The sequence below is a fragment of the Bacillus sp. GC_Bacil_1 genome, assembly GCF_026540675.1.
In the GTDB taxonomy this organism is placed as follows: domain Bacteria; phylum Bacillota; class Bacilli; order Bacillales; family Bacillaceae_G; genus Bacillus_A; species Bacillus_A cereus.
In genome coordinates, this window is record NZ_JALNUG010000016.1 from 1 (window position 1) to 115,343 (window position 115,343).

A 115,343-nucleotide genomic window follows, 5' to 3' on the forward strand; every position below is an offset into this window, starting at 1 on the left:
GTTATTAATATATCATGGTGAAAAATGAAATGCAACACCTTTTATAAACTTTTTTTTAAAACTGCCCACATTTCTTTTTTAATATCATATACTTAAACGAAATATCTCTTTCATGTATGAGTAATTCCTACATATATTTTATATAAAGTTACTCTATCAAAAAACGTTTCTTTCTATACTAAGCGTTTTATTCATATACCATATCATACAAGGAGGAATATATATGGACTATACCGATTTATTAATCAAACTAGGTCTCTCGGCTATTTTAGGGTTTGCCATTGGTTTAGAACGCGAATTAAAACGGAAACCACTTGGTTTAAAAACGTGTTTAGTTATTTCTATTATTAGTTGCCTCCTAACGATTGTTTCTATTAAAGCAGCTTATAACTTACCACATACCGATCATATGAATATGGATCCACTTCGACTTGCCGCTCAAATTGTATCAGGAATTGGTTTTTTAGGTGCTGGCGTAATTTTAAGAAGAGGCAACGATAGCATTGCAGGGCTCACGACTGCCGCTATGATCTGGGGTGCTTCTGGTATTGGTATTGCCGTTGGAGCTGGTTTCTATATCGAGGCGATTTTCGGAATGTGTTTCCTTATGATTAGTGTCGAACTTATACCACTCGCGATGAAATATGTAGGCCCTAGGTCATTTCGTCAACGTGATATCGCTGTGAAACTTGTTGTACGAAATATGGACAATATCCCAATTGTAATTGAAGAAATAAAGGAAATGGATATAAAAGTTAAGAATATGAAGCTTAAAACATTAGAAAACGGTTCTCACTATTTACATCTTAAACTGTCCATTGATCAAAAAAGACCTACTGCTGATGTTTACTATGCTCTTCAACATCTTGAAAGTGTCCAACAAACTGAAGTGGAAAGTATGTAGCATAAAACAAACTCTCTTTAATTAGAGAGTTTTTCTTTTTTCTATAATGGTAACAATGAATGTAGTCCTGCAAAACAAGGAGGAATTTACTATTGAAATCCCGTCCGAATTTAGTAGATACATTTCGTGATTCCATTATTTTTCGTTTAATTTGTTTTATTATTGTATTCACTGCTTTTTCTGGTTTTCTTATACATAGATTAGAACCCTCTCATTTCACTACATGGTTTGACGGAATTTGGTGGTCAATCGTTACCATTTTTACAGTTGGATATGGAGACTTTGCTCCTCATACAACGATAGGAAAACTAATAGGTATAAGTATTATTTTATTAGGAACTGGCTTTTGTTCTTATTATATGGTTCTATTCGCTACTGAGATGATCAGTAAACAATATATGAAAATTAAAGGTGAAGAAGCCGCTACCTCTAACGGTCATATGATTATCGTTGGCTGGAATGAGCGTGCAAAACATGTTGTAAAGCAAATGCATGTATTACAACCAAACCTTGATATCGTTTTAATTGATGAAACACTTTCTTTACTCCCAAAACCATTTCATCATTTAGAATTTATAAAAGGTTGTCCGCACCACGATCAAACTTTATTAAAAGCTAATATTAAAACGGCACACACCATATTAATAACAGCGGATAAAGAAAAGAACGAAAGCTTAGCAGATACACAATCCATTTTAAATATTTTAACTGCAAAAGGACTCAATCCAAACATTCACTGCATCGCAGAACTACTTACTACTGAACAAATTCAAAATGCAACGAGAGCTGGCGCGTCAGAAATTATAGAAGGAAATAAATTAACGAGTTATGTATTTACCGCTTCTCTTTTATTCCCTTCTATTTCAGGTGTACTATTCTCACTTTACGATGAAATCTCTGATAATAAATTACAACTGATGGAGCTTTCTCCGTCCTGCACCGGACAAACCTTTGCAAATTGTAGCTATACCCTTTTAAAACAAAACATTCTCTTACTAGGTATAAAGCGCGACGATCAATATATGATTAACCCAGTCCATACCTTCATTCTTATCGAAAGCGACGTACTCATTGTTATTCACCATTAAGAAAATGTTTTTCTAGTTCCCGCATGAGCACTTTTCCAATATTGATATATTTTCTTTTCACTTCTGCATCTGGATCTTTCGGTTCAGCAAATTGATCCATCCCACTCGTTCCCGCGGTTAAAGTATTCACATTATCATCTAGTTCGTCTTGATATACGTGCGAAAGAATATACGGCGTTTCAAGACGGACTACTACACCAGGTACATCTAGTTCACCATCTACTGCTGTAAACGGCACTCGTAAAAATTGATACCCATCTTCTTCATCGATTTTGTAATCGAAGCATCCTTTATCATAATCCCAATTACCACCAATACTATATCCAAGTGGTTTCATAACCTCTTCTAATTTATATAACGCATATGTACGTCCTTCTAAATTTGATTGAATCGGAATCAAGCCCATCCCTCCAAGACTTTTCCTTTAGCATACCCACTCTAGTTTGAATATACTGATGGACTTTTCGATAAAATAATAAAAAGCGACCGGAATCCGGTCGCTTTTTATTATTTTAAACGCTCTTCTAATTCTGCTTTTAATTCTTCAAATCCTGGTTTACCAAGTAAAGCAAACATGTTTTTCTTGTATGCTTCTACGCCAGGTTGGTCAAATGGATTTACGCCTAATAAGTAGCCGCTCATCGCACATGCTTTTTCGAAGAAGTATACAAGGTAACCGAATGTGTACTCATTTAATTCAGGAATATTTACGATTAAATTTGGTACTCCCCCGTCGCTATGTGCAAGTAATGTACCTTCGTATGCTTTTGTGTTTACGAAGTCTACAGTTTCACCAGCAAGGTAGTTTAATCCGTCTAAATCGTTGTCTTCTAATTCGATTGTTAGTTCATGTGTAGATTTACCTACTTTAAGAACTGTTTCAAATAAGTCACGACGACCTTCTTGAACGTATTGACCTAATGAGTGTAAGTCAGTTGAGAAGTTTGCTGAAGATGGGAAAATACCTTTTTGATCTTTTCCTTCACTTTCACCAAATAACTGTTTCCACCACTCAGCGAAGTATTGAAGTGCTGGCTCATAGTTAACAAGCATTTCAATTGTTTTTCCTTTATTGTATAAAGCGTTACGAACTACTGCGTATTGGTAAGCTGGGTTTTCTTCTAGTTCTGATGTTCCGAAGTCATCATGACCAGCAGCTGCACCTTTCATCATCTCTTCAATATTTAAGCCACTTACTGCGATTGGTAATAAACCAACTGGCGTTAATACAGAGAAACGTCCTCCAACATCATCTGGAATAACGAATGTTTCGTAACCTTCGTTATCAGCTAATGTTTTTAATGCACCACGTGCTTTATCTGTAGTTGCATAAATACGTTTGCGAGCTTCTTCTTTTCCATACTTCTCTTCTAATAACTTACGGAAAATACGGAATGCTAGTGCTGGCTCTGTTGTTGTACCTGATTTGGAAATAACGTTAATAGAGAAGTCTTTACCTTCTAATACGTCCATTAAATCTTTCATGTAAGTGGAGCTAATGTTTTGTCCAACAAATAGCACTTGTGGAGTTTTACGTTGTTCTTTAGATAGCGTGTTGTAGAAAGAATGGCTTAACATTTCGATTGCTGCGCGTGCTCCTAGGTAAGAACCACCAATACCTACAACAAGTAAAATGTCAGAGTCGTTTTTAATTTTTTCTGCGCATTTTTGAATGCGAGCGAATTCTTCTTTGTCATATTGAAGCGGAAGGTCTACCCACCCAAGGAAATCGTTCCCAGCTCCAGTTTTTTCGTGGATTGCGTGATGTGTTACTTTCACTGCATCACGTAAATAAGTGATTTCATGTTCACCGATGAAGGATAACGCTTTAGAATAGTCGAACGTTACATGTGTACTCATCTTTTTCCCTCCAATTATGGATATGTATTTCTGTATTCACTTTAGCGAAACTGAAGTTGTAAATCAAGCGATTCAACTATTGTAAACGTAACCAATATATATTTTTTAGAAAAAGTTCATTTTTTGCATAAAAATTCGCATTTTTCGGTATAGATGTATATACATCCTCTTTCGAACATTTTTTATGTATAAAAACAACATAACTACCCCATTCTATAAAAGAGTTAATTAACTCATCGCTTGCTCATGCTTCACAATTAAGGGGGGCTTTTTCATGAGTACTTTGCAACGTATCGCATTAGTCTTTACTGTAATTGGCGCTGTGAACTGGGGACTAATCGGATTTTTCCAGTTTGACTTAGTAGCAGCCATTTTCGGCGGACAAAATTCAGCTCTTGCACGTATTATTTACGGCATCGTTGGTATATCTGGGCTTATCAACCTTGGTTTACTGTTTAAACCATCTGAAAATCTTGGTACGCACCCAGAAACAAACGAAATTCGATAATCAGTATGTCCTTTCACCTCCGACATACGAATATGATTGCATGCAATCATATTTGCAAATATATATCATAAGATAAAGTAAAAGAGGAACGCTCATATGCGTTCCTCTTTTACTTTGTTAACTCGGACTCTTCAATCCATTCTGCCAACTTTTCTCGCAGCGTATTAAATCCGTTTTCAGATGGGTTCGGTATAAGAATCCTTCCTTGTTTTCTTTTCGCCGCTTTTAACGATAAACTCATTTTTCTGTGCTCTTCATCAATTGAAAGTACCTTTACTTCTACTGTATCGCCGACTTTTAAAAAGTCATGAATATCCTTTACATATCCATTTGTAATTTCAGATATATGCACAAGTCCTTGTGTTTCTGCATCTAACGCTACAAATGCACCGTAATCTTGAATTCCAGTCACTTTCCCTGTTACAACCACTCCTGTTGTATATTGTTCTGACATATGAAACACTCCCATACGTTTACCATTCTCTCTACAATTATAGAGAGCAAAGCAGATATATTTATTTTAAATATCCGATTGGTTAGTACGCATTCTAGATAATGATATCTAGAATGCGTATACCTTATATTAGTAAATTATACCACTATGACAGAACTCATTCAAAATTCATGAAAAATTTCCCTTAAAGAAGTATAATTCTCCAATATTGGGATAGACTACTAACACATGGCTTTCTAGTATTCCCCCCCTTTTATGGACAAAACGTATTACGTTTTGTCCTTTTTTTATTTTCTACAAATCGTTCCATTCTCTTCATCGCTTCCATAAGTTGTTCAAGCGACGTCGCATATGAACAACGAATAAATCCTTCACCACTTTCGCCAAATACGCTACCAGGGACAACGGCCACTTTTTCTTCCAACAATAACTGTTCTGCAAATTCCGCTGAAGATAATCCGGTTGAAGATATAGAAGGAAAAACATAAAATGCTCCGCCCGGCACATGACACGTTAAGCCCATTTCATTGAAAGATGTCGTCATGAAGTTACGACGCTTCTTATAGCTATCTCTCATTCGAATTACTTCATCGTTCCCTGCGCGTAACGCCTCAAGTGCTGCAAACTGAGACATCGTCGGTGCACACATCATTGAATACTGATGGATTTTGAGCATTAATTCTGAAAATTGAACAGGAGCTACAATCATACCGAGGCGCCATCCTGTCATCGCAAATCCTTTTGAAAATCCTGAAATTAAAATCGTATGCTCACGCATATTTTTAATACTCGCGAAACTTGTATATACTTCGTCGTATACAAGTTCTGCATAAATTTCATCAGATAATACGATTAAATTGTACTTCTCAACAATCACTGCTATTTCATCAAGCTCGGATTTATTTAGCATTGCACCTGTCGGGTTATTTGGTGAACAAAGCAAAATTGCCTTTGTTTTCGCTGTAATAGCTGCTTCAATTTGTTCTGGTTGTACTTTAAACTCGTTTTCTAACGTAGTCGCCACAGGAACCGGAACTCCTCCAGCTAATGTCACAAGTGGTGCATAAGAAACGAAGCTCGGTTCAATAATGAGCACTTCATCATCAGGATTTATAATGGCGCGCATCGCTACATCTAACGCCTGGCTCGCTCCAACTGTAACAATGATTTCATCACTTGGATCATAAGATACTGCAAATTGTTTTTTTAGATACTTTGCTATTTCTTGACGGAGCTCCAATAATCCTGCATTTGCTGTATATGACGTATACCCTTGTTCCAAAGAACGAATACATGCTTGCCTTACATTCCAAGGTGTAACAAAATCCGGCTCTCCTACCCCGAGGGAAATAACACCTTTCATATTTGCTGCTAAATCAAAAAATTTTCGAATACCCGATGGTTTTAAAGATTCTGCTGATCTAGATAGTTCAAATTGCTTCATGGTGTCACCACAATTCGCTTATCATCATCGTCTTTTTCATAAATAACGCCCTCATGTTTATACTTCTTCAAAATGAAATGAGTAGTTGTAGAAACAACAGATTCAATTGTTGCTAATTTCTCAGAAACAAACATCGCTACTTCTCCCATCGTTTTCCCTTCTAATGTAATAGAAAGATCATATGTCCCTGACATTAAATAAACGGATTTCACTTCTGAATAACGATAAATTTGTTCAGCAACCGCATCAAACCCAACGCCATGCTTTGGCGTAACTTTCACATCGATCATTGCCGTTAAACCTGTATGTTCTTTCACCTTCGTCCAATCAATATGTGTTACATAATCCACAATAATCTTTTCATTTTCTAACCTCGCAACCATCTTCTTTACTTCTTCTACCTCTATATTTAACAGCTTCGCTAATGTATCTACAGATAATCGACTACTCTTTTCAAGACAAGCTAATAATTCTAATTCTTTTTCTGTCACCATATAAATCATCCTTCCTTTTCGTTTGTGTTTAAATTATACAAATACCCTTTCCAGTTTGAAAAGAAGATTTTTCTATTGAATTATGTCAAAATAAAGTGAAACTTTAATCAGCGGAAAAATGCGTGATAAAGCGAAAGGGGATGGAACCGTGAAACCAAAAGTTTATATTGCTGAACCAGTTCCAACATTTGTAGAAAACTATTTATCAGAACACTGTGATTATGAAAAATGGGATCAAAATGAGAAAGTACCTCGTGATGTTCTATTAGAGAAAATACAAGATAAAGATGGGTTATTAAATTTCGGATCTGCTATTAATGAAGAATTACTGACAGTGGCTCCTAACTTAAAAGTAGTGAGCAACATTTCTGTCGGTTACGATAATTTTGATTTACAAGCGATGAAAAACCGAAATGTTATCGGAACGAATACACCATATGTATTAGATGATACAGTAGCTGATCTCGTTTTCGCCCTTATGCTATCAGCTGGGCGCCGCGTTTGCGAACTCGATTCTTACGTGAAAAATGGTGAATGGAACGCTGAAATCGGAAAAGAACACTTCGGACTCGATGTACACCATAGCACAATTGGTATTATCGGTATGGGCCGAATTGGAGAAGCCGTTGCAAAACGAGCAAAATTCGGATTTGATATGAATGTTCTTTACTATAACCGCCGTCGTAAAGAAGAAGCTGAACAAAAATTCGATGCTACATATTGTGATTTACAGACGCTACTGAAGCAGTCTGACTTTATTGTTCTTCTTACTCCATTAACAGATGAAACATATCACCTTATCGGAGAAAAGGAATTTTCATTAATGAAAGAAACAGCAATCTTCATTAATGCTTCTCGCGGGAAAACAGTAGGTGAAGAAGCGTTAATCCATGCTTTAACAGAAAAGAAAATCTTTGCAGCAGGTATCGATACATTTACACAAGAGCCGATTCAAAAAGATAATCCACTCTTATCATTACAAAATGTTGTAACTTTACCACACATCGGATCTGCAACATTAAAAACTAGGCAGCAAATGGCTATGACCGCCGCTGAAAATTTAGTTGCAGGATTACAAGGAAAAACACCGCCTAATATTGTTCGCGGGTAATACTGAATAAACGAAAGGCAAGATGACGTCGTCATCTTGCCTTTTTTTGTTAACATATTTTCTTCTTCCTTGGAGATGATATGAACAAAAATCAATGGAGTGACAAAAAATGAATCACGAATATACTTGTCCTTATTTCACTTTTTCCACTCGCGGCACTACTATTCATTACGAATTGTATGAACACGATAACAAAACAGAACGTCCTACTTTCGTACTCGTTCACGGCTTTTTATCTTCCTCATTCAGTTACCGTCGTCTCATTCCCTTACTATCGAAAGCAGGAACAGTGATTGCTCTTGATTTACCACCGTTCGGAAAAAGTGATAAGTCTCATCTGTTTAAGTATTCTTATCACAATTTAGCAACGATTATTATTGATTTAATTGAACATTTATCTCTCTCAAATATTGTATTAGTTGGGCACTCTATGGGTGGGCAAATTTCTCTCTATGTAAACCGTATACGTCCTGAACTCATTTCAAAAACGATTTTACTATGCAGCTCTAGCTATTTAGCACGCGCAACCTTACCTTTACTATACTCTTCTTATTTACCGTTCTTTCATTTATACGTAAAGAACTGGATTATTAGACGCGGTATTGTTCATAACTTAATGAATGTCGTTCATGATCACTCATTAATTGACGATGAAATGAAAAAAGGTTACTCCGCTCCTTTTTATGACGACCGTATATTTCCCGCTTTAACTCGCATGATACGAGACCGTGAAGGTGACTTATCTTCAACTGAATTACAAAAAATCGAAACACCTACACTACTCATTTGGGGTGAAAAAGACCGCGTCGTCCCTGTACATGTAGGTCATCGTCTACACAAAGATTTACCGAATTCAAAATTTATTTCTTACGAAAATACAGGACATTTACTACCTGAAGAAAAGCCTGAACATGTTTATGAAGAAATTATCGCTTTTTCTGCGCAATAAAGTGAAACTTTAATTAGCCCCCACCTAACTTCTTTGCTTCTGCTGAATTTTGAGGTGGGGGTCTTACTGCCCGGCAAATAGCGGGATAATATAAAAAAGGCCGTCGGAAATTCCGACAGCCTATAATGAACAGCTTCCGCCTTCTTTTATTACAAGTAATTCCACAGCTAATTTCTCACATTTTTCAAGCGCAGGTACTTCCTCAAAAGACATAAAGTATATATGTTGAATCTTCTTTGCGATGTATTTTGGATCATCAAACACACTTATGACGTTCACAACATCGCTCGCTTCTGTTTCATAAAACTCCGGTCCCATTTGAAACGGATCCCAATTCTTCACAACCTCTATCATCTTTTCATATGTACCCATTCGCTTCCCGCCTTTTCACTTTTTAATACTTTTCTTTATCCTATCACATCAGCTATTCTATAAGAAGAGAGAGAACTTTCATAACTTATTGGTTTTACAGAAGAAGGGGGCAAACGTATGCAACTATTTCATAAAGCAATCAATCGACGTGGAACGCATAGTATAAAATGGGATACATATAAAAACGAAGAACTTATCCATGCTTGGATTGCTGATATGGATTTTGAAGTACCAACACAAATTCAAACTGCTTTAAAGAAACGTATTGAGCATCCTATTTTCGGCTATACACTTCCTCCCGAAAATATTGGAGATATTATTTGTAACTGGACAAAAAAACAATATAACTGGGACATTCAAAAAGAATGGATTGTTTTTAGCGCGGGGATCGTTCCAGCTCTTAGTACGAGCATACAGGCTTTCACAAAAGAAAACGAATCCGTTCTCGTACAACCACCTATTTATCCTCCATTTTTCGAAATGGTCACAACAAACAACAGGCAGTTATGCGTGAGTCCATTACAGAAACAAAATGATACATATGTGATAGACTTCGAGCATTTAGAAAAGCAGTTTCAGCAAGGTGTCAAACTCATGCTTCTTTGTAGCCCTCATAACCCAATCGGACGCGTTTGGACGAAAGAGGAACTTGTGCAGCTCGGATTGTTATGTACTAAATATGACGTTATCGTTGTCGCGGATGAAATTCATTCCGATATCATTTATGCAGACCATACACATACGCCGTTCGCTTCCTTATCTGAAGAATTAGCAGAGCGCACTATCACTTGTATGGCTCCAAGTAAAACATTTAATATCGCTGGATTACAAGCTTCGATTATTATCATTCCAAACGAAAAACTCCGTCACGCCTTTACAGCTATCCAATATAGACAAGGCTTCCACGGGTTAAATATCTTTGCCTACACAGCGATGCAAAGTGCCTATACAGAATGTAATGATTGGTTAAACGAAATTCGATTATATATAGAAGATAATGCTCAATTTGCTTGTGAATATATTAAAACTCACATACCTGCTCTTTCCGTAACGAAGCCAGAAGGTAGCTTTTTATTATGGATTGATTGTTCTCGTCTAAAGCTTTCTCAAAACGAGCGTACTGCATTACTTGAGGAAAAAGGAAAAATCATCGTTGAACCTGGTGAGAAATACGGGTTAGGTGGCGAAGAACATATTCGAATTAACATCGGCTGTCCACGATCTGTTTTAGAAGAAATTTTGAACAGACTGCGTCATACGTTTTCATAATAATAGAGGAGTCTGTCCCCTAATCATTCTTGGACAGACTCCTTTGTCATATGTTGTCGGTAAGTCGATATATTTCAAGTTACGGTCGATATATTCTAATAATCGCCGATATATTTTCACTTATACTACACAAAAAAAGCTACCAGCACGGTAGCTTTTACTTTTTCTTCATATCCGCTTCTTTTTTTACAATTACACCACAAGCAATTCGATCGCCTGATTTACCTGTCGGTTGTGTCATACCATCATCAGGGTTTTCTGTAATAATAATAGACGCTCCATCTTTTCTATGAATCGTCGTTTTTCCTTCTTCAAGTGTGATGTGAGGTGCATCGATTTCCGCTTTAATCTTTCCAGAACCATCTGCAACTACGTTCGGTAAATCACCATTTTCTGCACCCTTCGGATTAAGAAGACCATGTTTTTTATCATCAGGATTAAAATGATTCCCGGATGATTCAAAACGAGGTGCCTTACACTCTCCGATTTCATGTACATGTAGTCCGTGTGGTCCTGGCGTGAAACCTTCTCCTTTAATCGTAATTTTCACGCCACTTGTTTGCTGCACTACTTTCGCAGTCCCTACTTCATCTCCTGAAGCATTATGTAATTTCACTTCAATTTCTTTCGGCTTTCCTTGGTCACAACCTGCCATCAGAAATAATAAACAACAACTGAAAAAAAGCCGCTTCTTCATTCTATTCCCTCCAAAATATATTCTGCCCTTAGATTGTCCGAGCATAGAGGGAAACATACAAAAATGAGTTACTGTTTCTTTTCCGCTAAAAGTTTTTCTTCAACTTTCTGTAATCGCTCCGCTTCTCGTTTTGATACACGAATGAACATACGCCACGTAGCAACGGCACCAATTATAAATAGCACGCAAACAATCCCTGGAATAATATATTCTGTTTTATCTTCCGGAAAATATAAAGGCATCATATAGAACACTCCTTATTATAGGATTTGTAAAACATCAGAATTTTCTGTTATATAACTTTAAATTATAGTGGAACCTATCCATATTCTCAAGGGGGCGTTCCGAAAGCAAATGATTTCTTTGACTCCTTCTCCTACTTTCCTTACTATAAACTTGAGGTGAAAAATATGAGAGAAACATTTGAAATTGGTGAAATCGTTACTGGGATTTATAAAACTGGCAAATACATCGGCGAAGTTACAAATAGCCGCCTTGGCAGTTACGTCGTAAAAGTATTAGCTGTTTTAAAACATCCGGTGCAAGGTGACTTACATAACGTAAAACAAGCTGACGTACCATTTTTCCATGAAAGACGCGCTTTAGCTTTCCGTGAACAGACGAACATTCCAGAGCAAATGGTGAAAAAATATGAAGGAGAAATTCCGGATTATACCGAGTCACTAAAATTAGCATTAGAAACCCAAATGAATTCATTTTCTGAAGATGATTCACCTTTTGCAGAGCGTAGTCTAGAAACATTAGAACAGTTAAAGAAAGACTACAAACTTTAAAAAACAAAACGACCAAATTACATAATGTGCAATTTGGTCGTTACTGTGTGCTCACTTTCTTTAACACTTTTGAAAAATCAACGAGTTCTCCTAATGTTGGAGGTGCTGGTTTTACTAAATACTCTTTATCTTTTTCTACTAGTTTAAAAATATTGTACGTCGTCATCGCATCATCAAGCGCACAATGATGCTTCCCTGTCCCTACTTTTCCGTACGCCTCAATTGCTTTCCATAATCCTGTTTGATTTCTTTCTCCAAAAAACTTCTTATACTCAAGCGATAAATCACGACACTGTCCGAAGAATGGAAAAGCTATCCCTGCCATTTCACAATTATGCTTCAGCACTTTCATATCCATATTTCCCCACGTTACAATTGTCGGTTTACATTTCGTTTCGTATTCCGCAAGCTTCTTAACGAGTTCAGGAAATGAAATCCCTTTATCCACGACTTCTTGTTTTATTCCTAAAAACTTCTTACATCGATCCGTTAAAGAGGGAAATGTTTTCGGCCTGACATGTGATGAATACGTATCTTCCACCTTACAGCCAACAACTGAAACGAGTCCTACCTCAATAATTTCCGGAAAAAACCCTTTCGGTTTCTTTCTATGCTGGGGCATCGTAAACTCAAAGTCTAAAAATAAAAATCGTTGTTCATCCATACGATCCCTTCCTTATCATTTTTATCATTCCTTTCTATTTGACACTCCTACACGAACAAGCTCGAATGCTAATTCCATTTTAAATATTCAGATTGGATGTATCTTATATATATGTCAAATGCCCACAAATATTTTAAAAAATAAGAAAAAATGACCTATGCAGAAAATATGACAAAATCCCTCCTTGCATTTACATCTGCAGTTTTTCTACTTTATAATGACGTTATGTGTGTTTCATCTAGTTAATATTTGACACACTAAGAAAAATGAATGAAAGGAGATGAGATTTTTGCACGAAACAACGCAAGAACTCGCTAACTGGCAGTATTATTTTGCTATCGCAGTCTTTTTAATTACATATGCCATTATTATTTCTGAAAAAATTAATCGCGCTGTCATCGCACTTCTTGGTGCAGCATTCATGGTAATTGTGGGGGTCGTCGATTTACATAACGCCTTTACGAAACATATTGAATGGGGAACGATTACGCTACTCATCGGTATGATGATTTTGGTGAACATTACGAGTAAATCAGGTGTTTTCCAATACGTTGCCATTAAAGCAGCAAAAGGGGCACAAGGAAATCCAATTAAAATTTTAATTTCCCTTTCCCTACTTACCGCGCTTGGCTCCGCATTTTTAGATAACGTTACAACTGTACTTCTTGTTGTTCCAGTTACTTTATCTATTACGCGCATACTGCAAGTAAATCCTGTTCCATATTTACTTTCTGAAATTATTTTTTCAAACATTGGGGGAACGGCAACATTAATTGGTGATCCACCTAACATTATGATTGGTTCTGCCAATAAGCATTTAGACTTCAATGCTTTCCTATTGAATCTAGCACCAATCGTAATTATTATTATTGGAGTTACAGCAACAATACTTTACTTCATGTACCGTAAACAATTAATTGCCGATCCTGTACAGGTTAAAAAATTAATGAGCTTAGATGAAAAACAATACATTAAAGATCCAGTATTAATGAAAAAATCTTTAACGGTGCTTGGACTTACGATTGTAGGTTTCATGACTCATTCTATTTTCCATATTGATGCGGCTATCATTGCCTTAACTGGTGCTACTGTACTTATGTTAATTGGTGTGAAAGAGCATGAAATTGAAGAAGTATTTGCAAGCGTAGAGTGGGTAACAATCTTCTTCTTCGCAGGGCTATTCGTACTTGTTGGAGGACTTATCGATATCGGTCTTATCAAAATGTTAGCTCAAAAAGTAATTAGTATAACAGGCGGAGATATTTCTTACGCATCCATCCTTATTTTATGGGTATCTGGTATCGCCTCTGCAACAATTGATAACATCCCATTCGTCGCAACAATGATTCCACTTATTAACGATATGGCAGTTGGGCTAGGCTTATCACCATCTGACGCACAAATCGATGTATTATGGTGGGCATTAGCACTAGGTGCTTGTCTCGGTGGAAACGGAACATTAATCGGAGCTTCTGCTAACGTAATCGTTGCAGGTATTGCGAGCCGCGAAGGACATAAATTTAGTTACATGGAATTCCTAAAAGTCGGTTTCCCAATTATGATCGTTTCATTAATCATTTCTCACATTTATATTTATTTACGCTACCTTATGTAGTAAAAAGAGCGCTCTGATAATCAGGGCGCTTTTTTACTTATATCTAAAATATATCGACTTATCAACAAAAACGAAAAATCTACTCTTTATATCTCACCGGTTCATTTCGAATAATAAATAAATGAATCGGTAAGAACACCGAAAATGTGATTACATGAATAATCGTAAATAATATAGAGTTCGTTCCATATCTGTCTAAAATAGCGTAGATAAGATAAATAGACAATACAATCGATACAGCTGTTGCTAGTAAACTTATAATTGGTACGAAATTAAAAATGAAACATGCAACATATATACCGAACACTTTCCACCCTGCTTCTTCTTTCAAAAAATCTGGTAATTTATCTTTCGCTAAGTCACCCCACGTCTTACTATTCAAAAACGGAATAAACGCAAGCACCCCGTCCGTTGCACCATCATTTTTCGCCATCGAATAAAGTGCAAAAGCCGTTAACAAATATGAAATAATTGCCCAAATCAATATAACAAGAATAAACGCAAAACTAAGAGCAAAGAAACCTGCTAGTACGCCTTGATCCTCCATCTTATCCTCTCCTCTCTACTTTCAACATATTTCATTACATTGCAAGTTATGTTTTAAAATTTATCCAAACTCTTTGTATAATAAGAGAAGAAAGAGAATAAGAGAGGAGAAACACTTATGCATCCATTTGTAAAAGCATTACAAGAGCATTTCACAGCTCATAAAAATCCTGAAAAAGCAGAACCTATGGCCCGTTATATGAAAAATCACTTCCCATTTCTAGGTATTCAAACACCGGAAAGACGCCAATTATTAAAAGACATCATTCAAATACATACTCTCCCAGATAAAAAAGACTTCCAAATTATCGTACGTGAGCTTTGGGACTTACCAGAACGTGAATTCCAAGCGGCCGCACTTGATATTATGCAAAAATATAAAAAACATATAAACGAAACTCATATCCCCTTCTTAGAAGAACTTATTGTCACAAAATCTTGGTGGGACTCTGTCGATAGCATCGTCCCTACATTCTTAGGTACTATCTTTTTAAAACACCCAGAATTGATTTCTGCTTATATTCCAAAATGGATTGCATCAGATAACATATGGTTACAACGTGCCGCTATTTTATTCCAACTGAAATATAAACAAAAGATGGATGAAGAACTTCTTTTCTGGATTATTGGACAACTACATTCTTCAAAAGAATTTTTCATTCAAAAAGCGATTGGCTGGGTCCTTCGTGAATATGCAAAAACAAATCCGGATGTAGTTTGGGAATACGTGCAAAACAACGAGCTCGCTCCATTAAGTAAGCGTGAAGCAATTAAGCATATTAAAGAAAATTACGGAATAAATAATGAAAAAATAGGCGAGACTCTATCATAGATAGACGCGTTCCTCTATTGAGATTTAAAAAAGAACGTGTTAGAATATGTTCATTATTACTAATATAAGTAGCGATGACGGACTTATAAGTACTTGCATAAAAAGCGATTCAGGGATAGTGAAAGCCTGAAGCCGCAAGGAAACGGCAGTCCCGAGCAATACATGATAAAGTGGATGCACCTTTTGTGTATCAACTAGGGTGGAACCGCGGGCAAACGCTCGTCCCTAGGCAAATAAGCCTTGGGATGAGCGTTTTTTTATGTTCTTTTTAGCTATACTGCTCGTTTCCAAAGTATCAGAGTATGTCATCGCCAATACGTTAACTTTCAAAAGGAGGATTTTCTTATGTATTCAATGGAACAAGTTGTAAACTTAGCGAAACATCGCGGTTTTGTTTTCCCTGGTTCTGAAATTTACGGTGGTCTTGCAAACACTTGGGATTACGGTCCACTTGGAATCGAATTAAAAAATAATGTTAAAAAAGCTTGGTGGAAAAAATTCATTCAAGAATCTCCATACAACGTTGGTTTAGACGCAGCTATTTTAATGAACCCTAAAACTTGGATCGCTTCTGGTCACGTTGGTAACTTCAACGATCCAATGATCGACTGTAAAAAATGTAAAGCTCGTCACCGTGCTGACAAATTAATTGAGGATGCTTTAGATGCAAAAGGCATCGAAATGGTTGTTGATGGTCTTACTTTCGACCAAATGGCTGACTTAATGAAAGAACATGAAGTAAAATGTCCTGATTGCGGTAGTGAAGAATTCACTGAAATCCGTCAGTTCAACTTAATGTTCAAAACATTCCAAGGTGTTACAGAGTCTAGCACAAACGAAATCTTCCTTCGTCCTGAAACAGCACAAGGTATTTTCGTAAACTTCAAAAACGTTCAACGCTCTATGCGTAAAAAGCTTCCATTTGGTATTGGCCAAATCGGTAAGAGTTTCCGTAACGAAATCACACCTGGTAACTTCACATTCCGTACACGTGAATTCGAACAAATGGAACTTGAATTCTTCTGTAAGCCTGGTGAAGATTTAGAGTGGTTCGCATTCTGGCGTGAAACTTGTAAAAACTGGTTACTTTCACTTGGTATGACTGAAGAGAGCATGCGTCTTCGTGACCACGGTGAAGAAGAGTTATCTCACTATAGTAATGCAACAACTGACATTGAATTCAAATTCCCATTCGGTTGGGGCGAACTTTGGGGCGTTGCATCTCGTACAGACTTCGACTTAAAACGTCACATGGAACACTCAAACGAAGACTTTAACTATATCGATCCACAAACGAATGAGCGTTACGTACCATACTGCATCGAGCCATCTTTAGGCGCAGACCGTGTAACATTAGCATTCTTATGTGATGCATATGAAGAAGAGCAATTAGAAAACGATTCTCGTACAGTTCTTCGTTTCCACCCTGCTTTAGCACCATACAAAGCAGCTATCTTACCATTATCTAAAAAGCTATCTGAAGGTGCTACTGAAGTATTCGCAGAATTAGCTAAAGACTTCATGGTAGACTTTGATGAAACTGGTTCTATCGGTAAACGTTACCGTCGTCAAGACGAAATCGGTACACCATTCTGTATCACATACGACTTCGACTCAGTTGAAGACAAAGCTGTTACAGTACGTGACCGTGATACAATGGAACAAGTTCGTATGCCAATTAGCGAACTAAAAGGTTTCTTAGAGAAGAAAATCCAGTTCTAATTATAAGAAAAAGAGGCTGCTCATAAGAGCGCCTCTTTTTTACTTTTCACGTTTTTCTTTAATTGCTACTGTACATCTTGATATACATAGTAAATCATCATTTTCATCAATAATACGAACATCCCAAACCATTGTCGATTGTCCTCTATGTATCGGTGTTCCGATCGCTGTTACAATTCCATCTTTCTTTGAGCGAATGTGGTTTGCATTAATTTCTAATCCGAAACAAATACATTTTTCTTGATCAATTAAATTGTATGAACCAACACTTGCCACTGTTTCTGCTAATGCAACCGATGCACCGCCATGTAAAAATCCAAATGGCTGATGCGTACGCTCATCAACAGGCATCGTAGCAACCACCTTATCTTCTGTCATCTCTAACAACTCAATTCCAAGTGAATCCATTAAAGTTTTTGCCATATCGCTTCCTCCTTCTCTTGGTTTAATTAAATGTATAATTTTACCTATTTATTTTCAAACTACTTATAACACTTATATAAGGAGGCTTCACCTAAATGAAACAGAAATTTTGTATATTACTGCTTATGTTCTCCTTGCTGACTATTGTACCAAATTGTGCAATAACAGCCAAAGCATCTAACCTGACAATCGATGTTAAGACTGTAACGCAAAAAGGTAAGAAACCTTATATAGAATATCAAATAAATAGGCCTTCTTTTCACAACTTTTCTGACTCTACATTTCAAAATAAGCTCAATTTATACTACAAAAAATCCACTGACAAATTTAAAAATAAATTAGAAAAAGAAGCAAAAAAATACTATAAAGAGACAGAAGGATCTAGTACACCATTTCATCCGTACGTAGCAAATGTTGATTATAAAGTCTCTTTAAACAAACCACCTTTTCTTAGCCTCTATGTGAATTACTATCAATATACTGGCGGAGCACACGGTCTTTATACGTGGAAGGCAAATACATTTGATTTAAAAGAAAAAAAGCTACTGCACTTAGACGATTTATTTCAACAAAAAGATAAATATAAAGATGTAATCCGTGCAGAGATTGTAAGACAAATTAAACAAAATGAAAGTATTTATTTTCCTGATGCAACTGAAAAGGTAATGAGTATGAAAAAGTTTCACTTCTTTTTAGAGCCAGACAATCTCGTCATTTATTTCCCTTTATATGAGATTGCTCCGTATTCAAGTGGAATTCCGCAATTTCGTATTCCATATACGTTGTTAAGAGACTATTTAAAGCCTTCTTATCAAAATATTTTGATTGACAACAAGTAAATATTTTAGCTACGATAATGTTAACCTAAAAACAACAGGAGGTTAACATTATGAGAAGATTACATGTTTTAGATTTAGCATTAGCTGCCATGTTCGTTGCTCTTATGGCCATCGGTGCAAATATTGTATCTTGGGCACCATTCCTTCAAGTAGCAGGTATCCCATTATCTATGCAACCATTTTTCGCAATTTTAGCAGGTCTTCTTCTTGGAAGTAGACTTGGTGCTTTATCCATGACTGTTTATATGCTCGTTGGCGTAGCCGGCGCACCAATTTTCGCTAACTTCAAGGCTGGATTTGGAGCACTTTTAGATCCTACTGGTGGTTTTATTATCGCATTTATTATCGTTGCTTACGTATCGGGGAAACTAGTAGAACAAAAAGAAAGACCAACATTCATTACATTTGCGATTGCCTCTTTCACAGGAATTATTTTAACTTATATAATCGGTACTACTTACATGTACGGGGCAGTCAATCTCTTTATGGGCGGTAATATGAGCTATAAAGCTGCTTGGATGATTATGATGTGGTTTGCAGTAAAAGATATTGCATTTACAATTATCGGTGCTATTATCGCCCCTCGCATATACTATGCTGTGCGTCGTTCTGCTTATCAGCATTCTCATTCGACGATTTCATAATAAAAAAGAGTTATTGCAGCTTGCTGCAATAACTCTTTTTTTATATTAAGACTCTTGATTCACTTGTTCTTCTAAAATTTTCTTCATCATTACAACCATGTCATCACGTAATTCTGGGTGTTGCAGGGCCATTTCAATTGTCGTTTGAACAAATCCTAGCTTTTCACCTACGTCGTAGCGCTTTCCTTCGAAATCGTAAGCAAATACACGTTGAATTTCATTTAAGCTTTGGATTGCATCTGTTAATTGAATTTCACCACCAGCACCGACATGTTGCTGTTCTAAGAACATAAAGATTTCAGGCGTTAAAATGTAACGTCCCATAATTGCTAAGTTTGAAGGTGCTGTACCTTGTGCTGGTTTCTCAACGAAATTGCGAACTTGGTAACGACGACCTTCTTGTTCTAATGGATCGATAATTCCGTAACGGTGTGTTTCATTTTCTGGAACAGTTTGTACACCAATAACAGAAGAAAGTGTTTTTTCATACTCATCCATTAATTGACGTAAACATGGTTTCTCAGCTTGGACAATATCATCACCTAGTAACACTGCAAACGGCTCATCACCAATGAATTTACGCGCGCACCAAACAGCATGCCCTAGCCCCTTCGGCTCTTTTTGACGGATGTAATGAATATCTACCATTTTTGAAGAAGCTTGTACTTTTTCAAGTAACTCATATTTTTTCTTCTCTAATAAGTTTTGCTCTAGTTCAAATGCGTTATCGAAATGATCTTCGATAGAACGCTTTGTTTTACCAGTAACGATAATAATATCTTCGATGCCCGATTTCACTGCTTCTTCTACAATGTACTGGATCGTTGGTTTATCTACTATCGGTAACATTTCTTTCGGCATTGCTTTCGTTGCTGGTAAAAAACGTGTTCCTAATCCAGCTGCTGGGATTATCGCTTTTCTTACTTTTTTCATCACAAAATACCCTCTCTCCTGTCGGAATTAATAGCAATTATTTCCTACATAAAACAAAAGGGAGATTTCGCTCCCTTTTGTTCCTTACTACTTAAAATTACTTTGTATTATAAACGATTCATAATGTCTTCTTTAATAGTAAGTAACTTTTGTTCACTATTTTGTAAAGAACTATCTTGTACACCGAAGTAGAACTTAATCTTCGGTTCAGTTCCAGATGGACGTAGGCAGAACCATGAACCATCCTCTAATTGATATTTTAACACATTTGATTTCGGTAAGTGAATCTCTTCTTTATTTCCATCTTGTAAAGACGTAACAATGCTTGCTTTATAGTCTTCCACTGCTACGACTGTTAAGCCCGCTACTTCTTTCGGAGGATTCTCACGGAACGTCGCCATCATCTCTTGGATTTGTTCCGCTCCATCTTTTCCTTTTAACGTTAACGATACAAGGTCTTCACGGAAGAATCCGTATTTCTCAAATACTTCTAATAGACCATCATATAACGTTTTCCCTTGTGATTTGTAGTATGCAGCTACTTCACATGCAAATAGGACAGATTGTACTGCATCTTTATCACGGCAGAATGGACGGATTAAATAACCATAGCTTTCCTCATAACCGAATTGGAATTCATATTGTCCGCTTTCTTCATACTGCCTAATTTTCTCACCGATAAATTTAAATCCAGTTAACGTATCAATTGTATCTAAACCATATGCTTTTGCAATTGTACGACCAATTTCAGACGTTACGATTGTTTTTAATACGACACCGTTCTCTGGAAGCGTTCCGTTTTCTTTCTTTTGAGATAGTAAGTAATCAAGCATTAATGCACCTGTTTGGTTTCCTGTTAATACTTGGAACTCACCATTATGATTACGAACTGCTACACCTAGACGATCTGCGTCAGGATCAGTTGCGATTAATACATCTGCGCCTACCTTTTCACCGTCACGAATTGCATACTCAAACGCTGCGTGCTCTTCTGGGTTCGGTGATTTTACTGTAGAGAAGTTTGGATCTGGTAACTCTTGCTCTTTTACAACTGTTACATCTGTAAATCCAATTTCTTTTAAACCACGGCGTACAGAAATATTTGATGTTCCGTGTAATGGTGTAAAGACGATTTTTAAGTCTTTACCAACCTTTTGTACCATTTCTTTATTAATGATGACATTGTTCAATTCTGCAGCATATGCATCATCTACTTCTTGTCCAATAATATGTAATAAACCGTCAGCTTTTAATTGCTCTACATCAGCGACTTCAACTGTTAATTCATCTTCTACTGCGTTTACGTAACTAATTAACTCATCGGCCTCTTTTGGAGGCAACTGTCCACCATCTTCACCGTATACTTTATATCCGTTATATTCAGGCGGATTATGGCTTGCCGTAAGAACGATTCCACTTACTGTATGTAAATGACGAACTGCGAAAGAAAGTACTGGCGTTGGACGTAAGCTTTCAAACACATATGTTGTGATACCACGTGCACCAAGTGTAGCAGCGACTTCCATTGCGAACTCAGGTGATTTATGACGAGAATCATAGGCTACAACAACACCGCGTTTTTTCGCTTCCTCACCTAACTTTTCGATAAAGCTTGCTAATCCTTTTGTTGCTTTACGAACTGTATATACGTTTAAACGGTTCGTACCAGCACCAAGTTCACCACGCATACCACCTGTGCCAAACTCTAGATTTTTATAAAAGCTATCCTCGATTTTCTTCTCATCTTGCTTCATATTTTCTAGCTGTTCTTTTAATTCTGCATCTAATTGTGCGTAAGAAAGCCAGCGATCAAATTCTTGTTTCCAATTCATTCTTCTCTCTCCTCTCGCTCGTCATACCTTTATTATATGAAAAAAACATGCTGTATCTCAATATTTTATAAAATCTAGCAGGATTTTACTAGGAATATTTGTATACACTATGGTTAAATACTCCACTAAAGGGAATGAGGATTATGCACGAATGGGGCTTGTCAGAAGAGCTCAAAATACAAACAAAGCAAATGATTGAAATTGCTGAAAAAGAACTATCAATTATGAGGAACGCAATTGATAAAGAAGACGAATGTATTTTATGCAAAATGGAAGATATTCATCATATGTTGGCAAATGTACAAACATTGGCAGCTACATACTATATTCAGGCATATTTATCACCTTATACGGAAAGTTCATCTTTTATTACGACAGCTATCCAACATTTAAGTGCCAGAAAACATGGTGCTCTTATCGTTGTGGAACGAAACGAGACGCTTGAAGCTCTCATTCAAACTGGAACGACATTAAACGCTCATTTAACTGCACCATTACTCGAATCAATATTTTATCCAGGTAACCCTCTTCATGACGGTGCCGTTCTCGTAAAAAATAATCATATTATCTCAGCTGCTAATATTCTTCCTTTAACGAAAAGTACAGAAGTTGATCCTGAGCTAGGCACACGTCACAGAGCCGCAATTGGCTTATCAGAAAAGAGTGATGCACTTATATTAGTTGTCTCTGAAGAAACGGGCCGTACTTCTTTTGCTTTAAATGGGGTTTTGTATACGATTTCTTTATAAATACTTTTTAGCACCGTTTTGAACAGCACAGTAGTAAATGAAGTTATATCGAATTACCAACAAATACGTCTACAATATTAATAAAAAAGGTTATCTCCAAAATTTGAGCCAGCCTTTTATTCAAAAAAATTATTCTTCTACAAAATGCTCGAAAAGTATACCAATTACCTACCCATTGCTGGAACTGACCCATAAATTATGTGCTCACAGCGATATCTAAGTACAATAATTATCACTTCATGTCTTGCTAACTCTTTTTGTACTCAAAACATGTTTAGAGTTCTTTCATAACAACTATATTTTTCTAAAATGCCACACTTCCGGCTATTATTTTGTATCTATTTTTAAGAAATAGGAAAAAGGGTACTTTAGATATCCTATCTAAAGTACCCTTTTATTAAAAATAAACCTTATTATAAAGAGTAGTTCGAGACTGCAAAATGATAGAAATATAACATACTATCAAAATTATTTATTAATAGTAATAGTAATACTATACATAAACCGACTACTTTTATACGTCTCATCACTTTAAAGCCATATGCTAATAACAAAGGGATTGTAAATACCATATGTGCGCCATAAATAAATGCTTCAGATGCCCCAAAACCAACAATTCCATGTAAGACAATATTAAATAGTAAACAGAAACTTAAAAACCTTACGAAAGGTTCTTTTCTAAAGTTTTTCCATACAGCTACTATTATAAAAGCATACACAGATACAATCACAATCCATCCGATCATAGTATGTGATGGAAGCATATTTAATTGTGCGAATTGCTCACCTTGTCTTAAAGTAACTTCCGAGAATGGTCCAAAGATGAATGAAGATCCTAATACCAAATGAAATGCTAGTATATACTTAGACCCTACATATTCCTCTGAAAAACCTTGTTTCTCTGTAAATTTAATATTAGTATTGATCACATCAATAAGTGATATGTTATTTTCTATAATCACTAATGCGAAAAGAAGAACGACCACAATGATAGAAATACCAGTCCAAATGATTCTTTTCTTTAATGTTTTATAACTCATTACACTACCTAAAAACCACATAAACGAATTTGTTAATGTAACTCCCGTTATTCCTATTGCCAATAACATATTAGCAACGCTGAATCCTGCTTTCGCTTCTTTTTCTCCTGTAATAAACGGATAACATACAAAGCACATCAGTACCAATGTGAAATTGGCATAAACAAAAGATTCCGGTGTCCACGTAATAACTAACAGAGTAGCTGAAAATCCGTACATAACCGCTAATAGAAAAGAAACAATTACATTCTTACAAATTTTACAACATAATATGTAAATCATGACTACACTTAACGTACTTAAGAACGCTTGGAAAAATATAATACCTTGCACTACATTTTTTACACCTAGTGATGATACTACTGTTGCTATTTCCTCAGTTAAAAAATTTAAAAATGGATGTCGAAACAACACTTCATCTGCAATTGGTATTTTAGCCAAGAAAAAACTTAAAATGTAATAACCCTGATCAAAAGAAAAATACATGTCATACCAGGAAGCTGTTAAAACCTTAGAGTCGTTTTCCATTTTCCAACCGATAAAAAAATAAAATGACCAATAAAAAATGAAAAGGACAAGGGCTAACATACCCTTTCCTTTATAATCATTCCAAATATTCAATACTTCTTCTCCTCTCTACGGTAGAAATAACATAATTAGATGTGCCACGTACCCAATAACTGTTCCTAACACAAGTCCACCAAAAATCTCATGCCAATGATGTCCTTGACGCTCTCTTAATTTTTCTTCTTCCGAACTTATATGTTTATTCAACATTTTTGCATGTTTACCAACTGTACGGCGAAGTCCTGTGGCATCAATGATAACAATTGTTAAAATTGCCATCCCGATTCCAAACATCGGTGTATTAAACCCTTCATGAAACCCTATTGTCATGACCATACTTGATAAAATCGTTGTATGCGTACTAGGAAATCCACCATTTCCTACTAAACGAAAAGCATCTTTTCCAGAACGAAGATAATTCACTAAAAATTTTAATACTCCCGAAGCTACCCAAGCTATAAATGGAAGTACACAATATAAATATGTTCCCATTGCTTTACCTCCTATGATTTTGCAATAAATAAAATGCCAGCTACTATACATACCATTCCAGCAATTTTCATGAAATTGATTGTTTCACCAAATAATAATGCTGACGCAATAATAACAAATACATATCCGAAACTCACCATTGGGTATGCATAACTTAAATCAACCTTTCTCAGCACAATCATCCATAATAATGCACTTAAACCGTAAAAAGCTAGTCCGAAAAAGTTCGGTACGTTAATGAAATTCATAATACCTACAGCCGCTGAACTTTGTGATTTCATTGCGCCAAACTTTAATAAAATTTGCCCTACAACTCCCATACCAACTGATAAAATAATCATTAAAAATTGTTGCATCTCTATACTCCTTAACTGTTTATATTCAAAAAATGTTTTATTCCAAATAAAAAACGTTTAAGACACTCCTCTTAAACGTTTTAACAAACCCGAATAGAGTAATTAAAAGTTCAATAGTATAATAATAACTGTTATCGCATATAACAACACTGTTATTAAAATATGCTGATCCTCTAATAAAACTTTATCTGGTTCTCCACCTTTATCTTCCATGTGAACTAAATATAAATAACGAAAAATCCCGTAAATTACAAATGGGATTGTCCACATTAAATAGATACTTTTCCCTGCATTAAAAGTAAAGATAGCATAAGTTACAATAGTTGCCGATGTAACAATTGTACTTAATTGGTCTAACAAAGCAGAAGAATAACTTTCTAATACTTTTCTATGAGAACCTTTATTATTCTGTAACAATACTAATTCATGTCGTCTTTTATTAATGGCCAAGAATAGTGACAGTAATAATGTACATAATAAAAACCACGGTGTAAATGGCACTTGAATAACTAATCCACCGGCCAATGCTCGTAAAACAAATCCAGATGCAATAATTAAAATATCAATGATTACAACGTGCTTTAAACGAATTGAATACGCTACATTTAAAATAAAATAGACTGCTAATACTAAGCACAATAACGGATTTAGTATATATGAAACTACTAAAGACGCTACTAAAATAACACAACCTGCCGTAATAGCAAAGTACGGATTTAATGCACCCGATGCCATCGGTCGATATCGCTTAACAGGGTGTTGTCGATCTGCCTCAATATCCATAAAATCATTTAAAATATAGACACAGCCAGATATTGCACAAAATAGGGCAAAACAAATTGCAGCTTGTGCCACCATAGTTAAAGATACTTGTTTTATCGAAAAGACTAACGCTGCAAATACAAGCAAGTTTTTAGTCCATTGTTTCGGGCGTAACTGTTTAAAAAACAATACAACTATATTTTGTTGAGATAAAGTTCCTTCCCTCATAATAATAAGAGTGCTTCTATTTTTTTCACTCTCTTCATTCCCTCCCTATTAAATTGTTATTTACTTCTAATACAGGAAAGATTATATCACATAAGTATAACATTGAAAATCAGCTATTAAATACCAATAAAGAGGTCTCTCATCCATATTGGTAGTTCTAATAGACAAAGCTACAACAGCATTACACGCTCATTAATGGAATCAACATTTTCTAAAAGTAATCATCTTCATGATGATGCATTCTCGTTAAAATAATCGTATCGTCTCCATTGCTAATATTCTTTCATTAACACAATTACAGAAGTTAATCTTGAGCTCGGGACACGCCTCAAAGTTACAATTGGCTTACCCGAAAAAAGTGATGCACTTGGTTCTGTAAAGAAACAGACCGTACTTCCTTTTTCAAATGGAATTTTATACACGATTTCTTTATAAACATTTTTTTCAACAGCGTAGTAGCAAACAAAGTTATATCGAATTACCAATAAACAGGTCTACTATACCAATAAAAAGGCTGCCTCAAAAATTCGAGACAGCCTTTTCTTCAAAAAAATTATTCTTCTCCAAAACGCTCTACAAGTGTTGCAAGTGTACGTACCATTGCACCAGTTGCTCCAGCTGGACCTAAGTCGTGCGCGCCTTTTGTTTCTGATGTTCCAGCGATATCTAAGTGTACCCACGGTGTATCTTCAGCGAATTCGCCTAGGAATGTACCTGCCATAACCGCATGTCCTTCACGGCCTGGTGAGTTATTTAAATCAGCAAACTTACTGTTTCTCACACGTTCTTTATCACGATCAAAAATCGGTAGTTGCCAAATTGGTTCATCTGTTTCCATAGAAGCCTCTAGTACTTGCTCAAACAACTCTTCATTATTTGTCATTGCGCCTGTCGTATGGTTTCCAAGTGCAACAATTACACCGCCTGTTAATGTTGCAACATCAACAAGGTAGTTTGCGCCAAGTTTTTTCGCATACGTAATACCATCAGCTAAAGCTAGACGACCTTCTGCATCCGTATTTAATACTTCAATTGTTTTTCCACTCATAGATGTGATTACATCGTCTGGCTTAAATGCCGTACCACTTACAACGTTATCAGTTGAAGGAATAACAGCGATCACATTTTGTTCTGGGCGCAGTTCTCCGATAATTTCCATCGCACCTAATACAGCAGCTGCACCGCCCATATCACCTTTCATACCAACCATGCCTTCACGTGGTTTTAAAGAATAACCACCTGTATCGTATGTAATACCTTTTCCAACGAATCCAATGACATCTGTCCACTCTTCTTTTCCTTTATAAATAAGAGCAATCATTTTGGGTGGCTCTGTACTACCTTGGTTTACTGCAAGTAACGCACCCATACCAAGATCTTCCATCTCTTCTTTTTCAAGAACTTTATAGTCCATATCATACTTCTCCGCTAACTCAACAGCATACTCAGCAAGCTTTGTCGCTGTTAATACGTTTGGCGGCATATTTACAAGTGTACGAGCTGAATTTGTTGCACGTCCATGTACGTAGCCAACTGTTAATGCGGCTTCAATTTCTTGTGCATCTTCCGCTGTAATAGCCGTGAACTTCTCTAACTCTACACGATCCTTTTTATCTGATTTATACGTTTGTAATTCATATGTACCAAGGCCTTGTACCTCTGCCGCAATATGAGCGACATCAATCGCGTCTAATTTCTCTGTTACGAAAGAATCAAGTAAGATTGCTGCATCTTGTACTTTTGCTGCTTGCAGTGTTTTAAACGCCTTACCAAGAGCCGCGCGTAACGTTTCTGTCGTATAAGACTCTTTCTTGCCTAAACCAACAAAGTAATACCGTTTCACATTTGTTTTTCCTAAGCTATGTACTTTCGAAATGGCCTTTTTCTTCGTAGATAATTCTTTCTCTTCTAGTAAAACTTGTAATTGTCCTTCAAACGCTTTGTCCAGTTCTTGTACAAAACTACTCATTTTCTCTTCTTCAAATAAAGCGACAATTACTGCTTCGTGACCTGCTAATTCTTTTTGTACTTGAAACATGTTCAGACCCCCTAAATTTCTCTACCACCATTATAACTTTATTTTCGATAAAATGCGACAATTCTAACTACAGTTATATGACGTGTAAAATCTCCTCTATTATGAAATAAGCCAAGAAAAAAAGTCTAGCGTAATTACGACTAGACTATCTTTGCTTTAAATATTGACCACGAAACACTTGCATCGTTTCGTCTTGATTTAACATCGTTAACTCTTCTTCTGTAAACTTACCTTTTCCTACTTTTACTACATACACATTTACTTTTTTCTTACCCCATTGGCTATAAACATCTTTCACCGTATCATAATATAAATCAAGACGGTTTCCTTTTATTGCTCCGCCCTTATCAGCTACTACACCATACCCGTAACCTGGCACGAAGAGAATCGTTCCAATCGGGAATACGCGTAAGTCCGCAGCAATTGTGGAATATAAATCCCTTTTCACTTTAACACCTGAATATGTAATACCATACTCTGGATGCCCTGGCCTCTTACCTGTTGACTCAATCCCCGATGTATAACCTGTTGCAGTCATTTCAATTGAACGATATTTAGACCAGTCGTTTGCCTGCTCTAAAGCATTTATCACTTCTTTACTCGGAGCAACATTTCTCTTAACTTCTGCTGCATGTACTTCTTTTGCACTCATTCCTTCATATGTCTTTACAATCTCTAATAAAGAAACTCCAGTGAAAGCCTTCCATGTTACGCATAATGCAAATGCAAGTAAACAAGTCATCATAATGCGAATACAATATCGTTTTAACATTTTTATATTCCACACTCCTTCATCGTTAATCATTCCCTATACGATGAAGGAATATGCAAAAAATAATCTCCAACTTAGTTGGAGATTAAAACATTTGATATCCGCTTTTCCGAAGTTTCTTGATCACGACTCCTGCTAAAGCAGCCCCTACTAATCCAGTAGATAGAATAAACACGTCTGCTTGTCCTAAGTGCGATACACTTGTCCCAAATGAAGAAAATGTTTCTTTCGGTTTTGAAAAATAATCCCACATACTCGCTTTATTAATAATAAGCATACAAACAATCGGATACACAATAACCATTACCCAAGTAGCTCGCAAAATCATGTTGAGTAAAAATCCAATTCCAAAGAACAAAATAAAAAATAACATCATTGAAATAAGTAGTACCGGTATACTCACTCTTTCTCCCTCTCCTTCGCACGTGCCGTAAATACGTGATAGGCTGTATAACCAAATGGTTCTCCTGGATTTAATGTTTTGTCCACTTCAAGATGTAGTTCTGATCTTCCTTCTAACAAATATTTAATAAGTACAGACGTATTCGGATCGTCCGCAATCTTATCTGGATGTAAGAACGCCACTTCAGACAATTCTTTCTCCTGTACAATAATATTTTCTCCTTCAGGCTCCAAAAGGAAAATAATCATATTATCACTAATTTCATCACGAATAACACCCGATCGAACACCAATGATCCCCTTCACATGAGCGACAATGCCTGTCTCTTCTAACACTTCGCGTTTCACAGCTTCATCAACTGTCTCACCTTCATTTACAAAACCAGCCGGTAAAGACCATTTCCCTTTTAATCCACTGTATTTCTTCTTAACGAATAGCCACCTGCCATCTTTTGTAGCTACTAAGCCACTAACAGCTAACCATACTTTCCCGCGCTTCCCCATGATGCATCCTCCTCCATCCGAACGGACAGAATATTCTTTCTTTTCTATATATTATACTATACTTTTTAATTCGCTGTGAAATTTCCTTTTTTCAAAAAGTGAAAAAACCCATTTTGTCGATATACTGTTAACAAAAAAATATCAAGATGCAGAAATGTAATTATGAAGAAAATAAAACATTGGATTCATCCATTTCATGATAAGGAAATGTTCAAATAAAACATTTCTCCCATCTTTCTATTGTTATATCGAAAACATGTATTATATGAAAAAAAAGCAGAAACGGCGCTTAGCCGTTTCTGCTTTTTCTACTATATATTAAAAGAACTTTAATTTACCTTTTTTAAGAACTAATAAAGGTCCACCTAATAAGAATAAGTAGCGGTTATCGATTACTTTCTTCATGAAGGAAGCTTTCCAACCTGTTAACTTTTTACCCATAACAACGCCCATTGCATCGTCATGACCTAAAGAACATACAGATCCTTTATTATCGAATGCGAATTTTTTCATTTCGCCCTTGCCACGAACTAATACAGTTAAGTTGTGTGCAATATTGTAACCTTGTTGAATTGCAATTTGTGCTGTTGGTGGGTAAGGACGGTTAATTTCTTCGTTAATGATTAACGCTGCATCACCAACCATGAATACCTCTTCGTATCCTGGAGCGTGCATGTACTCATCAACTTTTACACGTCCGCGCATTGCTTCAAAGCCAGACTCTTCCACAATACCATTACCACGAACACCTGCAGCCCAAACTACTGTTTCAGACTTAATTAATTCAGTATCATCACCATTTGCAACAATAATACCTTCTTCAGTTGCTTCTTTAATTGCTGTACCGATGCGGAATTCTACGCCTTTTTTCTCAAGTTGTTTTACAGCATATTCTACTAATGCTGGATCGAAACCTGGAAGTGCTGTTGGAGCAGCTTCTACACAGATGATACGTGCTTTTTCACGTGGTACATTGTACTGTTTGCAAAGTTCAGGAACACGGTTTGCAAGCTCACCTACGTACTCGATACCAGTAAATCCAGCACCACCAACAACGATTGTTACTAACTCATCGCGCTTTTCATCTGCATATTTAGCGAAACTAGCTTCCATATGCTCACGAATTTCACGAGTTGCATTAATGTTAGCGATTGAGAATGCATGCTCTTTTAATCCTGTAATTCCGAATGTTTCTGATTCGAAACCAAGACCGATTACCAAGTAGTCATACTCTAACTCGCCGTCTTTTAAGATAATACGTTTTTCAGTAGCTTTAATTTCTACTACTGTGTCTTGTACAAAGTTCACTTTATTTGTATCAATAACGTCTTGAATATCTAGACAGATTTTTTCATCTTGTAATGTACCAGCTGCGCTCTCGTGTAACCAAGTCGCTTGGTAGTGATAGCTGTTGTTGTTTACTAACGTAATTTCAGCTTCATTTACAGATAATGCTTTTTGCAGACGAACAGTCGTAATCATCCCGCCATAACCTGCACCTAAAACTACGATTTTTGGAGTCTTCACCAAATCACAACCCTTTTCTTTATATAATAGTAATGAGAAATAATACCAAGTACTAAAAACTCTATTTGTCAAGAATGTGGAATTTATCACATTCTATATCATAACAAAACGCAGTCAAAAAATCGTACGAATTTTGTCATAGAAATTTAACATAATACTTCCCTATATTAGTCGGTTTTATTCCAGAATTCAAGCTTCTGGAGAATTATCAATATTTTAAAATAACATAGCGTTTTCAAGGGTTTTTCAACCTTTTTTTCATGTATTTTCCTTTCTGTATATTTTATACAATACAAAAAGCATCTATGCGAAAACTTACACACAATTCAGTCGTTTTCAGAAGTATTATGAACTCAAATATGCTATCATTTATTTGAAAGTGTCATCATTTGCAGGATTTTCGTGTACATATGAACAATATATGAAATCAATATCAAAATTCCATCTATAGGGGGAATGAAAGTGGCAGAAAATCAAAAAGTTTACGACATAACAATTATTGGTGGTGGTCCAACAGGACTATTCACAGCATTTTATGGCGGGATGAGACAAGCAAGTGTAAAAATCATTGAAAGCTTACCTCAACTTGGAGGACAATTATCCGCACTCTACCCTGAAAAATACATTTATGATGTAGCTGGATTTCCAAAAGTGCGCGCACAAGAATTAGTTGATAACTTAAAAGAGCAAATGAAGAAATTTGATCCAACCATTTGCTTAGAAGAAGCTGTTGATACGCTTGAAAAACAAGCTGATGGTATATTTAAACTTGTTACGAATAAACAAACTCACTATTCTAAATCAGTCATTATTACTGCCGGCAATGGTGCTTTCCAACCACGCCGCTTAGAATTAGAAGGTACAGCAAAATACGAAAAGAAAAACTTACATTATTTCGTTGATGATATGAATAAATTTGCTGGCAAGCGCGTCGTAGTATTTGGCGGTGGCGACTCAGCAGTAGACTGGACGATGATGTTAGAACCGATTGCTGACAAAGTTACAATCGTTCATCGCCGTGATAAATTCCGCGCACATGAACATAGCGTCGAAAACTTAATGAATTCTCGTGCAGAAGTAAGTACACCGTATGTTCCAGTTGAACTCATTGGTGATGACAAAATTGAACAAGTCGTTCTTCAGCACGTAAAAACTGAAGAAAAAGTTATCATCGATGTTGATGATGTAATTGTAAACTACGGCTTCGTTTCCTCTCTTGGCCCAATTAAAAACTGGGGCTTAGATATACAAAAAAATAGCATCCTTGTGAATTCAAAAATGGAAACAAATATTCCTGGCATTTACGCTGCTGGTGACATTTGTACATATGAAGGAAAAGTAAAACTTATCGCTTGTGGATTTGGCGAAGCACCGACAGCAGTAAACAATGCAAAAGCTTACTTCGATCCAAATGCAAAACTTCAACCAATGCATAGCTCAAGCATGTTTTAATATGTAAAAATAAAAGCTCCTTCCATACGCGGAAGGAGCTTTTATTTTATATACCACGAAAGCACACTGAATTCGATAAACTATCGAACTCAGTGTGCTTTTCGTCTACAAAAATTATTATTTTCTTCTTCTACCTAATACGAATAATACTCCGCCAACTAAGAATGAAATTCCCGCACCAACTGACATCATCCATGGATGTGCTGCCCCTGTTTTCGGTAATTCTTTTTCTACTTTTACTTGCGGGTCTTTATTTAACTTTTCCAGTCTTACTTCCGGTTTCTTCAGATCTTTCGGGTCTTCCGGTTTCACTTCTGGCTCCTTCGGCTCTTTCGGATCTTCCGGTTTCACTTCTGGCTCCTTCGGCTCTTTCGGATCTTCCGGTTTCACTTCTGGCTCCTTCGGTTCTTTCGGATCCTCTGGTTTCACTTCTGGCTCCTTCGGTTCTTTCGGATCCTCTGGTTTCACTTCTGGCTCCTTCGGTTCTTTCGGATCCTCTGGTTTCACTTCTGGCTCCTTCGGTTCTTTCGGATCTTCCGGTTTCACTTCTGGCTCCTTCGGTTCTTTCGGATCTTCCGGTTTCACTTCTGGTTCTTTCGGATCTTCCGGTATCTTAAAATCTTCTTTTGTTTTCGGTAAAATTGTAACTGTAGGCTCAAGTGGTGGATTTATTCTATCGTCCACTATCGCTCTATTTGTTATCCCTTTACTTGGTGCTGCTTTTACCTTCGCTTTAAAAATAATACTACGTTCTTTTGTATCTGTAATTTCTAAATACTTCGCTATTACTTTTCCAAACTCCATTTTTAACTCTACTGGATTTGGTTCAGCCCCTTCAAATCGAATACTATCTTGCACGTACTCTAAACCGGCTGGAATTTCATCTTCTATCTTTACCTCTGCTATTTTTCCATTTTCTACCGTGTTTTCAAAGCTAATTCGGTATTCGATTTCTTCTCCTAGCTTCGGTTCTTTATTACTTACTGTCTTCGTTGCTTTTACCTTACCATCTTTATATTCTGGCTTTATTGTCGCTGTCGGTTCCATAACTGGATGATTTGGATCATCTACGTGAATAATCGCTTTATTTGTTATTTCCTCTCCAACTTTTACTGATTCTTTTACCTTTACTTTAAAGATGATACTTCTTTCTTTCGTATCCGTAATTTCTGGATACTTCACTGTTACTTTTCCATTCTCAACTTTAAGTTCTGTTGGTACAGGCTTATCACCTACGGCCTTCAGACTATCTTTCACATACTCTAAAACAGACGGAATTTCATCTTCAATCTTTACATCAACTAACTTCCCGCCATCTACTATGCCGTTAAAAGTAATTCGATATTCGATTTCTTCCCCTAGCTTTGGTTCATGATTACTTACTTCTTTCCTTGCCTCTAGTTTCCCATCTTTATATTGCGGTGTAATTGGTACAAGTGACTCAACCGGTGGATTTGTCGGATTATTATCATCCACAACCGCCTTGTTTATAATTTCTCTTCCTACTTGTACCGTTTCTTGTACTTTCGCTTTAAAGATGATACTTCTTTTTTTCGTATCCGTAATTTCTGGATACTTTGCTGTTACTTTTCCATTCTCAACTTTAAGTTCTACTGGATTTGGTTCCGGCCCATCAGACTTTATACTATCCTGTACGTATTCTAAACCGGCTGGAATTTTATCTTCTACTTTTACCTCAGTTAGTTTTCCGTTTTCTACCGTATTTTCAAAGCTAATTCGATATTCTACTTCTTCTCCTAACTTCGGTTCATGATTGCTTACTGTTTTTTCTGCTTGTAATGCACCATCTTTATGTTGAGGCTGTATAGCGACATTTGGTTTCTCTGGTGGATTTATAGTATCTTCCACAACCGCCGTATTCACAATCGCTTCGCCAATTTTAGCTTTTTCTTTCACTTTTCCTTTAAAGACGATGCTTCTTTCTTTCGTATCCGTAATTTCTGGATATTCTGCGAGTACTGTGCCGTTTTTCACTTTCACATGCAACGGTTTTGGACTATCCCCCTCAGCTCTTTCGCTACCTTCTACAAACTCTAAACTGTTTGGTAATTCATCCTTAATTTTCACCTTCGCTACTTTTCCGTGCTCAACTACGTTACGGAACGTAATTCGATACTCTACTTCTTCTCCTAATTTTGGAGCTGGGTTATTTACTGTTTTCTCAGCTTTTATTTTTCCATTCTTATACTCCGGTGTAATAATCGCTTCTGGTTTTTGCGGAGGATTCTTCGGATTATCATCATCCACAATTGCCGTATTCACGATTTTCTTCCCGACTTTTACTGCTTCTGTTACTTTTACCTTAAAGATAATGCTACGCTCAGCTGTATCAGTAATATTTTCATACTTCGCTGTGATTTTTCCAGCTTCTTCTTTTAGCTCTACTGGATTTGGTTCATTACCTTCTGCTTTTAAACTATCCTTCACATACTCTAATCCATTTGGTAGTTGATCCTCAATTTTCACTTCTGCTAGTTTTCCGTTTTCTACCGTATTATTAAAACTAATTCGGTACTCTACTTCTTCTCCTAGCTTTGGATCTTTTTTACTTACCTTTTTATTAGCTTTAAATTTACCATCTTTATGCTGCGGTGTAATATCTACTTCCGGTCGCTCTGGTGGATTTTTTGTATCATCAACAATTGCTTTATTTACAATTGCCTTGTCCACTTCAACGGAATCTTTCACCTTCACTTTAAAGATAATGCTTCTTTCTTTCATGTCAGTGATATTTTCATACTTCGCACTAACCTTACCAGCTTCTTCTTTCAACTCTACTGGGGCCGGCTTATCACCTTCTGCTTTTAGACTATCTTTCACATACTCTAAACCAAACGGAATTTCATCCTCAATTTTGACCTCTGCCAGTTTTCCATCTTTCACCGTATTATTAAATGAAATTCGATATTCGATTTCTTCACCTAGCTTCGGTTTATGATTATTCACCTTTTTATGAGCAGCAATTTTACCGTCTTTATATTGCGGTGTAATTTTTGCTGTTGGATCAATTACTGGATGGTTCGGATCATCAACATGGATAATCGCTTTATTTGTAATGTCCTTACCTATTGTAACCGAATCTTTCACCTTCACTTTAAAGACGATACTTCTTTCTTTCGTATCCATAATCTCTGAATACTTTGCCATTACCTTACCATTTTCTACTTTCAACTCCACTGGTTTTGGCTCTTCACCTTCAGCCTTTTCGCTTCCTTCTACAAACTCTAATCCAGCTGGAATTTTATCTTCTATCTTTACCTCTACTAGTTTCCCATCTTTCACCGTATTATTAAAAATAATTCGATATTCGATTTCCTCACCTAACTTCGGTTCACGATTACTTACTTCTTTTCTTGCCTCAATTTTTCCATCTTTATATTGTGGTGTAATCGGTACATAAGGCTCTTCTGGTAGATTCTTTGTATCATCTACAATTGCCTCATTTACGATTTCTTCTCCCACTTTTGCGCTTTCTTTTACCTTCGCTTTAAAGACAATACTTCTTTCCTCTGTATCTGTAATTTCTGGATACTTTGCCATTACTTTATTATTTTTCACCTGTAGCTCTACTGGTTTCGGTTTAGAACCTTCTGCTGTGATGCTGCCTTCTACATACTCTAAACCATTTGGTAATGTATCCTTTATATTTACCTCTGCTAGTTTCCCGTTTTCTATCGTATTTTTAAAACTAATTCGATATTCTACTTCTTCTCCTAGTTTCGGTTTATGATTATTGGCTACTTTCTGCGCAGCAATTTTACCATCTTTATATTGCGGAGTAATTTCCACACGAGGCTCTTCTGGCTCATTTTTTGTATCTACTACGATTGCTTTATTAACAATCTCCTTGCCTATTTCTGCCTCTTCTTTTACTTTCACTTTAAAAATAATACTTCTTTCTTTTGTATCCGCAATTTCTAGATACTTTGCCATCACCTTGCCGTTTTCAAATTTTAATTCTACCGGACTAGGCTTAAATCCTTCTGCTTGTAAACTGTTCTCTACAAACTCTAATCCAGCTGGAATTTCATCTTCTACTTTAACCTCTACTAGTTTTCCGTTTTCTACCGTGTTTTTAAAACTAATTCGGTATTCTACTTCTTCTCCTAATTTCGGTTTTTTATTGGTTACAAATTTCTCTGCTTTAAGCTTACCGTCTTTATATTCTGGCGTAATTGTTACTTCTGAAGTTGTTGGATCTTTTGTATCATCAACAACTACTTTATTGACAATGCCTTCACCAACCTTAAATTCTTCTTTTACTTTCGCTTTAAAGACGATACTTCTTTCTTCTGTATCCGTAATTTCTGGATATTTTGCGATTACTTTTCCATCTTTCACTTTCAGTTCTACCGGATCTGGCTTAGAACCTTCTGCTCGTAAACTATCTTTCACATACTCTAATCCATTTGGTAAATCGTCTTCTATTTTTAACTCTGCTAGCTTTCCGTTTTCTACCGTATTTTTAAAGCTAATTCGGTATTCCACTTCTTCTCCTAACTTCGGCGTTTCATTATTTACCGTCTTCTTCGCTTCCACTTTTCCGTCTTTATGCTGTGGAGTAATTTCTGCCGTCGGTGTTTCTGGCTCATTTTTCGTATCATCAATAATTGCTTTATTGACGATTTTTTTACCGACTTTCACTTCATCTTTTACTTTCACTTTAAAAGTGATACTTCTTTCTTCTGTATCCGTAATCTCTGGATACTTCGCCATTACCTTACCATTTTCCACTTTCAATTCTACTGGATCCGGCTTAGAACCTTCTGCTTTCACACTGTTTTCTACGTACTCTGAACCTTCGGGTAAAGTATCTTCTATTTTCACCTCTGCTAGTTTTCCGTCTTCTACCGTGTTTTTAAAACTAATTCGGTATTCTACTTCTTCTCCTAACTTCGGCGTTTCATTATTTACCGTCTTCTTCGCTTTCACTTTTCCGTCTTTATGTTGCGGAATAATTTCTGCTGTCGGTGTTTCTGGCGGATGTTTCGTATCGCTCACAATGGCTTCATTAACAATCCAATCGCTCACTTTACCTTTTACTTTCACTTTAAAGGTAATACTTCTCTCTTTTGTATCTGTAATCTCAGGATACTTCGCCATTACCTTACCGTTTTCAAATTTCAATTCCACTGGAGCTGGCTTAGCACCTACTGCTTTTACACTATCTTTCACATACTCTAATCCATTTGGTAAATCGTCTTCTATTTTTAACTCTGCTAGCTTTCCGTTTTCTACCGTATTTTTAAAGCTAATTCGGTATTCCACTTCTTCTCCTAACTTCGGCGTTTCATTATTTACCATCTTTTTCGCTTCAAGTTTTCCATCTTTATACTGAGGAATAATTTCCGCAGTCGGATTAACTGGCTTATTTTGCGAATCATCAATAGTTGCTTTATTAATGATTTTTTTACCGACTGTTACTTCTTCTTTTACTTTCACTTTAAAAACGATACTTCTTTCTTCTGTATCCATAATTTCTGGATATTTTGCCATTACCTTACCATTTTCAAATTTCAGCTCTACTGAATCTGTTCCGGCACCTTCTGCTTTCAAACTATTTTCTACATACTCTAAACCTTCTGGTAGAGTATCCTCTATTATCACGTCTGTTAGCTTTCCGTACTTAACCGTATTTTTCATACTAATTCGGTATTCTACTTCTTCTCCTAACTTCGGTGTTTCATTATTTACGATTTTCTTCGCTTTAATTTTTCCATCTTTGTGTAATGGTGTGATTTTTGCTTCTGGTTCTTTCGGATGTTTCATATCATCAACAATTGCCTTATTAATGATTTCCTTACCTACTTCCGCTTCTTCCTTCACCTTTACCTTAAAGGCAATACTTCTTTCTTTCATATCCGTAATATTTTCGTATTCAGCAATGACTTTTCCATCTTTCACACTTAACTTTAATGGAGCTGGTTTATCACCTTCAGCCTTTTCACTGCCTTTTACATACTCTAAACCGTTAGGAATTATATCCTCTATCGTTACCTTTTCTAGTTTTCCGTTTTCTACCGTATTTTTAAAGCTAATTCGGTATTCTACTTCTTCTCCTAGTTTTGGTGATGGATTATCTACTGTCTTCTTCGAATCAATTATTCCATCCTTATATTGCGGAGTAATTCTTTCTTCCGGCTCAATCGGTGGATTTTTCGTATCATCAACAATTGCTTTATTGACAATCTCTTTATCTACTTTTGCTTCTTCCTTCACCTTTACTTTAAAGACGATACTTCTTTCTTTCATATCCATAATATCGATATACTTAGCTTTGACTATTCCATTTTCAACAGCTAATTCTACTGGTCCAGGTGCTTCTCCTTCGGCCTTGATACTATTTTCTACATATTCAAGACCTTTTGGAATTGTATCTTCCACTCGCACCTCTTCTAGTTTTCCGTTCTCAACCGTATTATGAAAACTAATGCGGTACTCGATTTCCTCGCCTAGCTTCGGTTTCTTATTATTAACTACCTTTGTAGCAGCAATTTCACCTTTTTTACTTTGTGGTGTAATAACAACCTTCGATTCAGCAGGCTCATTTTTCGGATCTTTTGCAATTGCTTTATTTACAATTGCCTCCCCTACTTTTGCCGAATCTTTTACTTTCACTTTAAATACAATACTTCTTTTTTCTGTATCCGTAATTTCTGGATACTTTGCCATTACTTTGCCGTCTTCCACTTTTAGTTCTACTGGCTCTGGTTTTATACCTTCAGCTTTCAAACTATCTTTCACGTATTCAACACCTTTAGGTAGTGTATCTTCTACTAGCACCTTTTCTAGTTTTCCGTTTTCTACCGTATTATAAAATGTAATTCGGTATTCCACTTCTTCTCCTAGTTTTGGTGTTTGATTCGTTACGCTTTTTTCAACATCCACTTTACCGTATTTATAATCCGGCGTAATCTTTTCTTCTGGATGCTCAGACTGTCCATTTGGCTCACTCACAACCGCTTTATTAACAATCGTTTCTCCGGCTTTTGCCTCTTCTTTTACTTTCACTTTAAAGGAAATGCTTCGCTCTTTTGTATCCGTAATCTCTGGATATTTTGCGATTACCTTACCATTTTCTACTTTTAACTCTACTGGATTTGGTTCAGCACCTTCAGCTCTCTCACTACCTTGAACAAATTCTAAGTTAGCTGGAATTTCATCTTCTATTGTAACTGCATCTAGTTTTCCGTTTTCCACCGTATTTTTGAAGCTAATTTGATATTCAACTTCTTCTCCTAGCTTCGGCTTTTTATTTGTTGCTTTTTTCTTTGCAGTAATTTTACCGGCCTTATGCTGTGGTGTAATCTTCTCCTCTAAATCCTTTGGTGGATTTGTTTTATCACTAACGGTTGCTTTATTAACAATTTCTTCACCAATTTTTGCAGTTTCTTTTACTTTTGTTTTAAAGACGATACTTCTTTCTTCCATATCCATAATTTCTGGATACTTTGCCATTACTTTGCCATTTTCAAACTTCAGCTCTACTGGCTCTGGTTTTGCACCTTCTGCTTTCAAGCTATCTTTCACGTATTCAAGATTACTTGGTAATTCGTCTTCAATTGTCAATACATCTAGACGTCCATCTTTTGTCTTATTTTTAAATGTAATACGATACTCTACCTCGTCACCTAGCTTCGGTGTTTTATTAGAAGCTATTTTTCTTGCTTCTATTTCTCCCGGAACTTCTTTCGGAAGCGTAACCGTAACATTTGCATCATCTGTAGTTTCATAATTTACCTCGGTACTATCTTTTCCCTTTACAGCAACGATATTTTTTATTGTTGTATCTGATTGTACAGAAGCTTTCACTTTTACTTTGAATGTAATAATGGCACTTTCACCAGGCTTTAAAACACCGCCGTCTTTAGCATTAGCACCTTCACCAACACGGAAATCAATTTGATTATTTACAAACTCCGCTTCATCATCGCTTGCATTATCTGTTTTATTTCCTTTATTACTTCCAGAAATATATTGTATAGATCCCGGAACATACTCTAAACGATCATCTAATTTATCAAAACCTTTTACATTAGATACAGGTGCTTGGTTATTTTTCGTATCATTCTTCACTTCAATTTGATACGTAAACTCTTCACCAGCTTTAATTTCCTTAACTTCTTTACCGGCACTATCTAATGCCTTTTTATCAACTTGTAAGTTTGGAGCATTATGTTCTGTAACGAATGTAGCGTTATTTAATACGTAAATATCACCACCGCCACCATTTGCTCTAAAACGCATTTTTGCTTCTTTTAAATCATTTTTTACTTGAGTAGGTCCTTCAAGATGATACGTATGAATGTCAGTACTGAATGAATTTGTCCAATCCGGGTTATATCCTGGATATTTTTTTGCAACAAACTCGTTAGTACCATCTACTTGTACTTCTGTCATAGACGAATCATTCGCATCATTGTCTTTACCGTTAATATTTTTTATCTTTATATATCCAGCACCAAAATCATATTCTCCATAATCATATGCATATCCATCTTTCTCAGCTGGGTCACCTTGCGATGAAAAATAACTAAATTTCGCCTTAAAAGCACCTTCTTTTGGTGTGTTTATTTTATTAACACTAATATCTGTCCAGGCTGTACTTTTTTGAGAGACTAGCCCTTCCCAAATCTTCATGTCTTTTACTGTTTCTTTATAGTTTTCATAAACTAATATAAGATTCCAGTTACCCCAGTAATAGCCGCCACCTGTTACATCTTTAATTTGTGGCACATTTGCAACTGTCAACGTTTGTGAAATCCCTTGCTGTGCAATTACATTTGTTACATCTGCATACGCAACATATCCTGCGCCACTACCTGAGTAATTAGAAATATAAGGTAGGTAATCCGCTTTTCGTATGCTATCAGCAGTTACATCTGCATATTCTTTATTTCCCATTTTCATTTTGACTGGTTGCCTTACTTGATCCTCGGTAACCTTTCTATCAGCAATATTTCCTGGTAACCCCATTGCTGCTGTCCAGAATAAGTAAGCCTTTTTCACTTTACTTCCGGCAGGAATATTAGGAAATGCACCTGTTGACGAATTAAAAGTACTATCATCGTTATCAACGTCCACAGTCATTTTATTCGTTTTATAACCCATACTTTGTCTGCCATAATGATCAGTCGTCAAACCAAGTGTTACATTACCAGTCTGTACTAAATTACCAGCAGTAATTGTAGAATACAGTGGATCTCCAAATCCTTGCTTATCCCCTGTTTGCATTTGAACCTTCGAAGCATTCTCTGATGCAGCTTGTACTTTTGCATCGCTCTGATTTTCCGCTTCTTTTTCTAGTTTCTTCTCATCTTTATCTACTGGCTGCTTCACTAGTTCCGTGTTCGCTGTAGGTTTATTTTTATCTCCTGCAGATACTTTTAATTTTCCATCCACTTCTTTTGATTTAGCATCCACTTCTTTTGATTTAGCATCAGCTGGTGATCCGATTTCTTTCTTACTACTGTCAGCCTCATCATCGGTATTAGCTTCAACCTTGTCTTCAGAAGGAATCCCTTCAACATCTACAGACATGTTTCCTATTTGTAGTTGATCCTTTTGCACACTAATTTTTTGCTTATACTCTTTATTAAAATGTTGTGCACGACGAGCTTTTATTAACACAGTCATTTTTTCATGTGATTTTAAATCTTTAATTTTAAGATTAGAAGAAAGAACCTTTCCTCCCTTATCTTTTTCCTCTACATAGAAATCCGCTACCTTATTTTCAGGTAACTTCTCTCCGTTTACTTTCACAGATTGCGAAGGGAACGTAATTTCATTTTCATTATTTTGTTTAAGCACCAATTCTTGAATTGGTGTAGCTCCCGTATTTTCAATCGTATATTGAAATACGTGCTCCCTCTCCGCTACTTCTCCCTTATATATTTCAGCATTTACTTGCTCTGCCTTAATTTTCACATCATTTCCTTGTAACTCATCCCAGCTTTTTTTATTTATCTCTGTAGCAAAAGCACTGGGTGAAGGCAATATGATGGATAGGAGAAGTGTGATCATCGTTACGACATTAAAACACTTCAATACTTGCTTCATATTTTCTACCTTTCTCCTTTCTATATACTTGCTATCCGTCTACTTAATTTCGTAGCCGTATACATAGCAATATATATCCACTCGCAACAATCCGTCCTACGAAAATGTATCGTTGAAATCCCAATGTCAACAATATAAATCTCATAGAATATTACTATTTTAATTTATCAAAAATAGCATATATATCGGACACTTATACAAACCTTTACCATTTTTAATATAGTAAAAACGTTCTACTGCATAGGCTTATATAACAGTTAAAGGATACATAAAAATCTTAACATACTCCCTAACCTATTCATACATACAATAGAATTTTTACCATTTTTTAGTTATTTCAGTTTGTTGTTTATGATTAAAATTTTCAAAAAATAATAACCGTTACATGTAAAAATATGTTATATTATTAAAGAACGTATGTTCTTATTTTAAAGGAGGAATTTGTAATGATAAACGAACCCATTATCGTAAAAAAAGAAGCTTTCCAAGCAATCGGCGTTTCGGTTACGACAACTAATGAAATAGAGGCATCTCCTGAAGGAAAAATCCCCGGGCTTTGGAACAAATACTTTCAAGAACAAATGATGCATCACATCCCAAATCAACAAACGAAAGAAACATTCGCTTTCTACTCCAACTACGAATCAGATGAAACTGGTACATATACATTTACAATCGGTATGCCCGTTTCTTCATTAGAAGATGTTCCTGAAAATATGACAACTTTAACAATACCTGCCGCTACGTATGCGGTATTTACAACGAGAAAGGGACCAGTTGCTGAAGTCGTTTGCGAAGCTTGGGAATATATTTGGAAATGGTCGAAAGAAAATAAACGTGCCTTCACAACAGACTTTGAACTTTACGCCGAAAGAGCATTAGACCCAAATCATGCACAATTGGATATTTATATTGCGTTAGCCTAAAAAAAGATGCCCATTCGGCATCTTTTTTTGTCGTTAAATAGCTACTGGGCAAATCCATTATTATTGTCTACAATGAGAAAGTGCAGTATAGAAATATTAGAAACTGTATAAAGTGAAACTATACTCAGCGGAGGGCATCTCCCATTGAGTATTAGCCCTCACCAATCGGGCGTTTACTGGTTTTTTAGTTTAAATTTGTCACATAGAAAGGAAGTAATATGGAGGAACTACAACAAAATAAAACTGCTTTAGAAGGAAGCGGAAAACCGTTATTAAAAAATACGAATTTCCTTTTTCTTTGGGCAGCTACTCTTTTTTCAAGCTTTGCTTTAGCCTTTTTTACTTTTTCACAAACGTGGTACATAGCAAAAACATTAAACCTTGAAGCTTCACTCGGTGTTGTTTTCGTAGCTCTTAGTGTTCCAAGGCTTATTTTTATGATTATCGGCGGCGCTGTAGCTGATAAATTCCCGAAAAAAAACATTATGTTTTACTCCAATATTATTCGAGCGATTCTTGTCGCAACCATTCTCACATGGTTTATCGTTGGTGATGTAACACTATATACATTTGCTTTATTCGCTTTATTCTTTGGACTTGCTGATGCTTTCTTCTGGTCAGCAGATGGATCTATCTTACCTGAATTGGTAGAAAAAAGCCGGTTAACACAAGCGAATTCACTTACACAAATGACGAACCAAGCATCGGTCATCTTAGGCCCTGTACTTGGCGGAATTCTGATCAAATTTACAAACTACGAGACAATATTTTCTATTACAATTTTATTACTGATTGTCGCAGCCATACTCGTTCAAAAAATACAATTTACGATGCCAGAACTAAAAGATACAGATAAAGGTATGTTCACTTCCATTAAAGAAGGGATCTTATATGTAAAGGAATCGCCATTCCTTTCAACTTTCCTTCTTTGTAGCGCCTTTTTAAATTTATTTTTAATTGGTCCGATGCAAGTCGGTTTCCCGCTTTTCGTTAAAAATGTTCTGCACGGTGACTCGCTCCATTTCAGTTACTTAGAAGCATCTGTAGGCGGCGGAATGGCAATAGGCGCTGTCATTGTCGGTTTAAAAAATATTAATCGTAGACGCGGACTATTTTGCATTATCATGATGCTACTGTCTGGTGTATTCTTCTTATCCATCAACTTTAGCACCGTACTTTGGCAAGCATTATTAGCCGGCATGTTTTATGGTATTACAATTGCAATGGCTATCGTTCCGCTTATGGCGATGATTCAATCGACAGTAAAAGAGGAAATGATGGGACGCGTAATGAGCTTACTTATGCTATCATCAATGGGCTTTATCCCGCTCTCTTATGCATTCACATCAATCGCACTTGCAATGGGAATTCCAATCGTAACCGTTATGAAAAGCGGTGCAATTGCTGTTATCGTCTTCGTACTATTTGTAGCGATTCGTGTTCCAGTTGTAAGAAAGTTCGACTAGCTACTTGGAGTCATGTATTATACGCATGGCTCCTTTTTAAATGGATCAAATAACGCTATCCCCTTACTTCTTCTCACAGCTGCTCCCCATTCTAATCCAACCTCTAAAAATAAATCTCGCACTGTACTATATAAAAGTGCCTTCACATTTTTACGGATTTCCCCATATTTATAAGCTCTCACAACACTCTTCACTCGCCAAATGAAATTTCCATACACTTCTTCATCAGCTAATATCTGCTCTAGTAAAACACCTTGCTCTAGTAACCCGCTCTTTTTATACGCAAGCTCGACCTTACTCCAAAATATATTAATTTTCTTCGGATTACTCGTCATCGGTACCAGTGCGTATATAAAAGGCTTCGGTATATCATGACGGCAATACGTCTCATCAAGCTCGTACGTTATTTTTCTTTTCTCTTTTATTTGTGGAATGTTTTTAGAAAGAGTTGTTTCCCTCTCGCTTTTTTGCTCCTTTCCGCTACAGCCAGCTGTATAATCCTCACTTTCACATGCGGACATTTTCATACGGTCATCCATGCGGTCAATTGCAGATATAAGAAAAATATATAAGTTCGCACTATACCCGCCGCGCTTATGTCTTTCTTTTGTTGCAACACGCTTTATAATTCCTAGTTCCTCTAACTTTGCAATTGAACGGCGTACTGTACGAATACTCTTTCCAACATTCTTCGCAATCGTCTCCATTAACGGACAGGCGACTCCTACTGTTTTTTGTTTCTCATTCACCGCATACTTTCCTAAAAAATGAATAATGGTAGCATCCGTTTTATTCAATTGAAATCGATAGCACTTCAAAACTTGTTTTTGATATGCATTAAACTCTTCTTTACTTCGAAATTCACTGTATGGTTTCATTAAATTATATAAGCTTCCCATTTATATCACCTCATTTATAAGTAAGAGGCAGGAAGAGAATTTGGCGTGGAATTTAATATTTTTTTAATGGAGATGAAAATATGATCGTAATTAGCGCTTGTTTAGGTGGTATAGCTTGTCGATATGACGGAAATGACAATCTCGTTTCAAAAATAGAGAAGCTACTACAAAAAGAAGATACAGTCCTCATTTGTCCTGAAGTATTAGGAGGACTGCCAACACCTCGTCCTTCTGCTGAAATTATTGGCGGGAATGGCGACGACGTTTTGGACGGAAAAGCGAAAGTGATGACAAAAGATGGTGAAGATGTCACAGAAGCTTTCGTAAATGGTGCTTATAAAGCATTAGAACAAATTAAAAATTTACACCCAGAATATATTATTTTAAAGGAACGTAGTCCATCTTGTGGCAGTTCTACGATTTACACTGGTGAATTTAATGGCAATAAGCAAACTGGTTACGGGGTAACTACTGCTTTATTTAAAAGACACGGATTTAAAGTCATTTCAGAAGAAGAATTTGAAAGCAAAAAAAGGAATTGACCCTGTTCGTCAATTCCTTTTCTATCTGTCTTATTTCACGCCTAATTTTTCTTTCACTTTCGCTGGAAGCTCGTCTTTCTTCACTTCTTCCCAAGCTGTTACACCTTTTTTATCTGAGTGGTATACGCGTAGGAATGCTTCTTTACGAAGATTTTTTTGAGCTATGAATTCTAATTCTTTCTCTTTACCGTCTTTATCAAAGCCAGTCAGCTTATATTCATAATCTTTAAATTTCTGCCCATCACTAGCTTTACTATCAAATTCTTTTCCATCTACTGTAATTTGAACATAATACTCATCTTTACCCATACGGTTTAAATCACAACCAACTAACAAACTTGCAAATACAACTAAAATACTAAATAGTGCAATGTATCTTTTCATTTCCTTCACCTCATATGTTTTTTCTTATATTCTTATCTTAAAGCCCGGAGCTTAAAGAAGAAATTCAAAAACATGACATGAACATTACACTTTTGTAAGATAATAATTATTTCTTCACTTTAGAAATTGTCATTCCATCACCAATTGGAACGAGTACAGATTCTAAATGCGGGTGGTTTGCTATCATTTCATTAAACTTCTTCATAACTTCTGTATAACGTTTTTGTTTTGCACTCTCATCAGCTACACTACCGCCAATAACGTCTTTCACGCCAATTTCGCCACTTATCACGTAATTTCCTTATACCGTTTATTACGCCTTCTATTATCCCCTCAATTATAATCTCTATTACAAGATATCTCACTAAACTAATAATAGGTTTAATTACGTATCTCCCTATGAATTCAAGAATATCCTCCATCATATTTTCCTCCTTCTTTTAAAAGGAAGCTGCTACTCCTCCGCTTCCTTTTACGTCCAGTTACAATTGCTGCCATACTGCGGTATATACCAACAAGAATAATACGACAACAACATGCACAATAACGCTATTGAATTGGGAAGAAACTTCGTTAAATACTAATACTATAATCAACATGGCTAATAGAATTATTTTTCCACCTATATTCGGGGATGCTCCAAAAACTTTATAAAATCAAAGACAACTTTACTACAACTCTTCCCGTAACTAATTTATTATCGTGGTAAACCGTCTTCCACTACATCCGTAACAGTTCCATTCGGTTCAAAGATTACACGTAATGATCCTTCTCCACCATAACCAGTATAGTCATATACTGAATAAGATTTATATTTCTCAATCACATGTGGCTGTCCAATTGCAGCTTTTACTTGATTCGCAGGCATACCTTTTTTGATTTTCAAATAGTGATTGTAACTTACTGCTGCCGAATTGTTATTTACATCTTTATACCACGGTACACGATCGTTTTTTTCTTCATATTCCTTTACAGGCTCTTCAATACGTTTCGTAGATACCCGATTCTCCTTACCTTTATCTTTATCTGTATCCTTTATAGCAGTACGTTCAATATTCACAACGTAACCATATGTATTTAATTCAACCATAATTTCATATGTACCATCCGTATCTTTTTCAGTATAAAATACGCGTTTTTCATTGTTATTATAATATTTTATGTTCTCACCACCGTAGTCAATCGTATTAAGAATATCCGTATACGTCATACCTTCCTCAATTTTTTGAGATTCATCATGAGAAATATAACGCTTCTGTGATGATGAAGCGTCCTCATTTTTAATACTTTCACGTTTACTCGTAGTCATAGGTGTTTTCTTCTGATCTTTTAGTACGTCACCTTCCGCCTTCGCTGGTTGCTTTGCTCCTACTTTTGTTAATACGTCTGTATCGCTAGAACAAGCTCCCAAAATCGATACTGTGGTCAACGCCATCCCTACTATAAGTACTTTCTTAAATGACTTCACTCTAATCCCCCCGGTATTTTTTAATATTTAGTAATCAACGTATTTAAATTAATACGGAACTATTCAGTTCTATACAATTTGCTATAGCCTTCTCCCTCATGCACCTTTTTTATATAAAATGAAACTTTAATCAGCCCTCACCAATCATCTTCGTTACAAATATTAACATTAAATATAACTAATAAATAGTATATTTCTGCTATTCATTTACATTTCTGTTGCATAATCTTGTCTTAAACGAACAATATGAAAGTCGAATTCACAATAATTATCATATATTCTATATATAATAACATTCAAATTAAATTCTAAAGTAACTTTACATGCATTTTCTGTTTTAACGCCAAAAGAAAAGACCTTTCTAACGATTTTATTCTATCGCTAAAAAGGTCTTTTCTATTTTGGCTAAAAACTTAGCACTCTTCTGGCTTACCAGCATTCGTCGCTGTACGGAAAAATGATCCAAATCTGCATGATGCGATTGCGTTTAGATAATCAATCGTGAATTATGCGTTCAATTTAAAGCAGGTTAAAAAATAATAACTCCTTATTCAATTAACATATGCATTAGTTTAACAACCTAATGCTGCTGTACCAACTGATAGTTTAGTTTTCAATATGTGAAAAGGGATTTCTAAATGATGAATTGAATATATATTTATTGTTTACTCGTTTTTGAGAGGTTCCTTTATGGGATATAAGCTTTACTATATTCCTGTACTTCGCACAGTTCTATAATAACTAATAGTGATGCTGTGACGTGATTTTCTATTAGTGAGATAAAGTATTTTTCAATTCATTTATTATAAATTGCAACTCTCGTCCTCCAGAATTATTTCTTTTGGGTGAAAGTTTTTTTATGATATAAGTTTCATTCTGTCCTAATTTAAAGGTTTCGAGAGGAGAAATGATATGAACCCTATTTTATTAGATGTTCCGTTACAAATAGAAACAGACAGACTCATTCTTCGAGCACCACTTCAAGCTGGTGAAGGGGATATAGTACAACAAGCTATTAAAGATTCCATTAATGAATTAAAGCAATGGTTGTCTTTATTTCAGTCCATTCCTACTGTTGAAGAAACGGAAATTCTTCTGAGAAATGCACATATAGATTTTTTGAAAAGAGAAAGCTTTCGCTATCTTATCTATCATAAAGAGACGAATGATTTTGTTGGAACAGCTAGCCTTCATCGAATTGATTGGAAGGTTTCTAAATGTGAAATTGGATACTGGATTAACACGCAATTTAGTGGCAGTGGATATATGACAGAAACAGTAAGTGCGTTAACAAACCTTGGATTTCAGTTATTCAAATTTAGAAGGATTGAAATACGATGTGAATGTAATAACACGAAAAGTCGTGCACTCCCTGAAAAACTAGGCTTTGAACTTGAAGGGATATTACGTAATGAAGATTTTTCAGCTGACGGCAAACAACTAACTGATACTTGCATCTATGCAAAAATAAAGTGAAATATTGATTAGCCTTGGTAATCGGGCTTTTACGGCAAAAGAAAAGACCTCCTTAACGATTTTATTCCATCGCTAAAAAGGTCTTTTTCTATTTCGGCTAAAAACTTAGCACTCTTCTGGCTTACCAGCATTCGTCGCTGTACGGAAAGATGATCCGCATCCGCATGATGCGATTGCGTTTGGATTGTCGATTGTGAATCCGCCGCCAAGCATAGATTGTTTATAATCAATTTTTACTCCTTTAACAATTGGAGCACTTTCTGTATCGATAACAAATTCAACACCGAAAAACTCAAGAACTGTGTCGTCTTCTTTTGGTTCTACTTCAAATCCTAAGCCGTAAGAAAGGCCAGTACATCCGCCGCCATGTACAGCAAGGCGCACGTACTTCTCTCCATCTTCAGCATCTTTTAACATATCTTTAATTTGAAAAGCTGCTTGTTCTGTTACTTCAATCATGAAATACACCATCCTTTCTGTTCTCATTCTATTATACATCTTTACGCTTCTATCTTGTACTCATACACTCCGCGGCAAATTACTTCCGCAGGTCCTTTCATTAACACGTTTCCTTCTTCTGTCCACGCAATCATTAAATCGCCGCCAGCTAAATGGACTGTAATTTCTTTACCACGTTCCATCTTGCCATTCAAAATAGCAGCTACAACGGCAGCACATGCCCCTGTTCCGCAAGCTTGCGTTACACCAGAACCACGTTCCCAAACGCGGAAATTCATTTCTTCATCGTTTAAAATCTCGATAAATTCAACATTCACTCGCTCTGGGAACATTTCATGTGTCTCAAGAACTGGACCAAGTGTTGTAAGAGGTGCCTTCTCTACATCCTCAACAAAAATAACCGCGTGCGGGTTCCCCATTGAAACAGCCGTAAATGCATAACGATGATTATTGTATAAGAAGTTTTCACGAATAAATGGTGTTTCACCTTCACCGAGCATCGGTATCTCTTCGCGTGTTAAGCGTGGTGCACCCATATCAATTTTCGCTAATATAACTTTTCCATCTTCTACCGTTACTTCTGCCGTTACAATGCCAGCTAACGTTTCAATTGTGAAAACTGTTTCCTCTACTAGTTTATGCTCATACGCATATTTCGCTACGCAGCGCAAACCATTACCACAGCTCTTTCCTTCTGATCCATCATTATTAAACATACGCATTTTCACCGGAGCTACATCAGACGGACAAATTAAAATCATTCCGTCTGCTCCAATACCAGTATTAATATTTGAAACCTTTTCCGCCACAAGAGCTAAATCTTCTTCAGGAATTTGCTCTTCAAACATATTTACATATATATAACTATTGCCAAGACCATGCATTTTTGTAAAAGAAAATTGGCTCATTTGTATTCACTCCAAAAATAATTTGTTATTTTAAGTATAGAATGCATGCTTTTAGAACACAATATGAATGTCCCCCGTTTCTCATATTTGACAACGTTTGGCGATGAGCCACTCTTACACACATTGTGTAAGAAAAAAGCCCTTCTAAAAAGGGCCTTTTTTTATTTATCTATAGTATTAAACTACCCTCCAAAATAACGTTTTATCTAAAATAAAATGAAAAAGGCGTTGCTCATTCGCAACACCTTAAAACATTGGATTTTCATCCAAATACTCATATACATTATTAACAAGCTCTTCTACTGTTGCACCTTGTACAACTTCACCATTTACAAGTGCAAACGGTCCTTCAAAACAAATACCACAATACCCTAGACAACCATACTCCATTACATCTAAATTTGGATCTTTTTCTAATTTTTCTAGAGCTGCTTGTGAACCACTTGCAAGGTTACCTACACAAAATTCAATTAATGGTTTAATCAAAATTCTCCCCCCTGTACTACAAAACAAATTACCTTCTGACTTCATCTATAAGAAGAAAACTAAGCTGTCTCTTGTTGTTTTCGTTATACATCCTAAACTATTTAGTTACTTCACTATTTCACTTCAAAGTAGATGATTTTATTTTATATAACATGCTACTTGCAATGAAATAGTAACTAAAAAGGAAAAACAGTTTACTTTACTTTTCTTCTTATTGTACAACAGAGTATTCATTCATGCATTGTTATTTGTTCACAAATTCGATATAATTTGATTGAGTAAAGTCAAAATATTTTATTAATATAAAATTTTATGATTAGGGGATATTTCAACAGAAAAGGGGTAATCCATCATGAAACACCTCGTAATACTAGGTGGCGGCTACGGTGGAATGAGAATTCTACAAAGGCTACTTCCAAGCAACCAACTTCCAGATGATGTACAAGTGACATTAATCGACAAAGTACCATATCATTGCTTCAAAACTGAATATTATGCATTAGTTGCGGGTACTATTTCAGAAACGCATATTCGTATACCGTTTCCTGAGCACCCACGCCTCAATATTCAATACGGCACAATAACAAATATTGACCTCGAGGAAAAAGCGGTTCATCTCGATGGCGGCGAAGCAATCCAATATGATGATTTAATTATCGGACTTGGCTGTGAAGATAAATATCATAACGTTCCTGGGGCGAAGGAATATACACATAGTCTACAATCAATTGAACAAACACGTAAAACATATGAACAATTAAATAGTCTAGAACCAAATGCCACAGTAGCTGTCGTTGGTGCTGGCTTAAGTGGTGTGGAAGTTGCAAGTGAACTTCGCGAAAGCCGTTCTGATTTAAAAATCTATTTATTTGATCGAAAAGATAGAATTTTATTCCCGTATCCAGAGAAATTAAGTAGATACGTAGAAGAATGGTTCGTAAAACATAAAGTTAATATTATAAGAAACTCTAACATTACAAAAGTGGAACCAAATATTGTGTATAATCACGATGAACCACTTGAATGTGATGCAATTGTCTGGACAGCTGGTATTCAAGCAAATGAAGTTGTTCGAAACCTTCCAGTTGAACAAGATGGTAGCGGACGGGTTGTCTTAACGAAATATCACAATATTCCAAACAACGAGCACGTTTACGTTGTAGGAGATTGCGCAGCACTTCCACATGCACCATCTGCCCAACTTGCTGAAGGTCAAGGAGAACAAATTGTCCAAATATTATTAAAACGTTGGAATAATGAACCACTCCCTGATGAACTACCTGTTATTAAATTAAAAGGTGTTCTAGGATCTCTTGGTAAGAAGCATGGATTCGGTTTACTCGCAAATCAACCGTTAATGGGACGTGTACCAAGATTATTAAAATCCGGCCTTCTTTGGATGTACAAATATCATAAAGGTTAATACTTTACAGGCTGTCTACTATGTAGGCAGCTTCTTTGCATCAGTTTTTAAAAATTATCAGACACATCTTTCTCAATATGTATAATGATTTATTTTTCATTTTTATATTAAAAACTATTGATAAACAGTGTATGCTATTTGTAAGTTGTTTTATTATTTCCTTGAAGACCGAATTCATTCGGTCTTATTTTTTATGTTATAAATACTTTTGTAGGAGGCATTACATTCCACTTATGAACTTATCGAAACTAAACAATCGAATAGAAGCGAAAAAGAAAGAGTTAATCTATCTCGTTGAACGATACGGATTCACTCATGATAAAGTGATTTCTTTCAGCCAAGAATTAGATCGTTTACTTAACTTATTAATAAAACTCAAGACGCAGAAAAAACGTTGTTCGTTATAACCATTTTCCCCTCTTTTTTGATACGATATAACTAGAATCAGAAAGGAGCGATTTATGTTTATATTAAAAGACGTTATATATAAAGATATACTACACATTCCTTATTTACAGATTCAAAAAGAAAAGATCACTTGCATTATCGGTGAAAGCGGAAGCGGCAAAAGCACATTGCTTCGCATGTTAAACGATTTACAATCTCCAACATCCGGCACAATTGAATATAACGGAAAGTTAATTTCTGATTATCCGCCTATTCAATTACGTCGTGACGTAGTTATGCTTGGGCAAACTCCACCTCTTTTTGATGGAACCGTTAAAGAAAATCTATTAATGGGACTTCGTCTTTCTGAAAAACCATTTCCAAATGATGATGCCCTGCGGAGCGCACTACAAACCGTTAGCTTAGACAAGCAATTAGAAGATAGCGCCTCCTCATTATCCGGCGGTGAAAAACAAAGACTTGCCTTTGCACGTATCGTACTTATGGATCCGCCTGTCTATTTATTAGATGAACCAACTTCAGCATTAGACAGTGATACAGAACGCCGCGTTATGAAACAATTTACTGAACTAGCACGAAAAAAGAAAAAAACAATTATCTTCATCACACACTCACAACAACTTCCACAAGAAATTGCAGACGACATTATTGAGATTAGTAAAGCAAACGGTGCAACTAGAAAGGAAGTGCTCTCTGTTGAAGGGCGTTATTGAACTCCAAATTTGGCAACTTGCAGCTGCCTATATTTTTATTCTTATTTTAATTGGACTTGTAAAATTAAAAGGAATACCTCGCGAAAAACAAATCGCGCTCGCAACATTCCGTATGACCATTCAGCTCGTACTTGTTGCATATGTCCTTACATACGTATTTGAAAACAGTAATCCATTTTATACAATTGCTCTTATTACTTCTATTACTACCTTTGCAATTTTTAATATTTATAAACGAGTTAACATCCCGATGTCTAAAGAATTAAAACGAGTAGCCGCCCTTTCCATGGTCGCCGGATCAATTGGGCCACTTCTACTATTTATCTTCGTTATTATCGGTCATGACCCTTGGTATGCTCCGCAATATATCGTCCCTATTACAGGAATGTTAGTTGGGAATGCCATGACTGGTGTTTCTCTCGGCGCAAATACGTTCTTAAACAATATGAAGTCGCAAAGAGGTCAAATTGAAGGTGCACTTATGCTCGGAGCAACACCGAAAGAAGCAGCTGCTCCGCTCATTCGAGACGCTTTTGATTCTGCTATTTTACCGACAATCAATTCTATGGTCGGAATGGGGATTATAAGCTTACCAGGCATGATGACTGGTCAAATATTATCCGGTGTATCACCGTTCACAGCCATTCAATATCAAATCGCCATTATACTCGGTATTTCTGGAAGCACTGCCTTTGCTGTCATTATCTTTTTACAGCTTGGATATAAAACGTTCTTTAATAAGCGATGTCAGTTGAAAGAAATTGACTATGGTGCACGGTGAATCGTGCGTAGTTCACGATGAATGAAATTATATTAACGATTTTTTCAATATATCTATCATAACTTGCAATATATCAACGATTTTTCAAATATATCTATCATAACTCAGAATATATCAACGATTTTGTACGAAATATCGATTTACCGACAAAAAGTGACATAATAAAAAGAGGAGGCTATTCGCCTCCTCTTCTATTTACTTACGCCTTCTTAACGAACTGTGATTTTAACTTCATAGCTCCGAAACCGTCGATTTTGCAATCGATATCGTGATCGCCATCAACTAGACGGATACTTTTTACTTTCGTACCGATCTTCACAACTGAAGAAGTTCCTTTTACTTTTAAGTCTTTAATAACAGTAACTGCATCGCCATCTTGAAGAACGTTTCCGTTCGCATCTTTTACAACTTTTGCACCATCATTATTTTCAGCTTCTGCGTCTTGGCCCCACTCATGAGCACATTCTGGACATACGAAAAGAACGCCATCCTCATACGTATATTCTGAATTACATTTTGGACAATTTGGTAAAGTAGCCATAAATTCATTTCCTCCGTTCATTATTTATACGTAAAAATCAAAATTGATGTTTACATCTCGATAAATAAAATTTGTATAGCATTTCTTTATAGTGCCATAGTCTCACGTTATTGACAACCCTACCGTAAATTCTCATTTTTTATTGTATTTTACAAAATTTCAATTCGTATGCCTTTTTTCTATTTGTTCTTCTACTAATTTTAAAAATCTTCGTTGTGCATTTTTATTTTTTACGAGCAATCGAACTCTTAACTTACTTTGTAAATATGAGCGAACTTTGTAGTTCGTAATAAATAACTTTCGATACTTCTCGTCTTCATATATGATTCGAAACCATTCATACTGCTGCAAGTAAAGTATGTTAGCATCAATCTTTTTCGTGTGTAAACCCGTACTTAAACTAATAGATCCTATTAGAGCTTCTATTAATGCTGAAATTATTTCTCTCCCCCTAATAAATAAAAGAAGAACCTTCACAAGATTCTTCTTTTCAAAATGAACGAGTTCCCTCTAGAAACCCCAATTATTTTCTTCAATATAAATTTGATATTCTTCTACTTCTTCTTCACTTAACTTCTTATTATTTTCATATACCTCTTGCCACTCGAAATAATCTTCATCGAAATAAACAGCAAATTTAATTTTCACGTTTTTCTTCTCTGTATAATCATAGCCAGTAAACTCTACTACATCATAATCTTTTTCTTTCTTCACAAACTTCCAGGTTGGATTATCAGTCATAATCTCTAAAGTAACCCCTTCACCAGTTGAACGAACAACGTTTTTAATATTCGGCTCAGTTGGTAAAAGAGAAAGTCCGAGCATAGCTCCGCCAAACACAATCCCGACTATAACTTGTAAACCAATCATACCAGCTACACTAGCGCCACCCTTAGATTGTAAGAAATACGCCTTCTCATGATCAGACGCATCTTCTCCCTTACGAAAAACACGAACAGCCTGCTTATAATATAAACGGTTTCCTTGCCATCCAGTAAATATCATCATTCCTAATTGAAGAGCTAAACTAAATGTTACATAAATCCCCTCTGGAATATCTATAAAAGGGGTTATAACTATACTAGGTATAGCCAATAACGCAAATATAATAAATAACTTATACATTTTGCGATAAGCTAACCAAAAGGTCGGGAAGAAAAAGGCTACCCAATTCCATGTATTCCCTTGCGCAGGGTTTTCTACTTTACTCCACTTAAAATCATAATAAGCTGTATTCTTTTGAACAACTTTATGTAATTCTTGTGGAGAAATCGTTTCTTGTAAAACAGTGTCCTTCACGTACATCATCCTTTTCTTATTTCTATATACATTTATTGTATATGGACAAAATGAAGGAATCTAACAAAAAGTACACATATTTCATAAAAATGAACGGAAATCGAATATATTCCGACAATTATCCGTTTCTTATTTCATTTTACTTTTAAATATATTAGAATACTTATGAATGATACGTTTAATACACTAAGTTAATCATTTTGTATATTTGATAATAAAAATGTTTCACATGAAACTATTTATATTTTGTATTACCTTGCCTCTACACAATGCGTATAAAGCCCTTTCTACTTACTACAAAATACGAAAGACGCCCTTTTCAAAAAGGCGCCTTTTTATGGTTGAAAATTCAATAATAAATAAAACGAATTATTTAATAAATGAATCCCAATTGGAACGAGTAAATTCTTCGTTTTCTTATATGTGTATGCTAAACATATACCCATACCAAAAATATATAAAATACTACCTACTGTAAGGGGATGGCCAAAAGTAAATATGAAAGCACTTATAACGGCACTAGTAAGTGCAGAAAAGCGCTGGGATAATTTCGTAAAAAACATCCCCCGAAATAAAAGTTCTTCCCAAATCGGTGCAAAAATGGTGAGCACAACTACATATAAAATGATTTCACTTTTAGTAGGCTTTATTACTATACTAGACTCGTCCACACCAATCCCATGTGGTAAAACTAAATTTAATATTGCAAGATATATAAGCATTACAATCGCTGTCATTACTATCGTTACATAGTGTTTAAAATTATTGAATTGTAATGATTTTATTAAATGTAAGCAGCAATTTCTTGCCGGTGCATACATTACGATAATCATACAAAACGTGAAAGGTGGAATAAGATGATCTACATACCATGGATATAAGGAAGAATCATATAAAAGGTTCAAAAAACCAATTCCATGCATGACCCCAAAAATAATTAATAGAATGCTAATTACTTGGCGCATACTCATTTGTTCATTCTTTTCTTCATATGTAGCTAATTCTATATTCATCCTATCCCCTCCAGTATAATTAAACCTTTTAAACCATTATATACCAAATCCAACATAAAAAAAGACAATACACCCCACTGTATTGTCCATTTTCGTCCCTACCATTTCTCTCTACACGTCTCAATTAAATGCAGTAAGTACCTCTTCGTCATATCTGCTCTTCTCCACCTTGAGAGCATTCGCTTTTCTTTTGGATTGTGCCGTATTCTCGCTACTTCTTTTAATAAGAGCTCCCATTCTTCCGCTGAACGTTCTGACAAGTATTGCAATCCTCTATCTTTTGAAACGATTGTTTTATAATCTAGTGTATATAAAATACGTCCCATCGTAACGACAGCTGATTCTACCCACTCTTCTATAAAAAATAAATATGGCTTCTTCGCCTTTTCACTCCAGTACTGTTCTACGTTGTATTTCATCGTATTTACTACATCATTCCATTGTATTTGCAGCGGAAGATCTTCTGCTTCTTTTCCTGTAACTGTAATGCCTTGATTTTTCAACGTCCACCATGTGACCGCATTAATGTCCCAATGACCAACATTAGCTTTACCATCTGCACAATACACGTACTCGTTCATTTCATCATTGTATTTCCCTAAGTCAGCAAGCGGAATATACATACCGTCCATTCTTTTACCTAGCGTATTATCACTAAGTTTATTATGTAGTTCCACAAGCTGCTGTTTTTCAGCTTCATTCACGGAATCATTTATCACTGTAACAAAATCAACATCGCTCGTTTCTGCATAAAATGCACCAAGTGCGATGGAGCCGTAAATATATACCCCGACTATTTTTTCATCCAAAAAAATTTCTTTTAATTCTACTGTATACCGCTCCATTAACTGTTGTACTTCCGTTGGTAACGCATGCTTCACTCCATTTTTCATATCTATCCCTCCAATAAAAAAAGCCTTTGCAAATTCGCAAAGACTTCTTGTTTTATAAATATTTCTCGATTTCTTCGTAAACATCCTTCAAACGAGGATTTCCTTCTCCAACAATTTCTCCATTTACAAGAACGACCGGATAAAATAAATCTTCTTCCACTACGCGCTCTGCGAATGCTTTTTTATCTGCATCTTCTTGTTCTTCTTGGAAATCGATATACTCGAAATTAAATTTATTTTCTTGTCCTTCATATTTACGACCAATTGCCGCTTGTAACCATTCAAACGTTTCTGTTGAAGATGGCATTCCGACGCAGCTCGCACAAATTACTTTCGTCCCATACACTTGAACATTAACCATTTCTTCTCCCCCACTTCTTGTTCCAACAGTATATTCAGATGTCTTATTACATAAGCACATCATTTTACAATCTTATCCCATACCCCTATACTGAAAAAACACGATACAATATTTCGACAATAAAACAAGAAGAGAAAAAATAGATTTTCCCCTCTATCTTGATTATAATAAAACTGATGAAAGGAGTCGATAAAAATGGAAAACCCACATATGCAAGAACAAGTATTAGAAGTATTAGATAAATTACGTCCATTCTTACTTCGCGATGGCGGAGACGTTGAATTAGTAGACATTGAAGAAGGTATCGTAAAACTACGCCTTATGGGTGCATGCGGAAGCTGCCCAAGTTCTACAATCACACTAAAAGCTGGTATCGAGCGCGCGTTACTTGAAGAAGTACCAGGCGTTATCGAAGTAGAACAAGTATTTTAATCTAAAAGCGGAAGCGGCTCGCTCAAAATGTGAGGGGGATGGAGCTTCTGACATAGAGGCGCTTTTTGCCTCGGCGGAAGAAGCGAAGCCACCGAACATTTTAGCCGCTGGAGCTGGATATTAATCTAAAAGCGGAAGCGGCTCGTTCAGAATCGCCTTCTAAAAGGAGACCAAATTTGGTCTCCTTTTTTTATTCAAATCACATTTATCCGTTAACATCATAAAACAAAATTGGAAATCCTTCTCAAAAAATGCGATAATTAATACTATATAGTGAATCGTTCACACATATACAGTAAAAAAACATAGGGGGACGACAGATGCCAAAAATGGGGAACACTTTTGTAACAATTCAAGAACTAGAAAAGAAAAAAGAGTATTTATTAGGCCTTTCATCCGTTATACCAACATGGAATACAAGCTATCAATTTTTATTTAAAGAAATCCAGCAAGAATTATTGGGTAAAGTAAATGAAAAGCTCGAAAGGCATCAATTCGTTTTAAATATATGTACAGATCAGCAGGTAGGGGCATAATGTATTACATAAAATTGTGGTATATAAAAAAGAGACCTCACTCGGTCTCTTTTTTATATTTTTAAGATAGCCAATCTAATTTTCTAATCCCGAGCTTATCTACTGGTAAACGAAGTGAGCCATAAAAATGCTTCATAAATTGCTCTGAGCGGTTCACATCGTGTAAAATGGCTTCTAAGCGATCTCTATATATGCTTTTTTGTTCTTCGTTTCCAGTTTGGTAATATCGTTCGACCGTTTCAAAATAGTGAAGCGGGAACAGGAGCCTTGCAAATAATAAGCGCCAACCAAATGAGGACAGCGAGTAATTTCGTTCATAATCTGTAACAAATTGAACGATTGTTTGATCCCAGTCTTTCTTTTTTTCAATCATCATATAGCGAATCCATTCTGCTATATCTCGAGTTGGGTGATCATACACCCAATCAAAAGGGAGTTTGAGACGCTTCGTTTGATGCCATAATAAAGGTGTGAATCGTTCTTGGCAAATTGTCGCTGCATCCGTTAGTTGCGGCGTATCATCCATTTCTGTATCAACAACATATTGAATGGCATTTTCTGCAACTCCTAAGTAATACGGGAAGGATTCAATAAACAATTGATCGAATACGTCTGTAGGGTGGTTCATCACTTGCGATTGCCAAAACTTTTCTAACTGATCGAGTCTCTTTTCCCATAACGCTTTCCATTCACCAATGCGGCTTAATTGCTCGATTTCTTCTGGAAAGAATGCACCTCGTTTATGGAATATAGAAAGTTCATTTCCTAATGACATAGCATGTCGTTCTAACGTGCGCATACCTTTTAATAAGCAATAATTTTGTTCTTCTATCTCACTTACATAGTAGCCGTGTATAGTCGGAACGAAAGTCGCTACAGTTATATCCCCTTGCTGGTTCATATAATCACTGAGCTTTTTCATCTCTACAAGTACTTCTTCCTCCATTTCTCCAATTGGAACAAGTACATAAATTTTGTTGCGAATCCAAAAGCTTTTATAGGGGCCAAGGGGGATTAATTCTTTAACATGCATGTGATAATGCTCATAAATATGCTGAATCATCGCAGTCGCCACCTATGGTTTTTCTTTATATATATGAGCTTGTGCTCGCCTTTCATTCCTATGCACATGATAAAGCAACGAAACGTATACAAATACTAAAAAGAAAAAAAGGTGATAAACATGAAAGAATCAAATCAACTACAAGAAAGAGCATTACAACTATTACAAGAACGCGGTGTAACAATTGACGATATTGCTGAACTTGTTCATTTTCTTCAAAAAAAATACCATCCAAATTTAGAGATGTCAGAATGCCGTTACAATGTAGAACGTGTACTATCAAAACGTGAAGTACAAAACGCACTGATTACAGGTATCGAACTTGATGTCCTTGCTGAAAAGGGAATGCTAAGTGAACCGTTACAAGATATTGTAAAACGTGATGAAGGCTTATACGGAATTGATGAAGTTATCGCACTTTCTATCGTGAACGTGTACGGCTCTATCGGTTTCACAAACTTTGGATATATTGATAAATTAAAACCTGGTATTTTAGAATACTTAAATGATAAATCAACTGGAAAGGTGCACACGTTCCTTGATGATATCGTTGGCGGAATCGCTGCCGCTGCATCAAGTCGTTTAGCGCACCGAGCTGAGCACTCAGAATAATAATGTTTTCTAGGCCGTCAGTTTCATGCTGACGGTCTTTCGTATTCCATAAGCATAAATTCTCTTCCGCGGCTCAAAAAAATAAGCCCTTGCTTAAATCCGATATTTTTATATAACGTAATCGCTCTTGTATTAAATGTTGCTACACTTAATCGAAACATTTTCGAATTAAATTCCTTAGCAGCAAACGCTATTCCAGCTTGGAAAAATTCTTTCCCCATTCCTTTCCCAGTTAACGCCGGCTTCATACCAAGTCCGATATCAATCACATCTTCTCCACCATATAAATTAGCATCTCTTCCACCTGGTACTTGTGCATTTTCTCCAAAACAAAAATAGCCGATGAACTCTCCTTGATCGTCACAACAGCCATAATAAGTTCCATCTAATAATTCTTTTATTACTTCTTTCTCGCCTGAAAAACTATATAAATTATATGGTTCCTCGTACGCCCACATATTTATCTCATTTGCTTCTTCCTCTGTTAACTTATGTATATCCACTTTCTCTTTCCCCCTATTATATTTCTATTAACAATATTCGATATTCATCTTATAATTCATCTTTCTCAATATGTTTTTTTAATTTACCGCTTTATTTTAATGGAAGATTTTTCTTATTATGTTACGATTAAACAGAATCATTATAAATAAGGTGGTGACAATTTGAATTACTTTTCTTATCTCTCCTCAGAAGAACGGCAAAATTTTTTCTATAAAGAACCTCTTAGTTTTTCAAAAAATATAGGGAAAGAACAACTAGCTTACGCACTAGGCGCTACACTATATACTCCTGGCACGAAAGAAACGATTGCGGAAGATATAATTAGAAGGAAACATGTGGATGCTATCTCAATTATTCTTTGTCTAGAGGACGCTATAAGCGATGAGGAAGTAAAACTTGCAGAGCAAAACATCGTCGTTCAAATACAGCAAATCGCTAACTTAGTCAGTGCCAACATACTAAATCAAGCAGACATCCCACTTCTTTTTATTAGAGTTCGACAGCCAAGTCAAATGAAGAAAATTGTTACTGAATTAGGTAGTGCTGTTCATTGTTTATGTGGTTTTGTCTTTCCAAAATTCACACCGATTAACGGAAAGACTTATATCGATCAGCTTGCATATATAAACGAGTTATACTCATTATCGCTATATGGCATGCCGATTTTAGAATCACCCGAAATTATGTATAAGGAAACACGGGCAGAATCATTATTACAAATAAAGGATTTACTAGATTCTTATCACGATTACATCTTAAATGTACGTATTGGTGCTACTGATTTTTCAAGTATATTTAGTATTCGGCGCAATAAATACACACCTATCTATCATATTACTGTTGTCCGTGATTGTATTTCAGACATTATTAACGTTTTCTCAAGGGCAACAAATGAATATATTATTTCAGGATGTGTATGGGAATATTTTTCTAATGATCATGAAGAAGGGCTTATTCAAGAGGTATCACTTGACCATGCAAATGGCTTAATCGGAAAGACAGTTATTCACCCATCTCATATTAAAGTTGTACAGGCAATGCATATCGTCACAATGGAAGATTATTTAGATGCGAGATTAATTTTACAAAATGCAGATACGTATAATGGAGTGCTAAAAAGTAGTTTTTCTAACAAAATGAATGAAGTAAAACCTCATTATGGCTGGGCTCGCAAAACCATTTTAAAATCTAATATTTACGGGGTGCTACATGAAAACAAACAATTCACCGATCTCCTTATTGCAAAAGCAAAGCAACACGTATAACGTTTTAAATAATATACAAGTTCATGTAGAAGTACGTGATAATCCATATAATTTAGCGCTAGACAATCTTTTTCAAATGGCTGCGAGAATAAATAAGAAACGTAGTTTTTTATTTGTGAGTACAATCCTTGGAAAGCATCTTCCTATTAAACCTGCAGTCTCTCTATCAAGTGGAGTTGCTCTCGCTGCAAGATATATGGAAATACTACATAATATTTCTCATCCATTTCAAAAAGAAATTTTAAATCTCATTTCATTAGAAATTGATGAAATCCCAGAGGAAGTATTTCGTTATCAATATCCTCTGCAAGAAGAAGTTTTGTTCATCGGATTCGCTGAAACAGCGACATCACTTGGTCATTCTATGTTTCAATGCTTTCAAAATGCAAAGTATGTACATACAACTAGGGAATCGATACCCCACCTAGAATCTGTCATTACATTTGAGGAAGAACATTCTCATGCAACATCGCACCGTTGTTATGTAGATGAAAGCTTTTTTCAAAACAACAATCCAATTGTTCTCGTAGATGATGAGATGACAACAGGAAAAACAGCATTAAATATTATTAGATCTATTCAAAATAAATTCCCACGAGAAGAATATATAATTGCTTCTTTATTAGACTGGCGTTCTCATACTAATAGAAAACAATTTAAACAATTAGAAGAAGAACTTCAAATTAAGATTCATGTTATTTCTTTATTAGAAGGCAGTATTCATACAACTGGCCAACCATTGAATATTTCAAAAACAGATATTCAAATTGAAGAAACAAAACCTGATTTCAAAAAGCATACCCTTATCTGCCCAACATCACCCTATACATTAAATTATATAAAATATACCGGGCGATTCGGCATTTCAGCATATGAACAAAAGCACATTCATTCTTTCGCTCAAGAAGCAGGAAAAGCTTTAAAAAGAGAAAGAATGGGAAAACGAACACTCTGTCTCGGAACGGGTGAATTTATGTATATCCCAATGAAAATTGCTGCTGAAATGGGTGAAAATATTTTATATCAATCTACAACGAGAAGCCCTATCCATCCTGTTTCAAATGATGTGAACTATGCCATTCATAATCATTTCTCATATCCAAGTCCTGAAGATTCTACTATTACAAATTACTTTTATAATATTTCACCTCATGATTACGATGAAGTATTTGTTTTTATTGAGCGTGATTTAGGAGAAGAAGCCCTGTTTCCTCTTCTACAGCAGTTACAAACAGTTATTCCTTTTATTCATATCGTCTCATTTTCAAATAGCATAGAAAAGGAAGGTTGATAATTATGGTAAAAGTAAATTCTCATATTAGTAGTTATGATCCAAATGATGCTATTTTTCTATTAAAAGATATTAGTAATTTAATGAAAGAAAGTTCCACAGAAACTAGAGAACAAGCAATTCAAGCTGGCACACATTATTCTGAAATGTTACCAATGGAATATAAACCATCTAAAGCGTATATGGATTTATTCTTTTCTTCCCTGCAACAATACAAACACAAACTAGCCATCGCTGTTGGAGTTGTCGCCGAACAAATTATACAGACTAAAGGAACTAACCTTGTCCTCGTTTCATTAGCTCGTGCTGGTACACCTATTGGCATTCTTATTAAACGCTACATACGCTATCAATACAACCTTGATGTACCTCACTATTGTATTTCTATTGTTCGCGGACGCGGTATTGATGAAAATGCACTCCATTATATTTTGGAACATCACCCTAAAGAAACAATTCAATTCATTGATGGATGGACTGGGAAAGGTGCAATAAAAAAAGAATTAGAATATGCCGTACACACATTTAACGAACGAAATAATACACACATTTCTCATTGTATGGCTGTGCTTGCTGATCCCGGTTACTGTACTTCAATTTACGGTACACGTGAAGATTTTCTTATTCCTAGCGCTTGCTTAAATGCAACTGTCTCTGGACTAATTAGCCGCACTGTACTAAATGATACCTATATCGGTCCAAATGATTTTCATGGTGTTAAATATTATAAAGAGCTAGAGCAAGAAGACTTATCAAATTTCTTCGTTGATGAGGTAACAGATTTATTCCCTTCTGTTCATTCTCATATAGATAATCAATTACGTTATATTACTTCAACTTACACTGATCCCTCTTGGCAAGGATTAAAAGATATACAGTCTATCCAAAATCACTTTGAAATTGACGATATTAACTTAATTAAACCAGGAGTCGGTGAAACAACTCGCGTATTACTCCGGAGAATACCGTGGAAAATTTTAATACGTAAGCAAAACAATCCCGATTTAAAGCATATTTTACTTCTTGCTAAAGAAAAGAATGTCCCTATTGAACTCTATGAGAATATGGCTTATTCATGTTGCGGGCTCATTAAGCCTCTTAGGAAGGAAACAATATGATTTTCGCCAGTGATCTTGATCAAACGCTTATTTATTCCCGGAAATCGTTTCGTGCCCCTATAGAAGATGAATCAATTCAACTCATTGAAACTTTAGATGGAAAAGAAATTTCTTTTATATCACATAAAACCATTTCACTACTAAAAAAATTACAACTGCACTCACATTTCATCCCAGTTACAACAAGAACTATTGAGCAGTTTCAGCGGATTGCTTTATTCCAAGACGAAATCATTCCCGAATACGTCATTACAAGTAATGGCGGTAATATCCTTCATAACGGGAAACAAGATGGTACTTGGAACAGGACAGTAAAAGAAAGACTATCGGTTGAATGTATAGAGAGAAACGACATACTAAAGGAATTTGGACAAATAGCTCATAAAGATTGGGTTATATCACAAAAAACAGCCGATGATCTATTCCATTATTGCATTATTAAACGGGAGAACATTCCTTATGATGAATTATCATCTTTCACTTCCTGGTTAGACAAACAAGGCTGGAATCATTCACTTCAAGGTAGAAAGCTATACTTTGTACCAAAACCAATTAATAAATGGGACGCCGTGCAATATATAAAAGAAATTTTGCAAATAGATACGATTATTACAGCTGGGGATTCTTTACTTGATTTATGCATGCTTGAAAAGGCGAACCATGCCTTCGCACCACTTCATGGTGAGTTAGGGGCAATGCATGATAACTTACAACCCCATATTTTAAAAACAGACGCAATCGGCATATATGCCGCAGAAGAAATCGTAAATAAATCACTTCAAATTATTCACAGTTCATTACCTACCTCATGATCATAATATGCACAATTGCATACGCACCGCGATTAAACAGATGGTACAATTTATTTGAATCGCTGTTGCTACACTTCTTGATTAAAGAAAAGGCGTTAACACGGAAATTAGCGTCTTATCAACCTCAAGCAATTGGCACATTTTGTCATCTTAAAAGACACTCGAACGAGTGTCTTTTTTTCTATATCCAACAAGGACTTACTCATTTCAAAGTATAAATACATAAAATAATGTAAATCATTACACGCATGAATCACTTTCTAAAAGTTATAAAGTAGATTCAAAATAAAAAAAGCACTCTTAACTAGAGTGCTTTTTACTTTCAAACAAGGAGGCTACATATATGGATAGTACTCTCGTATTTAACTTTGGCATTGGTATTGTTATCATTTTATTCGTCTTCTTTGTACTTTGTATGAGCGGGGTATAAAAAGGCGATTTTCGAGCGTCTTTTTATACATACATATGTATTACTTGACTTCTATAAAAGTAGTAACCATAATAGTTACAGATATACAAATAGCTATTCACATATCCACAAATAGGAGGAAGAACAATGAAACATGTAATCGTTTATGCACACCCAAATACAGAAAGCTTCAACCATGCGATTTTAGAAACGGTAAAACGTGAATTAGAAGAAAAAGGTCATGAAGTACGCGTTCGCGATCTATACGAATTAAACTTCAATCCAGTATTAGGCGCTTCCGATTTCATCTCATTTTCTCAAGGAAATACACCCGAAGATATTAAAGAAGAACAAGAGCATATCTCTTGGGCTGATAGCATTACATTTATTTATCCAGTTTGGTGGGCGGGACTTCCTGCTATTTTAAAAGGATACGTTGACCGTGTGTTTAGCCATGGATTTGCTTATGCTTACGGTGAAAACGGCATTGAAAAGTTATTAAGCGGTAAAAAAGGATTGTTATTATCTACAATGGGTAATACGAAAGAGGCATACACAGCAGGCGGCATGTTTGATGCAATGAAGAAAACAGCGGATGTTGGTATTTTTGACTTTACAGGTATTGAAACACTTGAGCATACATTCTATACAAGTGTCCCTTCTGTGGATAATGATGTGCGTAAACAATATCTTGAAGAAGTAAAAGACGTTGTGAATCGTGCATTCTAATAAAATTATATCAGCGATTTTTTTAATATATCAGCGCAACTCAGATTATATCAGCGATTTTCTAAATATATCGGCGTAACTCAGATTATATCGGCGATTTTTCAAATATATCGACTTACCGACAAAAATCGACACTAGTCACAACGAAATAAAAAAAGCTGTTCCAAAGTTTGGAACAGCTTTTTTCATTACATCTTCTCAATCCACTCCGTCAAGTTATGCACAACTTGCGTCGGTTGAACTTCGTATTCTGTTAACTTCTCCACAGTTGTGACTCCAGTGTGGACAAGAAGCGTATGCATACCAGCATTTACTCCTGCTAAAATGTCTGTATCATAGTTATCCCCAACCATTAATGCTTCATCTTTTCCTATACCAAGAACTTTTAAAGCTTGTTCCATAATGATTGATTCTGGTTTTCCGATAAAGATTGGATCCACACCTGTTGATACTGCTACAACCGATGTTAATGAACCGTTACCTGGTAATAACCCGCGCTCAGTTGGGATGGCAATGTCCCCATTTGTCGAAATAAACGTTGCGCCATTACGCACAGCAAGACACGCTTTTGCTAACTTTTCATATGTGATGTCACGATCTAAACCAACAACAACGAAATCAGGATTTTCATCCACAAGTTCAAATCCTTTTTCCACAAGTGCATCGTGTAAGCCTTCTTCACCAATCATATATACAGTTGCATCTTGTTTACGTTCATAAATGAAGTTCGCAGTCGCCATACTCGTTGTGAATACTTGCTCTGCTTTCGCTGGAATATCGAAACGAACAAGTTTTTCTGCCACTTGTTCTGGTTTACGCGTTGAGTTATTCGTAACGAATAAATAAGGAATGCCGCGCTCTCCTAAAGCTTTTACGAAGTCGCTCGCTTCTTCAATTTGTTCTTCTCCGCGATACATCGTACCGTCTAAGTCAATTAAGTAACCTTTATACATCATTATGTCTCTCCTTCTATGCTAACGTTCTCACCTATCATACCACTCTTATATTACCCGCTTTTTCCAAAGAAAAAAACGCTTTACCTTAAAGCGCCCCATAACGTTCATTTTTTCTCTTTTATTTGGTAAGAACAACTACAATCGCCCTCGCACATGTTTGCTAGCGTTTTCACTTCTGCGTTCGTAAATAAACGATTATACATCTCTTTTTCATCTTCACATACTTGCGGGAATCTCTCTGCAATTTCTTTTAATGGACAGTTTTGTTTTTCAATTACGAAAGAGTTCTCTCCATCTCTCTTTATTTGAACCATATAACCATTTTTCTCTTGCATAGCTGCTATCTCTTGCACTTTATATGCTAAATTCTTTTGATTACTTACTCTCTTTTGCAACTGTTCTTCCATTCGCTTCGTTCTCTCTTTTAAAACGTAACGAAGTATTTTTTCATCGCCCATTCGAGCTAAATCTTCTAACATATCAATCGCAAATTGCTTATACTCTTTCGGGAATGTATCTTCTCCCTTTTCACTTAATCCATACAAATAAGTTGGTCTTCCGACATGTTGCCTTACCATCTTAGAATAAATGAGTCCGTCTTTCTCAAGATTACTTAAATGTCTTCTGATTGCCATTTCTGTAATCTCTAAAACGTCAGCTAGTTCAGCTACTGTGTGCTCTCCCTTTACTTTCAACAATTGTACAATCTCGTCTTTCGTAGTACGTGCTTCCCCCATACTTCACCCTTCTCCCTTTTCTTTCTCACATACAATATAAGATCCCCAAAAGGCATTCTCTGGGGATCTTATAAGCATAATTATTCTGGTACAAATGCAGATACAGGTCCTAATTCCTTTTCTAAATAACTGCGAATATTTGCTGGGTATTTTTCTACCACTGCAATATGTTTTTGAATCGTCTTATATAATTCGTCATGATTCATTTGAATATAATCTTGCGTAAGCATCTTTCGAAGAAGGATAATTTCTTTCATCCCTTGTCCATCTTCTTCACTTATCACTCGCTCGTCCATTAAAATATCAATAATATCTTCATAGCTTCCTGGATCGCGCATAATAAATCCATCAATCATCGCATTTCCTACATCTAATACAGTATCAATAATCAGATGGGCTATGCGCTCTAATGCGTAAAATTCAAACTCGGTTTCATATATCTTTTTCTCTTGAAATGTACTTGTTGCTCGTTCTAAACATACTAGCATTTGTTCTATTTTCTTTCTGTCTACAAAATACATGAATGTCACCTACCTGGAAATTAAAGCATTTACATTTTAATTGTAACGCTTTCTTCTGAAAAAATCGACAATTTTTCGAATTCACCTTTTCTCCGTTATTTGTTATAGTTATATTTGTATGATTTTTGAAATTGGAGGAATGGAATCTTGGAACGTGAACTCGCACTAGAAATTGTCCGTGTAACAGAAGCAGCAGCCTTAGCATCCGCACAGTGGATGGGCCGCGGAAAGAAAAATGAAGCAGATGATGCAGCAACTACAGCAATGCGTGATATGTTCGATTCAGTAAACATGGCAGGTACAGTTGTAATTGGTGAGGGAGAACTTGATGAAGCACCGATGTTGTATATTGGTGAAGAACTAGGAACAGGTAACGGTCCGGAAGTAGACATCGCCGTTGATCCATTAGAAGGTACAAACATCGTTGCAAAAGGTCTTGCAAATGCAATGGCAGTTATTGCAATCGCAGACAAAGGGAACCTTCTTCATGCTCCTGATATGTACATGGAAAAAATCGCGGTTGGTCCAAAAGCAGCTGGTAAAATTAGCTTAGATGATCCAATTGAAAAAACAATTGAAATTGTAGCAGAAGCTAACAATAAAAAGATTCGTGACCTAACGGTTATCGTTCAAGAACGTGAACGTCATCAAGATATTATTGACCGTGTTCGTGCAAAAGGTGCACGCGTAAAATTATTTGGTGACGGTGATGTTGGTGCGTCAATCGCAACAGCACTACCTGGAACGGGTATCGACTTATTCGTAGGTATTGGCGGAGCTCCAGAAGGTGTTATTTCTGCAGCAGCATTAAAGTGCCTTGAAGGTGAAATGCAAGCTCGCTTAGTTCCAATGAACGAAGAAGAAGAAGCTCGTTGTCGTGAAATGGGATTAGAAGACCCTCGTCAACTTCTTATGTTAGATGACTTAGTATCTGGGGATGATGCAATCTTCTCAGCAACTGGTGTATCTGCTGGTGAGTTATTAGACGGTGTTAAATTCCTTGGCGGAGATTTAGCTGAAACATACTCTATCGTAATGCGTTACAAAACAAGAACAGTACGATTCATTAAAACACATCACCATTTAGATCATAAACCACACTTAAACTTAGATATTTAATAAAGGAGCCATGTGTATGGAAGAACGTTTCTTTCTGTACGACGACACTGTCGCTACAAAAACTCGTTTCGTTAGCTTTATGGGAGAAAATGAGCGTCACGATTTAGCGCTTTTATACTCCGATCGTCATTACGGTAAAACAATTGTACTTGATATGCAAAGTAATAAATTTGCAATTATCGGTGCTGACGATTTAAACGAACCAGGCTACTTAGAGCACGCATTTTCTATGACTGAAGAAATTGCAGAAGAATTACGCTCATTTTTATTTGAACTTATATAATTTATCGTATGCACCAGCTATTTTAGCTGGTGTTTTTCCGCCTTCATTATTCCGAATTTTCAGTATTATATGTTATAATGAAGAATAAATCTATTTGGATAGAAAGGACGTTATCTACGTATGCCAACATTTACTTTGTAATGGACCAGCAATTGGATAGCATTACTCTCAAAAAAGCACCACGCTTTTTCAAGGGAGTAGTCTGCCCATTCCCATTACAAAGGAACGTATTGCATCTGTAGTATGATGTTTACGGAGGTTCCTCTTTGGGGAACCTCCTTTTATTTTTGTCTTTTTCTCATGTCTTCATACTACAAGACATCCAAATAGCTGTATTACGTTTCTTTGCCACTACTATAAGAGGTGAAGGAAAATGCAGAAAGTACAACTTTCTTGGAGTTTATATGAAAATCAGCAACACACAATCGAAAAATATTGTAAAAATTGCGGACGTACTACCCTATTTACTGATACGAATATTCGTAGGCATAACGCCAATGGAAAAAACATATACCGCTTTGCCATTTATAAATGTTCGAAAGATCATACGTGGAATCAAAAACTGCGTATTTATAAATCATTTACTGATCACGTTGAAACGATTGATATGACTCAGCAAGATCAAACAGAAACAAGTACTACTATTTCTATTACGCAACATAAAGAAAGTGGCGTAGCTGAAATCACGATCGTATTAGATATCGTTTTCGGTTCCCACCGCATTGATAAAGCCTTATCCACATATATTTCCGACTGGAGCCGTACACGCATTGTGAATAAAATTAAAAATGGGGATATTCAATTAAATGGACAACAAATGAAACCAAATGCAATACTTTCTGAAGGCGATCATATCTCGATTTGTTTATAAGCGAGAATATGTAAAAAATCCTCTTACAATTGTAAGAGGATTTTTTTATTTCTTCACTTTTCGTAATACGAAGTGTGCACAACCGAAGTTACAGTACTCGTATAAATACTCCGTTAACGTACTAATTTTCGTATCATATGTCGCACGTTGGTTACTATCATCAAAGAATCCTCGCAGTCTAAGTTGCTCATATCCCCAGTCTCCAACGATATAATCATATTTATTTAAAATTTCTGCATAGCGCTCTTTAAATGCTTCTTCACTAAAACCGTCACGAAAGTTTTTAATTACTTCGTACTGAACATTATTAATGCTCACCGTAGCATGAATCTCTTGCTCTTGCTTTTGCTCCATCATTAACTTCCTCTCTAAGCATTCTTCTTTTTATCGTATCACAAAGCATAACAACCAACAATTTCAAATACAAAAAATTGCAAAGTAGTACATGCTATGGAGAAGGAGGTGATACATCGTGAAAAAACAAATTTTACTTTCCCTTCTCACTCTTTCCTTATTTGCAGGCTGCCAATCAGCGAACAAAGCTGAAATGGAACGTGAAGAAGGAAGCCGTGTTCTTGTTTCCAATAAAAACGACATGTATCATACGGAAAATACAAATACAAGACTCACAAGAGTCGGTTATTCTTCTAAACAAAAGCATGAAGTATCTAACAAACAAGTAGGGGCCATTAATCGCGAGAAAGTCGCTGAAATGATTACAAGCATGACAGTCAAACTTCCTGACGTTACAAACGCTGCTACACTCGTTACCGATGATGAAGTATTTGTTGTATACCGTGCAAACACAACGGATCCAAAACTCGTAGCAGATCAAGTATATAAAACCGCTTTGTCCATCGTCCCTCGCTATTATAAAGCATATGTATCAACAGACCAAAAGTTGATTTCTCAAATTCAAGGGCTTCAATCTGGCGCATTAAATGATACAGAATATACGCAAAGCCTCGATATGCTAAAACGTGAAATGAGTAAAAATCCTCATTTGAACAATACGGGGGATCAGACTTTAAATAATATGATTAAAAAGTAAAACAGGTGGAGAGAACCTCCACCTGTTTTACTTTTTATTTTTTATTACGATCCGCATAAATCTCCATCGCATCACACATAAACTGCGCTAACCCCTCGCCAAACTTATCGATATTTTTCGTAAAGCGCTCATCAGCGACGTACATTTGACCGAGTCCCTTAAAAGCGTCTAATGAATAGTGACTAAAGTTTTGCAAGTAATCGTACCATACTTTGATAGCTGCCTGCGCCTCTTTAGAATCTGGTGCATCGTGTCTAAGCGTTGCTAAATTTCTATAAATAGCATTAAACTCCTCTTGGTTCTCTTTTGACATACCTTTTGCATATTCGTTCGCTTTATCTACAGCTGCATCTCCCCATTTTTCACGTGCTTCTTCTTCATATGGGTTATGGCTGAAATCGAATCCTTCAAATTTCTCTTTATTCGTCATTTCAATCTCTCCTTTTGTATGCTGAATTGTTTTATCAATCGTCGCAATCACCTTATCTAATCTGGCACGCTTTTCAAGAAGCATCTTCTTATGAAGCTGTAGTGCCTCTTCGCGATCAAATGATGGACTCATGATAATCTCTTTAATTTTCTTCAAAGGGAAGCCAAGCTCTTTAAAAAACAAAATTTGCTGCAATGTCTCTAAATTTTCATTGGAATACAGACGATATCCAGACTCTGTCGTCTCGTCTGGGGTTAACAACCCAATTTCATCGTAATGATGCAGTGTGCGCACACTAATTCCAACTAAATCAGCTACTTCTTTTACTCTCATTGTCATTTGTATCTCCCCCTTAGTACATACGATAAAGTATGACGCAACGTTAGAGTCAATAAGTAAATTCATTTTCTTTCTAAAAGTTTCATCTCTCCCCTATTTCATGCATAATAGATATGTACATATATTAGAAAGCGGTGAAAGTATGGTTTCAAATACTGTAATTGCCAGCATCATTTTTCAACTCATTGTCTCGATTCTGGTCCCAATTATCGTACTCGTTTATTTCCGTAAAAAATATAATATTAATTGGAAAGTAGTCGGCGTTGGTGTTCTTATCTTTATCGGATTCACCCAAATTCTTGAAACACCATTCCACCTATTTATGCGCGGTAATCCAACAATCGCTCCATTTTTAGAAAATCCGTTTGTCTTCGCAATTTATGGCGGATTGACTGCTGGTATTTTTGAAGAATTAGGACGCTTCGTTGCCTTCTTCTTCTTACTAAAAAAATATCTAGAATATAAAGATGGCTTCGCTTATGGAATTGGTCACGGCGGAATTGAATCTATTTTAATTGGCGGTTTTTCTGCATTACAAGCATTAATTTTTGCTAATTCTATTAACGATGGTAGCTTCTCTCGACTGATTGAACAAAAACCCGAGCTCAGTATTTTACAGGACATGTTAATTCAGCAACCTGCCTACTTATACTTCCTTGGTAGCTTAGAAAGAATTATGGCACTCGTGCTTCAAATCGCCTTTACAATGCTTGTTTTATACGCAGTAAAACAGAAGAAATACATCTTCCTAGTATACGCTATACTATTCCACGCATTTGTAGACTTTTTCGCGGCACTTTACCAAACAAAAACAATCAACATCTTCGTTGCCGAAGGAATTACACTTCTGTGTACAATTGGCGCTGTCGTTCTTATTCGCAAAATGAAAGAGAAATTAATGAGTGTACCGGAGTAAAAAATAAACCACCAAAATTGGTGGTTTATTTTTTATATGGATGATAACTTTTGCCCTCTTGCAGCTCCCTCTTTGTTTCTGCATCTATAACGATGTACTTATGAAACGCTTCTACTTCATTTTGAGTAAAAGAAGCGAAAAAATAAACTTGGCGATCAGGGTGAACAAAAAAATCTTGAAGCACCACTCTACTTCGACAACCGACAGCTGTTTTTTGCAGGAAAGAAAATTCCTCATCAGCCACTTCTTTAAATGAAATTTTTTTACGAACACTATATGCTGCATTTTTGTACTCTTTATAAATTTTCTTATCTAACTGTTTATAAAAAACATCCCCACTCACAAATGACTTATTTTGATTGCTTGGATAATTTAGTTTTCGGTTGGATTCTGCATATGTTGTGGACAATTGCGCAAGAAAACAAATAATGAATACGATACATATCATTTTTTTCATCATTGCACCTCAATTTTTTATTATCCACATTACTTTTCCACATATTTAAATCCATATGCTGTTTCCAATAAAAAGGAATTATTTCCACATTTGTCGAAGTATATAGCGTCAACTTGAAAGATGGGGATGAATTATGAAGAAAATTATTTTAATACGACATTGTTCAGCAACTGGGCAAGAATGTGATGCTGAATTAACGACCGATGGAAAAGACCAAGCAAATACCCTTGCTACATTCCTCTTAGAAAATACTCTACAAATCGATCATATTATTTCAAGCCCATTTGTCCGAGCTATCGATTCCATTCGGCCCTATGCACTCCAAGCTAACTTATCTATCCAAGAAGATGAACGATTAACTGAACGCATATTGAGCAACGTTCCAATGGATGATTGGATGCAAAAACTAGAATCCACTTTTACGAATATAGATATTGCCTTTTCAGGCGGAGAGTCAACAAAACAAGCAACAGACCGTGCCATATCGCTTATTCAAGACGTTTTACAATTAAACCATACGACAACACTACTTGTTACACATGGCAATTTACTTACGCTCATTTTAAAGCATTTTAATCATACGATTGGCTTTAATGAATGGAGAACTTTAACGAATCCTGATATTTACGAAATTACAATCGACGAACAATGTATCATAACACGCTTATGGGAAGCATCGTCCAAGTAATATCCCTTTCCAAAACATTCAGTTGACGCCACGAGAAGAGACTGTTCTAACAATAGAAAGGGGTATCATTTCATATGTACGAAGACGTACTTGCTTTACTACATAAAACAAATGTTTCTTATGAAAAATTCGAACACGAACCAGTACTCGATTATGAGACGGATCGGATTGTACGTGAAAGACTTGGCTTACAAGGTACTCCAAGTAAAAGCTTATTTTTAAAATCAACATCTGGAAATTTTTATGTGTTTTTTACGTTAGAAGGAAATCGGCTTAACCGCGGAGAGATGAAAGAAATAACGGGAGAACGCTTATCGCTCTGTTCTCCTGATGAACTAAGAATGGAAACTGGCTGTACTCCAGGATGTGTAGCTCCTTTTGGTTATTCACAAGAAGTAACAATTATTGTGGACAGTTCCGTTTATACGTACGATAAAATTTTAATTACACCTGGTGTACCTGAATTTACAATTGAATTATCCACAGAAGAATTAAAAAAGATTTTATTAACATGTACAAATACCGTTTTAGAGTACAAACAAAAAGAGAGCTGATCGTTAGCTCTCTTTTTTCATTATTTAGCTTCTGCTGTTTTTTCTTTTGCAGAACGTACTTGCTCGTCCGCATGGTAAGAAGAACGCACAAGTGGGCCAGCTTCACAGTGGCTAAATCCTTTGCTAAGTGCAATTTCTTTAAGCTCTGCAAATTCTGCTGGTGGATAATATTTAATAACTGGTAAATGCTTCTTAGATGGTTGTAGATATTGTCCAAGAGTTAAAATATCCACATTGTTTGCACGTAAGTCATCCATTGCTTCAATTAAATCTTCTCTTGTTTCACCTAAGCCGACCATAATGCTCGATTTAGTTGGAATATCAGGCTGCATTTCTTTTGCTCGACGTAAAAACTCTAATGAACGGTCATACTTTGCTCTAGCGCGAACTCGGTTAGATAATCGACGTACTGTTTCAATGTTATGGTTTAAAATATCTGGTTTTGCATCCATTAACATTTTTAAGTTTTCTTCTACCCCAGCCATATCAGATGGTAATACTTCGATAGACGTGAATGGGTTTTTACGACGTACTGCTCGTACTGTTTCAGCAAAAACAGCTGCTCCGCCGTCCTTTAAATCATCACGTGCAACCGCTGTTATAACAACGTGCTTTAAGCCCATTTGTACTACTGAATCTGCTACGCGTTCTGGTTCTTGTAAATCAAGCTCAGTTGGTAAGCCTGTTTTAACCGCACAAAAACGACAAGCACGTGTACAAACCGCACCTAAAATCATAAATGTTGCTGTTTTTCTTACAGCCCAGCATTCATGAATATTCGGACATTTTGCCTCTTCACAAACGGTATGAAGATTCTTAGAACGCATCATTTTCTTTAAGCCTGTATAGTTTTCATTCGTGTTTAACTTAATTTTCAACCATTCGGGCTTGCGCTTATATTCTGTTTGTTTTGTCATGGTTATCAACTCCGCACAATATGAAATAGTTTACCGTGTTCGCTTCTTTCAATGTAACATATCTATTCTAACGTATGAAAGCGATTTGCTCAAATGAAGATTCTAAGATTTTTTCCAATCGTTCCCTATAATGAAATACTCCGTATATCCCACACTAAAAAGAGTGATGTTGTGAAAGGAGTCTATTTCATGCTTCGAAAAATTTCTCTTTTGCTTTCTATTTGTTTTCTTCTCCACCAAAACATCGCTTACGGTGAAGATAATCAGCAAAGCATATACGAAAAGCGCATGGCACTATATAAAGAAACCGAGCAGTCTTCAGGCATTCCATGGTATTACTTAGCTGCAATGGATCAATATGAAAGAAATATACGGAGCGTAAGAAAAGATATTCCAAAAAAACCAGATGCCATCATTTCCCTTTATTTCAAACCAGAAATATGGGCTGGACCTGTTAATAGTAACGATACTCTCCCCCATACAATTTCTCTATTTGGCGGAATAGGTTTAGATGGTGACAAAGATGGATTTGCAAATGCAAATAGCGACCGTGATCTTCTGCATACCGCAGCGACTATTTTAAGGAAACAAGGAACGTCAGAAGACCGTATTAAAATTATGCTTTGGGAATATTATAGACGTGCAAAAACAGTTGATTTAATTAGCGAGTACGCCCAAATTTATAAACATTATGGACGTATTAATTTAGAAGGAAATGCTTTTCCTCTTCCGATTCGTAGTGACCATAGCTACCGTAGTACTTTCGGCGCTGGAAGAAGTTTTGGCGGAAGACGAATTCATGAAGGAACCGATATTTTCGCCGGATATGGCGTGCCAGTAAGATCGACTTGCTATGGCATTATTGAAACAAAAGGCTGGAACCGCCTTGGTGGATGGCGCATTGGTATTCGTGACCTTCATAACAATTACCATTATTACGCTCATTTAGGCGGGTTCTCAAAAGAAATACAGCTTGGACAAATTGTTGAGCCAGGAAAAGTAATTGGATTTGTTGGTAGCACTGGTTATGGACCTCCTGGTACAGCCGGAAAATTCCCACCCCACTTACATTTTGGCATATATAAAGACAATGGCTATACAGAATGGGCCTTCGATCCATACATGCATTTAAGCCTTTGGGAACGCAAAGAACGAGCAAATACAAAAAGATAACCGTAGCTGCATTGCTACGGTTATTTTTTATCCAGTAAAAGCCCGGCTCAGCCAAGTTTCACTTTATATGCAACTAACTATCTGTTTTCTTTTTATCAGGTACAGCAACACTTCCGCTTCCATAATACGTAGGCACTTCCCCTTGAACGATACGCGTCGCAATCGGAACATTTTGTTTCACAGTTATCTCTTTCGTATGAAATGGAATAATTACTTGCAATGTTACTTCCATTTCCATAACAATTTGAATCGCTGTAGTATTAATTCCATGCGGCTCAATTTTTTGTTTAATATCTGTATTCACATGCCCAATTGGCGTGAAATGAATCGGAATATCTGGTCCTATATTACCAAGGAGTGCATTATCAGTTACACGTCCAAAAGGAACTGCCATAGTCGCCCCGTTTTTTTCAGAAATACCTAGCTCCTTCAACTTTCCTTGTTCTACTTGTTGCAAATATTTTTCTATGTACGTGGTCGTTGACGTTACGATTTCATTTACTTGCTTCGTATTTAAATTAATTGTGGATACTTTTCCGTTTTTATCATTCTGTACTTTCATTAATGAATCGACATCGAATCCTTCATTAATTCTATCCTTTACCGCCTTCGTCATAATTGCTGTCGCCATTTTATGTGTCTCTACTTCCCCATATTTAATTAAGGTCGGCTGAATACTATTATTCACAATCCACAACCCTTGCGTAAGTAATATAACAAAAAGAATAAACGACATAAGCAGTATATACCGAAAGGCAATAGGTCCCCTTCGAAACCGCGAGTTTTTCGAGCGAAATATACTCATAAAAAAACCTCCTTCTTATATCATTTCTATGCAAGAAGGAGGGACGATATATGCTTATCTCATTTTTAATAATGCTTCTTTTCCAATCGTTCCTACTGGAATGCCTAACGCTTCAGCTCCAGTCGTTACCGATTCTAGTGGCGCTTCAAGAAGTTGTTCAATCGTTCTTACACCAACCGCACGGCCAGCAATAATTCCTCGATTACCTAATTTCTCATTTAAAAGACCTACATCTAATGCACCACACATAATATATCCTTTATCGCTCATTACAGCTAGCAAATTCGTCTTTGGAAGTTTCACGCTAACCGCAATAAACGTATAATTATCAATTATAATTGGCTCCACATTAACCATAGTTCACACTCCTCTCTTTCTTATCTGTATGACAAGAGAAAAATGAGTGTTACAAGTTAACTAGCCTATAGTTTAACGGAAGTTGTATGAGTTATTAACATATCCGTTAACACATCTCTAAGTAGTTCTGGCATATAATATTGTTTGCTAGAAAGTGTGGATAGCTCTGGGTATAAGTATCCAAACGTAAACATATCGATTGTTCCTACCGTATATATACGGTCTAACTCCAGCGATTCGCCGTTAATCAATACATCTTCTAATAAAATTTTATTGCCAGGAATCGTATCTGGAATGACTTCTACACCAGCATAAATCATTTTCCCCATCACTTTCCCCCGAAATCCGAATCCTTTCACCTCAAGATTCTCCATGTTCGGTTTACGTGCTTTCAAAATAACTTCTCTTAATATCTTTCCTGGAACTTTCAAAGCACACGGATTAATTGGATGTGGACAAATTCTGTGAATATCTCCGCGCGTTACAACACCCTCTTCTAGCCCTTCAAGAAGTACACCGGCGTTCACCATGCCAATCTCTGCATCGCACCATGTTTTCAGCGCACTTGCTAACATATGAGAAAACGGCGTCTCCTGAAACCAATCAACCGGTAATGACTCTTTTAAATGAACGACAGGCTCTGCCATTATATGCTTACTTTCTTCCTGCAGTATTTCAATTGTGGATAACGGCTCGCTATAAGCACCTAACCGTTCCGTCTTAATCGCTCTACCGTCTTTTTTCAACAGCTTCTTCGTCTCTTTATCCACAGTAAGCTGAACGTGGCCAACGTAACGTCCCCACTTTTCACAACAGCAAAGTAAAGTATTGTTCAGTAGAACACCACGCTCAAATAAATGATGCGTATGTGCACCTAAAATAACATCTATATCATAATGCTCTGCCATATACTCATCCATACTTTTTCCAAGGTGAGATAGGACAACGGTAATATGCGCCTCATCTTTCACTTCTTCTAAAATAGACTCTAAATGGATAAGCGGATCTTCAATATGCCAATCGAGCATATGATAAAACTCTGGATAAGCTACCGTTAATCCGATAAAAGCAATGATAATCCCATCTGTCGTCGTATGTAATTTATAAGGCTTCGCCCACGCTGGACGTACCCCTTCTTTTTTAAATAAATTCGCAACGAGCACCTCAAATCCAGCATCATCATATAGACGATTCAAATGCTCCTTCGCTAACGTAATGCCTTCATTATTTCCGATCGTTACATAATCATATAACGCCTCATTTAAAAGCTTCGTATTCCCAAGGCCATTTGTCGCTTCCGAAATACTATGAAAACGATCCACATGATCACCAATATCAACCGTCAAAACAGTCTCTCCCGCTTCCTGTCTTCGCTTTTTCTCCCCTAGAACAAACCGAGAAATTTGCGGCCAATTTTCAAAATGACTATGTATATCGTTTGTATGATAAAGGTGGATGATTGTTTCTTTATTTGTATTCAGAGAAAAAACCTCCTCTCAGTTCCTTACTGCCATTTACGCTATGCGCACACAATAATCCTGTAAATACTTTTCGTCTTTTCTTGCTATTTTACATTGTACTCGCATTGTGAGAAAAAGCAAAAGATTGTCCTTTTCATATGAGAAACTTTTGCTAATGCAGGAAAGAATTCCAGATAGTGGAGGGAGGGGTGGATTTGTCAAAAAGTTTAATAGAGAATTCAGTGGGTGGTTGTTCAAGTGGATTTGTCAGTATCTTTGTCTTAAACCTAGTCGTTCTCTGTTCTTATAAAATATTTAGGGTATGTGAGGATTTTCTTTTGTCTTATCTTGTCGACAAATCGATATTCCTTGTCGAAACGTTGATATATTGAAATAATCGTTGATATATTCCCGTTTATGATCGATATATTTGAAAAATCGTTGATATATTTAACTGAACACCCACCCGGGTATCCTCTCCCAAGCCAAGACAAATCCGCAAAACAAAAAAGCGCCCTGCACAGCAGGGCGCTTCTACTTTATCTATTAACCAATAGAACCTTCCATCTCAAACTTGATTAGGCGGTTCATTTCAACTGCGTATTCCATTGGAAGTTCGCGAGTGAATGGCTCGATGAAGCCCATTACGATCATTTCTGTAGCTTCTTGCTCAGAAATACCACGGCTCATTAGGTAGAATAATTGTTCTTCTGATACTTTCGATACTTTCGCTTCGTGCTCAAGTGAAACGTAATCGTTTTTGATTTCGTTGTAAGGAATTGTATCAGATGTAGATTGGTTATCCATGATTAACGTGTCACACTCGATGTTAGAGCGAGAGTTTTTCGCTTTTGGTCCGAAGTGTACGATACCACGGTAAGTTACTTTACCACCATGCTTCGCAATCGATTTAGAAACGATTGTTGAAGACGTGTTTGGTGCTAAGTGAATCATTTTCGCACCAGCATCTTGGTGTTGGCCTTTACCAGCAATCGCGATTGATAATGTTAAACCACGAGCGCCTTCGCCTTTTAAGATAACTGCTGGGTATTTCATCGTTAATTTAGAACCGATGTTACCATCAATCCATTCCATCGTTGCGTTTTCTTCACAAACCGCACGTTTTGTAACTAGGTTGTATACGTTGTTCGCCCAGTTTTGGATTGTTGTATAACGGCAATACGCATCTTTTTTAATGATGATTTCTACTACCGCACTGTGAAGTGAGTTAGTAGTGTAAACAGGTGCTGTACAACCTTCTACGTAGTGTACGTGTGCGCCTTCGTCTACGATGATAAGCGTACGCTCGAATTGTCCCATATTTTCAGAGTTAATACGGAAATACGCTTGAAGTGGTGTATCAACTTTAATACCTTTTGGAACGTAGATGAATGATCCACCAGACCAAACTGCAGAGTTTAATGCAGAGAATTTGTTGTCTGTTGGTGGAATTACTTTTCCGAAATGCTCACGGAAAATATCTTCGTTCTCTTTTAATGCGCTATCTGTATCTTTGAAGACGATTCCTAGAGCTTCTAGGTCTTCTTTCATGTTGTGGTATACAACTTCAGATTCGTACTGTGCAGATACACCAGCTAAATATTTTTGCTCAGCTTCTGGAATACCTAATTTATCAAATGTTGCTTTAATTTCATCAGGTACTTCATCCCAAGACTTCTCAGATTTCTCAGATGGTTTTACGTAGTACGTAATTTCATCGAAATCTAAGTCGTTTAAGTCGCCGCCCCATTGTGGCATTGGCATTTCATAGAACTTATCCAGTGATTTTAAACGGAAGTCTAACATCCACTGTGGTTCTTCTTTCATACGTGAAATCTCTTCAACGATCTCTTTTGTTAAACCGCGTCCAGCACGGAAAATCGAAACGTCTTTGTCTTTGAAACCATATTTGTAATCGCCGATATCTGGCAGTTGCTTCGCCATGTTGGTGTGTCCCTCCTTAGATAACCTCATTTTTAGGAACCTTTAACATTACTTATCTTCGTTTAAGCCCTTTTCTAACGCTTTCCACGCTAATGTTGCACATTTAATACGTGCAGGGAACTTGCATACGCCTTGTAATGCTTCAATATCTCCTAAATCGATGCTGTCATCGTACTCTTTTCCTAGCATCATGTCAGAGAAAATTTTCGAAAGCTGAAGTGCTTCTTCAATTTTCTTACCTTTTACTGCTTGTGTCATCATTGAAGCTGAAGACATTGAGATTGAACATCCTTCGCCTTCAAACTTCGCCTCTTGCACAATACCTTCTTCTACTTTCATCGTAAGTTGAATACGATCGCCGCAAGTTGGATTGTTCAAGTTAACGGTAACACTATCTTCTAACACGCCATGGTTACGAGGATTTTTGTAATGATCCATAATAACTTGACGATATAACGTATCTAAATTATTAAATGACATTTGTGAAATACTCCTTTGTCTTGATTAGCGATTCAACAAATGTATCAATTTCTTCTTTTGTATTATATAAATAGAAGCTCGCACGTGCTGTTGAAGAAGCTTTTAGCCACTTCATAAGCGGTTGTGCACAGTGATGTCCTGCGCGAACTGCAATGCCTTCTACATCTAATACAGTCGCTACATCGTGAGGATGTACGTCTTCAATATTAAATGTAACAAGACCAGCGCGATGCTTTGGACCATAAATTGTAACGCCATCTACTTCTGATAGTCTTTCTAAAGCGTATTGCGCTAATTCATGCTCATGCTTTTCAATATTATCAAGACCGATTTCTTCTAGGAAATCAATTGCCGCACCAAGTCCGATTGCATTACCGATAATCGGTGTACCCGCTTCAAACTTCCACGGAAGCTCTTTCCAAGTAGATTCTTGTAAATCTACGAAATCAATCATTTCACCACCAAATTCAATTGGCTCCATATTGTTTAGCAATTCTTTCTTACCATATAATACGCCGATACCTGTAGGTCCGCACATCTTATGAGCAGATAATGCGTAGAAATCACAGTTTAAATCTTGTACATCCACTTTCATGTGAGGTGTACTTTGTGCGCCATCAACGACCATAATTGCTCCGTTTTCGTGTGCGATTGCTCCGATTTCTTTTACAGGGTTAATCGTTCCAAGTACGTTTGATACTTGCATAATAGAAACGATTTTTGTATTCGGTGTAACAGTTTGACGAACATCTTCTAAAGAAATTGTACCGTCTGGTTGAAGCGGAAGGTATTTCAAAGTTGCGCCAGTTTTCTTCGCAACTTGTTGCCACGGAATGATGTTACTATGGTGTTCCATGTAAGAAATAACGATTTCATCGCCTTCTTTTACATTTTCAAGGCCATAGCTAGCCGCTACTGTATTTAATGCAGTTGTCGTTCCGCGCGTGAAAATAATCTCTTCCATTGATTTCGCGTTAATAAACTTGCGAACTTTCTCACGTGCACCTTCATACGCGTCGGTAGCTTTCGTACCGAGCGTATGAACACCGCGATGCACGTTAGAATTATATTCTTTATAGTAACGTTCTAACGTTTCAATGACTTGAATTGGTTTTTGAGAAGTTGCTGCACTATCGAAATAAACAAGTTGTTTGCCGTTCACTTTTTGATCAAGAATTGGAAACTGTTTGCGTATTTCATGAATATTCATTAGCGAACTTTCCTTTCAATTACCTCAACAAGCTGTGCTTTTACTCCTTCAATTGGAAGCTCATTTACTACAGGTGCTAAGAATCCATGGATGACTAAACGTTCTGCTTCGCGTTTTGGAATACCACGGCTCATCAAGTAGTATAATTGGTACGGATCTACGCGGCCTACTGAAGCTGCGTGACCTGCCATAACATCATCTTCATCAATTAAAAGAATTGGGTTCGCATCACCGCGAGCTTTTTCGTCTAGCATAAGAACGCGAGAAGATTGTTGTGCATTTGATTTAGATGCACCGTGTTCAATCTTACCAATTCCATTAAAGATAGATGTTGCACTATCTTTTTGTACACCGTGTTTTAAAATCCAACCTTCAGAGTGTTTACCGAAGTGAACAACTTTAGTTGTAAAGTTTTGTGTTTGGTTACCACGGCCAATTGTTACTGTTTTCGTATCAGCATATGAACCGTCGCCCATTAAGTTCGTAACGTTCTCTGAAATTGTGTTTCCATCATTCATAAGGCCTAGAGCCCAATCAATGCGGCCGTCGCGTCCAACAACACCGCGGCGGTTAACGTAAGTTGTTACGTCTTTTGCTAATAGATCAACCGCACCGAATTTCACTTGTGCGCCTTGTTCCACGATTACTTCTGCTACGATATTTGCAATACCTTTAGCATTTTCATTTGCAACATAGTTTTCTACATAAGTTGCAGTACTGTTCGCATCAGCTACGAATAATACGTGGTTATATACGTTAGCTTCTTCGCCGTCTACTAAGAATACAGCTTGAAGTGGAGTTTCAAGAACAACGTTTTTCGGAACATATACGAATGCACCGCCGTTGATTAATGCAGCATGAAGTGCAGTTAGACGATGCTCGTCTACTTTCACTCCGTCTTTCATTAAATACTTTTGTAGTAATTCAGCATGCTCTGTTGCAGCTGTTACGATATCTGTGAAAATAACACCTTTGTCTTTTGCTTCGTCTGCTAAAGAAACGAACGCAGTTGTACCAGTACGTTGCACTAATACGCTGTTATTTTCATCGATTAAGTTTTTCACTGCTTCTGGAAGCTCTGTTAAAGAACTTACAGGCTCTTGCTTAGCAGCGTCGCCTTTTCCGATAAAGTCCCATTTTTCAATTTTCGTTTTATCAGGCGTTGGCATTGGAAGTTCTGTTGCTTGTGCAAGAGCTTGTAAGCGGAACTCAGTCAACCAAGCAGCTTCGTTTACTTCGCTTGCGCGTTGACGGATTGTTTCTTGATCGAAAGGTAATGTACCGATTGTCATGTTTATGCTCCTCTCTTACGCTTCTTGCTCTGTTGTTTCGTCTTCAATACCTAATTCTTTTTTAATCCAGTCGTAACCTTCAGCTTCTAGACGTTGTGCAAGCTCAGGGCCACCAGATTTAACGATACGACCGTTCATCATAACGTGAACGAAGTCTGGAGTGATGTAGTTTAATAAGCGTTGGTAATGCGTAATCATTAGGCAACCGAACTCTTCGCCGCGCATTTGGTTAATACCTTTAGATACAACTTTTAATGCATCGATATCAAGACCTGAGTCGATTTCATCTAAGATTGCGATTTTTGGCTCAATCATCATTAATTGAAGAATTTCGTTACGCTTTTTCTCTCCACCAGAGAAACCTTCGTTTAAGTAACGTTGTGCCATTTCTGGATCCATTTCTAGGAATTCCATGTTTTTATCTAATGTACGGATAAATTTCATAAGAGAAATTTCATCGCCTTCTTCACGACGTGCGTTAATTGCAGAACGTAAGAAGTCAGCATTTGTTACTCCGCTAATTTCACTTGGATATTGCATTGCTAGGAATAGACCCGCTTGTGCGCGCTCGTCTACTTCCATTTCTAATACATCTTCACCGTCGATGATGATGCTACCTTCTGTTACTTCATACTTTGGGTGACCCATAATCGCAGAAGATAAAGTTGATTTACCTGTTCCGTTAGGTCCCATAATTGCGTGGATTTCTCCACCTTTTACTTCAAGGTTTACACCTTTTAAAATTTCTTTGCCGTCAATTGATACGTGTAAGTCTTTAACCGTTAATGTAGAACCAGCCATCTCAATACCTCCATTAATCCTATATATACATTTTAAAAATTCCTAAAACGTTCATATTCTCATTTTATTCTCATTCTAATCTTATATCAAATAAAATGATATCGCAAACGACGAAAAAAAGTAACAATTTTTTCACAAATGTATATAAGTATTTCCCTTGCATCCTTATATGATACACCTTTCTTCTTATTTATATAAAGAAAAAAGGACTGGTAATTTTCCAGTCCTTTCCTCATATTTATTCACTTACCGGAAGTACAGCACCTTTATATTCTTTATTAATAAAGTCTTGAATTTCTTTTGAATGCAGTACTTCTACTAATTCTTTAATTTCTTTTTTCTTCTCGTCACCTTTACGAACTGCAATAATATTTGCGTACGGTGAGTCTGATCCTTCAATCGCAATTGCATCCTTCTTTGGATTTAACTTCGCATCAATTGCATAGTTCGAATTAATGAATAAAGCATCTCCCTCATTATTTTCATACAACTTCGGTGAAAGTCCAGGTTCAACATCTGTTTTAAATTTTAAGTTTTTCGGATTTTCGACTACATCTTTTACTGTCGCCTTAACCACATCTACACCATCTTTAAGCTTAATCACGCCGCCTTTTTGTAACAATGCTAACATACGGCCTCGCTCCGCTACGTTATTACTCATAATCACTGTCCCGCCATCTGGTAAGTCTTTTAAGCTTTTATATTTCTTAGAATAAATACCCATTGGCTCTAAATGAATTTTTCCTGCGTTTACAATTTTATATCCTTTTTCTTGGATTTCTTTATCTAAGTAAGGAATGTGTTGGAAGTAGTTCGCATCAATTTCCTTATCCACTAACGCTTTATTCGGCAACACATAATCTTGGAATTTTTTAATTTCTAATTTAATACCCTTTTTCTCTAATATCGGCTGTGCCTTTTCTAAAATAACAGCGTGCGGCACGTTAGAAGCTCCAACAACAAGCTTATTCTCCTCTTTCCCTCCGCAAGCAGCTAATGTAAATACAGACAGCGCTGTAACAACTGACAATAGAATCTTTTTCATATGATGTCCCCTTCTCCCCTATAGTTATGTAGTTATAAAAAAGGCTGGCATACACCAGCCTTTTCAGCAATTATTCTTTTACAGGAACAACCGCTCCTTTATATTCTTTATTAATAAAGTCTTCGATTTCTTTAGAATGCAATACTTCTACAAGCTCTTTAATCTCTTTTTTATCTTTATCACCTTTACGAACAGCTACTATGTTTGCGTACGGTGAATCATCACCTTCAATTGCAATTGCATCTTTTTCTGGGTTTAATTTCGCATCAATTGCATAGTTAGAGTTAATTAAAACAGCATCGCCTTCCTTATTGTTATACACTTGTGGTAGTAAACCCGGCTCGATATCTGTTTTAAATTTTAAGTTTTTCGGATTATCTGCAATATCTTTTGGAGTTGCATTAACTGGCTCTACTCCGTCTTTAATTTTTAAAATGCCTTCTTTTTGTAAAATTGCTAAACCACGTCCATGGTCAGTAACGGAATTACTCATAATGATTGTCGCCCCGTCTGGAAGTTCTTTTAGGCTCTTATACTTTTGAGAGTATACACCAATTGGTTCTAAATGAATTTTCCCCGCTATTTCAAAATCATATTTTTTATCTTTAATTTCTTTTTCTAAATACGGAATGTGCTGGAAGTAGTTTGCATCTAAATCTTTATCCGCTAACGATTTATTTGGTAATACGTAGTCTTGGAATTTTTTAATTTCTAACTCGATTCCTTTTTTCTCAAGTAACGGTTTTGCCTTTTCTAAAATTTCAGCGTGCGGTACGTTAGAAGCACCAACAACGAGTTTCTTTTCATCTTTATCTTTCCCGCCACAAGCAGCTAAACCAAAAATTGAAGTTGAAATAAGTGCCGTAAGTAATAATTTTTTCATTTGAAACATCCTCCCGTTTTTATTATCGTTTATCTATTCGAGTCGTTAAACTATCACCAATCCACTGAATTAAAAATACAACTAGTAATACACAAATTGTCGCAACGATTGTTACATCGTTATTTCCCCTTTGGAATCCTTCTAAGTAAGCAAGTGTTCCAAGGCCACCAGCACCAACAACTCCCGCCATTGCTGTATAGCCTACTAAAGCAATTGTTGTAACCGTAATACCAGATACTAATGCTGGTAACGATTCTGGAATCAATACTTTTAAAATAATTGTGCTTGTTTTTGCTCCCATTGCTTTTGAAGCTTCAATTACACCTTTATCAATTTCGCGAAGTGCGATTTCAACCATTCTCGCGTAGAATGGTGCCGCCCCAATAATTAAAGCTGGCAGCGCTGCACTTGCTCCAAGAATTGTTCCAAGAAGAATCTTTGTGAATGGGATTAATAAAATAATTAAAATGATGAACGGTATAGAACGGAATATATTTACGAATGCTCCAATCACCGTATTAATTGATTTGTTTTCCCATAAATTATCTTTCGCTGTCATGAAAAGTAACAATCCTAAAATTAGTCCTAAAACAAATGTCGCAAGAGCTGCGATTGCCGTCATATATAACGTTTCACCAGTTGCTTCTAACATTTGATTCCAATCAACATTTGCGAGTAACTTATCCATGTGCAATCACCTCCAGCTCTACTTGATCTTGATGAATTCCTTCTATTGCTTGCTGGATCGCTGTTTCCTCACCATTTAAATGAACAACTAAACTACCGTAAGAACCGTTATTCGTTTGTGCGATATTCCCTTGCAAAATGCTAACTTCTATATCACTGCGTTGCATCAATCGTTGAAGCACTGGTCTTTCTACAGCCTCACCGATAAACTGCAAACGAATCACTTTTCCATCTGGATATTTTTCAATTAAACTTTCAATCGTTTCATTTGTATCTTCAGAATCTGTTAACTGCTGTACAAATCGTTTCGTAATATCTTGCTTCGGATTACGGAATACATCAAGTACTGGACCCGTTTCTACAATCTTTCCTCTCTCCATTACCGCCACTCGATTACAAATCTTTCGAATTACGTGCATCTCATGTGTAATGAGTACAATTGTTAAACCAAGGCGCTTATTAATGTCTAATAGTAAATCCAAAATTTGATCTGTCGTTTCTGGATCAAGAGCTGACGTTGCTTCATCACATAAAAGTACTTGTGGGTTGTTAGCTAATGCTCTTGCAATCCCAACGCGTTGTTTTTGTCCCCCGCTCAGCTGAGATGGGTACGCGTCTCCTCTTCCTTCTAATCCAACAAGATGAATTAATTCATCAACACGTTTTCTTCTCTTCGTTTTATCAACACCTGCAATTTCAAGTGGAAACTCTATATTTTCACGTACAGTTCGTGACCAAAGTAAGTTGAAGTGCTGAAAAATCATTCCGATTTCTTGCCTTGCCTTACGAAGTTCACTTCCTGTAATTGCTGATATGACACGATTCGCAATTGTAATTTGGCCAGAAGTCGGTTTCTCTAACTGATTAAACAATCTAATTAAAGAACTTTTCCCAGCGCCGCTATATCCGATAACACCAAATATTTCGCCTTTTTCTATTTTTAAATTGGCGTTATCTACAGCAGTGACATCACCGCTTTTCGCCTTATATATTTTCCTTACATTCTCTAATAGAATCATGATGTTCACCCCTTTTTTGTTTAGGTCGACTCCGCAATTTTTTATTTTTAATGCGTGTAGTCCACTGTTATCATTACTTTTATTATTTGAATGTCCTCCACATTCAAACAATAAAAAAACCTTTCTGCTTTAGAGAAGCAGAAAGGTTTATATGCGTATATAACAACATTATCCCTCTCTCTCATCTCTCAAAGCATTCGCTTTGCAGGAATTGGCACCATTTCAACATAAGTTGACGGTTGCCGGGCTTCACAGGGCACAGTCCCTCCACCTCTCTTGATAAGAGAAATCAGATTCAATTTTCGTCTGATTTGAAATTTATGAAATTGTCTATATTTTATGACTTGAATTGTATCAATATACACTTACCATGTCAACATAAATTTTCGTAAAAAATGAAACTTCAGAATTTTAAGCGCCTACTGACATCGGTTTACATATATGAAACATCGATTCCACTAATAACATCGTTTGGTACGTTCCCGAATATTGTACACGCCCATCGTTCATTAACATTTGCAATCGTACATTTCCATTCACCAATTGCTCTATATCTTTTTCATCTAAGCAAATGATTTGTTCCGTTCCTCTTTCCTCTTGTAGCAGCTCTATATAATCTCTTGAAATTTGTAACGAACAACTTTCATCTCTAAAGCGGAAATTAACAGTTTTCTCCTCTCGTCTTAAAAGCGGCTCTAAATGATATTGACCATTAGCGTAATTTACAAATGATTGAAGCAAAGAATATAATTTCACCCTAAATCACATCCTTCATATCACTTTCTATTACATACCATTCCCTCTCAATAAAGAGCAATCCTGTTATTTTCGCTCGACAAATACTGTATCCATCCTGCATCTCGACATATTTCCCAAGAAATATGTCGAGGCGGCAAAAATTTTGCCGCCTACTTTAATTCCGTATATAAATATTCAACCGAATGAAATGCATATATCTTCTTCATCAGTGTCCCATTTTCAAAAACAAGTAAACAAGGTACACTTTCAATCCCATACTCTTTCGCTAAATGCGGAGCATAATTTAAATCTAACATCCCAATTTTGAGGCCTTCAATTGTCATCTCAACGACTGTTAACATCTTTTTTGCTAATTGGCATGTTCCACACATTGGAGTATATACATATAACACTGTTTTTTCTTCATTCTCTATTAGGGCTGTAGCTTCGGCTCCTGTCCAATCGATCACTTCTATCATTCCTTACCGTAAATATTCTGTATAAACGTCAATGTCGGCTCCCCATAATACATTTGCTAAGTGTGTAGATGGCGCAGTTGCCACTTCTCGGTACGAGCGATCAATATAGATATGCTCGGCTTGCGGAAATTCTTTTCGAAATTGTTTCCTTAACTTTTCTCCAGCATCATCAGCATCCACTAGCACATACACTTCCTTATCAAAAAACTGATCAACGAGCTCATCCATTTTCGACAAACCAATTGTACCATTTGTACAAACAATTTCCACTGGTTCACGAATAATAGATTCAATCTTTCTTCTATCTGATGTACCTTCTACAATAATGACTTTTTCCACATAAATCATATGTCATCACCCGATCACCATATACTATACAACCTTGAACTTAGTATATAGTATATTCGTTATTTTCATGTTGTTTCCTGTTTATTTTTGCAAAAGAAAAGCGAAACCGACTGTTTAGCCCTGTTGGCTAAGGTTCTTCCGTACAGAAGACGCTTTTTGTCTTCTCGTGCGGAAGGTTCTTAGACATGAAGGGCTAGGAGTTGGAGCTAGACAATGAAAAGCGCAAGCGGCTCATTTAGATTGTGAGGGGGATGGAGCTTCTGACGTAGAGGCGCTTTTTGCCTTGTAGGAAGAAGCGAAGCCACCGAACAATCTAGTCGCTGGAGCTAGACAACGAAAAACAAAAACGGCTAGACCTGCATAAAGATTAAACGAAAAAGTTTTTTCAAAAAACGTTCTCCTACACGATAATTAGTATATGATTCTACATTCATTATTTTACACAAAATAAAAAAGGACAGCACAAAGGCTGTCCTTTAGTCGACTATAATTAGTCTTGGTTTGTCATTTCTGCATATTTTTCTGCAGTTAATAACTTCTCAACTTGGCTTGCATCAGAAAGTTCAACTTTAACCATCCATGCACCCTCGTATGGAGATTCGTTAACAAGTTCTGGTTGGTCACTTAATTCTTCGTTTACTGCTACAACTTTACCGCTTACAGGTGCGTATAACTCAGAAACTGTTTTAACAGATTCTACGCTTCCGAATGGCTCGTCAGCTTCGATTGTTGCACCTACTTCAGGAAGTTCAACGAATACGATATCACCTAGCTCACCTTGTGCAAAGTGAGTGATACCGATAACAACTTCATTACCTTCAGTTTTTACCCATTCGTGTTCTTCAGAGTAACGTAAATTATTTGGAATGCTCATGACTGTACCTCCAGTGAATGTATTAATTATGTAAAAATACCTTATTGGTACTTTTTCCACACACTTTCAAACTGCTCTTCGTTAAAACCAAGTGTTACATTCGTTCCATCTGTTACAATTGGACGTTTGATCAACATGCCATCAGATGCTAAAAGCTCATACATTTCGTCTTCGCTTGCATCTTTCAACTTATCTTTCAGACCAAGTTCACGGTAACGCATTCCACTTGTATTAAAGAATTTTTTTAATGGTAATTCACTTTTTTCATGTAAATTACGTAAATCTTCTTTTGATGGTGGATTTTCAACAATATGAATCATCTCATATGCTACATCGTTTGCCTCAAACCATTTCTTTGCCTTTTGACATGTGCCACACTTTGGATATGAATAAAATGTTACTGTCATAAATTCACCTACTTTTTTACTAACCTTTACCTTTATCATATAGAAAACGTTTTATTATTTCAAACCATTATTCGCTAAACTTTTACTTATTTCGTGATAATTTTTAATAATCCTGCGAATTTTTCTTATTTTTCCGCCATTTGTTAAGAAAAAAATAAATATATAAATTTTTTTAGATTCTGCACCAAACATATATCTTAAACAAGCGTTTGATTAATTTCTTATTTTTCTTTGTTAGCCTTTGAACTACATGAGTTTCTTTCTACCGAACATACAGCTTAAACAAACGTTTGATTAATTCTCCATTTTTCTTTCTTAACCTTTGAGCTGCATCGGTTTCTTCCTACCGAACATACAGCTTAAACAAACGTTTGATTAATTTCTTATTTTTCTTTCTTAACCTTTGAACTACATGAGTTTCTTTCTACCGAACATACAGCTTAAACAAACGTTTATTTTTAAAAAATAAGAAGCCTTTTTTACAGGCTCCTTCATCATCGATTTAAGTAATCCGAAATGGTTTGAAATACTACTATATACATATTATGAATATTTCGATCGGAAACAGTATCATTATATAATCCCATACCCCAATATTGACCTTCAGGGTTCCCCATATTTACAAACCCTTGCGTATACGTCATCGTTTTATCCTTTGGGGTATTATCATAATCTAAATCCTTGTTAGTAAAAATTAAATACGGTCTATCTTGCAAACCTATAAAAAATACCGGCTTCTTTAACGATAAAAATAAGTCCGTATACTGCTCCTTTGATGCCTCTTTAAAGTATTCTTTCATAACGAAAAAACCATCAACTTTTGCTGATTTCTCCTGCATTTCTTCTAACTTTATACTTTCAAACTTTACATTCCTAAACGTATCTTTCGGCTTTTCTCCAACAACTCCAATTACGAGTGCTCTTCCGTTATATTCTAATTTTTCTCCTTCGTTATTCTTTGCACACCCAGCACCTACTAGGCATAACAATATAAAAACTAAAAAATATGATAAACGCTTCATTTAGCACCCTCCCCCTTCTTTTTAGTCAAGTGACAAAAACGTAAGGTTAATTCAAGAAAATGTAAGTAAAATCGATAGCCCAATTCACGTTTCTATATTATAATCAATTGAATTTACTTACATTACTAAACATAGGAGATCAACATGAAGAAATTTAAACTTTCATCTTTTCTTCCGTTAAGTTATATACTTCTACTCGTACTCGTAAGTCCCCTTTACGACGTATTAAATAAATCGACTGTTCACGCAGTAGACGTTACAACTGTAGTAGATGATTGGATTCCATTTGTAAAAGCATTTATTATTCCTTATTTACTTTGGTTTCCATACTTATACGGCGCACTTATTTATTACTGCTTCGCTGACCGAAAGCAATATTATGTCACTTTAAGTAGTGTTATTTTTGGAAAGCTTGCTTGTTTTTCTATTTATTATTTTTGGCAAACAACTGTACCGCGTCCGACTGTCGTTGGAACAGATGTATTTTCTGAACTAGTTCGCTATATTTATAGTATCGACCAGCCAGTAAACTGTTTCCCTAGCATTCACGTTCTTACTACATTTGTAATTATGTTAGCTGCCTTTAAGCGTAGAGAACAACATGCTTTTGAATATTACATCCTTACTTTCTTCGGTACACTTATTATTTTATCAACGCTATTTACGAAGCAACATGCCCTTGTAGATGCCGTTTCTGGAATGACACTTGCAAGCATACTTTACTTCGGCGTTCAACTCTTATTGGCCAAAGAACCAATAAGAGTTCCAGTAAAACAAAATCATAGAATGTAACATGACAAAAAAGCAGACTGTGGCTTCTCAGTCTGCTTTTATCTATTATTAAGGAGATTTTCAATTTAAGATTGCGGTACAGTCATATCACCAGAATGAATACGACCTGCTTTTTTAAGAGCAATGTAAAGTATATAAGAAACAGCTACTGGAATGACGATATAAGTAATTACCATCGCCGGGAGAACTTCCCATCCTTCGCTGGAAATTAAATTAATTGGTGCGATAAGAGAACTTAATCCAAGACCTGCAATTTCTTTTCCTGCTTCCAGTTGGAAAATTAATGCGGATACCGGACCAACTATAGCACTGGCGACGACAGTTGGGACGAGAATCATTGGATTTTTAGTGATATTTGGCAACTGTACTTTCGGAGTACAAAGAGCTTGAGCTAATATGCCACCTAAATTGTTTTCTTTTGCTGAGATGACAGAGAATCCGATAAACTGAGCGACGCATCCGGCCAGAGCTGCACCACCTGCAACACCGTCTAAGCTAAGTGCGATCGCTAACGCAGCTGATGAAGCTGGAGAGATAAGTAATAGTCCCCAAACTACTGCAATGACGATAGAAGCGATAAACGGGCTACCAGCTGAGCTATCTTTAATGAACGCTCCAACTGCATTTAAAACAGGAGTAATATTATGAGATAACCAAATACCAACTAAACCAGAACCTAATATGGCCGCAAATGGAACGAGCATCATATCTAAAGCAGTTTTTCCGCTTAAACGTTTACCAATATATACAGCTAAAGTTGCTGTTAATAAAGCACCGATTGGCTCACCTGTTTTAATAATTAGACCAGCTTCAGTAATTGAAATGGATCCGGCACCAATTGCTCCAGCCACCATAGCCGAGAAGATTACAAGACCATTTGCACCGAGCATAAAAGCAATTCCAGCACCAATGGCTGGTGCCATAAGTGATTTTGCAACAACTCCAATTGTAATAAGCAACGGAATATCAACAATTCTTCCTATATTTTCGATTAGTAAACCAATTCCGAGGGATACGAAAATACCTTGTGCGATTCCAGCAGATGCTTTAAATACACGAGACATTATATATTCCTTCATTTGTTTCACCTTCTTCTATAAGTTAGTAACCAATTGTTTTCATATAATCACGTAAAATATCGTTTGATTTTGCGAATCGAGATTCTTCATCCTCTGTTAAATTGAGTTCTACAACTTCTCTTATACCGTCTCTAGTAATAATAGCTGGTACTCCTGTACAAATATCGTATTCACCGTACTCACCATCTAAAATGGCTGATACAGCAATGACACGGTGATCATCGTTAAAGATTGAACTCGCAATATACGCTAGAGAGTTTCCGATTCCGTAATAAGTAGTTCCTTTACGTTTATAAATTTCCCAGCCAGCTTTTGCAGTTTTCTCAACAATTTCATCTAAATTTATTTCTCCAAATCGTTCTTTTTGTTCTTCTAAAATTTGCAGAATTGGCTTTCCACCAACAGTTACATGAGACCAAGCAACCATTTGAGAATCACCATGTTCTCCTAATGAATACCCATGAATACTACGAGGGTCTACATGTAGCATTTCAGATAAAATTGTTCTTAAGCGAGAAGAATCTAGTGATGTACCAGTACCGATTACGCGATTTCTAGGTAATCCAGATAATTTCCAAACTTGATATGTAATAATATCAACTGGGTTCGATGCAAGTAAGAAAATACCATCAAATCCACTTTCCATTACGCCACCAACAACACTTTCCATAATCTTCGCACTCGCTCCTAAAGTATCTAAGCGACTTTGCCCTGGTTTTGGTGCTGGTCCTGCTGTAATAATGACAATGTCCATATCTTTGCAGTCTTCATAGTTTCCTGCATATACTTTTGTTCTTGTATTTGTAAAGTTAATGCAATGTGATAAATCCATTGCTTCCCCAACTGCACGTTCATGATTTATATCAATTAATAATAGCTCTTCGCAAATACCTTGATTCACAATAGAATACGCACAACTTGATCCAACTAATCCAGTACCGATAATTGCAATTTTTCTTGTATGTCTTTTCATAGCAATCTCTCCTAATTGATCATATAATCTATTTCTTTTGCTCTTTACACTCCTAATTATAGAGGTTCTCACGATAGAAACCATGGATACTTTGTGAAATATTGAACAAAGTTTTTGTCCTTTTTGTGAATTGTTATATTCCATTTTCGTCATATTTGTTACAACTGGAAAAATATTTATTATGTATTTATTGACATATACAAAAAGAAAACGAGCGAATAAATTCGCTCGTTTTCTTTTCACTATTGTTCCGCACTTAATTGACTTTTTAATTGCTGTACAATCATTGGATTAGCAGGTGCTGCCGGTTTGTAATAACTCTTTTGCTTTGCGTACTCATACATATTACGTTGGCGCGCCTCGTCTTGATTACGAATTTGAATTAACGTTTGATGTAACTGTTCATTATCAGACTGAGCAATATAATTTGCATAGCTTGTTAAACTTGCATTCAATCCTGCTAAATAATCATTTACCATATCTTTTTCATTCATCTTTCTCTTCCTCCTATCCTAGGAAAGTCAGTAATTGCTGTTTTGTATTTCGTGCATCTTGCGCATCTTTTTGTAGCATTTGTTTCAGTTGTGGATCTGTACACGTCTGTGCATACTGCTCCAACTTGTTAATAATTGTTGCGTGTCCACCAATTAAATGACGTAAGTTTTCTACTTCAAGCTCTGTTAAGTTTTGCATATAACATACCCGCCTTTCTTTGTTCATTCATCATTAGTATTTGGTTCTTTTTGGATTGTATTCATCAACTTTTCGCACATATAAACAAAATAAAAGATGAATAGCTAGGCCATTCATCTTTTATGCTAAATATTCATTCAATTTTATAAAGAAACAATCATACTTATACTCACAAGTAGGTTCCATACAATATGTAAAATAATGCTAGGTAAAATAGATTGTGTTTTCTTATATAACATAGCAAATACAATCCCCATAATCATTGCCGTAACTGGAAAACCACCATGAAGAATCCCAAAGATAAAGGAAGAAATAATGATACCAACTAGAAAACTATATTTCTTTTCAAAAAATCGATACAAAATACCTCTATATAAAATTTCTTCTTTAATTGGTGTAATTATAGCAACACTTAACACATATATAATACTTTGTAGACTATTTTGAAGTCCTAAGCTCCCTAATTGATCTCGTTGCTGCTCTGCACTTTCAAAGCTAAACAACTCTAACATTACATACTGAGTTAATGCAATGATGATAAAACCTATTAATAAATACAAGTAGGTTTTCCCATTTTTTAAAATAGATACATCCCATATGTTCTTAATAAAATGAAGCACTGGTTTATACGCAAATAAAACAATAGTAACAACAGCTGCATCAAATAGAAGTAAATAATATCCCTCTAAATTAGCACGTAATACCTCTTCTCCAAAAATCCCAAGGGCTAAAGCAAGGAATAATCCCCCTAAGAGTGAGAACCCTAGAATGCTTGCAATCGTTACAACTAGATTTTTATATGTTATGTTATCTACTTCTCTTTCTGCATTATACGCGTCTAATACTGTTTTTCTCATACTATTCCTCCATTTGTTTTCATTACCTTAACAAAAACCCTTTAATACAAATATATAGATAATATAACAAATTTTTCAAAAAGAATAATATGCAATTTTACATATCATGAAAGCTTTGTATTATATAGTTTTTGGAATTAGATTACTATAGAATAATTATTAGATGAAATTCCAAAAATTTCTTATCTATCCACCATAACCCTCGCATCATATAAAACTTATTAGTTAAAGGAGCAATGAACATGAAAACACATGACTTCCTTACAGAAATCCAGAAGGGCTCTGAGCCTAGTCCATATCAAGATCCTATTGCTTTTATTTTCGTTTGCCTTTCCGTAGCTATATACACATTTTTCAAACCTGCTAAATAATATCATGTAATGAGAAAAAGCCTACCGCTCTTTTCGAATTATATGCACTAAAAAACCTTAGAATCACTTCTAAGGTTTTTGTTTGCCTCGCTTCTTATTCACGTAACCCTTTAATAAACGTTTCCAACAATACATGTAAACTTATATCTAAATCTAACGGCAAACCAAATCCGCCCTGCTGTTCAATCGAAGCAAATCCATGACAAATACTTCTGAATCCGCGTGTCGCATGAAGTGCATTCTCTCCTTCTAAGCCATACTGTTGTAAAACCTGAAGACAAAGCTTTACAATTCCGTCACCTGCTTTTCTTACTTCTTCATCTCGTAAAAAAGTTGCTTCATATAGTCCAGGATGTTTTCGGACAAATGCTACATATGCTTCTCCTAATGCATGAATTGCTTCATCCATCTGTTTATCCTCGGCTGCTTCTTCCAGTTTGTTATGCAGCTGTTGTATTCCGTAAATACCAAGATTTTTCCGTACATCTTGTAACCCTTTTACATGATTATATAGTGAGGGCGAACGTATCCCTAATCTTTGCGCTAATGAAGCTAACGTTACTTCTTGTATTCCATTTGTATCTGCAATTTCTGCAGCTGTTTCTACAATTTTCTGTAATGTAAGTCCGATTCTAGGTGACATAAATTAACCCTCTTTCTTACTTTCTATATTCCGCTTCGCTTCCTGAATAGCAAGCTCTATGACAGCCCCTGGATCCTTTATCATTTTTCCGTGCCCTGCCGCAAGCAAGGAAGGTTCATATTCGCTTAGCTTCTGTGCACTTTGTAATGATATTTCTTTGCTCCACGTTGCCATCGCTGGAAACGGAAACCAAAATTTCATTTGTCCCGAAACAGCCATACCTCCTCTTGTTTGAAATGCATCCCCAACAATAAGAGCTTTATTTCGTACATCAAGAAACGACATGGAGCCCGGCGTATGTCCCGGTGTCATAATCGCAAGAAGCGATCCAACTCGGTCGCCATCTTCCAATAAAACATCAGGTACCGTTTTTATCTTTTTAGGTACACCGCCTTTTATTGGCGTATTTGGTTCATCCTTTTGTAACGTCGTATCTCCTTCTAACAGCTTTGCGTCCCGCTTAGAAATGTAGACTGGAACATGAGGAAGTACTTCCTTTAATGCGTCTAATGCACCGATGTGATCATCATGCGCATGTGTTAATACAATATTCGTAATTGGTTTTCCTATTTTCTCAGCCGCCTGTAAAATTCCTTTTGCGCTATATGGCAAAGCAGCATCAATTAAAGTTAAACCATCCTCTTCCTCCACAAAGTAACAATTCACAGGAAACGCTCTTGGCAAAAATGACAATTGATATACCGTTTTTTCATGCATCATTCTCATATTCCCATCTCCCTCTCCACGAAAACTAATACCATTAGTTTTATTATACTAATGGTATTAGTTTTATACCACTAAAAATTTCATTTTTTCAGAAAAAAGAACAGTAGCCGTATAAACGACTACTGTTCTTTAAAGATATTAAACTGTGTAACGCTCATCTTCTAAAATTTTCGCAGCGATTTCACGTTTCTTCGGAATTACGTTAAGTGGTGTGTGGCGAGTTAATTTACGTAATGATGATAACATCATGCGCAGCATGTCGCCGTTTTCAACTGCGATAAGTGTTTCTTTCGCATCTGCTTCGATTTCGTTAAATGCTTCTTGGCAGAATACTTCAGTGTATAACACTTTTTGTTTATTCTTTTCAAGACCAGTTGTTTTGATTGCTTTTTCTGTACGAAGAACAGCTGATTCCATTGCGTATAGATTGCTTACAATGTCAGCGATATTCACAAGAATTTCTTGCTCTTTATCTAATGCTTTACCGTATTTTTGAGCAGCTAATCCAGCTACCATTAAGCCGATTTTCTTCGCGTTAGTTACTAAATATTTTTGAAGTGCTAATGGCTCATCGCCTACTTCTTCTGGCATCATCATCATTAACTCTTCTTGTAATTTTTGTGCTTTTTGAAGAAGTGGTAATTCACCTTTCATCGCTTTACGTAAGAACGTACCTGGTACGATTAGGCGATTAATTTCGTTCGTTCCTTCGAAAATACGGTTAATACGAGAATCACGGTACATTCTTTCAATCTCGTACTCTGCCATAAACCCGTAACCACCGTGAATTTGAACACCTTCATCTACTGTATAGTCTAATACTTCAGAACCGAATACTTTGTTTAAAGAGCACTCGATTGCATATTCAGCGATAGAAGCTGCTACTGCTTTACCGTCTTTTACTTCTTCTTCAGATAATGTGCTCATGCGGCTTTCGAATAAACCTACTGTACGATATACAGAACTTTCAGCTGCATATGTTTTTGCTGCCATATTCGCAAGTTTCTCTTGAATTAATGGGAAGCGAGCGATTGGTTGCTTGAACTGTTGACGTTGGTTTGCATATTGTGCTGAAATTTCTACTGCACGTTTTGCAGATCCAACTGTACCAACACCTAATTTATAACGACCGATATTTAAAATGTTGAATGCGATAATATGACCTTTACCGATTTCACCAAGTAGGTTTTCTTTCGGTACTAACGCATCTTCTAAAATTAACGTACGAGTTGAAGAACATTTAATACCCATTTTCTTCTCTTCAGGGCTTGTAGATACACCAGCGTATTCTTTCTCTACGATAAATGCTGAGAAATGCTCTCCATCAATTTTTGCATATACAACGAATACGTCAGCGAATGCAGAGTTTGTAATCCACTGTTTTTCACCGTTTAATACATAATGTGTACCTTCTGCATTTAAACGTGCAGTTGTTTTTGCGCCTAATGCGTCAGATCCTGAACCTGGCTCAGTTAATGCGTATGCAGCTAATTTTTCACCAGTTGCAAGTAATGGTAAATACTTTTTCTTTTGCTCTTCGTTACCGAATAATACGATTGGTAAAGATCCGATACCTACGTGAGCACCGTGAGTGATTGCAAAGCCGCCAGCGCGAGAGAATTTCTCTGCGATTAACGCTGAGCTTACTTTATCAAGACCAATCCCACCGTACTCTTCTGGTACGTCAGCGCCTAATAAACCAAGCTCCCCAGCTTCTTTTAAAAGACGAACTGAACGATCAAATTCATGTTGCTCTAAATATTCAAGCTCTGGAAGAACTTCATTTACGATAAAGTCCTCTGTCGTTTTTGCAATCATTTTATGCTCAGATGAAAAATCTTCTGGCGTAAACACTTGATCAATCGTAATCTCATCAACTAAAAAGCTACCGCCTTTAACCGCATTTCCTACTGTTTTTTCCATGAAAATTTCCTCCTTCATATTTTCATGAGCAGCTTCTCTCTTTTTGAAAGAAGCTGGCTCTCCCGTTTATTTTTTATAAACCTTTGTTGCTTCCATTCTTTGCTTTAGCGTCGTCTCGTTCTGAGCGAACTGCTTGCACTTTTTTTATAATCCAGTTCCAGTGGCTAGAACAGTCGGTCGTTTCACCCCTTCCTGTGAGGCAAAAAGCGCCTCTTCGTCAGGGCTTCCAACGCCCTCCTGTTCTGAGCGAGCCACCTGCACTTTTTTTATAATCCAGTTCCAGCGGCTAGAATGTTCGGTGGCTTCGCTTCTTCCTACGAGGTAAAGAGCGCCTCTACGTCTGAAGCTCCATCCCCCTCACATTCTGAACAAGCCGCTTCCACTTTTTTTATAGTAATTCAAACACTCCCGCTGCTCCCATTCCGCCGCCAATACACATTGTTACGATACCGAATTGTTCGTTGCGGCGTTTCATTTCGTGAATAAGAGATAGTGTTAGTTTTGCTCCTGTACAGCCAAGTGGATGTCCAAGTGCGATTGCACCACCGTTTACGTTTACTTTTTCTTCATCTAAACCAAGTTCACGAATAACTTGGATCGATTGAGAAGCAAATGCTTCGTTTAGTTCGAATAAGCCAATATCAGATAGCTCTAAGCCAGCTAGTTTTAACGCTTTTGGAATTGCAGCGATTGGGCCGATTCCCATTACTTCTGGTGGTACGCCAGCTACTGCAAATGAACGGAATTTCGCAAGTGGCTTCATGCCATCGCTCACTGCTTTTTCACGATCCATTAATAGTACAGATGCTGCACCGTCACTCATTTGTGAAGAGTTACCAGCTGTTACAGAACCGCGAACGTTAAATGCTGGACGTAATTTCCCTAAAATGTCTAGCGTCGTCTCTGCTCTTACACCTTCATCTTGTGCGAAAATGATTGTTTCTTCTTGCAGTTTATTGTTTGAGCCAACCGAGCGTAACGTCACATCTACAGATACTGTTTCATCAGCAAAGTTTCCTGCCGCTAATGCTTTGGCAGCACGTTGATGACTTCTTACTGCAAATGCATCTTGCTCTTCACGAGAAATTCCATATTTCACAGCAACTTGCTCTGCTGTATGTCCCATACCCATATAATATTCCGGAGCCGCTTCTACAAGGCGACTATTCGGACGAACAACGTGTCCCATCATTGGAACTAAACTCATTGATTCCGCTCCGCCTGATAATACAGCTTCAGAGTGACCAAGCATAATGCGCTCTGCTCCGTAAGCGATACTTTGTAAACCAGAAGAACAGTAACGGTTAATTGTAATAGCTGGAACATCGTAAGAAAGTCCTGCTAGTCCGCCGATATTACGAGCCATATTTAAACCTTGTTCTGCTTCTGGCATCGCACAACCGAAAATTAAATCATCGATTGGTCCTTCATAATTTGCACGCTTTAACGTTTCCTTTACTACTAACGCCCCTAGATCGTCAGGACGAACTGTTTTTAATGAACCCCTCTTTGCTTTTCCAATTGGTGTTCTTGCTCCCGCAACAATGACAGCTTCTCTCATGAACGATATCTCCCCTCGTTATTAGTTACGTAATGGCTTTCCTTTTACAAGCATGTGCTGCATTCTTGCTTGTGATTTCATCTCACTTACTAAGCTAATAAATGCTTCACGTTCTACATCTAATAAATACTGCTCATCAACTTCTGTTCCGTACGGCACTTTTCCGCCCGCAATGACATATGCAAGTTTCTTCGCAATGTGAAGATCATGTTCAGAAATGTAACCTGATAAATGCATTGCTTCTGCACCAAGTACAAGAGTTGCATATCCTGTTTCACCAACAACTGGTATCTTTTTACGAATCGGTGCTTTATAGCCCGCTTCATATAAAGCAAGTGCTTTCTGTTTCGCATCATATAGTAAGTGATCACCATTCACACTAATACCGTCTTTATCGCCTAAGAAGTTGTTCGATACAGCTTCTTGTGCTGATGTAGAAACTTTCGCCATCGCTACAGATTCGAACACTTTATTCGCAACTTTTTGCAGATCAAACTCTACACCGTTTGGCATTTTATTTAAGTGTTTAATGTATAGCTCTTTATTACCGCCTCCGCCAGGGATTAAGCCAACACCAACTTCTACTAAGCCCATATACGTTTCACTAGAAGCTTGAATGCTAGCTGCTGGTAAGCAAACTTCTGTACCTCCGCCAAGCGTCATACCGTATGGTGCTGCTACAACTGGCTTAGAAGAGTACTTAATTTTCGTCATTGCATCTTGGAAGTTTTTCACAACCAACTCAATTTCAAAGTAATTGTCGTCTTGTGCTTCCATTAAGATCATTGCTAGGTTCGCACCAACGCAGAAGTTCTTCGATTGGTTACCGATAACAAGACCTTTATAATTCTTTTCTACTTCATCAACAGCGTAGTTAATCATTTGCGTAATATCCATACCGATTGCATTGCTCTTCGAATGGAACTCTAAGCAAAGGATGCCGTCGCCTAAATCAATTAAGCTCGCTCCGCTATTTTTCTTTAATACACCATTTTTCGCTTTTAATTGCTTAAGAGAAATTGCTTTTTTATTACGCTCGATTAGCTTATATTCGCCATTATCGTAATAGTAGCTATCGCCGTTATCATGTTTATAGAAAGTAGTGAAACCTTTCTCTAACATTTCTTTCACCCAAGTAGGAACGACTACGCCGTTTTCTTCCATCTTTTGAACAGATTTTTCAACGCCGATTGCATCCCAAACTTCAAACGGCCCTTGCTCCCAGCCGAAGCCCCACTTCATCGCTTGGTCAATTGCAACGATATCGTCAGCAATTTCTTTATGAAGTTTTGCAGAGTATAAAAGAGTTGGTGTAATGATGTTCCATAATAACTCTCCTGCGCGGTCTTTTGCGTATACAAGCGCTTTCAATTTATTCGCTAATCCTTTTTCTTGTTTACTTAACTCTACGGATGCAGCTTTTAATTTTTTACGCGCTTCATATTCCATCGTTTCAGGATTTAGTTCTAAAATTTCTTTTCCTTGTTTTAAGAAGAAGCCTTGACCTGTTTTGCTTCCAAGCCATTTTTTATCAAGCATGTCATGCATGAAAGCTGGTACTTTAAATACATCACGCTCTTCTTCTTGTACGTTTTCATATACGTTATTTGCAACGTGTACGAATGTATCTAAACCAACAACATCTAATGTACGGAACGTTGCACTCTTCGGACGACCAATTAATGGACCTGTTACAGAATCAACTTCCCCAATGCTGTAGCCCCGTTTTATCATCTCTTGAAGAGTTACTAATAAACCGTACGTACCGATGCGGTTTCCAATAAAGTTTGGTGTGTCTTTTGCGATAACAACGCCTTTTCCAAGAACGTCTTCGCCAAATAGTTTCATGAAGCTTAATACTTGTGGATCTGTTTCTTTCGTCGGTATTACCTCTAGAAGTTTTAAATATCGTGGTGGGTTAAAAAAGTGTGTGCCTAAGAAGTGTTTCTGGAAGTCGTCTGAACGACCTTCTGCCATTTTTTCAACTGAAATACCTGACGTATTCGAGCTTACAATAGAACCTGGTTTACGAACAGCGTCTACTTTTTCAAATAATTTCTTTTTAATATCTAAGTTTTCAACTACTACTTCAATAATCCAATCTACATCAGCAAGAAGCTCAAGATCATCTTCTAAGTTACCTGCTTCAATCAGTGCTAGATTTCCTTTCACTGTCAGAGGAGCTGGTTTTTGCTTCAATAGTTTCTGTACAGCCGTATTACTAAAACGATTTCTCACACTTTTATGTTCTAATGTAAGTCCCTTCGCTTCCTCTTCTTTCGTAAGCGCAGGTGGTACAATATCAAGCAATAATGTCGGAATACCAATATTAGCTAAGTGTGCCGCAATTCCCGAACCCATTACGCCTGAACCTAGAACAGCAGCCTTTTTAATTTGGAACATCCAATTCTCCCCCTATTCTTGAATGAATGCTCATTCAATTTTTCGACATAAGTCGCAATCAATGAGTGAGCCTCTACTAATAAATATATGATACTGTTTAAATTTTCGCAATATATTTATTGATAAAATTTTCTGAAATAAATATTTTTCTTTCATTTGGCTATGCTATACATGTGTATTTTCTTTGTTTAAATGCACTTTTCCTTTTTATAATCTGACGAAACTGGAGGAATATATATGGCAAAACTTAAGAAGAACCCTTCAAAGGCTGGAATTAGTGCAGCTAGTGTAACTGGAAACGCAGGTCCACATAATCACGGTGTTGAAAAAGGACGCCAAGGTAATAACCAACAATATAAGAAGCATAATATGGGCGAAAAATAACGCTATATTTTTGGGCAGAGAACGTGGCATAATGATTAATGGCTGCTTTTTCTGCCCAATTTATTTGTACATATGGAAAACAAAAGAGGGAACGATGATGAAACGAACAATAGTTATGATTGTAATGATTGCTACACTATTTACAGGGATGATTTTCTTCTCTTATGCACAAAGGCAACAAGCTGTAAGAGCTGATCAACCTAACATTACTGGGCAATATGGGGTTACAATCGATGCAAACACAGGTGAAATTTTATATGGGAAACGCGAAGACGAACGTTCTTATCCGGCTAGTATAGCCAAAATGATGACAACCCTTCTTTTACTAGAGAATGTAAAAGAAGATGAAGAAATTACGGTTACAGAAAATGCAATTAAAACAGAAAGTCAAAGCAAGAAAATTAAACTTCGTGCTGGAGAAAAATTAAAGCGTGATGAGGCATTAAAACTTATGCTTATCATTAGTGCAGATCCAATAGCTGAATCAATTGCAGAACATATCGCAGGATCAAAAAATGAATTTGTGAAAATGATGAATGCTAGAGCAAAGGAACTTGGTACAAAGCATGCAACTTTCAAGAACGCAAGTGGTGCTGATGCAATTGGGAATAAAGTATCACCATATGACATTGCTATTATTACGAAAGAAGCATTAAAGTATCCAGTTGTTTTAGAATATATGAATTCAACACGTACAACTCTACATACTTCAGAACGCTCTCCAAACATCGCAAACTATGGACGAGAAGAACTATATGACGATCCATATGCGATTGGAAGTAAAAGCGGTCTATCAGCACTTGGCAAATATACAGTCGTAACAGTGGATGAAAAAGACGGTAAACGTGTCATTAATGTTGTATTATCTTCTACCCGCAAGCAACTGTATCCTGATACGAAGAAAATGGCACATTACGCATTTCAGCAATTAAAATAACCAAGGAGTATTTACTCCTTGGTTATTTTTTAACCATACCTTTTAATACGAACGCAACGTTTGCTGGACGCTCTGCTAGACGACGCATGAAGTAGCCATACCAGTCGTTTCCATAAGGTACGTAAACACGCATTTTGTAACCTTCTTTTACTAGCTCAAGTTGACGCTCATTACGAATACCATATAACATTTGGAATTCAAATTGATCCCTTGGAATGTTGTGTTCTTCGGCAAGTTTTTTTGTATATTCAATAATCGCTTCGTCATGTGAAGCAATTGCAGTATAATTCCCATTTAATAAGTGCATTTTAATAATTTTTTTATAATTGTCATCTACATCTTTCTTGTCTGGGAATGCCACTTCTTCAGGTTCTTTATAAGCACCTTTTACAAGACGTAAATTAGGATTATAAGCATTTAAATCTTCAATATCTTTTTCTGTACGATATAGGTAAGCTTGAATAACAGTACCAATATTATCGTATTCAGATTTTAATTGTTTAAAGATATCAATTGTTTTCCCGCAGCGTGTATAGTCTTCCATATCAATTGTAACGAACACACCATTTTCTTTTGCCGCTTCTAAAATACGGCGCATATTGTTCATTACGATTTCATCAGAGATATCTAATCCCATAGAAGTCATCTTTAAAGAAAGCTGCGAATCAAGACCTTCTCTTCCAATTGCACGGATCGCTTCAATCGATTGGTTAGCCATTTCATTTGCTTCCGCTTCATTATCAACGAATTCACCTAAATAATCGATTGTTACACAAAGTCCTTGCTTATTTAATGCCTGAATGGCAGCTGTCGCTAATTCAATCGTCTCCCCTGCGACGAAGCGACCTGCACCAAAGCGTAAACCGTACTTTTTAGCCAGTTTTGTTAGCGCTTTATTTTTAGATAAGAAAAGAAACGAATTTCGCATTAATTGTTCCATGTAATTCACCCCTATGACTGTAATTTATCTGTTTTTTACCCCTCTTCAAAATTATATCATTGTTTAAAATTATTGGATACAAATAATTATTTAGATAATTTGTAAAATACTATAAAAACATTTAAAAACCTATATTCTCGCATGTAAATATGAAGGGAATATTTTTCGACATTTAGAAAAAACGGGTTTACTAGGGCAAAAATAGGCATACCGAAAATATTCGACATGCCTATAAAACCCTTAATATTCCATGTAAATTATATAAGGATATTAATAAAGAAAACTTGAGGTAACATTCACCTCAAGTTTTCTCACTGCTCATTTCGCTTCTCTTCATTCAGCCTTTTAATATCCGTAATTAACTGCACCATCTCTTCTTTCGCATCTGGATATGTCTCATTCCAATGCTTCACTAAAGCTGGCATCGTCTTCGCTATGTAAGAATAAAGTGCCCACTTCTGCACCTGTTCTTTTCTCTCTTCATTGCTCTCTCCAAGTAATAATTCCGTGTATTTCTCTAACAACCCGTCAAATTGTTCATTAAACTTTTCACTCATCTTATTTACCTCCTATATGAAAAAAGCAGCGAAGATCGCTGCTTTTTCTTATAATTTTGATCGAACAGAGTTTAATTTCTTCTCCATTGTGCTTACTTTATCACGACGATCATCAATACGAATTGTTGTTGCAACACGCTGTGCACCTTTCGTATAAGGCACTTCATGCATTTGTTGAATTACTTCTAGAATGACAGGAAGATCTCCTTCAATAATTGTATTCATCGGTGTTAATTGATACTTCACGCGATCCGCATTTTTCTCTAGCACCTTTTGTACTTCTGCTACATATTCACTAACACTTGGATTACCTGTTCCTACTGGAATAATCGATACATCAACAATTGCCATAGTAGTCTTCCTCCTATAATCGTTTCTTATATATCCATTGTCTATTTTACCGAAATCCTCATCATTTTACTAATATGTTACTCTTCCACTTTAAACTGCTCGACTAATCTTTCTAAATCTCTCATATGTTCTGTCAAACTTTCCATCGTGTGAGCTACCTTTTCTAAATGATTCACCTGTGATTCCGTTGCAGCATGTACCTCTTCGGAAACAGCTGCACTTTCTTGACTCGTACCAGCAATTGTATGCATTACCGCTGTAATTTCTCCTTGCTCGTAACCTATGTTATGTACCTCTTCTACAATTTTTTCAACTGAAGTACTAATCGTATTTACAACTGACATAATTGTGCGGAACTCCATTTCTGCCTCTGTCGTCACTTTATTTTGCACATCTGCAATGTCTTTCAATTTACTTACAACTTCTACAACTCTTTTTACTTCTACTTGCACATCACCAATCATCGTTGTAATTTCTCCTGTTGCCTCTTTTGATTGTTCCGCTAATTTCCGAACCTCTTCAGCAACAACCGCAAATCCCTTACCTTGCTCACCTGCACGGGCAGCTTCAATCGAAGCATTTAAAGCAAGTAAATTTGTTTGATCCGAAATGCCTTTTATAAGCTCAACAACATTTTGAATCGATCCAACTCTTTGTTCTAACTTATCCGATGCTTCTTCTGTATGAACAACAATCGAAGATGATTGTCCCCTCGTACGGATTAAATTCCTCATTGTATTTAATCCTTGCTTAGATGCCTCTTCCGCTTTGCCAGCCACTCCTTTTATTTCACCAACGGAGCTATTCATTTGTTCCACTGACTCCGCCATATTCTCGAGCTGAGCTGAAACTTCATCCACACCATTCGCAAGAGTAGAGGCTCCTCCACTCACATCATCCATTGCTCCTGAAACTTCTCTACTAGCCGCTACTGTTTCATTCGTTAAGTAATGTAAACTATTCGTTGATTGTTGCACCGTTGATACGCTGTTTTTAATTTTACTTACCATTTCATTCATTTGTTCAACCATATCATTAAAGTGCTTAGTCAACTCTCCAACTTCATCTTTACTTGTCACTTTCATTCGCAGCGTTAAATCGCCTTCTGCTACTTTTTGCACGTGATTCTTTAATAGTTGCAGTGGTCTTGCTAATCTTCTTGAGAACAAGTAGGAAGCTACGATTCCAACTAATAAACTAATACATGCCATTATAATAACTGTATTCCTCGTACTATTTAATAACCCATCGATCGTTTCTTTCGGATAAAAGATTCCTATCGTCCATTTCATCGTATCAAATGATTGACTATAAACTACTACATCTTCACCTTTTATTGTACTGCCCGCATATTTTGTTACCTCTTTATTCAAGCTCTTTATAAGTGGCTCTTTAGAAACATCTTTTCCTATCTTTTCTGGATAAACAAGAGCCATATTTTTATCATTTATAATAAACATTTCTCCGTCATTATTGTATTGAATATTGTGAAGCAACTTCTGAATCGTCCCAAGCGATACATCCATCGCAACAACGCCTAATACAGATCCATCTTGAGCTGTAATTGCTTTAGAAACACCTACACTTAACTTTCCTGTTGCAATTTCATAAGAAGGTTGTCCCCAATGGACCTTTTTTACATCAGCCTCTGAATCTTTATACCATGGTCTTGTCGTTGGATCATATCCTTCTGGCACTTGCCCACCTTCAGCAAGATTGGCACTTAATGTTTTTTTATCTTTCGTACCAATATATAAATCTAAAATACCAGGATGATTCTTTTTATACTCTGCAAACTCTTTCGTTAAAAACGCTTCCTCTTCTGGAGTAACCCCACCTTGAAGCATATTACGAATCATCTCACTGTTCGCGTAATACCCCATATCTTCATCCGTTCTTTGAACAAATGTCGTAAGTTGCTCTGTCACAAGATCCATCGCATTTTGAGAATACTCGTCTAAGGAACGCACTTCCTTTTCTTTCTGTAATTGATACACAGCTGTACCCAATATTACGAACATCATAGAAATAAGTACTGAAAACACTACCGCAATTTTTAAACGTAAACTTCTTAACATCTTCCCCCCAGCATCCCCTTCGCATTAAATTGAAATCTTATTAATCATTATATTAAGTATAATAGATAAAATTAAAAAATTGAAATTAATTCTCACCTTAATACAATTAGAAAACGGACTACCACTTGTGCAAAAACAAATAGTTCATTATCCTTAAAATATAATCTCATTCGTTCGGAGGGAACTATGTTACAAAAATTCGGTTTCTCACAATATGAAAGCCAAGCTTATGAAGTTGTCGTATCAAGCAATGAACCATTAGATGCTACAACAATTGTGAAGCATTCAGGTGTTCCAAAAGCAAAAATATATGAAGTACTAGCACGCCTAATCGATAAAGGAATGGTAATGGATTCTGTTTCAGAAAAGAAAAAATTGTATACAGCATTACCACTAAAACTAGCAATTGAAAAATTAACGACAGAATTCCAATCAAATATTAAAGAACTGGAAACAAACATATCAAAAAAATCATTTACAGATGACCGTGTGTGGAGCTTAAAAATGCAATCTTCTATTCGAGTTCAAAGTAAAGAACTCATTGAAAGTGCACAAGAATCCATCCGTATTTCAGCTTGGAATGATACTCTTTTAGAATATCTCCCTTTACTAGAACAAAAAGCAAAACAAGGTGTTCAAATCGAATCTCTTATTGTTGGAGAAGTAGAAACAGACTTAGAAAACATGCATTTTCTAATCCCAGCTGAAGAGCCTAATGCATTAGAGCGCTACTTGCTACTCATCGTTGACGATCGTGAAATTTTATTTGCTGGCGTAGAACAAGAGTCATGGCAAGCGATGAAAACAATGTCACAACCTTTCGTAAAGTTCTTTACAGAATTTTTCTATCACGACGTTGCACTTGCAAAGATTACCCAGAAGCACCACGATCTCTTTATGAAAGATGAGGAAATTAAGAGTTTGTTAATGAAATTAAGATACTAATTAAATAATAAAAAGGAGTCTAGTTTTTCACTTAGACTCCTTTTTATTTTGTTCCTTTATCTCCATCAACAGCTCAATGATTTTCTCATTTTGCTCTATCTGTTTCTCTGAATTTTTATAGATGAAACGAACCCATCTAAAAACAATGATAACCACAAATAACGGCAATACTGTGAATATAAAACCAATAATTGAATAATCCATATACCATCACCTCGCTATATACCCTTTTCTCCATTTACCTACTAAAACCTGAAATTTTTTACAAATAAAAAAGAACCTATCAAACGATAGATTCTTCTTTCACGAACTGAGTAGAGCGTCCTCTCGTAATCGAGAAAATCGCGCAAAGCAGTGCTAATATAATAAAGCCACCACCTACCCAAGCATTATATATAACAGATGATTTTTCAATAACAACTCCACCTACTGTTGAACCAAGTGCAATTCCTAAATGAAGCGCAGAGTTATTTAAACCTTGCTGAATACCAGCTGATTCCGGTGCAATTTCAATTAAATAATTTTGCTGTGCTGGTGAAATCGCCCAGCTCAGCATACTCCAAAGTCCCATCATAATGATGAAGAGCGGGAATGAGAATGTCATTAATGGCAACATGAAGATTGCACATGCAAATACGATAATAATCGAGATAATACTTTTCTTCGATCCCCATTTATCAGCAAGCCATCCACCGAATCCGCCGCCAATTACTGCTGCGATTCCGAAAATGAAGTAAAACACACTAATCCAATTTGCTTCAACATGCATGACATCTTTTAAAAACGGTGTTAAATATGCATACAATGTTAAATGCCCCGTTAAAAACAAAAATGATGTTAACTGTGCACTTACAATTTTTTTATCTTTTAAAGTAGCAAGTTGTTCTTTTATTGATAATACCGATGTCGGTGGTACTTTCGTTAAGAACAATGAAATACAAGCTATTGCCATAACTGTTAATACAGAAATTAATACAAATGGTGCACGCCATCCGTATGCATTTCCGAGTACAAGACCAAGCGGTACTCCAAGTACAAGTGATCCACTAATTCCCATAAAAATGATTCCAATTGCACGCGCACGAAAATGCGGTTCTACTACACTAGAAGCAAGTGTTACCGATAGTGCAATAATTAATGAACCACTGGCCGCACAAATAACCCTTGAGAACATCAGCATTCCGTAATTCACACTAAATGCCGAAATAATATTTCCGATTAAGAAAATCGATAATGCTCCAACATACAATGTTTTTCTTTCAAACTTCCCTGTCAAAGCTAATAAAACTGGACCTGACAAAGCAAATACTACCGAAAATATTGTTATAAGCTGACCAGCTGCACTAATAGATACTCCTAAATCATTGGCAACTAAATCGAGCGTTCCTCCTATAATTAACTCAACCGTTCCGACTACGAAAGCCGCGATAGCTAAAATATAAACACGAAAATTCAAGTCTTTCCCCACACTTTCCATTTTGGTTACTACGATTATAGTAACCAAAATGGAAAGTGGACGCAAGTATAATTTTTTTACAGTAAAAAAGGTAAGCGTATTATACACCTACCTTTCCATCATTCTGTTTCTTTCTTCTTATTCAAGTACCAATACACCGGCAGTCCCGTAAATACAATTCCAATCGATAAGAAACAACTTACTGGATCGTTAATAATCGCACTACCAATTACAAATAACGAACCTAAAATCGCTACGATTGGTACGATTGGGAATAACGGTACACTATATGCACGCTCTTTATTCTTATTACGTTTTCTTAAAATGAAGACACCAATAAACGTCATTACATAGAAAATATAAATAATGAATACGGAAATCTCAGATAGCTTATTTGGATCACTAATAATCATTAAAATAATTCCTAAAATGATTTCAACAGTAATCGCATTTGCTGGTGTTTTAAATCTCGGACTTTCCTTTGCAATAAACTTAGAAAATGGAAGTTGTCCACGCTCTGCCATAGACATTGGGATACGTGGAAACGTTAAAATCTTTCCATTTAAACAGCCGAAAATAGAAACGATAATACCGATACTAATAATTTTCCCGCCATATTCTCCAAGTAACA

At 36.3% G+C, this 115,343-nt stretch carries 122 protein-coding genes, 1 pseudogene and 1 riboswitch (1 of these 124 running past the window's edge); of the genes and pseudogenes, 42 read left to right on the plus strand and 81 right to left on the minus strand.

What is annotated here, in order from left to right:
* Positions 1-223 precede the first annotated feature (223 nt).
* Together OXT04_RS21665 and OXT04_RS21670 are read left to right on the plus strand one after the other, a co-directional pair.
* Positions 224-904, plus strand: a complete 681-nt coding sequence (locus tag OXT04_RS21665; protein ID WP_000386677.1) for an MgtC/SapB family protein — start codon at positions 224-226, stop codon at positions 902-904.
* Positions 905-996: 92 nt separating this feature from the next.
* Positions 997-1,992, plus strand: coding sequence for a potassium channel family protein (locus OXT04_RS21670; RefSeq protein ID WP_000842316.1), 996 nt, complete (start codon positions 997-999; stop codon positions 1,990-1,992).
* Here the strand turns inward: OXT04_RS21670 and OXT04_RS21675 are convergent.
* Complete coding sequence (locus OXT04_RS21675) at positions 1,979-2,392, minus strand: YugN-like family protein (RefSeq protein WP_000612347.1); 414 nt, start codon at positions 2,390-2,392, stop codon at positions 1,979-1,981. The two genes, OXT04_RS21670 and OXT04_RS21675, sit on opposite strands and share 14 nt — an antisense overlap.
* A 107-nt stretch (positions 2,393-2,499) precedes the next feature.
* A complete protein-coding gene (locus OXT04_RS21680) occupies positions 2,500-3,852 on the minus strand; it encodes a glucose-6-phosphate isomerase (protein ID WP_000103664.1) in 1,353 nt (450 codons plus the stop codon).
* 274 nt (positions 3,853-4,126) lie between these two features.
* Here OXT04_RS21680 and OXT04_RS21685 point away from each other — a divergent pair, with 274 nt between their 5' ends.
* Positions 4,127-4,360 (plus strand): DUF378 domain-containing protein, encoded by a 234-nt coding sequence (locus OXT04_RS21685; protein WP_000105788.1) that lies wholly within the window; start codon positions 4,127-4,129, stop codon positions 4,358-4,360.
* Between the two features lie 109 nt (positions 4,361-4,469).
* Here OXT04_RS21685 and yugI read toward each other — a convergent pair whose 3' ends face one another.
* The 3 genes from yugI to OXT04_RS21700 all read right to left on the minus strand — a co-directional run bounded on the left by yugI (position 4,470) and on the right by OXT04_RS21700 (position 6,752).
* A complete protein-coding gene (yugI, locus tag OXT04_RS21690; protein WP_000003764.1) occupies positions 4,470-4,814 on the minus strand; it encodes a S1 domain-containing post-transcriptional regulator GSP13 in 345 nt (114 codons plus the stop codon).
* A gap of 253 nt (positions 4,815-5,067) precedes the next feature.
* Positions 5,068-6,258, minus strand: a complete 1,191-nt coding sequence (locus tag OXT04_RS21695; protein ID WP_065229501.1) for an aminotransferase — start codon at positions 6,256-6,258, stop codon at positions 5,068-5,070.
* A complete protein-coding gene (locus tag OXT04_RS21700; protein ID WP_000255696.1) occupies positions 6,255-6,752 on the minus strand; it encodes an Lrp/AsnC family transcriptional regulator in 498 nt (165 codons plus the stop codon). Before OXT04_RS21700 ends, OXT04_RS21695 begins: the two co-directional genes overlap by 4 nt.
* A 118-nt stretch (positions 6,753-6,870) precedes the next feature.
* Here OXT04_RS21700 and OXT04_RS21705 point away from each other — a divergent pair, with 118 nt between their 5' ends.
* Both OXT04_RS21705 and OXT04_RS21710 read left to right on the plus strand, forming a co-directional pair.
* Positions 6,871-7,863, plus strand: coding sequence for a 2-hydroxyacid dehydrogenase (locus OXT04_RS21705; protein ID WP_065229502.1), 993 nt, complete (start codon positions 6,871-6,873; stop codon positions 7,861-7,863).
* A 109-nt stretch (positions 7,864-7,972) separates the two neighbouring features.
* Positions 7,973-8,812, plus strand: a complete 840-nt coding sequence (locus tag OXT04_RS21710) for an alpha/beta fold hydrolase (RefSeq protein ID WP_001015204.1) — start codon at positions 7,973-7,975, stop codon at positions 8,810-8,812.
* Between the two features lie 120 nt (positions 8,813-8,932).
* Here OXT04_RS21710 and OXT04_RS21715 read toward each other — a convergent pair whose 3' ends face one another.
* Positions 8,933-9,184 carry a YugE family protein gene (locus tag OXT04_RS21715; RefSeq protein WP_000537641.1) on the minus strand — a complete coding sequence of 84 codons (252 nt, stop codon included), beginning with the start codon at positions 9,182-9,184 and terminating at the stop codon, positions 8,933-8,935.
* A gap of 117 nt (positions 9,185-9,301) precedes the next feature.
* Here OXT04_RS21715 and OXT04_RS21720 point away from each other — a divergent pair, with 117 nt between their 5' ends.
* On the plus strand, positions 9,302-10,453 hold the full coding sequence (locus tag OXT04_RS21720; protein WP_001175830.1) for a MalY/PatB family protein: 1,152 nt from the start codon (positions 9,302-9,304) through the stop codon (positions 10,451-10,453).
* 157 nt (positions 10,454-10,610) lie between these two features.
* Here the strand turns inward: OXT04_RS21720 and sodC are convergent, their stop codons facing one another.
* Together sodC and OXT04_RS21730 are read right to left on the minus strand one after the other, a co-directional pair.
* Positions 10,611-11,150: a superoxide dismutase [Cu-Zn] gene (gene sodC, locus OXT04_RS21725; protein WP_098854543.1), complete on the minus strand. Its 540-nt coding sequence runs from the start codon at positions 11,148-11,150 to the stop codon at positions 10,611-10,613.
* Between the two features lie 68 nt (positions 11,151-11,218).
* Positions 11,219-11,395 (minus strand): hypothetical protein, encoded by a 177-nt coding sequence (locus OXT04_RS21730; RefSeq protein WP_000982763.1) that lies wholly within the window; start codon positions 11,393-11,395, stop codon positions 11,219-11,221.
* A gap of 165 nt (positions 11,396-11,560) precedes the next feature.
* On the opposite strand from OXT04_RS21730, the gene kapB reads away from it, so the two are divergent.
* Positions 11,561-11,944, plus strand: coding sequence for a kinase-associated lipoprotein KapB (kapB, locus tag OXT04_RS21735; RefSeq protein ID WP_098562494.1), 384 nt, complete (start codon positions 11,561-11,563; stop codon positions 11,942-11,944).
* A 40-nt stretch (positions 11,945-11,984) separates the two neighbouring features.
* Here kapB and kapD read toward each other — a convergent pair whose 3' ends face one another.
* On the minus strand, positions 11,985-12,608 hold the full coding sequence (gene kapD / locus OXT04_RS21740) for a 3'-5' exonuclease KapD (protein ID WP_086422451.1): 624 nt from the start codon (positions 12,606-12,608) through the stop codon (positions 11,985-11,987).
* Positions 12,609-12,897: 289 nt separating this feature from the next.
* Between kapD and OXT04_RS21745 the strand changes: the two genes are divergently transcribed.
* Positions 12,898-14,223 carry an ArsB/NhaD family transporter gene (locus OXT04_RS21745; protein WP_267417542.1) on the plus strand — a complete coding sequence of 442 codons (1,326 nt, stop codon included), beginning with the start codon at positions 12,898-12,900 and terminating at the stop codon, positions 14,221-14,223.
* 79 nt (positions 14,224-14,302) lie between these two features.
* On the opposite strand, the gene OXT04_RS21750 is transcribed toward OXT04_RS21745, so the two are convergent.
* The gene (locus tag OXT04_RS21750) at positions 14,303-14,770 is read right to left on the minus strand and encodes a hypothetical protein (protein WP_000390061.1); all 468 of its coding nucleotides are present in this window, start codon (positions 14,768-14,770) and stop codon (positions 14,303-14,305) included.
* 117 nt (positions 14,771-14,887) lie between these two features.
* Here OXT04_RS21750 and OXT04_RS21755 point away from each other — a divergent pair, with 117 nt between their 5' ends.
* Together OXT04_RS21755 and OXT04_RS21760 are read left to right on the plus strand one after the other, a co-directional pair.
* Positions 14,888-15,601 carry a DNA alkylation repair protein gene (locus tag OXT04_RS21755; protein ID WP_000553298.1) on the plus strand — a complete coding sequence of 238 codons (714 nt, stop codon included), beginning with the start codon at positions 14,888-14,890 and terminating at the stop codon, positions 15,599-15,601.
* A gap of 345 nt (positions 15,602-15,946) precedes the next feature.
* The gene (locus OXT04_RS21760) at positions 15,947-17,323 is read left to right on the plus strand and encodes a glycine--tRNA ligase (RefSeq protein ID WP_000287154.1); all 1,377 of its coding nucleotides are present in this window, start codon (positions 15,947-15,949) and stop codon (positions 17,321-17,323) included.
* Between the two features lie 39 nt (positions 17,324-17,362).
* Here OXT04_RS21760 and OXT04_RS21765 read toward each other — a convergent pair whose 3' ends face one another.
* Entirely contained in the window at positions 17,363-17,746 is a 384-nt protein-coding gene (locus OXT04_RS21765; protein ID WP_001140612.1) for a hotdog fold thioesterase, read from the minus strand.
* A gap of 95 nt (positions 17,747-17,841) precedes the next feature.
* Between OXT04_RS21765 and OXT04_RS21770 the strand changes: the two genes are divergently transcribed.
* Positions 17,842-18,585, plus strand: coding sequence for a DUF3298 and DUF4163 domain-containing protein (locus OXT04_RS21770; RefSeq protein ID WP_000810334.1), 744 nt, complete (start codon positions 17,842-17,844; stop codon positions 18,583-18,585).
* Between the two features lie 50 nt (positions 18,586-18,635).
* Positions 18,636-19,229 carry a biotin transporter BioY gene (locus tag OXT04_RS21775; protein WP_016079883.1) on the plus strand — a complete coding sequence of 198 codons (594 nt, stop codon included), beginning with the start codon at positions 18,636-18,638 and terminating at the stop codon, positions 19,227-19,229.
* Positions 19,230-19,274: 45 nt separating this feature from the next.
* Here the strand turns inward: OXT04_RS21775 and galU are convergent, their stop codons facing one another.
* Together galU and OXT04_RS21785 are read right to left on the minus strand one after the other, a co-directional pair.
* A complete protein-coding gene (galU, locus tag OXT04_RS21780) occupies positions 19,275-20,162 on the minus strand; it encodes a UTP--glucose-1-phosphate uridylyltransferase GalU (RefSeq protein ID WP_071714559.1) in 888 nt (295 codons plus the stop codon).
* A 107-nt stretch (positions 20,163-20,269) separates the two neighbouring features.
* Entirely contained in the window at positions 20,270-21,994 is a 1,725-nt protein-coding gene (locus tag OXT04_RS21785; RefSeq protein ID WP_098562496.1) for a phospho-sugar mutase, read from the minus strand.
* A 143-nt stretch (positions 21,995-22,137) separates the two neighbouring features.
* Between OXT04_RS21785 and cdaS the strand changes: the two genes are divergently transcribed.
* Positions 22,138-22,743, plus strand: a complete 606-nt coding sequence (gene cdaS / locus OXT04_RS21790) for a sporulation-specific diadenylate cyclase CdaS (RefSeq protein ID WP_089171915.1) — start codon at positions 22,138-22,140, stop codon at positions 22,741-22,743.
* Between the two features lie 413 nt (positions 22,744-23,156).
* Here cdaS and OXT04_RS21795 read toward each other — a convergent pair whose 3' ends face one another.
* The 9 genes from OXT04_RS21795 to OXT04_RS21835 form a co-directional block, all read right to left on the minus strand.
* A complete protein-coding gene (locus OXT04_RS21795; RefSeq protein WP_267417555.1) occupies positions 23,157-24,404 on the minus strand; it encodes a DUF6080 domain-containing protein in 1,248 nt (415 codons plus the stop codon).
* 15 nt (positions 24,405-24,419) lie between these two features.
* Positions 24,420-24,842, minus strand: a complete 423-nt coding sequence (locus OXT04_RS21800; RefSeq protein ID WP_000537662.1) for a divergent PAP2 family protein — start codon at positions 24,840-24,842, stop codon at positions 24,420-24,422.
* Between the two features lie 11 nt (positions 24,843-24,853).
* Entirely contained in the window at positions 24,854-25,198 is a 345-nt protein-coding gene (locus tag OXT04_RS21805) for an EamA family transporter (protein WP_001183889.1), read from the minus strand.
* A gap of 102 nt (positions 25,199-25,300) precedes the next feature.
* On the minus strand, positions 25,301-26,188 hold the full coding sequence (locus OXT04_RS21810) for a decaprenyl-phosphate phosphoribosyltransferase (RefSeq protein WP_001206695.1): 888 nt from the start codon (positions 26,186-26,188) through the stop codon (positions 25,301-25,303).
* Positions 26,189-26,741: 553 nt separating this feature from the next.
* Complete coding sequence (pepA, locus tag OXT04_RS21815; protein WP_098570147.1) at positions 26,742-28,226, minus strand: cytosol aminopeptidase; 1,485 nt, start codon at positions 28,224-28,226, stop codon at positions 26,742-26,744.
* A gap of 145 nt (positions 28,227-28,371) precedes the next feature.
* Positions 28,372-28,998 carry a 3D domain-containing protein gene (locus OXT04_RS21820; protein WP_002094181.1) on the minus strand — a complete coding sequence of 209 codons (627 nt, stop codon included), beginning with the start codon at positions 28,996-28,998 and terminating at the stop codon, positions 28,372-28,374.
* Positions 28,999-29,083: 85 nt separating this feature from the next.
* Positions 29,084-29,401: a YuiB family protein gene (locus OXT04_RS21825; protein WP_000027016.1), complete on the minus strand. Its 318-nt coding sequence runs from the start codon at positions 29,399-29,401 to the stop codon at positions 29,084-29,086.
* Positions 29,398-29,904 (minus strand): NUDIX hydrolase, encoded by a 507-nt coding sequence (locus OXT04_RS21830; RefSeq protein WP_000517993.1) that lies wholly within the window; start codon positions 29,902-29,904, stop codon positions 29,398-29,400. Before OXT04_RS21830 ends, OXT04_RS21825 begins: the two co-directional genes overlap by 4 nt.
* A 318-nt stretch (positions 29,905-30,222) precedes the next feature.
* Positions 30,223-31,431, minus strand: a complete 1,209-nt coding sequence (locus tag OXT04_RS21835) for an NAD(P)/FAD-dependent oxidoreductase (RefSeq protein WP_142306354.1) — start codon at positions 31,429-31,431, stop codon at positions 30,223-30,225.
* A 462-nt stretch (positions 31,432-31,893) separates the two neighbouring features.
* On the opposite strand from OXT04_RS21835, the gene OXT04_RS21840 reads away from it, so the two are divergent.
* Complete coding sequence (locus tag OXT04_RS21840; RefSeq protein ID WP_000829772.1) at positions 31,894-32,883, plus strand: NAD(P)/FAD-dependent oxidoreductase; 990 nt, start codon at positions 31,894-31,896, stop codon at positions 32,881-32,883.
* A 117-nt stretch (positions 32,884-33,000) separates the two neighbouring features.
* On the opposite strand, the gene OXT04_RS21845 is transcribed toward OXT04_RS21840, so the two are convergent.
* Complete coding sequence (locus OXT04_RS21845; protein ID WP_267417566.1) at positions 33,001-42,963, minus strand: isopeptide-forming domain-containing fimbrial protein; 9,963 nt, start codon at positions 42,961-42,963, stop codon at positions 33,001-33,003.
* Positions 42,964-43,409: 446 nt separating this feature from the next.
* On the opposite strand from OXT04_RS21845, the gene OXT04_RS21850 reads away from it, so the two are divergent.
* The gene (locus tag OXT04_RS21850; protein ID WP_000606667.1) at positions 43,410-43,889 is read left to right on the plus strand and encodes a GyrI-like domain-containing protein; all 480 of its coding nucleotides are present in this window, start codon (positions 43,410-43,412) and stop codon (positions 43,887-43,889) included.
* Positions 43,890-44,107: 218 nt separating this feature from the next.
* Positions 44,108-45,355, plus strand: a complete 1,248-nt coding sequence (locus tag OXT04_RS21855) for an MFS transporter (RefSeq protein WP_000391931.1) — start codon at positions 44,108-44,110, stop codon at positions 45,353-45,355.
* Between the two features lie 17 nt (positions 45,356-45,372).
* Here the strand turns inward: OXT04_RS21855 and OXT04_RS21860 are convergent, their stop codons facing one another.
* Entirely contained in the window at positions 45,373-46,254 is an 882-nt protein-coding gene (locus tag OXT04_RS21860) for a helix-turn-helix domain-containing protein (RefSeq protein ID WP_000535237.1), read from the minus strand.
* Positions 46,255-46,334: 80 nt separating this feature from the next.
* Here OXT04_RS21860 and OXT04_RS21865 point away from each other — a divergent pair, with 80 nt between their 5' ends.
* Complete coding sequence (locus OXT04_RS21865) at positions 46,335-46,796, plus strand: 2-thiouracil desulfurase family protein (RefSeq protein ID WP_000635511.1); 462 nt, start codon at positions 46,335-46,337, stop codon at positions 46,794-46,796.
* Positions 46,797-46,826: 30 nt separating this feature from the next.
* Here OXT04_RS21865 and OXT04_RS21870 read toward each other — a convergent pair whose 3' ends face one another.
* The 4 genes and pseudogenes from OXT04_RS21870 to OXT04_RS21890 all read right to left on the minus strand — a co-directional run.
* The gene (locus OXT04_RS21870) at positions 46,827-47,180 is read right to left on the minus strand and encodes a YxeA family protein (RefSeq protein ID WP_000833143.1); all 354 of its coding nucleotides are present in this window, start codon (positions 47,178-47,180) and stop codon (positions 46,827-46,829) included.
* A gap of 106 nt (positions 47,181-47,286) precedes the next feature.
* On the minus strand, positions 47,287-47,472 hold the full coding sequence (locus tag OXT04_RS21875) for an O-methyltransferase (protein ID WP_002094183.1): 186 nt from the start codon (positions 47,470-47,472) through the stop codon (positions 47,287-47,289).
* A gap of 405 nt (positions 47,473-47,877) precedes the next feature.
* Positions 47,878-48,648 (minus strand): hypothetical protein, encoded by a 771-nt coding sequence (locus OXT04_RS21885; RefSeq protein ID WP_016513190.1) that lies wholly within the window; start codon positions 48,646-48,648, stop codon positions 47,878-47,880.
* Between the two features lie 413 nt (positions 48,649-49,061).
* Positions 49,062-49,154: pseudogene (locus OXT04_RS21890) on the minus strand (iron-sulfur cluster assembly accessory protein); the annotation flags it as partial.
* Between the two features lie 406 nt (positions 49,155-49,560).
* On the opposite strand from OXT04_RS21890, the gene OXT04_RS21895 reads away from it, so the two are divergent.
* Positions 49,561-50,124 carry a GNAT family N-acetyltransferase gene (locus tag OXT04_RS21895; RefSeq protein WP_001068190.1) on the plus strand — a complete coding sequence of 188 codons (564 nt, stop codon included), beginning with the start codon at positions 49,561-49,563 and terminating at the stop codon, positions 50,122-50,124.
* A gap of 105 nt (positions 50,125-50,229) precedes the next feature.
* On the opposite strand, the gene OXT04_RS21900 is transcribed toward OXT04_RS21895, so the two are convergent.
* From OXT04_RS21900 to OXT04_RS21910, 3 genes are all read right to left on the minus strand, one after another.
* Positions 50,230-50,583 (minus strand): HesB/IscA family protein, encoded by a 354-nt coding sequence (locus tag OXT04_RS21900; RefSeq protein WP_000573830.1) that lies wholly within the window; start codon positions 50,581-50,583, stop codon positions 50,230-50,232.
* 41 nt (positions 50,584-50,624) lie between these two features.
* Complete coding sequence (dapF, locus tag OXT04_RS21905) at positions 50,625-51,491, minus strand: diaminopimelate epimerase (protein ID WP_000077394.1); 867 nt, start codon at positions 51,489-51,491, stop codon at positions 50,625-50,627.
* A 246-nt stretch (positions 51,492-51,737) separates the two neighbouring features.
* Positions 51,738-51,977 carry a YuzB family protein gene (locus OXT04_RS21910; RefSeq protein ID WP_000595026.1) on the minus strand — a complete coding sequence of 80 codons (240 nt, stop codon included), beginning with the start codon at positions 51,975-51,977 and terminating at the stop codon, positions 51,738-51,740.
* A 352-nt stretch (positions 51,978-52,329) separates the two neighbouring features.
* Between OXT04_RS21910 and OXT04_RS21915 the strand changes: the two genes are divergently transcribed.
* The 4 genes from OXT04_RS21915 (at position 52,330) to OXT04_RS21930 (ending at position 55,302) form a co-directional block, all read left to right on the plus strand.
* Positions 52,330-53,400: an NAD(P)/FAD-dependent oxidoreductase gene (locus OXT04_RS21915; protein ID WP_000682065.1), complete on the plus strand. Its 1,071-nt coding sequence runs from the start codon at positions 52,330-52,332 to the stop codon at positions 53,398-53,400.
* 233 nt (positions 53,401-53,633) lie between these two features.
* The gene (locus tag OXT04_RS21920; RefSeq protein WP_001054090.1) at positions 53,634-53,807 is read left to right on the plus strand and encodes an aspartyl-phosphate phosphatase Spo0E family protein; all 174 of its coding nucleotides are present in this window, start codon (positions 53,634-53,636) and stop codon (positions 53,805-53,807) included.
* 54 nt (positions 53,808-53,861) lie between these two features.
* The gene (locus OXT04_RS21925; protein WP_065229507.1) at positions 53,862-54,521 is read left to right on the plus strand and encodes an ABC transporter ATP-binding protein; all 660 of its coding nucleotides are present in this window, start codon (positions 53,862-53,864) and stop codon (positions 54,519-54,521) included.
* Entirely contained in the window at positions 54,505-55,302 is a 798-nt protein-coding gene (locus OXT04_RS21930) for an ABC transporter permease (RefSeq protein ID WP_000679254.1), read from the plus strand. The genes OXT04_RS21925 and OXT04_RS21930 overlap by 17 nt, the downstream gene beginning before the upstream one ends.
* Before the next feature lie 199 nt (positions 55,303-55,501).
* Here OXT04_RS21930 and phnA read toward each other — a convergent pair whose 3' ends face one another.
* The 6 genes from phnA to OXT04_RS21960 form a co-directional block, all read right to left on the minus strand.
* A complete protein-coding gene (phnA, locus tag OXT04_RS21935; RefSeq protein ID WP_000212735.1) occupies positions 55,502-55,843 on the minus strand; it encodes an alkylphosphonate utilization operon protein PhnA in 342 nt (113 codons plus the stop codon).
* A gap of 159 nt (positions 55,844-56,002) precedes the next feature.
* The gene (locus OXT04_RS21940) at positions 56,003-56,284 is read right to left on the minus strand and encodes a hypothetical protein (RefSeq protein WP_033657549.1); all 282 of its coding nucleotides are present in this window, start codon (positions 56,282-56,284) and stop codon (positions 56,003-56,005) included.
* A 69-nt stretch (positions 56,285-56,353) separates the two neighbouring features.
* A complete protein-coding gene (locus OXT04_RS21945) occupies positions 56,354-57,151 on the minus strand; it encodes a DUF2628 domain-containing protein (protein ID WP_139213310.1) in 798 nt (265 codons plus the stop codon).
* 326 nt (positions 57,152-57,477) lie between these two features.
* Positions 57,478-58,155 carry a CPBP family intramembrane glutamic endopeptidase gene (locus OXT04_RS21950; protein WP_001019400.1) on the minus strand — a complete coding sequence of 226 codons (678 nt, stop codon included), beginning with the start codon at positions 58,153-58,155 and terminating at the stop codon, positions 57,478-57,480.
* Between the two features lie 98 nt (positions 58,156-58,253).
* Positions 58,254-59,048 carry a nucleotidyltransferase domain-containing protein gene (locus OXT04_RS21955; protein ID WP_002094185.1) on the minus strand — a complete coding sequence of 265 codons (795 nt, stop codon included), beginning with the start codon at positions 59,046-59,048 and terminating at the stop codon, positions 58,254-58,256.
* Positions 59,049-59,100: 52 nt separating this feature from the next.
* Complete coding sequence (locus OXT04_RS21960) at positions 59,101-59,409, minus strand: YuzD family protein (protein ID WP_000248588.1); 309 nt, start codon at positions 59,407-59,409, stop codon at positions 59,101-59,103.
* Between the two features lie 195 nt (positions 59,410-59,604).
* On the opposite strand from OXT04_RS21960, the gene OXT04_RS21965 reads away from it, so the two are divergent.
* Positions 59,605-59,841 carry a NifU family protein gene (locus tag OXT04_RS21965; protein ID WP_000431159.1) on the plus strand — a complete coding sequence of 79 codons (237 nt, stop codon included), beginning with the start codon at positions 59,605-59,607 and terminating at the stop codon, positions 59,839-59,841.
* 320 nt (positions 59,842-60,161) lie between these two features.
* Positions 60,162-60,377: a hypothetical protein gene (locus OXT04_RS21970; RefSeq protein ID WP_001125507.1), complete on the plus strand. Its 216-nt coding sequence runs from the start codon at positions 60,162-60,164 to the stop codon at positions 60,375-60,377.
* A 61-nt stretch (positions 60,378-60,438) separates the two neighbouring features.
* Here OXT04_RS21970 and yutH read toward each other — a convergent pair whose 3' ends face one another.
* On the minus strand, positions 60,439-61,440 hold the full coding sequence (gene yutH, locus OXT04_RS21975) for a spore coat putative kinase YutH (protein WP_000614216.1): 1,002 nt from the start codon (positions 61,438-61,440) through the stop codon (positions 60,439-60,441).
* A gap of 120 nt (positions 61,441-61,560) precedes the next feature.
* Between yutH and OXT04_RS21980 the strand changes: the two genes are divergently transcribed.
* On the plus strand, positions 61,561-62,052 hold the full coding sequence (locus OXT04_RS21980) for a phosphatidylglycerophosphatase A family protein (protein ID WP_000665103.1): 492 nt from the start codon (positions 61,561-61,563) through the stop codon (positions 62,050-62,052).
* Between the two features lie 23 nt (positions 62,053-62,075).
* On the opposite strand, the gene OXT04_RS21985 is transcribed toward OXT04_RS21980, so the two are convergent.
* The gene (locus OXT04_RS21985) at positions 62,076-62,555 is read right to left on the minus strand and encodes a GNAT family N-acetyltransferase (RefSeq protein WP_000351141.1); all 480 of its coding nucleotides are present in this window, start codon (positions 62,553-62,555) and stop codon (positions 62,076-62,078) included.
* Positions 62,556-62,717: 162 nt separating this feature from the next.
* Between OXT04_RS21985 and OXT04_RS21990 the strand changes: the two genes are divergently transcribed.
* The 5 genes from OXT04_RS21990 to OXT04_RS22010 all read left to right on the plus strand — a co-directional run bounded on the left by OXT04_RS21990 (position 62,718) and on the right by OXT04_RS22010 (position 68,180).
* Entirely contained in the window at positions 62,718-63,821 is a 1,104-nt protein-coding gene (locus tag OXT04_RS21990; RefSeq protein ID WP_001106090.1) for an HpcH/HpaI aldolase/citrate lyase family protein, read from the plus strand.
* Complete coding sequence (locus tag OXT04_RS21995) at positions 63,766-65,112, plus strand: phosphoribosyltransferase family protein (protein ID WP_061660697.1); 1,347 nt, start codon at positions 63,766-63,768, stop codon at positions 65,110-65,112. Before OXT04_RS21990 ends, OXT04_RS21995 begins: the two co-directional genes overlap by 56 nt.
* A gap of 5 nt (positions 65,113-65,117) precedes the next feature.
* Positions 65,118-66,230: a cysteine protease StiP family protein gene (locus OXT04_RS22000; RefSeq protein ID WP_097997729.1), complete on the plus strand. Its 1,113-nt coding sequence runs from the start codon at positions 65,118-65,120 to the stop codon at positions 66,228-66,230.
* Positions 66,227-67,042 (plus strand): HAD family hydrolase, encoded by an 816-nt coding sequence (locus tag OXT04_RS22005; RefSeq protein WP_065229514.1) that lies wholly within the window; start codon positions 66,227-66,229, stop codon positions 67,040-67,042. The genes OXT04_RS22000 and OXT04_RS22005 overlap by 4 nt, the downstream gene beginning before the upstream one ends.
* Before the next feature lie 556 nt (positions 67,043-67,598).
* Positions 67,599-68,180, plus strand: a complete 582-nt coding sequence (locus OXT04_RS22010) for an NAD(P)H-dependent oxidoreductase (RefSeq protein ID WP_097924584.1) — start codon at positions 67,599-67,601, stop codon at positions 68,178-68,180.
* A 188-nt stretch (positions 68,181-68,368) separates the two neighbouring features.
* Here the strand turns inward: OXT04_RS22010 and OXT04_RS22015 are convergent, their stop codons facing one another.
* The 3 genes from OXT04_RS22015 to OXT04_RS22025 form a co-directional block, all read right to left on the minus strand.
* Positions 68,369-69,133: a TIGR01457 family HAD-type hydrolase gene (locus tag OXT04_RS22015; protein ID WP_000276470.1), complete on the minus strand. Its 765-nt coding sequence runs from the start codon at positions 69,131-69,133 to the stop codon at positions 68,369-68,371.
* 107 nt (positions 69,134-69,240) lie between these two features.
* Positions 69,241-69,873: a helix-turn-helix transcriptional regulator gene (locus tag OXT04_RS22020; protein ID WP_000503349.1), complete on the minus strand. Its 633-nt coding sequence runs from the start codon at positions 69,871-69,873 to the stop codon at positions 69,241-69,243.
* An 80-nt stretch (positions 69,874-69,953) separates the two neighbouring features.
* Positions 69,954-70,394, minus strand: a complete 441-nt coding sequence (locus OXT04_RS22025) for a DUF86 domain-containing protein (RefSeq protein WP_000274010.1) — start codon at positions 70,392-70,394, stop codon at positions 69,954-69,956.
* 147 nt (positions 70,395-70,541) lie between these two features.
* On the opposite strand from OXT04_RS22025, the gene glpX reads away from it, so the two are divergent.
* The 3 genes from glpX (at position 70,542) to OXT04_RS22040 (ending at position 72,667) form a co-directional block, all read left to right on the plus strand.
* A complete protein-coding gene (gene glpX / locus OXT04_RS22030) occupies positions 70,542-71,513 on the plus strand; it encodes a class II fructose-bisphosphatase (RefSeq protein ID WP_000439090.1) in 972 nt (323 codons plus the stop codon).
* A 16-nt stretch (positions 71,514-71,529) separates the two neighbouring features.
* Entirely contained in the window at positions 71,530-71,796 is a 267-nt protein-coding gene (locus OXT04_RS22035; protein ID WP_000392611.1) for a DUF3055 domain-containing protein, read from the plus strand.
* 373 nt (positions 71,797-72,169) lie between these two features.
* The gene (locus OXT04_RS22040; RefSeq protein ID WP_098255370.1) at positions 72,170-72,667 is read left to right on the plus strand and encodes a cytoplasmic protein; all 498 of its coding nucleotides are present in this window, start codon (positions 72,170-72,172) and stop codon (positions 72,665-72,667) included.
* Between the two features lie 45 nt (positions 72,668-72,712).
* On the opposite strand, the gene OXT04_RS22045 is transcribed toward OXT04_RS22040, so the two are convergent.
* Complete coding sequence (locus OXT04_RS22045) at positions 72,713-73,024, minus strand: YutD family protein (protein WP_000970508.1); 312 nt, start codon at positions 73,022-73,024, stop codon at positions 72,713-72,715.
* Between the two features lie 115 nt (positions 73,025-73,139).
* Between OXT04_RS22045 and OXT04_RS22050 the strand changes: the two genes are divergently transcribed.
* Complete coding sequence (locus tag OXT04_RS22050) at positions 73,140-73,718, plus strand: YhcN/YlaJ family sporulation lipoprotein (protein WP_000744131.1); 579 nt, start codon at positions 73,140-73,142, stop codon at positions 73,716-73,718.
* Between the two features lie 34 nt (positions 73,719-73,752).
* Here the strand turns inward: OXT04_RS22050 and OXT04_RS22055 are convergent, their stop codons facing one another.
* A complete protein-coding gene (locus OXT04_RS22055) occupies positions 73,753-74,487 on the minus strand; it encodes a MerR family transcriptional regulator (protein ID WP_000178777.1) in 735 nt (244 codons plus the stop codon).
* Positions 74,488-74,587: 100 nt separating this feature from the next.
* On the opposite strand from OXT04_RS22055, the gene OXT04_RS22060 reads away from it, so the two are divergent.
* The gene (locus OXT04_RS22060; protein WP_002094186.1) at positions 74,588-75,403 is read left to right on the plus strand and encodes a YhfC family intramembrane metalloprotease; all 816 of its coding nucleotides are present in this window, start codon (positions 74,588-74,590) and stop codon (positions 75,401-75,403) included.
* A gap of 25 nt (positions 75,404-75,428) precedes the next feature.
* Here OXT04_RS22060 and OXT04_RS22065 read toward each other — a convergent pair whose 3' ends face one another.
* Positions 75,429-75,860: a hypothetical protein gene (locus tag OXT04_RS22065; protein WP_000738182.1), complete on the minus strand. Its 432-nt coding sequence runs from the start codon at positions 75,858-75,860 to the stop codon at positions 75,429-75,431.
* Positions 75,861-75,993: 133 nt separating this feature from the next.
* Between OXT04_RS22065 and OXT04_RS22070 the strand changes: the two genes are divergently transcribed.
* Together OXT04_RS22070 and OXT04_RS22075 are read left to right on the plus strand one after the other, a co-directional pair.
* A complete protein-coding gene (locus OXT04_RS22070; protein ID WP_267417616.1) occupies positions 75,994-76,548 on the plus strand; it encodes a histidine phosphatase family protein in 555 nt (184 codons plus the stop codon).
* Positions 76,549-76,622: 74 nt separating this feature from the next.
* Positions 76,623-77,102, plus strand: a complete 480-nt coding sequence (locus tag OXT04_RS22075; protein WP_000272751.1) for a YbaK/EbsC family protein — start codon at positions 76,623-76,625, stop codon at positions 77,100-77,102.
* A gap of 20 nt (positions 77,103-77,122) precedes the next feature.
* Here the strand turns inward: OXT04_RS22075 and lipA are convergent, their stop codons facing one another.
* Positions 77,123-78,019 (minus strand): lipoyl synthase, encoded by an 897-nt coding sequence (lipA, locus tag OXT04_RS22080; RefSeq protein ID WP_000166367.1) that lies wholly within the window; start codon positions 78,017-78,019, stop codon positions 77,123-77,125.
* A gap of 189 nt (positions 78,020-78,208) precedes the next feature.
* Between lipA and OXT04_RS22085 the strand changes: the two genes are divergently transcribed.
* The gene (locus tag OXT04_RS22085; protein WP_000944681.1) at positions 78,209-79,192 is read left to right on the plus strand and encodes a M23 family metallopeptidase; all 984 of its coding nucleotides are present in this window, start codon (positions 78,209-78,211) and stop codon (positions 79,190-79,192) included.
* A gap of 73 nt (positions 79,193-79,265) precedes the next feature.
* Here OXT04_RS22085 and yunB read toward each other — a convergent pair whose 3' ends face one another.
* From yunB to OXT04_RS22175, 18 genes are all read right to left on the minus strand, one after another.
* Positions 79,266-79,997 (minus strand): sporulation protein YunB, encoded by a 732-nt coding sequence (yunB, locus tag OXT04_RS22090; protein ID WP_000021807.1) that lies wholly within the window; start codon positions 79,995-79,997, stop codon positions 79,266-79,268.
* Between the two features lie 54 nt (positions 79,998-80,051).
* Complete coding sequence (locus tag OXT04_RS22095) at positions 80,052-80,354, minus strand: YunC family protein (protein ID WP_267417621.1); 303 nt, start codon at positions 80,352-80,354, stop codon at positions 80,052-80,054.
* Positions 80,355-80,419: 65 nt separating this feature from the next.
* Positions 80,420-81,835, minus strand: coding sequence for a bifunctional metallophosphatase/5'-nucleotidase (locus OXT04_RS22100; protein WP_276591288.1), 1,416 nt, complete (start codon positions 81,833-81,835; stop codon positions 80,420-80,422).
* Positions 81,836-82,360: 525 nt separating this feature from the next.
* Positions 82,361-83,758, minus strand: coding sequence for a Fe-S cluster assembly protein SufB (gene sufB / locus OXT04_RS22105; protein WP_001118824.1), 1,398 nt, complete (start codon positions 83,756-83,758; stop codon positions 82,361-82,363).
* A 48-nt stretch (positions 83,759-83,806) separates the two neighbouring features.
* Positions 83,807-84,238: a Fe-S cluster assembly sulfur transfer protein SufU gene (gene sufU, locus OXT04_RS22110; protein WP_000009523.1), complete on the minus strand. Its 432-nt coding sequence runs from the start codon at positions 84,236-84,238 to the stop codon at positions 83,807-83,809.
* Positions 84,228-85,448 (minus strand): cysteine desulfurase SufS, encoded by a 1,221-nt coding sequence (gene sufS / locus OXT04_RS22115; protein WP_001020767.1) that lies wholly within the window; start codon positions 85,446-85,448, stop codon positions 84,228-84,230. Before sufS ends, sufU begins: the two co-directional genes overlap by 11 nt.
* Positions 85,448-86,740, minus strand: a complete 1,293-nt coding sequence (gene sufD / locus OXT04_RS22120) for a Fe-S cluster assembly protein SufD (RefSeq protein ID WP_000152173.1) — start codon at positions 86,738-86,740, stop codon at positions 85,448-85,450. The genes sufS and sufD overlap by 1 nt, the downstream gene beginning before the upstream one ends.
* Before the next feature lie 15 nt (positions 86,741-86,755).
* Positions 86,756-87,541 (minus strand): Fe-S cluster assembly ATPase SufC, encoded by a 786-nt coding sequence (sufC, locus tag OXT04_RS22125; RefSeq protein ID WP_000929163.1) that lies wholly within the window; start codon positions 87,539-87,541, stop codon positions 86,756-86,758.
* A 238-nt stretch (positions 87,542-87,779) separates the two neighbouring features.
* Positions 87,780-88,586 (minus strand): methionine ABC transporter substrate-binding lipoprotein MetQ, encoded by an 807-nt coding sequence (gene metQ / locus OXT04_RS22130; RefSeq protein WP_097912926.1) that lies wholly within the window; start codon positions 88,584-88,586, stop codon positions 87,780-87,782.
* Between the two features lie 70 nt (positions 88,587-88,656).
* The gene (gene metQ, locus OXT04_RS22135; protein ID WP_000735080.1) at positions 88,657-89,469 is read right to left on the minus strand and encodes a methionine ABC transporter substrate-binding lipoprotein MetQ; all 813 of its coding nucleotides are present in this window, start codon (positions 89,467-89,469) and stop codon (positions 88,657-88,659) included.
* Positions 89,470-89,491: 22 nt separating this feature from the next.
* Positions 89,492-90,157, minus strand: coding sequence for a methionine ABC transporter permease (locus OXT04_RS22140; RefSeq protein ID WP_000359401.1), 666 nt, complete (start codon positions 90,155-90,157; stop codon positions 89,492-89,494).
* Complete coding sequence (locus OXT04_RS22145; protein ID WP_000601791.1) at positions 90,150-91,175, minus strand: methionine ABC transporter ATP-binding protein; 1,026 nt, start codon at positions 91,173-91,175, stop codon at positions 90,150-90,152. Before OXT04_RS22145 ends, OXT04_RS22140 begins: the two co-directional genes overlap by 8 nt.
* A gap of 178 nt (positions 91,176-91,353) precedes the next feature.
* Positions 91,354-91,461, minus strand: a riboswitch (SAM riboswitch).
* A gap of 125 nt (positions 91,462-91,586) precedes the next feature.
* Positions 91,587-91,931, minus strand: a complete 345-nt coding sequence (locus OXT04_RS22150) for a hypothetical protein (protein ID WP_000781229.1) — start codon at positions 91,929-91,931, stop codon at positions 91,587-91,589.
* Positions 91,932-92,083: 152 nt separating this feature from the next.
* Positions 92,084-92,392 (minus strand): thioredoxin family protein, encoded by a 309-nt coding sequence (locus tag OXT04_RS22155; protein ID WP_002025020.1) that lies wholly within the window; start codon positions 92,390-92,392, stop codon positions 92,084-92,086.
* A 3-nt stretch (positions 92,393-92,395) separates the two neighbouring features.
* Complete coding sequence (locus OXT04_RS22160) at positions 92,396-92,740, minus strand: toprim domain-containing protein (protein ID WP_000640870.1); 345 nt, start codon at positions 92,738-92,740, stop codon at positions 92,396-92,398.
* Positions 92,741-93,230: 490 nt separating this feature from the next.
* Positions 93,231-93,614 carry a glycine cleavage system protein GcvH gene (gene gcvH, locus OXT04_RS22165; protein ID WP_000026896.1) on the minus strand — a complete coding sequence of 128 codons (384 nt, stop codon included), beginning with the start codon at positions 93,612-93,614 and terminating at the stop codon, positions 93,231-93,233.
* A gap of 41 nt (positions 93,615-93,655) precedes the next feature.
* Positions 93,656-94,021, minus strand: a complete 366-nt coding sequence (locus OXT04_RS22170) for an arsenate reductase family protein (RefSeq protein WP_000218968.1) — start codon at positions 94,019-94,021, stop codon at positions 93,656-93,658.
* A gap of 494 nt (positions 94,022-94,515) precedes the next feature.
* Positions 94,516-95,043, minus strand: coding sequence for a hypothetical protein (locus tag OXT04_RS22175; protein ID WP_098365883.1), 528 nt, complete (start codon positions 95,041-95,043; stop codon positions 94,516-94,518).
* Between the two features lie 144 nt (positions 95,044-95,187).
* Here OXT04_RS22175 and OXT04_RS22180 point away from each other — a divergent pair, with 144 nt between their 5' ends.
* Positions 95,188-95,835, plus strand: a complete 648-nt coding sequence (locus tag OXT04_RS22180; protein ID WP_098365882.1) for a phosphatase PAP2 family protein — start codon at positions 95,188-95,190, stop codon at positions 95,833-95,835.
* A 65-nt stretch (positions 95,836-95,900) separates the two neighbouring features.
* Here the strand turns inward: OXT04_RS22180 and OXT04_RS22185 are convergent, their stop codons facing one another.
* The 10 genes from OXT04_RS22185 to OXT04_RS22230 all read right to left on the minus strand — a co-directional run bounded on the left by OXT04_RS22185 (position 95,901) and on the right by OXT04_RS22230 (position 107,064).
* Positions 95,901-96,914 carry a PTS sugar transporter subunit IIC gene (locus tag OXT04_RS22185; protein ID WP_000666168.1) on the minus strand — a complete coding sequence of 338 codons (1,014 nt, stop codon included), beginning with the start codon at positions 96,912-96,914 and terminating at the stop codon, positions 95,901-95,903.
* A 22-nt stretch (positions 96,915-96,936) separates the two neighbouring features.
* Positions 96,937-97,887, minus strand: a complete 951-nt coding sequence (locus tag OXT04_RS22190; RefSeq protein WP_000820647.1) for an L-lactate dehydrogenase — start codon at positions 97,885-97,887, stop codon at positions 96,937-96,939.
* 242 nt (positions 97,888-98,129) lie between these two features.
* Positions 98,130-98,381, minus strand: coding sequence for a spore coat protein (locus OXT04_RS22195; RefSeq protein WP_001002982.1), 252 nt, complete (start codon positions 98,379-98,381; stop codon positions 98,130-98,132).
* 13 nt (positions 98,382-98,394) lie between these two features.
* Entirely contained in the window at positions 98,395-98,580 is a 186-nt protein-coding gene (locus tag OXT04_RS22200; protein ID WP_001180554.1) for a hypothetical protein, read from the minus strand.
* A 143-nt stretch (positions 98,581-98,723) separates the two neighbouring features.
* Complete coding sequence (locus OXT04_RS22205) at positions 98,724-99,437, minus strand: CPBP family intramembrane glutamic endopeptidase (RefSeq protein WP_001232991.1); 714 nt, start codon at positions 99,435-99,437, stop codon at positions 98,724-98,726.
* Positions 99,438-99,902: 465 nt separating this feature from the next.
* Positions 99,903-100,451: a TetR/AcrR family transcriptional regulator gene (locus tag OXT04_RS22210; protein ID WP_016099154.1), complete on the minus strand. Its 549-nt coding sequence runs from the start codon at positions 100,449-100,451 to the stop codon at positions 99,903-99,905.
* Positions 100,452-100,454: 3 nt separating this feature from the next.
* On the minus strand, positions 100,455-101,177 hold the full coding sequence (locus OXT04_RS22215; RefSeq protein ID WP_001242581.1) for an MBL fold metallo-hydrolase: 723 nt from the start codon (positions 101,175-101,177) through the stop codon (positions 100,455-100,457).
* 138 nt (positions 101,178-101,315) lie between these two features.
* On the minus strand, positions 101,316-103,100 hold the full coding sequence (locus OXT04_RS22220; protein ID WP_000416293.1) for an acyl-CoA dehydrogenase family protein: 1,785 nt from the start codon (positions 103,098-103,100) through the stop codon (positions 101,316-101,318).
* A gap of 388 nt (positions 103,101-103,488) precedes the next feature.
* A complete protein-coding gene (locus OXT04_RS22225) occupies positions 103,489-104,661 on the minus strand; it encodes an acetyl-CoA C-acetyltransferase (RefSeq protein WP_001206331.1) in 1,173 nt (390 codons plus the stop codon).
* Positions 104,662-104,682: 21 nt separating this feature from the next.
* Positions 104,683-107,064 (minus strand): 3-hydroxyacyl-CoA dehydrogenase/enoyl-CoA hydratase family protein, encoded by a 2,382-nt coding sequence (locus OXT04_RS22230; protein WP_000486359.1) that lies wholly within the window; start codon positions 107,062-107,064, stop codon positions 104,683-104,685.
* Between the two features lie 237 nt (positions 107,065-107,301).
* Between OXT04_RS22230 and OXT04_RS22235 the strand changes: the two genes are divergently transcribed.
* Complete coding sequence (locus OXT04_RS22235) at positions 107,302-107,448, plus strand: YuzL family protein (protein WP_001096344.1); 147 nt, start codon at positions 107,302-107,304, stop codon at positions 107,446-107,448.
* A gap of 97 nt (positions 107,449-107,545) precedes the next feature.
* Entirely contained in the window at positions 107,546-108,385 is an 840-nt protein-coding gene (locus tag OXT04_RS22240) for a D-alanyl-D-alanine carboxypeptidase family protein (RefSeq protein ID WP_000831466.1), read from the plus strand.
* A 22-nt stretch (positions 108,386-108,407) separates the two neighbouring features.
* Here the strand turns inward: OXT04_RS22240 and OXT04_RS22245 are convergent, their stop codons facing one another.
* The 4 genes from OXT04_RS22245 to OXT04_RS22260 form a co-directional block, all read right to left on the minus strand.
* Entirely contained in the window at positions 108,408-109,325 is a 918-nt protein-coding gene (locus OXT04_RS22245; protein WP_000436780.1) for a proline dehydrogenase family protein, read from the minus strand.
* Positions 109,326-109,636: 311 nt separating this feature from the next.
* Positions 109,637-109,882 carry a YusU family protein gene (locus OXT04_RS22250; protein WP_001290594.1) on the minus strand — a complete coding sequence of 82 codons (246 nt, stop codon included), beginning with the start codon at positions 109,880-109,882 and terminating at the stop codon, positions 109,637-109,639.
* A 48-nt stretch (positions 109,883-109,930) separates the two neighbouring features.
* Entirely contained in the window at positions 109,931-110,233 is a 303-nt protein-coding gene (locus OXT04_RS22255) for an MTH1187 family thiamine-binding protein (RefSeq protein WP_001018860.1), read from the minus strand.
* A 77-nt stretch (positions 110,234-110,310) separates the two neighbouring features.
* A complete protein-coding gene (locus OXT04_RS22260) occupies positions 110,311-112,311 on the minus strand; it encodes a methyl-accepting chemotaxis protein (protein WP_000946362.1) in 2,001 nt (666 codons plus the stop codon).
* Between the two features lie 186 nt (positions 112,312-112,497).
* On the opposite strand from OXT04_RS22260, the gene OXT04_RS22265 reads away from it, so the two are divergent.
* Entirely contained in the window at positions 112,498-113,256 is a 759-nt protein-coding gene (locus OXT04_RS22265) for a TrmB family transcriptional regulator (protein WP_053563419.1), read from the plus strand.
* A 27-nt stretch (positions 113,257-113,283) separates the two neighbouring features.
* On the opposite strand, the gene OXT04_RS22270 is transcribed toward OXT04_RS22265, so the two are convergent.
* The 3 genes from OXT04_RS22270 to OXT04_RS22280 form a co-directional block, all read right to left on the minus strand.
* The gene (locus OXT04_RS22270) at positions 113,284-113,460 is read right to left on the minus strand and encodes a hypothetical protein (RefSeq protein ID WP_098312696.1); all 177 of its coding nucleotides are present in this window, start codon (positions 113,458-113,460) and stop codon (positions 113,284-113,286) included.
* Positions 113,461-113,539: 79 nt separating this feature from the next.
* The gene (locus OXT04_RS22275) at positions 113,540-114,820 is read right to left on the minus strand and encodes an MFS transporter (RefSeq protein ID WP_267417663.1); all 1,281 of its coding nucleotides are present in this window, start codon (positions 114,818-114,820) and stop codon (positions 113,540-113,542) included.
* Between the two features lie 11 nt (positions 114,821-114,831).
* Positions 114,832-115,343, minus strand: the end of a protein-coding gene (locus OXT04_RS22280) for an APC family permease (protein ID WP_000546309.1). 799 nt of this gene lie beyond the right edge of the window; the window shows 512 of its 1,311 coding nt (coding positions 800-1,311); its start codon lies beyond the right edge, outside the window; it ends in the stop codon at positions 114,832-114,834.

Excerpts from the sequence above, each read along its gene's own strand:
- OXT04_RS21665 (WP_000386677.1), top strand. The coding sequence starts at position 224 with ATGGACTATACCGATTTATTAATCAAACTAGGTCTCTCGGCTATTTTA.
- OXT04_RS21680 (WP_000103664.1), bottom strand. The coding sequence starts at position 3,852 with ATGAGTACACATGTAACGTTCGACTATTCTAAAGCGTTATCCTTCATC.
- OXT04_RS21685 (WP_000105788.1), top strand. The coding sequence starts at position 4,127 with ATGAGTACTTTGCAACGTATCGCATTAGTCTTTACTGTAATTGGCGCT.
- yugI (WP_000003764.1), bottom strand. The coding sequence starts at position 4,814 with ATGTCAGAACAATATACAACAGGAGTGGTTGTAACAGGGAAAGTGACT.
- OXT04_RS21695 (WP_065229501.1), bottom strand. The coding sequence starts at position 6,258 with ATGAAGCAATTTGAACTATCTAGATCAGCAGAATCTTTAAAACCATCG.
- OXT04_RS21700 (WP_000255696.1), bottom strand. The coding sequence starts at position 6,752 with ATGGTGACAGAAAAAGAATTAGAATTATTAGCTTGTCTTGAAAAGAGT.
- OXT04_RS21705 (WP_065229502.1), top strand. The coding sequence starts at position 6,871 with ATGCGTGATAAAGCGAAAGGGGATGGAACCGTGAAACCAAAAGTTTAT.
- OXT04_RS21710 (WP_001015204.1), top strand. The coding sequence starts at position 7,973 with ATGAATCACGAATATACTTGTCCTTATTTCACTTTTTCCACTCGCGGC.
- OXT04_RS21715 (WP_000537641.1), bottom strand. The coding sequence starts at position 9,184 with ATGGGTACATATGAAAAGATGATAGAGGTTGTGAAGAATTGGGATCCG.
- OXT04_RS21720 (WP_001175830.1), top strand. The coding sequence starts at position 9,302 with ATGCAACTATTTCATAAAGCAATCAATCGACGTGGAACGCATAGTATA.
- sodC (WP_098854543.1), bottom strand. The coding sequence starts at position 11,150 with ATGAAGAAGCGGCTTTTTTTCAGTTGTTGTTTATTATTTCTGATGGCA.
- OXT04_RS21730 (WP_000982763.1), bottom strand. The coding sequence starts at position 11,395 with ATGATGCCTTTATATTTTCCGGAAGATAAAACAGAATATATTATTCCA.
- kapB (WP_098562494.1), top strand. The coding sequence starts at position 11,561 with ATGAGAGAAACATTTGAAATTGGTGAAATCGTTACTGGGATTTATAAA.
- kapD (WP_086422451.1), bottom strand. The coding sequence starts at position 12,608 with ATGGATGAACAACGATTTTTATTTTTAGACTTTGAGTTTACGATGCCC.
- OXT04_RS21750 (WP_000390061.1), bottom strand. The coding sequence starts at position 14,770 with ATGGAGGATCAAGGCGTACTAGCAGGTTTCTTTGCTCTTAGTTTTGCG.
- OXT04_RS21755 (WP_000553298.1), top strand. The coding sequence starts at position 14,888 with ATGCATCCATTTGTAAAAGCATTACAAGAGCATTTCACAGCTCATAAA.
- OXT04_RS21760 (WP_000287154.1), top strand. The coding sequence starts at position 15,947 with ATGTATTCAATGGAACAAGTTGTAAACTTAGCGAAACATCGCGGTTTT.
- OXT04_RS21765 (WP_001140612.1), bottom strand. The coding sequence starts at position 17,746 with ATGGCAAAAACTTTAATGGATTCACTTGGAATTGAGTTGTTAGAGATG.
- OXT04_RS21770 (WP_000810334.1), top strand. The coding sequence starts at position 17,842 with ATGAAACAGAAATTTTGTATATTACTGCTTATGTTCTCCTTGCTGACT.
- OXT04_RS21775 (WP_016079883.1), top strand. The coding sequence starts at position 18,636 with ATGAGAAGATTACATGTTTTAGATTTAGCATTAGCTGCCATGTTCGTT.
- galU (WP_071714559.1), bottom strand. The coding sequence starts at position 20,162 with ATGAAAAAAGTAAGAAAAGCGATAATCCCAGCAGCTGGATTAGGAACA.
- OXT04_RS21785 (WP_098562496.1), bottom strand. The coding sequence starts at position 21,994 with ATGAATTGGAAACAAGAATTTGATCGCTGGCTTTCTTACGCACAATTA.
- cdaS (WP_089171915.1), top strand. The coding sequence starts at position 22,138 with ATGCACGAATGGGGCTTGTCAGAAGAGCTCAAAATACAAACAAAGCAA.
- OXT04_RS21800 (WP_000537662.1), bottom strand. The coding sequence starts at position 24,842 with ATGGGAACATATTTATATTGTGTACTTCCATTTATAGCTTGGGTAGCT.
- OXT04_RS21805 (WP_001183889.1), bottom strand. The coding sequence starts at position 25,198 with ATGCAACAATTTTTAATGATTATTTTATCAGTTGGTATGGGAGTTGTA.
- OXT04_RS21810 (WP_001206695.1), bottom strand. The coding sequence starts at position 26,188 with ATGAGGGAAGGAACTTTATCTCAACAAAATATAGTTGTATTGTTTTTT.
- pepA (WP_098570147.1), bottom strand. The coding sequence starts at position 28,226 with ATGTTTCAAGTACAAAAAGAATTAGCAGGTCACGAAGCAGTAATTGTC.
- OXT04_RS21820 (WP_002094181.1), bottom strand. The coding sequence starts at position 28,998 with ATGTTAAAACGATATTGTATTCGCATTATGATGACTTGTTTACTTGCA.
- OXT04_RS21830 (WP_000517993.1), bottom strand. The coding sequence starts at position 29,904 with ATGGGGAAGCGCGGGAAAGTATGGTTAGCTGTTAGTGGCTTAGTAGCT.
- OXT04_RS21845 (WP_267417566.1), bottom strand. The coding sequence starts at position 42,963 with ATGAAGCAAGTATTGAAGTGTTTTAATGTCGTAACGATGATCACACTT.
- OXT04_RS21850 (WP_000606667.1), top strand. The coding sequence starts at position 43,410 with ATGATAAACGAACCCATTATCGTAAAAAAAGAAGCTTTCCAAGCAATC.
- OXT04_RS21855 (WP_000391931.1), top strand. The coding sequence starts at position 44,108 with ATGGAGGAACTACAACAAAATAAAACTGCTTTAGAAGGAAGCGGAAAA.
- OXT04_RS21860 (WP_000535237.1), bottom strand. The coding sequence starts at position 46,254 with ATGGGAAGCTTATATAATTTAATGAAACCATACAGTGAATTTCGAAGT.
- OXT04_RS21865 (WP_000635511.1), top strand. The coding sequence starts at position 46,335 with ATGATCGTAATTAGCGCTTGTTTAGGTGGTATAGCTTGTCGATATGAC.
- OXT04_RS21870 (WP_000833143.1), bottom strand. The coding sequence starts at position 47,180 with ATGAAAAGATACATTGCACTATTTAGTATTTTAGTTGTATTTGCAAGT.
- OXT04_RS21895 (WP_001068190.1), top strand. The coding sequence starts at position 49,561 with ATGAACCCTATTTTATTAGATGTTCCGTTACAAATAGAAACAGACAGA.
- OXT04_RS21900 (WP_000573830.1), bottom strand. The coding sequence starts at position 50,583 with ATGATTGAAGTAACAGAACAAGCAGCTTTTCAAATTAAAGATATGTTA.
- dapF (WP_000077394.1), bottom strand. The coding sequence starts at position 51,491 with ATGAGCCAATTTTCTTTTACAAAAATGCATGGTCTTGGCAATAGTTAT.
- OXT04_RS21915 (WP_000682065.1), top strand. The coding sequence starts at position 52,330 with ATGAAACACCTCGTAATACTAGGTGGCGGCTACGGTGGAATGAGAATT.
- OXT04_RS21920 (WP_001054090.1), top strand. The coding sequence starts at position 53,634 with ATGAACTTATCGAAACTAAACAATCGAATAGAAGCGAAAAAGAAAGAG.
- OXT04_RS21925 (WP_065229507.1), top strand. The coding sequence starts at position 53,862 with ATGTTTATATTAAAAGACGTTATATATAAAGATATACTACACATTCCT.
- phnA (WP_000212735.1), bottom strand. The coding sequence starts at position 55,843 with ATGGCTACTTTACCAAATTGTCCAAAATGTAATTCAGAATATACGTAT.
- OXT04_RS21945 (WP_139213310.1), bottom strand. The coding sequence starts at position 57,151 with ATGATGTACGTGAAGGACACTGTTTTACAAGAAACGATTTCTCCACAA.
- OXT04_RS21950 (WP_001019400.1), bottom strand. The coding sequence starts at position 58,155 with ATGAATATAGAATTAGCTACATATGAAGAAAAGAATGAACAAATGAGT.
- OXT04_RS21955 (WP_002094185.1), bottom strand. The coding sequence starts at position 59,048 with ATGAAAAATGGAGTGAAGCATGCGTTACCAACGGAAGTACAACAGTTA.
- OXT04_RS21960 (WP_000248588.1), bottom strand. The coding sequence starts at position 59,409 with ATGGTTAATGTTCAAGTGTATGGGACGAAAGTAATTTGTGCGAGCTGC.
- OXT04_RS21965 (WP_000431159.1), top strand. The coding sequence starts at position 59,605 with ATGGAAAACCCACATATGCAAGAACAAGTATTAGAAGTATTAGATAAA.
- OXT04_RS21970 (WP_001125507.1), top strand. The coding sequence starts at position 60,162 with ATGCCAAAAATGGGGAACACTTTTGTAACAATTCAAGAACTAGAAAAG.
- yutH (WP_000614216.1), bottom strand. The coding sequence starts at position 61,440 with ATGATTCAGCATATTTATGAGCATTATCACATGCATGTTAAAGAATTA.
- OXT04_RS21980 (WP_000665103.1), top strand. The coding sequence starts at position 61,561 with ATGAAAGAATCAAATCAACTACAAGAAAGAGCATTACAACTATTACAA.
- OXT04_RS21995 (WP_061660697.1), top strand. The coding sequence starts at position 63,766 with ATGAAAACAAACAATTCACCGATCTCCTTATTGCAAAAGCAAAGCAAC.
- OXT04_RS22000 (WP_097997729.1), top strand. The coding sequence starts at position 65,118 with ATGGTAAAAGTAAATTCTCATATTAGTAGTTATGATCCAAATGATGCT.
- OXT04_RS22005 (WP_065229514.1), top strand. The coding sequence starts at position 66,227 with ATGATTTTCGCCAGTGATCTTGATCAAACGCTTATTTATTCCCGGAAA.
- OXT04_RS22010 (WP_097924584.1), top strand. The coding sequence starts at position 67,599 with ATGAAACATGTAATCGTTTATGCACACCCAAATACAGAAAGCTTCAAC.
- OXT04_RS22015 (WP_000276470.1), bottom strand. The coding sequence starts at position 69,133 with ATGTATAAAGGTTACTTAATTGACTTAGACGGTACGATGTATCGCGGA.
- OXT04_RS22020 (WP_000503349.1), bottom strand. The coding sequence starts at position 69,873 with ATGGGGGAAGCACGTACTACGAAAGACGAGATTGTACAATTGTTGAAA.
- OXT04_RS22025 (WP_000274010.1), bottom strand. The coding sequence starts at position 70,394 with ATGTATTTTGTAGACAGAAAGAAAATAGAACAAATGCTAGTATGTTTA.
- OXT04_RS22035 (WP_000392611.1), top strand. The coding sequence starts at position 71,530 with ATGGAAGAACGTTTCTTTCTGTACGACGACACTGTCGCTACAAAAACT.
- OXT04_RS22040 (WP_098255370.1), top strand. The coding sequence starts at position 72,170 with ATGCAGAAAGTACAACTTTCTTGGAGTTTATATGAAAATCAGCAACAC.
- OXT04_RS22045 (WP_000970508.1), bottom strand. The coding sequence starts at position 73,024 with ATGATGGAGCAAAAGCAAGAGCAAGAGATTCATGCTACGGTGAGCATT.
- OXT04_RS22055 (WP_000178777.1), bottom strand. The coding sequence starts at position 74,487 with ATGACAATGAGAGTAAAAGAAGTAGCTGATTTAGTTGGAATTAGTGTG.
- OXT04_RS22060 (WP_002094186.1), top strand. The coding sequence starts at position 74,588 with ATGCATAATAGATATGTACATATATTAGAAAGCGGTGAAAGTATGGTT.
- OXT04_RS22065 (WP_000738182.1), bottom strand. The coding sequence starts at position 75,860 with ATGAAAAAAATGATATGTATCGTATTCATTATTTGTTTTCTTGCGCAA.
- OXT04_RS22070 (WP_267417616.1), top strand. The coding sequence starts at position 75,994 with ATGAAGAAAATTATTTTAATACGACATTGTTCAGCAACTGGGCAAGAA.
- OXT04_RS22075 (WP_000272751.1), top strand. The coding sequence starts at position 76,623 with ATGTACGAAGACGTACTTGCTTTACTACATAAAACAAATGTTTCTTAT.
- lipA (WP_000166367.1), bottom strand. The coding sequence starts at position 78,019 with ATGACAAAACAAACAGAATATAAGCGCAAGCCCGAATGGTTGAAAATT.
- OXT04_RS22085 (WP_000944681.1), top strand. The coding sequence starts at position 78,209 with ATGCTTCGAAAAATTTCTCTTTTGCTTTCTATTTGTTTTCTTCTCCAC.
- yunB (WP_000021807.1), bottom strand. The coding sequence starts at position 79,997 with ATGAGTATATTTCGCTCGAAAAACTCGCGGTTTCGAAGGGGACCTATT.
- OXT04_RS22095 (WP_267417621.1), bottom strand. The coding sequence starts at position 80,354 with ATGGTTAATGTGGAGCCAATTATAATTGATAATTATACGTTTATTGCG.
- sufB (WP_001118824.1), bottom strand. The coding sequence starts at position 83,758 with ATGGCGAAGCAACTGCCAGATATCGGCGATTACAAATATGGTTTCAAA.
- sufU (WP_000009523.1), bottom strand. The coding sequence starts at position 84,238 with ATGTCATTTAATAATTTAGATACGTTATATCGTCAAGTTATTATGGAT.
- sufS (WP_001020767.1), bottom strand. The coding sequence starts at position 85,448 with ATGAATATTCATGAAATACGCAAACAGTTTCCAATTCTTGATCAAAAA.
- sufD (WP_000152173.1), bottom strand. The coding sequence starts at position 86,740 with ATGACAATCGGTACATTACCTTTCGATCAAGAAACAATCCGTCAACGC.
- sufC (WP_000929163.1), bottom strand. The coding sequence starts at position 87,541 with ATGGCTGGTTCTACATTAACGGTTAAAGACTTACACGTATCAATTGAC.
- metQ (WP_097912926.1), bottom strand. The coding sequence starts at position 88,586 with ATGAAAAAGATTCTATTGTCAGTTGTTACAGCGCTGTCTGTATTTACA.
- metQ (WP_000735080.1), bottom strand. The coding sequence starts at position 89,469 with ATGAAAAAATTATTACTTACGGCACTTATTTCAACTTCAATTTTTGGT.
- OXT04_RS22140 (WP_000359401.1), bottom strand. The coding sequence starts at position 90,157 with ATGGATAAGTTACTCGCAAATGTTGATTGGAATCAAATGTTAGAAGCA.
- OXT04_RS22145 (WP_000601791.1), bottom strand. The coding sequence starts at position 91,175 with ATGATTCTATTAGAGAATGTAAGGAAAATATATAAGGCGAAAAGCGGT.
- OXT04_RS22155 (WP_002025020.1), bottom strand. The coding sequence starts at position 92,392 with ATGATAGAAGTGATCGATTGGACAGGAGCCGAAGCTACAGCCCTAATA.
- OXT04_RS22160 (WP_000640870.1), bottom strand. The coding sequence starts at position 92,740 with ATGATTTATGTGGAAAAAGTCATTATTGTAGAAGGTACATCAGATAGA.
- gcvH (WP_000026896.1), bottom strand. The coding sequence starts at position 93,614 with ATGAGCATTCCAAATAATTTACGTTACTCTGAAGAACACGAATGGGTA.
- OXT04_RS22170 (WP_000218968.1), bottom strand. The coding sequence starts at position 94,021 with ATGACAGTAACATTTTATTCATATCCAAAGTGTGGCACATGTCAAAAG.
- OXT04_RS22175 (WP_098365883.1), bottom strand. The coding sequence starts at position 95,043 with ATGAAGCGTTTATCATATTTTTTAGTTTTTATATTGTTATGCCTAGTA.
- OXT04_RS22180 (WP_098365882.1), top strand. The coding sequence starts at position 95,188 with ATGAAGAAATTTAAACTTTCATCTTTTCTTCCGTTAAGTTATATACTT.
- OXT04_RS22185 (WP_000666168.1), bottom strand. The coding sequence starts at position 96,914 with ATGAAGGAATATATAATGTCTCGTGTATTTAAAGCATCTGCTGGAATC.
- OXT04_RS22190 (WP_000820647.1), bottom strand. The coding sequence starts at position 97,887 with ATGAAAAGACATACAAGAAAAATTGCAATTATCGGTACTGGATTAGTT.
- OXT04_RS22195 (WP_001002982.1), bottom strand. The coding sequence starts at position 98,381 with ATGAATGAAAAAGATATGGTAAATGATTATTTAGCAGGATTGAATGCA.
- OXT04_RS22200 (WP_001180554.1), bottom strand. The coding sequence starts at position 98,580 with ATGCAAAACTTAACAGAGCTTGAAGTAGAAAACTTACGTCATTTAATT.
- OXT04_RS22205 (WP_001232991.1), bottom strand. The coding sequence starts at position 99,437 with ATGAGAAAAACAGTATTAGACGCGTATAATGCAGAAAGAGAAGTAGAT.
- OXT04_RS22210 (WP_016099154.1), bottom strand. The coding sequence starts at position 100,451 with ATGTCACCTAGAATCGGACTTACATTACAGAAAATTGTAGAAACAGCT.
- OXT04_RS22215 (WP_001242581.1), bottom strand. The coding sequence starts at position 101,177 with ATGAGAATGATGCATGAAAAAACGGTATATCAATTGTCATTTTTGCCA.
- OXT04_RS22220 (WP_000416293.1), bottom strand. The coding sequence starts at position 103,100 with ATGGAAAAAACAGTAGGAAATGCGGTTAAAGGCGGTAGCTTTTTAGTT.
- OXT04_RS22225 (WP_001206331.1), bottom strand. The coding sequence starts at position 104,661 with ATGAGAGAAGCTGTCATTGTTGCGGGAGCAAGAACACCAATTGGAAAA.
- OXT04_RS22230 (WP_000486359.1), bottom strand. The coding sequence starts at position 107,064 with ATGTTCCAAATTAAAAAGGCTGCTGTTCTAGGTTCAGGCGTAATGGGT.
- OXT04_RS22235 (WP_001096344.1), top strand. The coding sequence starts at position 107,302 with ATGGCAAAACTTAAGAAGAACCCTTCAAAGGCTGGAATTAGTGCAGCT.
- OXT04_RS22240 (WP_000831466.1), top strand. The coding sequence starts at position 107,546 with ATGAAACGAACAATAGTTATGATTGTAATGATTGCTACACTATTTACA.
- OXT04_RS22245 (WP_000436780.1), bottom strand. The coding sequence starts at position 109,325 with ATGGAACAATTAATGCGAAATTCGTTTCTTTTCTTATCTAAAAATAAA.
- OXT04_RS22250 (WP_001290594.1), bottom strand. The coding sequence starts at position 109,882 with ATGAGTGAAAAGTTTAATGAACAATTTGACGGGTTGTTAGAGAAATAC.
- OXT04_RS22255 (WP_001018860.1), bottom strand. The coding sequence starts at position 110,233 with ATGGCAATTGTTGATGTATCGATTATTCCAGTAGGAACAGGTAATCCA.
- OXT04_RS22260 (WP_000946362.1), bottom strand. The coding sequence starts at position 112,311 with ATGTTAAGAAGTTTACGTTTAAAAATTGCGGTAGTGTTTTCAGTACTT.
- OXT04_RS22265 (WP_053563419.1), top strand. The coding sequence starts at position 112,498 with ATGTTACAAAAATTCGGTTTCTCACAATATGAAAGCCAAGCTTATGAA.
- OXT04_RS22270 (WP_098312696.1), bottom strand. The coding sequence starts at position 113,460 with ATGGATTATTCAATTATTGGTTTTATATTCACAGTATTGCCGTTATTT.